Annotated in this window: 96 protein-coding genes, 1 tRNA gene and 1 riboswitch (1 of these 98 cut by a window edge); of the genes, 41 read left to right on the top strand and 56 right to left on the bottom strand. The window is 71.9% G+C overall.

The annotated features are described in order from the left end of the window. The 3 genes in view from CG740_RS07905 to CG740_RS07895 are tightly spaced (at most 12 nt apart) and all read left to right on the top strand, a layout consistent with a single transcriptional unit that may run on beyond the window. Window positions 1-95: the end of a cysteine dioxygenase gene (locus CG740_RS07905; protein ID WP_100574216.1), read on the top strand. Its footprint begins 409 nt before the window's first position; 95 of the gene's 504 nt are visible here — the last part of the coding sequence; its start codon lies off the left edge, out of view; it ends in the stop codon at window positions 93-95. Window positions 96-107: 12 nt separating this feature from the next. Further along, complete coding sequence (gene cofD, locus CG740_RS07900; protein WP_100574215.1) at window positions 108-1,064, top strand: 2-phospho-L-lactate transferase; 957 nt, start codon at window positions 108-110, stop codon at window positions 1,062-1,064. Further along, window positions 1,061-2,353: a coenzyme F420-0:L-glutamate ligase gene (locus tag CG740_RS07895; protein WP_100574214.1), complete on the top strand. Its 1,293-nt coding sequence runs from the start codon at window positions 1,061-1,063 to the stop codon at window positions 2,351-2,353. Before cofD ends, CG740_RS07895 begins: the two co-directional genes overlap by 4 nt. A gap of 25 nt (window positions 2,354-2,378) precedes the next feature. Here CG740_RS07895 and CG740_RS07890 read toward each other — a convergent pair whose 3' ends face one another. From CG740_RS07890 to CG740_RS07880, 3 genes are all read right to left on the bottom strand, one after another. Further along, the gene (locus tag CG740_RS07890; protein WP_442802811.1) at window positions 2,379-3,365 is read right to left on the bottom strand and encodes a DNA-3-methyladenine glycosylase family protein; all 987 of its coding nucleotides are present in this window, start codon (window positions 3,363-3,365) and stop codon (window positions 2,379-2,381) included. Between the two features lie 872 nt (window positions 3,366-4,237). Next, window positions 4,238-5,320, bottom strand: coding sequence for a nucleotidyltransferase family protein (locus CG740_RS07885; RefSeq protein WP_100574213.1), 1,083 nt, complete (start codon window positions 5,318-5,320; stop codon window positions 4,238-4,240). A 106-nt stretch (window positions 5,321-5,426) separates the two neighbouring features. Next, entirely contained in the window at window positions 5,427-6,722 is a 1,296-nt protein-coding gene (locus CG740_RS07880) for a peptidoglycan recognition protein family protein (protein WP_100574303.1), read from the bottom strand. A gap of 128 nt (window positions 6,723-6,850) precedes the next feature. Here CG740_RS07880 and CG740_RS07875 point away from each other — a divergent pair, with 128 nt between their 5' ends. From CG740_RS07875 to CG740_RS07860, 4 genes are all read left to right on the top strand, one after another. Further along, a complete protein-coding gene (locus CG740_RS07875; RefSeq protein ID WP_100574212.1) occupies window positions 6,851-7,603 on the top strand; it encodes a TIGR03089 family protein in 753 nt (250 codons plus the stop codon). Between the two features lie 208 nt (window positions 7,604-7,811). After that, window positions 7,812-9,272, top strand: coding sequence for an LCP family protein (locus CG740_RS07870; protein WP_100574302.1), 1,461 nt, complete (start codon window positions 7,812-7,814; stop codon window positions 9,270-9,272). A gap of 229 nt (window positions 9,273-9,501) precedes the next feature. Beyond that, window positions 9,502-11,238, top strand: coding sequence for an LCP family protein (locus CG740_RS07865; protein ID WP_100574211.1), 1,737 nt, complete (start codon window positions 9,502-9,504; stop codon window positions 11,236-11,238). A 99-nt stretch (window positions 11,239-11,337) separates the two neighbouring features. After that, window positions 11,338-13,101 (top strand): LCP family protein, encoded by a 1,764-nt coding sequence (locus tag CG740_RS07860; RefSeq protein ID WP_234376119.1) that lies wholly within the window; start codon window positions 11,338-11,340, stop codon window positions 13,099-13,101. 107 nt (window positions 13,102-13,208) lie between these two features. Here CG740_RS07860 and CG740_RS07855 read toward each other — a convergent pair whose 3' ends face one another. Beyond that, window positions 13,209-14,225, bottom strand: a complete 1,017-nt coding sequence (locus CG740_RS07855; protein ID WP_100574209.1) for a glycosyltransferase family 2 protein — start codon at window positions 14,223-14,225, stop codon at window positions 13,209-13,211. Window positions 14,226-14,346: 121 nt separating this feature from the next. Here CG740_RS07855 and CG740_RS07850 point away from each other — a divergent pair, with 121 nt between their 5' ends. Beyond that, the gene (locus tag CG740_RS07850; protein ID WP_442802810.1) at window positions 14,347-15,843 is read left to right on the top strand and encodes an LCP family protein; all 1,497 of its coding nucleotides are present in this window, start codon (window positions 14,347-14,349) and stop codon (window positions 15,841-15,843) included. Window positions 15,844-15,899: 56 nt separating this feature from the next. Here CG740_RS07850 and CG740_RS07845 read toward each other — a convergent pair whose 3' ends face one another. Then, entirely contained in the window at window positions 15,900-16,424 is a 525-nt protein-coding gene (locus CG740_RS07845) for an acyl-CoA thioesterase (protein WP_100574207.1), read from the bottom strand. 118 nt (window positions 16,425-16,542) lie between these two features. Between CG740_RS07845 and CG740_RS07840 the strand changes: the two genes are divergently transcribed. Next, window positions 16,543-17,841 (top strand): LCP family protein, encoded by a 1,299-nt coding sequence (locus tag CG740_RS07840; protein ID WP_100574301.1) that lies wholly within the window; start codon window positions 16,543-16,545, stop codon window positions 17,839-17,841. A 78-nt stretch (window positions 17,842-17,919) separates the two neighbouring features. Here CG740_RS07840 and CG740_RS07835 read toward each other — a convergent pair whose 3' ends face one another. Then, window positions 17,920-19,095 carry an acyl-CoA dehydrogenase family protein gene (locus CG740_RS07835; RefSeq protein WP_267895393.1) on the bottom strand — a complete coding sequence of 392 codons (1,176 nt, stop codon included), beginning with the start codon at window positions 19,093-19,095 and terminating at the stop codon, window positions 17,920-17,922. 209 nt (window positions 19,096-19,304) lie between these two features. Here CG740_RS07835 and CG740_RS07830 point away from each other — a divergent pair, with 209 nt between their 5' ends. Continuing rightward, entirely contained in the window at window positions 19,305-20,630 is a 1,326-nt protein-coding gene (locus CG740_RS07830; protein ID WP_100574205.1) for a UDP-glucose dehydrogenase family protein, read from the top strand. A 9-nt stretch (window positions 20,631-20,639) separates the two neighbouring features. On the opposite strand, the gene CG740_RS07825 is transcribed toward CG740_RS07830, so the two are convergent. The 4 genes from CG740_RS07825 to CG740_RS07810 form a co-directional block, all read right to left on the bottom strand. After that, a complete protein-coding gene (locus tag CG740_RS07825) occupies window positions 20,640-21,779 on the bottom strand; it encodes a dipeptidase (protein WP_100574204.1) in 1,140 nt (379 codons plus the stop codon). Between the two features lie 510 nt (window positions 21,780-22,289). Next, on the bottom strand, window positions 22,290-23,495 hold the full coding sequence (locus CG740_RS07820; RefSeq protein ID WP_100574203.1) for a dipeptidase: 1,206 nt from the start codon (window positions 23,493-23,495) through the stop codon (window positions 22,290-22,292). A gap of 5 nt (window positions 23,496-23,500) precedes the next feature. Continuing rightward, the gene (gene purE / locus CG740_RS07815) at window positions 23,501-24,040 is read right to left on the bottom strand and encodes a 5-(carboxyamino)imidazole ribonucleotide mutase (protein ID WP_100574202.1); all 540 of its coding nucleotides are present in this window, start codon (window positions 24,038-24,040) and stop codon (window positions 23,501-23,503) included. Further along, window positions 24,037-25,188, bottom strand: coding sequence for a 5-(carboxyamino)imidazole ribonucleotide synthase (locus tag CG740_RS07810; RefSeq protein WP_324901069.1), 1,152 nt, complete (start codon window positions 25,186-25,188; stop codon window positions 24,037-24,039). Before CG740_RS07810 ends, purE begins: the two co-directional genes overlap by 4 nt. 157 nt (window positions 25,189-25,345) lie before the next feature. On the opposite strand from CG740_RS07810, the gene CG740_RS07805 reads away from it, so the two are divergent. After that, window positions 25,346-25,849 (top strand): GtrA family protein, encoded by a 504-nt coding sequence (locus CG740_RS07805; RefSeq protein WP_100574201.1) that lies wholly within the window; start codon window positions 25,346-25,348, stop codon window positions 25,847-25,849. Window positions 25,850-25,949: 100 nt separating this feature from the next. Here CG740_RS07805 and CG740_RS07800 read toward each other — a convergent pair whose 3' ends face one another. After that, entirely contained in the window at window positions 25,950-27,221 is a 1,272-nt protein-coding gene (locus tag CG740_RS07800) for an ATP-binding protein (RefSeq protein WP_100574200.1), read from the bottom strand. 13 nt (window positions 27,222-27,234) lie between these two features. Beyond that, the gene (locus CG740_RS07795; protein WP_100574199.1) at window positions 27,235-27,912 is read right to left on the bottom strand and encodes a response regulator transcription factor; all 678 of its coding nucleotides are present in this window, start codon (window positions 27,910-27,912) and stop codon (window positions 27,235-27,237) included. A gap of 468 nt (window positions 27,913-28,380) precedes the next feature. Here CG740_RS07795 and CG740_RS07790 point away from each other — a divergent pair, with 468 nt between their 5' ends. Beyond that, entirely contained in the window at window positions 28,381-29,877 is a 1,497-nt protein-coding gene (locus CG740_RS07790) for a peptide MFS transporter (protein WP_100574198.1), read from the top strand. A 69-nt stretch (window positions 29,878-29,946) separates the two neighbouring features. Here the strand turns inward: CG740_RS07790 and CG740_RS07785 are convergent, their stop codons facing one another. From CG740_RS07785 to CG740_RS07760, 6 genes are all read right to left on the bottom strand, one after another. Further along, complete coding sequence (locus CG740_RS07785; RefSeq protein ID WP_100574197.1) at window positions 29,947-31,365, bottom strand: hypothetical protein; 1,419 nt, start codon at window positions 31,363-31,365, stop codon at window positions 29,947-29,949. A gap of 41 nt (window positions 31,366-31,406) precedes the next feature. After that, window positions 31,407-32,516: a hypothetical protein gene (locus tag CG740_RS07780; protein ID WP_100574196.1), complete on the bottom strand. Its 1,110-nt coding sequence runs from the start codon at window positions 32,514-32,516 to the stop codon at window positions 31,407-31,409. Then, window positions 32,513-33,454 carry a COG1470 family protein gene (locus CG740_RS07775; protein ID WP_100574195.1) on the bottom strand — a complete coding sequence of 314 codons (942 nt, stop codon included), beginning with the start codon at window positions 33,452-33,454 and terminating at the stop codon, window positions 32,513-32,515. Before CG740_RS07775 ends, CG740_RS07780 begins: the two co-directional genes overlap by 4 nt. 128 nt (window positions 33,455-33,582) lie before the next feature. After that, entirely contained in the window at window positions 33,583-34,311 is a 729-nt protein-coding gene (locus tag CG740_RS07770) for a peptidase (protein ID WP_100574194.1), read from the bottom strand. A gap of 635 nt (window positions 34,312-34,946) precedes the next feature. Beyond that, window positions 34,947-35,456 (bottom strand): ATP-binding protein, encoded by a 510-nt coding sequence (locus CG740_RS07765; protein ID WP_100574193.1) that lies wholly within the window; start codon window positions 35,454-35,456, stop codon window positions 34,947-34,949. A gap of 64 nt (window positions 35,457-35,520) precedes the next feature. Continuing rightward, window positions 35,521-35,889, bottom strand: a complete 369-nt coding sequence (locus CG740_RS07760; RefSeq protein WP_100574299.1) for an STAS domain-containing protein — start codon at window positions 35,887-35,889, stop codon at window positions 35,521-35,523. 245 nt (window positions 35,890-36,134) lie between these two features. Between CG740_RS07760 and CG740_RS07755 the strand changes: the two genes are divergently transcribed. The 3 genes from CG740_RS07755 to CG740_RS07745 all read left to right on the top strand — a co-directional run bounded on the left by CG740_RS07755 (window position 36,135) and on the right by CG740_RS07745 (window position 40,493). Further along, a complete protein-coding gene (locus tag CG740_RS07755; RefSeq protein WP_100574192.1) occupies window positions 36,135-37,037 on the top strand; it encodes an RNA polymerase sigma factor SigF in 903 nt (300 codons plus the stop codon). A gap of 116 nt (window positions 37,038-37,153) precedes the next feature. Further along, window positions 37,154-38,326: a DegT/DnrJ/EryC1/StrS family aminotransferase gene (locus CG740_RS07750; protein ID WP_100574191.1), complete on the top strand. Its 1,173-nt coding sequence runs from the start codon at window positions 37,154-37,156 to the stop codon at window positions 38,324-38,326. Then, a complete protein-coding gene (locus tag CG740_RS07745) occupies window positions 38,319-40,493 on the top strand; it encodes a lipopolysaccharide biosynthesis protein (protein WP_199846365.1) in 2,175 nt (724 codons plus the stop codon). Before CG740_RS07750 ends, CG740_RS07745 begins: the two co-directional genes overlap by 8 nt. Here CG740_RS07745 and CG740_RS07740 read toward each other — a convergent pair. The 5 genes from CG740_RS07740 to CG740_RS07720 form a co-directional block, all read right to left on the bottom strand. After that, window positions 40,474-40,872: a hypothetical protein gene (locus CG740_RS07740; RefSeq protein ID WP_100574190.1), complete on the bottom strand. Its 399-nt coding sequence runs from the start codon at window positions 40,870-40,872 to the stop codon at window positions 40,474-40,476. The genes CG740_RS07745 and CG740_RS07740 overlap by 20 nt on opposite strands. A gap of 224 nt (window positions 40,873-41,096) precedes the next feature. After that, window positions 41,097-43,010: a hypothetical protein gene (locus tag CG740_RS07735; RefSeq protein ID WP_199846364.1), complete on the bottom strand. Its 1,914-nt coding sequence runs from the start codon at window positions 43,008-43,010 to the stop codon at window positions 41,097-41,099. A 126-nt stretch (window positions 43,011-43,136) separates the two neighbouring features. Continuing rightward, window positions 43,137-43,892 (bottom strand): polysaccharide deacetylase family protein, encoded by a 756-nt coding sequence (locus CG740_RS07730; RefSeq protein ID WP_100574298.1) that lies wholly within the window; start codon window positions 43,890-43,892, stop codon window positions 43,137-43,139. Between the two features lie 44 nt (window positions 43,893-43,936). Continuing rightward, window positions 43,937-45,190, bottom strand: coding sequence for a glycosyltransferase (locus CG740_RS07725; protein ID WP_234376140.1), 1,254 nt, complete (start codon window positions 45,188-45,190; stop codon window positions 43,937-43,939). Between the two features lie 138 nt (window positions 45,191-45,328). Then, a complete protein-coding gene (locus CG740_RS07720) occupies window positions 45,329-46,405 on the bottom strand; it encodes a GNAT family N-acetyltransferase (protein WP_234376117.1) in 1,077 nt (358 codons plus the stop codon). Window positions 46,406-46,673: 268 nt separating this feature from the next. On the opposite strand from CG740_RS07720, the gene CG740_RS07715 reads away from it, so the two are divergent. After that, window positions 46,674-46,973 carry a hypothetical protein gene (locus CG740_RS07715; RefSeq protein WP_159030254.1) on the top strand — a complete coding sequence of 100 codons (300 nt, stop codon included), beginning with the start codon at window positions 46,674-46,676 and terminating at the stop codon, window positions 46,971-46,973. Window positions 46,974-47,379: 406 nt separating this feature from the next. On the opposite strand, the gene hutI is transcribed toward CG740_RS07715, so the two are convergent. From hutI to hutU, 4 genes are all read right to left on the bottom strand, one after another. Then, a complete protein-coding gene (gene hutI, locus CG740_RS07710; protein ID WP_100574188.1) occupies window positions 47,380-48,546 on the bottom strand; it encodes an imidazolonepropionase in 1,167 nt (388 codons plus the stop codon). Window positions 48,547-48,765: 219 nt separating this feature from the next. Further along, window positions 48,766-50,100, bottom strand: coding sequence for a formimidoylglutamate deiminase (locus CG740_RS07705; protein WP_100574187.1), 1,335 nt, complete (start codon window positions 50,098-50,100; stop codon window positions 48,766-48,768). Next, complete coding sequence (locus CG740_RS07700; RefSeq protein WP_100574186.1) at window positions 50,091-51,281, bottom strand: allantoate amidohydrolase; 1,191 nt, start codon at window positions 51,279-51,281, stop codon at window positions 50,091-50,093. Before CG740_RS07700 ends, CG740_RS07705 begins: the two co-directional genes overlap by 10 nt. 590 nt (window positions 51,282-51,871) lie before the next feature. Beyond that, window positions 51,872-53,536 (bottom strand): urocanate hydratase, encoded by a 1,665-nt coding sequence (hutU, locus tag CG740_RS07690; RefSeq protein WP_100574184.1) that lies wholly within the window; start codon window positions 53,534-53,536, stop codon window positions 51,872-51,874. A gap of 115 nt (window positions 53,537-53,651) precedes the next feature. Here hutU and CG740_RS07685 point away from each other — a divergent pair, with 115 nt between their 5' ends. From CG740_RS07685 to CG740_RS07665, 5 genes are all read left to right on the top strand, one after another. Further along, on the top strand, window positions 53,652-54,998 hold the full coding sequence (locus CG740_RS07685; protein ID WP_100574183.1) for a diaminopimelate decarboxylase: 1,347 nt from the start codon (window positions 53,652-53,654) through the stop codon (window positions 54,996-54,998). 222 nt (window positions 54,999-55,220) lie between these two features. Beyond that, a complete protein-coding gene (locus tag CG740_RS07680; protein WP_100574182.1) occupies window positions 55,221-55,622 on the top strand; it encodes a hypothetical protein in 402 nt (133 codons plus the stop codon). Continuing rightward, window positions 55,622-56,422 (top strand): hypothetical protein, encoded by an 801-nt coding sequence (locus tag CG740_RS07675; RefSeq protein ID WP_100574181.1) that lies wholly within the window; start codon window positions 55,622-55,624, stop codon window positions 56,420-56,422. The genes CG740_RS07680 and CG740_RS07675 overlap by 1 nt, the downstream gene beginning before the upstream one ends. A gap of 38 nt (window positions 56,423-56,460) precedes the next feature. Then, window positions 56,461-56,862, top strand: a complete 402-nt coding sequence (locus tag CG740_RS07670) for a roadblock/LC7 domain-containing protein (RefSeq protein ID WP_234376116.1) — start codon at window positions 56,461-56,463, stop codon at window positions 56,860-56,862. Between the two features lie 56 nt (window positions 56,863-56,918). Continuing rightward, complete coding sequence (locus CG740_RS07665; RefSeq protein WP_100574179.1) at window positions 56,919-57,293, top strand: hypothetical protein; 375 nt, start codon at window positions 56,919-56,921, stop codon at window positions 57,291-57,293. Window positions 57,294-57,316: 23 nt separating this feature from the next. On the opposite strand, the gene CG740_RS07660 is transcribed toward CG740_RS07665, so the two are convergent. The 3 genes from CG740_RS07660 to CG740_RS07650 form a co-directional block, all read right to left on the bottom strand. Next, window positions 57,317-57,883 carry a hypothetical protein gene (locus CG740_RS07660; protein ID WP_100574178.1) on the bottom strand — a complete coding sequence of 189 codons (567 nt, stop codon included), beginning with the start codon at window positions 57,881-57,883 and terminating at the stop codon, window positions 57,317-57,319. A gap of 612 nt (window positions 57,884-58,495) precedes the next feature. Then, window positions 58,496-59,335: a MurR/RpiR family transcriptional regulator gene (locus tag CG740_RS07655; RefSeq protein WP_100574295.1), complete on the bottom strand. Its 840-nt coding sequence runs from the start codon at window positions 59,333-59,335 to the stop codon at window positions 58,496-58,498. Window positions 59,336-59,380: 45 nt separating this feature from the next. After that, window positions 59,381-60,880: an aromatic amino acid ammonia-lyase gene (locus CG740_RS07650; RefSeq protein WP_100574177.1), complete on the bottom strand. Its 1,500-nt coding sequence runs from the start codon at window positions 60,878-60,880 to the stop codon at window positions 59,381-59,383. Between the two features lie 146 nt (window positions 60,881-61,026). Here CG740_RS07650 and CG740_RS07645 point away from each other — a divergent pair, with 146 nt between their 5' ends. Further along, window positions 61,027-62,469 (top strand): purine-cytosine permease family protein, encoded by a 1,443-nt coding sequence (locus CG740_RS07645; RefSeq protein ID WP_100574176.1) that lies wholly within the window; start codon window positions 61,027-61,029, stop codon window positions 62,467-62,469. Window positions 62,470-62,533: 64 nt separating this feature from the next. Here CG740_RS07645 and CG740_RS39575 read toward each other — a convergent pair whose 3' ends face one another. From CG740_RS39575 to CG740_RS07635, 3 genes are all read right to left on the bottom strand, one after another. After that, on the bottom strand, window positions 62,534-63,040 hold the full coding sequence (locus tag CG740_RS39575; protein WP_159030253.1) for a hypothetical protein: 507 nt from the start codon (window positions 63,038-63,040) through the stop codon (window positions 62,534-62,536). Window positions 63,041-63,270: 230 nt separating this feature from the next. Next, entirely contained in the window at window positions 63,271-63,741 is a 471-nt protein-coding gene (locus CG740_RS07640) for an NUDIX domain-containing protein (RefSeq protein ID WP_100574175.1), read from the bottom strand. Between the two features lie 2 nt (window positions 63,742-63,743). Beyond that, entirely contained in the window at window positions 63,744-64,463 is a 720-nt protein-coding gene (locus CG740_RS07635; protein ID WP_100574174.1) for an XRE family transcriptional regulator, read from the bottom strand. 282 nt (window positions 64,464-64,745) lie between these two features. Between CG740_RS07635 and CG740_RS07630 the strand changes: the two genes are divergently transcribed. From CG740_RS07630 to CG740_RS07620, 3 genes are all read left to right on the top strand, one after another. Then, window positions 64,746-64,988, top strand: coding sequence for a hypothetical protein (locus CG740_RS07630; protein ID WP_100574294.1), 243 nt, complete (start codon window positions 64,746-64,748; stop codon window positions 64,986-64,988). Further along, window positions 64,976-65,221: a DUF7848 domain-containing protein gene (locus CG740_RS07625; protein WP_100574173.1), complete on the top strand. Its 246-nt coding sequence runs from the start codon at window positions 64,976-64,978 to the stop codon at window positions 65,219-65,221. The genes CG740_RS07630 and CG740_RS07625 overlap by 13 nt, the downstream gene beginning before the upstream one ends. Before the next feature lie 340 nt (window positions 65,222-65,561). Continuing rightward, entirely contained in the window at window positions 65,562-66,005 is a 444-nt protein-coding gene (locus tag CG740_RS07620) for a hypothetical protein (protein ID WP_100574172.1), read from the top strand. A gap of 403 nt (window positions 66,006-66,408) precedes the next feature. Here CG740_RS07620 and CG740_RS07615 read toward each other — a convergent pair whose 3' ends face one another. After that, the gene (locus CG740_RS07615; protein ID WP_100574171.1) at window positions 66,409-67,806 is read right to left on the bottom strand and encodes a cystathionine beta-synthase; all 1,398 of its coding nucleotides are present in this window, start codon (window positions 67,804-67,806) and stop codon (window positions 66,409-66,411) included. A 164-nt stretch (window positions 67,807-67,970) separates the two neighbouring features. Between CG740_RS07615 and CG740_RS07610 the strand changes: the two genes are divergently transcribed. From CG740_RS07610 to CG740_RS07600, 3 genes are all read left to right on the top strand, one after another. Further along, the gene (locus tag CG740_RS07610; protein ID WP_100574170.1) at window positions 67,971-68,957 is read left to right on the top strand and encodes an SGNH/GDSL hydrolase family protein; all 987 of its coding nucleotides are present in this window, start codon (window positions 67,971-67,973) and stop codon (window positions 68,955-68,957) included. A 154-nt stretch (window positions 68,958-69,111) separates the two neighbouring features. Continuing rightward, on the top strand, window positions 69,112-70,332 hold the full coding sequence (locus tag CG740_RS07605) for an acetyl-CoA C-acetyltransferase (RefSeq protein WP_100574169.1): 1,221 nt from the start codon (window positions 69,112-69,114) through the stop codon (window positions 70,330-70,332). A 362-nt stretch (window positions 70,333-70,694) separates the two neighbouring features. Next, entirely contained in the window at window positions 70,695-71,510 is an 816-nt protein-coding gene (locus CG740_RS07600; protein WP_234376139.1) for a hypothetical protein, read from the top strand. Window positions 71,511-71,609: 99 nt separating this feature from the next. Here CG740_RS07600 and CG740_RS07595 read toward each other — a convergent pair whose 3' ends face one another. After that, on the bottom strand, window positions 71,610-71,936 hold the full coding sequence (locus CG740_RS07595) for a hypothetical protein (RefSeq protein WP_100574168.1): 327 nt from the start codon (window positions 71,934-71,936) through the stop codon (window positions 71,610-71,612). 100 nt (window positions 71,937-72,036) lie between these two features. On the opposite strand from CG740_RS07595, the gene CG740_RS07590 reads away from it, so the two are divergent. The 3 genes from CG740_RS07590 to CG740_RS07580 all read left to right on the top strand — a co-directional run bounded on the left by CG740_RS07590 (window position 72,037) and on the right by CG740_RS07580 (window position 75,254). Further along, a complete protein-coding gene (locus CG740_RS07590) occupies window positions 72,037-72,267 on the top strand; it encodes a DUF4287 domain-containing protein (protein ID WP_053725101.1) in 231 nt (76 codons plus the stop codon). A 363-nt stretch (window positions 72,268-72,630) separates the two neighbouring features. Further along, window positions 72,631-74,028 (top strand): glycoside hydrolase family 16 protein, encoded by a 1,398-nt coding sequence (locus tag CG740_RS07585; RefSeq protein WP_100574167.1) that lies wholly within the window; start codon window positions 72,631-72,633, stop codon window positions 74,026-74,028. A gap of 14 nt (window positions 74,029-74,042) precedes the next feature. Then, window positions 74,043-75,254 carry a glycoside hydrolase family 64 protein gene (locus CG740_RS07580; protein WP_159030252.1) on the top strand — a complete coding sequence of 404 codons (1,212 nt, stop codon included), beginning with the start codon at window positions 74,043-74,045 and terminating at the stop codon, window positions 75,252-75,254. A gap of 74 nt (window positions 75,255-75,328) precedes the next feature. Here the strand turns inward: CG740_RS07580 and CG740_RS07575 are convergent, their stop codons facing one another. Both CG740_RS07575 and CG740_RS07570 read right to left on the bottom strand, forming a co-directional pair. Continuing rightward, window positions 75,329-76,204 (bottom strand): Bax inhibitor-1/YccA family protein, encoded by an 876-nt coding sequence (locus tag CG740_RS07575; protein WP_100574165.1) that lies wholly within the window; start codon window positions 76,202-76,204, stop codon window positions 75,329-75,331. A 323-nt stretch (window positions 76,205-76,527) separates the two neighbouring features. Continuing rightward, the gene (locus CG740_RS07570; RefSeq protein WP_234376112.1) at window positions 76,528-77,664 is read right to left on the bottom strand and encodes an MFS transporter; all 1,137 of its coding nucleotides are present in this window, start codon (window positions 77,662-77,664) and stop codon (window positions 76,528-76,530) included. Between the two features lie 4 nt (window positions 77,665-77,668). On the opposite strand from CG740_RS07570, the gene CG740_RS40805 reads away from it, so the two are divergent. Next, window positions 77,669-77,812, top strand: coding sequence for a hypothetical protein (locus tag CG740_RS40805; RefSeq protein ID WP_234376111.1), 144 nt, complete (start codon window positions 77,669-77,671; stop codon window positions 77,810-77,812). A 221-nt stretch (window positions 77,813-78,033) separates the two neighbouring features. Here the strand turns inward: CG740_RS40805 and CG740_RS39570 are convergent, their stop codons facing one another. Then, entirely contained in the window at window positions 78,034-78,321 is a 288-nt protein-coding gene (locus tag CG740_RS39570; RefSeq protein WP_159030251.1) for a hypothetical protein, read from the bottom strand. A gap of 233 nt (window positions 78,322-78,554) precedes the next feature. Beyond that, window positions 78,555-79,772 carry an IS701 family transposase gene (locus CG740_RS07565; protein ID WP_442802815.1) on the bottom strand — a complete coding sequence of 406 codons (1,218 nt, stop codon included), beginning with the start codon at window positions 79,770-79,772 and terminating at the stop codon, window positions 78,555-78,557. Window positions 79,773-80,340: 568 nt separating this feature from the next. Here CG740_RS07565 and CG740_RS07560 point away from each other — a divergent pair. Continuing rightward, window positions 80,341-82,293, top strand: coding sequence for a helix-turn-helix domain-containing protein (locus tag CG740_RS07560; protein WP_100574163.1), 1,953 nt, complete (start codon window positions 80,341-80,343; stop codon window positions 82,291-82,293). Window positions 82,294-82,688: 395 nt separating this feature from the next. Beyond that, window positions 82,689-83,804 (top strand): transaldolase, encoded by a 1,116-nt coding sequence (tal, locus tag CG740_RS07555; RefSeq protein WP_100574162.1) that lies wholly within the window; start codon window positions 82,689-82,691, stop codon window positions 83,802-83,804. A 135-nt stretch (window positions 83,805-83,939) separates the two neighbouring features. Here tal and CG740_RS07550 read toward each other — a convergent pair. After that, window positions 83,940-84,021, bottom strand: a tRNA-Leu gene (locus CG740_RS07550). Window positions 84,022-84,466: 445 nt separating this feature from the next. Between CG740_RS07550 and CG740_RS07545 the strand changes: the two genes are divergently transcribed. Both CG740_RS07545 and CG740_RS07540 read left to right on the top strand, forming a co-directional pair. Next, window positions 84,467-85,237 (top strand): ABC transporter ATP-binding protein, encoded by a 771-nt coding sequence (locus tag CG740_RS07545; protein WP_100574161.1) that lies wholly within the window; start codon window positions 84,467-84,469, stop codon window positions 85,235-85,237. A gap of 414 nt (window positions 85,238-85,651) precedes the next feature. Further along, complete coding sequence (locus CG740_RS07540) at window positions 85,652-88,183, top strand: ABC transporter permease (RefSeq protein ID WP_100574160.1); 2,532 nt, start codon at window positions 85,652-85,654, stop codon at window positions 88,181-88,183. 92 nt (window positions 88,184-88,275) lie between these two features. Here CG740_RS07540 and CG740_RS07535 read toward each other — a convergent pair whose 3' ends face one another. The 11 genes from CG740_RS07535 to CG740_RS07485 form a co-directional block, all read right to left on the bottom strand. Continuing rightward, the gene (locus CG740_RS07535) at window positions 88,276-89,568 is read right to left on the bottom strand and encodes an SAM-dependent methyltransferase (RefSeq protein WP_100574159.1); all 1,293 of its coding nucleotides are present in this window, start codon (window positions 89,566-89,568) and stop codon (window positions 88,276-88,278) included. A 287-nt stretch (window positions 89,569-89,855) separates the two neighbouring features. Beyond that, window positions 89,856-91,244, bottom strand: coding sequence for an NAD(P)/FAD-dependent oxidoreductase (locus CG740_RS07530; RefSeq protein WP_100574158.1), 1,389 nt, complete (start codon window positions 91,242-91,244; stop codon window positions 89,856-89,858). Window positions 91,245-91,635: 391 nt separating this feature from the next. Beyond that, window positions 91,636-92,550 carry a Ppx/GppA phosphatase family protein gene (locus CG740_RS07525; protein ID WP_100574157.1) on the bottom strand — a complete coding sequence of 305 codons (915 nt, stop codon included), beginning with the start codon at window positions 92,548-92,550 and terminating at the stop codon, window positions 91,636-91,638. Next, window positions 92,547-93,080, bottom strand: a complete 534-nt coding sequence (locus CG740_RS07520; protein WP_100574156.1) for a DUF501 domain-containing protein — start codon at window positions 93,078-93,080, stop codon at window positions 92,547-92,549. Before CG740_RS07520 ends, CG740_RS07525 begins: the two co-directional genes overlap by 4 nt. A gap of 30 nt (window positions 93,081-93,110) precedes the next feature. Then, window positions 93,111-93,599, bottom strand: coding sequence for an FtsB family cell division protein (locus tag CG740_RS07515; protein WP_100574155.1), 489 nt, complete (start codon window positions 93,597-93,599; stop codon window positions 93,111-93,113). A 122-nt stretch (window positions 93,600-93,721) separates the two neighbouring features. Further along, complete coding sequence (gene eno, locus CG740_RS07510) at window positions 93,722-95,008, bottom strand: phosphopyruvate hydratase (protein WP_053725044.1); 1,287 nt, start codon at window positions 95,006-95,008, stop codon at window positions 93,722-93,724. A gap of 277 nt (window positions 95,009-95,285) precedes the next feature. Then, the gene (locus tag CG740_RS07505; RefSeq protein WP_100574154.1) at window positions 95,286-95,990 is read right to left on the bottom strand and encodes a transglycosylase family protein; all 705 of its coding nucleotides are present in this window, start codon (window positions 95,988-95,990) and stop codon (window positions 95,286-95,288) included. A gap of 3 nt (window positions 95,991-95,993) precedes the next feature. Further along, window positions 95,994-96,162: riboswitch (cyclic di-AMP (ydaO/yuaA leader) on the bottom strand. Window positions 96,163-96,419: 257 nt separating this feature from the next. Further along, entirely contained in the window at window positions 96,420-97,445 is a 1,026-nt protein-coding gene (locus CG740_RS07500) for a LysM peptidoglycan-binding domain-containing protein (protein ID WP_100574153.1), read from the bottom strand. Between the two features lie 143 nt (window positions 97,446-97,588). Next, complete coding sequence (locus tag CG740_RS07495; RefSeq protein ID WP_100574152.1) at window positions 97,589-98,890, bottom strand: cytochrome P450 family protein; 1,302 nt, start codon at window positions 98,888-98,890, stop codon at window positions 97,589-97,591. Window positions 98,891-98,981: 91 nt separating this feature from the next. After that, window positions 98,982-99,266: a hypothetical protein gene (locus tag CG740_RS07490; RefSeq protein ID WP_100574151.1), complete on the bottom strand. Its 285-nt coding sequence runs from the start codon at window positions 99,264-99,266 to the stop codon at window positions 98,982-98,984. Window positions 99,267-99,394: 128 nt separating this feature from the next. Next, the gene (locus tag CG740_RS07485) at window positions 99,395-99,607 is read right to left on the bottom strand and encodes a hypothetical protein (RefSeq protein ID WP_100574150.1); all 213 of its coding nucleotides are present in this window, start codon (window positions 99,605-99,607) and stop codon (window positions 99,395-99,397) included. Between the two features lie 137 nt (window positions 99,608-99,744). Here CG740_RS07485 and CG740_RS07480 point away from each other — a divergent pair, with 137 nt between their 5' ends. Further along, window positions 99,745-100,467, top strand: a complete 723-nt coding sequence (locus CG740_RS07480) for a GntR family transcriptional regulator (protein WP_100574149.1) — start codon at window positions 99,745-99,747, stop codon at window positions 100,465-100,467. Between the two features lie 61 nt (window positions 100,468-100,528). Beyond that, window positions 100,529-101,377 carry a helix-turn-helix domain-containing protein gene (locus CG740_RS07475; RefSeq protein WP_100574148.1) on the top strand — a complete coding sequence of 283 codons (849 nt, stop codon included), beginning with the start codon at window positions 100,529-100,531 and terminating at the stop codon, window positions 101,375-101,377. 104 nt (window positions 101,378-101,481) lie between these two features. On the opposite strand, the gene CG740_RS07470 is transcribed toward CG740_RS07475, so the two are convergent. The 3 genes from CG740_RS07470 to CG740_RS07460 all read right to left on the bottom strand — a co-directional run bounded on the left by CG740_RS07470 (window position 101,482) and on the right by CG740_RS07460 (window position 106,219). Beyond that, window positions 101,482-103,800, bottom strand: a complete 2,319-nt coding sequence (locus tag CG740_RS07470) for an FG-GAP repeat domain-containing protein (protein WP_100574147.1) — start codon at window positions 103,798-103,800, stop codon at window positions 101,482-101,484. 636 nt (window positions 103,801-104,436) lie between these two features. After that, window positions 104,437-105,420: a nucleoside triphosphate pyrophosphohydrolase gene (locus tag CG740_RS07465; protein ID WP_234376109.1), complete on the bottom strand. Its 984-nt coding sequence runs from the start codon at window positions 105,418-105,420 to the stop codon at window positions 104,437-104,439. Between the two features lie 106 nt (window positions 105,421-105,526). Next, a complete protein-coding gene (locus tag CG740_RS07460; RefSeq protein ID WP_100574145.1) occupies window positions 105,527-106,219 on the bottom strand; it encodes a SurA N-terminal domain-containing protein in 693 nt (230 codons plus the stop codon). A 248-nt stretch (window positions 106,220-106,467) separates the two neighbouring features. On the opposite strand from CG740_RS07460, the gene CG740_RS07455 reads away from it, so the two are divergent. After that, on the top strand, window positions 106,468-108,930 hold the full coding sequence (locus CG740_RS07455) for a YfhO family protein (protein WP_100574144.1): 2,463 nt from the start codon (window positions 106,468-106,470) through the stop codon (window positions 108,928-108,930). A 532-nt stretch (window positions 108,931-109,462) separates the two neighbouring features. Here the strand turns inward: CG740_RS07455 and CG740_RS07450 are convergent. Next, window positions 109,463-110,143, bottom strand: a complete 681-nt coding sequence (locus CG740_RS07450; protein ID WP_199846363.1) for an HNH endonuclease family protein — start codon at window positions 110,141-110,143, stop codon at window positions 109,463-109,465. A gap of 213 nt (window positions 110,144-110,356) precedes the next feature. After that, complete coding sequence (gene mfd, locus CG740_RS07445; protein WP_100574142.1) at window positions 110,357-113,890, bottom strand: transcription-repair coupling factor; 3,534 nt, start codon at window positions 113,888-113,890, stop codon at window positions 110,357-110,359. A 631-nt stretch (window positions 113,891-114,521) separates the two neighbouring features. On the opposite strand from mfd, the gene CG740_RS07440 reads away from it, so the two are divergent. Together CG740_RS07440 and CG740_RS07435 are read left to right on the top strand one after the other, a co-directional pair. Next, a complete protein-coding gene (locus tag CG740_RS07440) occupies window positions 114,522-115,013 on the top strand; it encodes a SigE family RNA polymerase sigma factor (RefSeq protein WP_100574141.1) in 492 nt (163 codons plus the stop codon). Then, window positions 115,006-115,343 (top strand): hypothetical protein (locus tag CG740_RS07435; protein ID WP_100574140.1); only part of this gene is annotated, 338 nt, incomplete at its 3' end. The genes CG740_RS07440 and CG740_RS07435, both read left to right, overlap by 8 nt.

Raw genomic sequence — 115,343 nt, 5'->3', positions numbered from 1 at the left:
CCGTCAGCCTGCACGTGTACTACCCGGGTCTGACCGATATGGCGATGCACGCCGGCCAGGCCTCCCCGGCGGCCCAGGATGTCGTACCCGCCTGACACACTCTGTGCATGCGCATTGTGGTTCTGGCAGGCGGCATCGGTGGTGCCCGCTTCCTCCGTGGTCTCAAGTCCGCCGCCCCCGACGCGGACATCACCGTCATCGGCAACACCGGTGACGACATCCATCTGTTCGGCCTCAAGGTCTGCCCCGACCTCGACACCGTGATGTACACGCTGGGCGGCGGCATCAACGAGGAGCAGGGCTGGGGGCGTACGGACGAGTCCTTCACGGTCAAGGAGGAACTCGCCGCCTACGGCGTGGGCCCCGAGTGGTTCGGCCTCGGCGACCGCGACTTCGCGACCCACATCGTCCGTACGCAGATGCTCGGCGCGGGCTACCCGCTCAGCTCCGTCACCGAGGCGCTGTGCGCCCGCTGGCAGCCCGGGGTCCGGCTCATCCCGATGTCCGACGACCGCGTCGAGACGCATGTGGCCATCGACGTGGACGGCGAGCGCAAGGCCGTCCACTTCCAGGAGTACTGGGTGAAGCTGCGGGCCTCCGTGGAGGCGCAGGCCGTGGTGCCGGTCGGCGCCGAGCAGGCCAAGCCGGCGCCCGGTGTCCTCGAAGCCATCGCCACGGCCGATGTCATCGTCTTCCCGCCGTCCAACCCGGTCGTCTCGGTCGGCACCATCCTGGCCGTGCCCGGCATCCGCGAGGCGATCGCCGAGGCGGGCGTGCCGGTGGTCGGCCTCTCCCCCATCGTGGGCGACGCCCCGGTGCGCGGCATGGCCGACAAGGTGCTCGCGGCGGTCGGCGTGGAGTCCACGGCGGCGGCGGTCGCCGAGCACTACGGCTCGGGGCTGCTCGACGGCTGGCTCGTCGACACCGTGGACGCCGGATCGGTGGCCCGGATCGAGGAGGCGGGCATCCGCTGCCGGGCCGTGCCGCTGATGATGACGGACCTCGACGCGACGGCCGCGATGGCCCGCGAGGCCCTCACGCTGGCGGAGGAGGTGCGCGCGTGAGCCCCGCCTCCTTCCGGGTCTGGGCGCTGCCGGGCCTGCCCGAGGTACGGGCCGGGGACGACCTCGCCAAGCTGATCGCGGCGAGCGAACCGGGCCTCGTCGACGGCGACATCCTGCTCGTCACCTCGAAGATCGTGTCCAAGGCGGAGGGCCGGATCACCGAGGCCGCCGACCGCGAGGCCGCCATCGACGCCGAGACGGTACGGGTGGTCGCGCGGCGCGGCACCCTGCGCATCGTCGAGAACCGGCAGGGCCTGGTGATGGCCGCGGCCGGCGTGGACGCCTCCAACACCCCTGCCGGGACGGTCCTGTTGCTGCCCGAGGACCCGGACGCCTCGGCGGCCGCGATCCGCGCCGGGCTGCGCGACACCCTCGGCGTCGAGGTCGGCGTGATCGTCACGGACACCTTCGGGCGGCCCTGGCGCAGCGGTCTCACCGACGTGGCGATCGGCGCCAGCGGCGTACGCGTCCTGGACGATCTGCGCGGCGGCACGGACGCGCACGGCAATCCGCTGAGCGCGACGATCATCGCGCTCGCCGACGAACTGGCCGCCGCCGGTGACCTGGTGAAGGGCAAGGCCGGCGGCCTGCCGGTCGCCGTGGTCCGCGGGCTCGGACACCTCGCGGGCGAGGGCGCGGCCCGCGAGCTGGTCCGCTCGGCCGCCGACGACATGTTCCGTCTGGGCACCTCCGAGGCGGTACGGGAGGCGGTCACCCAGCGGCGCACGGTACGGGCGTTCACGGACGAGCCCGTCGACCCCGGCGCGGTACGGCGCGCGGTGGCCGCCGCGGTGACCGCGCCGGCCCCGCACCACACGACGCCCTGGCGGTTCGTGCTGCTCGAATCCGAGGAGTCCCGCACCCGGCTGCTCGACGCGATGCGGGACGCCTGGATCGCGGACCTGCGCCGCGACGGGAAGTCCGAGGAGTCGATCGCCAAGCGGGTCGCCCGGGGTGAAGTCCTGCGCGCCGCACCGTACTTGGTGGTTCCCTGCCTGGTGATGGACGGCTCGCACAGCTACGGCGACGCCCGCCGCGACAGCGCCGAGCGCGAGATGTTCGTGGTCGCCATGGGCGCCGGCGTGCAGAACTTCCTGGTGGCCCTCGCGGGCGAGCGGCTCGGCTCGGCGTGGGTGTCCTCGACGATGTTCTGCCGCGCGGTCGTACGGGACGCGCTCGGCCTGCCCGAGGGCTGGGACCCGATGGGCGCGGTGGCGGTGGGGCATGCGGCCGAGCCGCCGCGGGAACGCCCGGCGCGGGAGGCTTCGGCGTTCATCGAGGTGCGCTGAGCGCGCCCCTTTTCCCCCAACTCCCTTACAGAACCGCGATGTTGTTGGGCTGAAGGCGCGGGGCACGGCGCGCCGGGGTGCGTCCGCTGAGCAGGATCAGCCGGGCGGCCCGGTGGCGCTGGCCCGCGTACGGTTCGAGCAGGGCCAGCATCTCGTCGTCGTCGGCGTGCCGGTTGCCGCCGAGGGCGTGGCCGATGATGCCGGGCAGGTGGAAATCGCCGACGGTCACCAAGTCGGCTGCGCCGATGGCCCGTTGGAGGGTTTCGGCGGCGGTCCAGGGGCCGATCCCGGGGATCAGCCGGAGCCGTTCGGCGGCCTTGTACTGGTCCATCGCCGCGGCCTCCTCCATGCGGCGGGCCACCCGGACCGCGCGCATGACGGTGTCGGACCTCTTGGAGTCGACGCCGGCCCGGTGCCACTCCCAGGACGGGATCAGCGCCCAGGCCCGGGCGTCCGGCATGACGTACATGCCCTCGGGAGCGCCGGGGGCCGGCTCGCCGAACCCGCGCACCAGCAGGCGCCAGGCCCGGTAGGCCTCGGTGGTGGTGACCTTCTGCTCCAGGACCGAGGGGATCAGGGACTCCATGACGAGTCCGGTACGGGTCAGGCGCAGGCCCGGTCGGTTGCGGTGGGTCTCCGCGAGGAAGCGGTGCCGGGGGGTGAAGGCATCGGGGTCGTCCAACTCGCCGAGCAGGGCGGGGAGTTGATCGAGGATCCACTCCGCGCCCTCGCCCCACGCCTCGGCGTGGGCCGTGCCCCGGGCCGCGGTGACCCTCAGGGTGGCGGGGCCGGCGGGGGTCCTCGACGTGCGCCAGTACGCGCCGTCGGGGGTGGTGCGGAAGGTGGGGTCGCCCTGGCCGCGCCTGAGGGGGCCCAGCGTGAGGGCAAGGTCGAGCGGGCCGCGGCGCGGGGCCCAGGTCCGGGTCCTCGTCCTCCCCGCGGGGCGGGGGGTGGGGATGCGGCTGCCGGTGCGGCTGGCGGTGCCGGTGCGGGGGGTGAATCGTCCTGCCACGCTTCCGAGCGTACGGGGTCCCTCCCGGGGGCGGGAATCCCGCAGCGGGCCAGCACCCCGGGCTGGGGCTCCGCCCCGGGCCCCTGAGCCCCTTTGCCCACCCTCCCGCCCGTGACCCGGCACTGTTTGCTTCCGGCCCCCGGGGGCTCCGCCCCCGGACCCCCGTTCGCGCCTGAAGGGCGCTCGTCCTCAATCGCCGGACGGGCTGAAGATGCCCCCGAACCGGCGCCGCCAAGGGACGCGAGGAACTGCGCGACCAGCCACGCACGGTCCACAGCCGAAAGCGGGTGGGGGCGCGAGGAACTGCGCAACAAGCCACACACGGTCCACACCCGAAAGCGGGTGGGGGCGCGAGGAACTGCGCAACAAGCCACACACGGTCCACACCCGAAAGCGGGTGGGGGCGCGAGGAACTGCGCAACAAGCCACACACGGTCCGCACCCGAAAGCGGGTGGGGGCGCGGGGAACTGCGCGACAAGCGGGCACGGTCCGCAGGCGGACCAGGGGGCCTGGGGCGCAGCCCCCGGAAGCCCCCCACCCCATTCCACCCCCGGAGGGTCTGGGGAAGGGGCGGGGAGGGGCAAAACCCGGGGTCCGGGGCGGAGCCCCGAGAGCCACAGCCCAGGAGGGCAGCCCAGAGCCGGAGGGGGCCGGGCCCCGCGAGGATGGCGCGGCGGAGCCCGGGATCAGGGCAGACCCCACGGAAGCTGGCGCCGCAGGGCCCAGGACCAGGGCAGACCCCAGGGAAGCTGGCGCCGCAGGGCACAGGACCAGGGCAGCGGCCGGTGAAGATGGTGCGGCAGGGCGCAGGAAAGTGGGCCAGGGGCGGGCAAAACCCGGGGCGTTGGTGCGGCGGGGCCCAGGGGTGGGGCTACTGGTCCGAGGAGAAGCGGAGGGAGGCCGCGGGGAGGAGCGCGTCGCACCACACCCGCACCCCCTCGCGGAGCTCATTGTCGGCGCCCACCCGCGCGCCGTCCCCCACGACCGCCCCGGACAGCACCGTGCGCGCCCCGATCCGCGCCCCGGCCCCGACGAGCGAGTCCGTGATCACCGCGCCGGGCTCGACGACCGCGTCGGCCAGGATCGTGCTGCCCACGATGCGCGCACCCGCGCCCACCACCGCCCCGTGGCCCACGACCGTCCCGCCCGTCAGCTTCGCGTCGGGGGCGACCTGCGCGGTCGGCAGGACCAGCCGGTCGCCGCAGCGGCCCGGTACCGCGGGGGAAGGGGCGCGGCCGAGCACCAGGTCGGCCGAGCCGCGGACGAAGGCCTGGGGGGTGCCGAGGTCAAGCCAGTACGTCGAGTCGACCATCCCCTGGAGGTGGGCGCCGCGTGCGAGCAGCCCGGGGAAGGTCTCCCGCTCGACGGAGACCGGCCGGCCCGCCGGGATCTCGTCGATGACCGAGCGCCGGAACACGTACGCCCCCGCGTTGATCTGGTCCGTGACGATCTCCTCCGGCGTTTGCGGCTTCTCCAGGAACGCCGTGACCCGGCCGGTCGGGTCGGTGGGGACCAGGCCGAACGCCCTCGGGTCGTCGACCCGGGTCAGATGCAGGGAGACGTCCGCGCCGGAGGAGCGGTGGGTGTCCACCAGGGCCCTGATGTCCAGGCCGGTCAGAATGTCGCCGTTGAAGATCAGGACCGGCTCGTCGGGCCCGGAGCGGAGCCGGGAGGCCACGTTGCGGATCGCCCCGCCCGTACCGAGCGGCTCGTCCTCCGTGACGTACTCGATGGAGAGGCCGAGCGAGGATCCGTCCCCGAAGTACGGCTCGAACACCTCGGCCAGGTACGACGTCGCCAGGACGATGTGGTCGACGCCCGCCGCACGGGCCCGGGCCAGCTGATGGGTGAGGAAGGGCACGCCCGCCGCCGGGACCATCGGCTTGGGCGTGTTCACGGTGAGCGGGCGCAGCCTGGTGCCCTTGCCGCCGACCAGGAGGATCGCTTCTGTCACCTGTCGTCTCTGCTTCCTGCTGGGGCCGGCCTCGGCGTTCCGTCGGGTTTTCCGCGCAACGCCCGGCCGGCCAGTGTATGCAGACCGCTCAGCTGCTCACACCGGGTCAGCGCCGGCCCTGGAAGTGGGCCGCCGTGGTACGGGCGCTGCCGAGCCTGCCGTACAGGCGCGCCCCCGGGCAGTCGGTGGCGAAGCCGTCGCGGTGGCCGGCGATGGCGTTGAACCTGACGCTGCGCCCCTTCTTGTAGCGGTTGCCGCCGCCGGAGACGAGGGTGCTCTTGCCCGCCGGGTTCACCCCGTACAGACCCAGTTTCCAGGCCGCGAGTTGCTCGACGGCCTTGAGTGCGGCGGCCGAGGGGCTGGTGTTCGAGTACGTGCCGAGGACCGCGATGCCGGTGCTGTTGGTGTTGAACCCCAGCGTGTGCGCGCCCATCACCGCCTTGGTCACACCCCCGGCCCGGCCCTCGTAGATGTTTCCGCACTTGTCGACCGCGAAGTTGTAGCCGATGTCCCGCCAGCCGCTGCTCTTCACGTGGTAGCGGTAAATGCTGCGCAGCACGGAGGGTGCCTGGGCGCAGCTGTATCCGTTGCCCGACGCCGTGTGGTGGACGAAGGCGACCTTGACGCTGTTGGTGTAGACGAAGCCGCGCTCGCGCAGCCGCTCGTCGGCGCCCCAGCCCCTGCGCGTGATGATGCGCGGCCGCGCCCCGACGTACGGCCGCGCGGCCTCGGCGCCGCTCGCCCCGGCCGCCTCGCCCGCCTCGACCGCCCTGCTCGTCCCCGCCGCCTCGGCCCGGCTCGCGGCGCCGTCGAGTGCGGGCAGCACATCGGGCTCCCGCAGCGCCCGGCCGCTGTCGCCCGCTTCGCCCTCGGCGGGGTCGGCGCCCGGGTCGACCAGGTCGAGCCGGAGCCCCCTGGGCAGCGGCTCGCCCTCGGCGTCCTCGGCCCGTACGCGTGCCTCGACCGCGTCCGAGTCGCCCACCCACAGCGGCGCGGTGGAGCCGTGCAGCGGACCGGCGGCCTCGGCGGTGCCGGGGTCGGCGCCGTGGTCGTGGTTGTGGGTCTCCAGGTCCTGCCAGGCCGACCAGGTGCCGGCGGCGCGGGCCCGGGTGCGCACCTGGACGCTGCCGTGCAGTTCGTCCTCGGCGTTGTCCCAGACCACCCCGACCAGGGAGAACGGCCGCACCTCCCGCTGGGCCAGGCCCTCCTGGGAGGCGTCGCCCGCCGCGCGCCCCAGGCCGGGCAGCGGCGCCATCGGCAGCGACTGGGTGGAACCGGCGAGTTCCGCCGTGGCCGGCGGCGCGGCGGTGGGCGCGGCCGCGACGGGCGCCGTGGCCGCCAGGGGGAGGGCGAGGGCCGCTACGGCGGCCACTCCGATCGAAGACGCAAGGAAGCTACGCATGCTGACGATCGTGTACATATGTCAATAAATCTGTCCATGGGTGATCTGACGCCCCGTCGGCCAACCGGTGTACGCGCCGGGGCCACCTCCGCCGGTGCCGCACGGGCGCGCCACGTAGCCTTGCCCGCGTGAACGCCAGCGACCGCACCCATGCCGACCTGCTGCGATCCGCGCTCGCCGCGGACCCGGGCCGCCCCCTCATCACGTTCTACGACGACGCCACGGGCGAGCGCGTGGAACTGTCCGTCGCCACCTTCGCCAATTGGGTGGCCAAGACCGCGAATCTGCTCCAGGGCGATCTCGCCGCCGAGCCCGGCGACCGGCTCGCGCTGCTGCTCCCCGCGCACTGGCAGAGCGCCGTGTGGCTGATGGCCTGCCACTCGGTGGGCGTGACCGTGGAGATCGGCGGCGACCCGGCCGCGGCCGACCTGGTCGTCAGCGGCCCCGACACCCTGGAGCAGGCCCGCGCTTGTAGTGGTGAGCGGGTGGCGCTCGCGCTGCGCCCGCTCGGCGGCCGCTTCCCGCAGCCGCCCGCCGGGTTCGCCGACTACGCCGTCGAGGTGCCGAGCCAGGGCGACCGTTTCGCGCCGTTCTCACCCGTCGACCCGGACGGCCCCGCGCTCGCCGTGGACGGCGAGGAGCTGAGCGCCGCCGAGCTCGTGGCCCGGGCCCGCGCCGAGGCCGCGGAGCTCGGACTCGGCTCCGGTTCACGGCTCCTTTCGGCCCTCGGGTACGACGGCTGGGCGGGTCTGGCGAACGGTCTGTACGCCCCGCTCGCTTCCGGCGGCTCGGTGGTCCTGTGCCGCAACCTGGCCCAACTGGCCGATGGCGGGCTGGAGAAGCGGGCCGAGAGCGAGCGGGTCACCCACCGCGCGCTGTGATCGCGGGGCCCGTGATTCCGCACGGCCCCCGCACCGATCTCCACCCTTGTGGCCCCACCCCGGGCCCGGCCCCCGGGCTCCGGCGGCACCCGCGGTAGATGATCGACCGTACGCACAACCATGCGTGCGATTCGGCCGTCTACCGGGGTGCCCGGCGGCGCGATGCGCCCGCCGACTCCCGTGATGGCCCGTGAGGATGGACGCCGACGTGACCGACAGTGCTGGCACGCCCCCCGAACCGGAGGAGCCGGCCGGGGCCGAGCAGCCACCGCCGGCCGACGGAGCCGCGACCGGGCAGACCGAGGCGGCGGGCGAGCCCGGCCCGGCCGACGTGACCGGCGGGACCAGCGAGAGCGGCGAGAGCGGCGAGAGCGGCGAGAGCGGCGAGAGCGGCGAGAGCGGCGAGAGTACAGAGCGCGCAGAGCGCACGGAGCGTACGGAGAACGCCGGGACCAGCACCGCCGACGGGACCGGCGCCCCCGGCGAGGACGCCGGCTCCCCCGCCGCTGACGCCAAGGGCCGTCGCCACTGGCTGCGTTGGACCGCGCTGGGCGTCTCCGTCGTCGTCCTCGCGGCGGCCGGGACCGGCTGGTGGTTCTACCGGAAGCTCGACGGCAACATCCAGACGGACACCACGGCCGCGCACGAGCTGGACAAGTACGAGCACGACCGGCCCGCCGCCGTCGTGCACGACGCGCAGAACCTGCTGCTCATCGGCTCGGACTCGCGCGCGGGCAACAACTCCGCCTACGGCAGGGACGACGGCGGCAGCCAGCGCTCGGACACCACGATCCTGCTGCACCTCGCGGCCGACCGGCGCAGTGCCACCGCCGTCTCGCTGCCGCGCGACCTCATGGCGGACATCCCCGCCTGCGGCCGGCCGGACGGCGGCAGCACCAAGGCCCAATTCGCCCAGTTCAACTCGGCGTTCGAGATCGGTGGCGCCGCCTGCACGATCCGTACGGTCGAGAAGATGACCGGGGTGCGCATCGACCACCACATCGTCGTCGACTTCAACGGGTTCAAGGACATGGTCGACGCGGTGGACGGCGTCGAGGTCTGTCTGAAGGACCCGGTCGACGACCGCCAGGCCCACCTGAAGCTCCCGGCCGGACGCCAGACCCTGCACGGCGAGCAGGCGCTCGGCTTCGTACGCTCCCGGCACGGCTTCGGGGACGGCAGCGACACCCAACGCATGGACCGGCAGCAGCAGTTCCTCGGTTCGCTGATGAAGAAGGTGCAGAGCAACGGGGTGTTGCTCAACCCGGCCCGCCTCTATCCGGTTCTGGACGCGGCGACCAAGTCGCTGACCACCGACCCCGGGCTCAACACCCTCGGGGACCTGTACGACCTGGTGCGCTCGATGCGTGATATTCCGACCGAGAACATCCGCTTTTTGACCGTTCCGCGACAGCCTTATGCCTACGACGGCAACCGCGACGAGCTCGTACAGCCGGACGCGGACCGGCTCTTCAAGCAGGTGCGCGACGACCAGCCGATCAAGGTGGCGGCCGCGACCGACGTGGAGAAGGCCAAGGAGAAGGCGAAGGAAGGGACGAAGAAGGGAGACGGCCAGGACGACAAGCCGGACGATCCGGACCCCTCGTCCAGCCCCTCGGCTCCCCCCGTCTACTCGGGTACGGATGCCGCCTCGGGCATGTGCGGCTAGGCGGCGCGCAGGTGGGAGACCTGTGAATTCCGCGTGCCCGTCAACGAATTGGTGCCAAATGCCCGGTTATAAAGGGCGTGCAATTTGTCACGGCCGTCGCTCACGGCCGAACTGGCCAGATAGTGTGACGCGATCCGGTGCTACCGGCCGACGGGCCGTGCACTGCAGGAGCGAACGATTGAGCGCTTTGGGGGAAGCGACTCGGCACCGACGGAGGACAGAAGCAACCGTGGATGCGCAGAGCCGTGGGCGGGCCGATGATGTCGACCCAGCAGACCAGTGGGTCCTCAACCCGGAAACCGGCACTTACGAATTGCGACTGAATCCTTCCGGAACGCAGTCGAATTCCGGTCCCGGCCGGTCGTCCTCGGGTCGGACTTCGACCAGAAAGACCGAGCAGTCGGAACCTTCCGGACGCCGCGAGGTGCCCGGGCAGCGCAACCGCCGGGCCGGCAAGGCCCCCGCCGGGGAGTCCCCCGACGCCCAGGGCCGCCGCAAGCGCAAGCCGAAGGCGGCCCGCAAGAAGAAGGTGCTGCTGTGGACGGGCGGCGTGATGGGCTTCGTCCTCGTCGTCGGCGCGGGGGGCGCGTACTGGCTCTACCAGCACTTCAACGGCAACATCAACACCGTCGACGTCGGTGACGCGGGCAGCAAGAGCTCGGTGCCCGACGGAGCGTTCAACATCCTGGTCATCGGCACCGACAAGCGCACCGGCGCGGGCAACGAGGGCTACGGCGACGCGGGCAGCGAAGGCCACGCCGACACCAACATCCTCTTCCATGTCTCGGCGGACCGGACCAACGCGACCGCGATGTCCATCCCCCGCGACATGATCACCGACATCCCGGCCTGCCCGACCAAGCAGAAGGACGGCACCACCAAGACGGTGCCGGGCGAGAAGAACGTACGGTTCAACACCAGCCTGGGCCAGGAGGGCCGTGACCCGGGCTGCACGATGCGTACCGTCAAGCAGCTCACCGGGCTCACCGTCGACCACTTCATGATGGCCGACTTCAACGCCGTCAAGCAGCTGTCCTCCGCCGTCGGCGGCGTCAAGGTCTGCCTGGAGAAGCCGGTCAACGACCCCAAGTCGCATCTGAAGCTGCCGGCCGGTCAGAGCGTCGTGAAGGGCGAGCAGGCGCTGGCGTTCGTCAGGACCCGGCACAGCTTCGGCAACGAGAGCGACCTCGACCGGATCAAGCAGCAGCAGCAGTTCATCGGCTCGATGATCCGGCAGATGAAGTCGGACGACACGCTGGGCAGCCCGACCAAGATGTACGGGCTCGCGGACGCGGCGACCAAGGCGCTCACGGTCGACTCGGGGATAGGCAGTATCAAGAAGCTGACCGACCTCGCCCAGGTCCTCGGCAAGATCGACGCCAAGAACATCACCTTCGCCACGCTGCCGGTCATCGACAACCCGGCCGAGGGCAAGCACCACGTCACGGTCGTGCCCGACCCGACGAAGTCCGAGGCGCTGTTCGCGATGATGCGCGCCGACACCTCGCTCACCGAGGTGAAGAAGAAGGAGGCGGCGTCCAAGAGCGCGGCCGACGCCGAGCAGGCCGCCCGCCTCAACGGCCCCCGCGCGAAGGCCTCGGACGTACGGGTCACCGTGCTCAACGGCGGCGCCGCGGCGGGCTCCGCGGGCCTCATGGTCACCTGGCTCCAGAACCAGCAGGGCGTGCTCAAGTCGAGCAACGGCTCCAACGCGCCGCAGAAGGTGCCCGACACGGTCCTGGCGTACGCGCCGAACCAGGCCGACCAGGCCCGCAAGCTCGCGGATCTGCTCGGCCTGCCCGCCTCGGCCCTGAAGCCGGGCACGAAGGACGCGGTGGGCAAGGAGGCGATGGTGCTGACCCTCGGGCCCGACTTCAAGCAGGTGGGAACACCCATCGGCGCTCCGGCCAAGGCCCCGGAAGGCATCCAGAAGGTCGAAGCCGACAAGTCGGTGTGCGCCAAATAGCAGACTCACGGCCCGACCGGGCCTCAGGGGGAGTCTGAACAACAGGGGGGTATCGGGGTGGGCGGAAACAGCGTGCGCGGGGAGGGGACGCACGGACGCGTGGAACGCGCGGGCGAACTCGGCTGGGACGAGAGCCTGTACGGGGACGACGCGTCCGGCAGCGCAGAGGGGGGCGGCGGCCCCGCCGTGCCCGGGCAGCCGGCCGCGCCGGGCGGCTCCGGCACGCCCCGGGGCTCGGCGGATCCCGGCGGGCCGGGCTCCGGTGACGCGGGTCCCGGTGACGCGGGTCCCGGTGACGCGGGTTCCGGCGGCGCGGCTTCCGGGGAGCAGGGTTCCGGCGGGCGCCGCCGGGGCGGGTCGCGCAGACGCGGCAAGAACCGCAAGCACCGGATACTCAAGTGGACCGCGGTCGCACTCGCGTTCCTCATACTCGGGACGGCCGGCGCCGGATACCTCTACTACCAGCACCTCAACGCCAACATCCGCAAGGGCGACCGCAGTGCGGGCGGCAGCGACGCCAAGAAGGCCGCGCCCAACGCCCAGGGCCAGACCCCGCTGAACATCCTCCTGATCGGCTCCGACAGCCGGAACTCCGACGAGAACGTCGCGCTCGGCGGCGCCAAGCAGGACCGCGGCGGCGATCCGCACGCGGACGTGCAGATGCTGCTGCACGTCTCCGCCGACCGCAAGAACGCCTCGGTCGTGAGCATCCCGCGCGACACCCGGGTGGACGTGCCCGAGTGCAAGGACACCACGAAGAACAAGGTCAATCCGCCCACCAACGCCATCATCAACGAGGCGCTCGGGCGCGGCGGCGCGGGCTGCGTCCTGGACACCTGGGAGAAGCTGACCGGCATCTACATCGACCACTGGATGATGGTCGACTTCGCCGGTGTCGTGGCCATCTCGGACGCGGTGGGCGGCGCGGACGTCTGTGTGAAGCAGAACATCGACGACCACCCCACCAGGGCCCAGCCCGGCGGCTCGCATCTGCACCTCACCGCGGGCAACCACACGGTGAAGGGCGAGCAGGCCCTGCAATGGCTGCGCACCCGGCACGCCTTCGGCAGTGACATCGGCCGCTCCGAGGCCCAGCACATGTACATGAACTCGGTGATCCGCAACCTCAAGGACCAGAACGCGTTCACCGACACGGGCCGGCTGATGGACATCGCCGAGACGGCGACCAAGTCGCTCCAGGTCTCCTCGGAACTCGGCACCGTCAAGAAGCTGTTCGACCTGGGCATGGAACTCAAGGACATCCCCATGGACCGCATCAACATGCTGACCATGCCGAGGCTGCCCGACCCCAAGGACCCGGATGCCCATGTGATCCCGGACAAGGCCAAGGCCGACGCGCTGTGGGCGCTGCTGCGCGACGACAAGCCGCTGGACGGCAAGGACGACGGCAAGCCCGCCGCCCCGCCCGCCAAGGGCCCGGCCGCCGCGGCCCCCGGCTCGCTCGCGGTGAGCGTGGTCAACGGCACCGGCACCGACGGCCGCGCGGCGGTCAGGGGCCGGGCCACCGAGGTCGTCGACGCCCTCAAGGCCAAGGGCTTCACGAAGGCCGCGACGGGCACCAGCGACCCGGCTTCGACCAGCGAGGTCGACTATCCCAAGGGCGCCGGCGCCCAGGGCAAGTCGGACGCGGAGTCGGTCGCGACCGCGCTCGGCCTGCCCGCGAGCGCGGTCAAGGCCTCCGACGTCAAGGGCCTGACCCTGGTGGTCGGCGGCGACTGGCGCACCGGGACCAGCTACCCCAAGCAGGACCCGAAGGCCGCCGACCCGCTCAAGGGCACCGAGGCGGTCAACGGCGCCGACAAGGGCGCCTGCATGGAGGTCTACGCGCCCTACCGCTTCTGACCGGCCGCCGGGCCCGCCCGCGGGCCCGCACACACAACGGGGCGCCCGGTGCTTTCAAGCACCGGGCGCCCCTTTGTCCGCTCGTTCGTACGGGTTGTTCCTACGGATCAGACGGACGTGGTCCGCACGGCCGGGCGGCGGCTCGCGATGACCTTGCGGGCCAGCGCCTTCGGGCTGGTGAGGAAGCCGAAGCCCCACGACATGTGCATGGTGGCCAGGGCCACCGGGATCTGTGCGCGGGCCTTGAGCGAGAGCCCCTTGCCGGCCGGCAGCGAGCCCGCGGCGATCGCGGCCAGGTATCCGGCCGGAACCACGAACCCCCACGGCGTGAGCAGCGCGCCCACCACGATGCCCGCGGCGATCGCGCAGACGGCGGTCGGCGGCGCCAGATAGCGCAGGTTGATGGAGCCCTCGTGATAGCGGGCCACCACATGGCGCCAACGCCCGTAGTCCTTGTACTGCTTGGCGAGCGCCTTCACCGAAGGGCGCGGCCGGTACTGGACCTTGAGCTCGGGCGAGAACCAGATGAGGCCGCCGGCCTCCCTGATCCGGAAGTTCAGCTCCCAGTCCTGGGCACGGATGAACTCCACGTTGTAGCCGCCCTGTTGCTCCAGGGCCTCGCGGCGGAAGACACCCAGATACACGGTTTCGGCGGGTCCGGCGGCGCCTCCGGTGTGGAAAGCCGCGTTGCCGACGCCGATCTTCGAGGTCATCGCGGCGGCGACCGCGTCCTCCCAGGCGTTCTCGCCCTCGGCGTGCATGATGCCGCCGACGTTCATCGCCCCGGTCTCCTCCAGGAGGCGCACGGCGGTGGCGATGTAGTTCTGCGACAGCATCCCGTGGCCGTCGACGCGCACCACGATCGGGTGGCGGGAGGCCGCGATGGCTGCGTTCAGGGCCGCGGGCGTGCGCCCGGTGGGGTTGGGCACGGTGTGGACGCGGGGGTCTTCGCGCACCAGCTCGGCGGCGATCTCGTCGGTGCGGTCCGTGGACGGGCCGAGCGCGATCACCACCTCCATCTCGCCCTCGTACTCCTGCTCCAGGATGTGACGGACCGAGTTGCGCAGATGCCGCTCCTCATTGAGAACCGGCATGATCACGGAAACAGCAGGCGTGGCGTTCATCGGTGGTCACGTTACCGCGAACGGGGGACAAGGTCGCGCGGCGGCCGGGCGGTGCACGGGGTAGCTGATCGTATGGGCCTACGGTGCTCAAGATCCCCCTGTCGCACCCGCGGAGGTCCCCGTGCCCACGCCGCCCCGCCCGCGCCCCGTACGACCCGGAAAGCCCCGCAGCAGACAGCAGGACGAGCGCCCCCGCTGGGGCATGCGGCTCGCGACCACCCTGTCCGTCCTGGTGCTCGGCGCGGGCGGGGTCGGCCATGCGGTGGTGACCAGCCTGGACGGCGGGATCGGCCGGGTGGACCCGTTCCGGGACATGAAGAACCGGCCGCAGGGCAGCCGCGGCACCAACATCCTGCTGGTCGGCACCGACGGGCGGGACAAGATCACGCCCGAGGAGAAGCAGAAGTACCGGCTCGGCGGGGCCCCCTGCCACTGCACCGACACGATCATGATGGTGCACGTGTCGGCGGACCGGGACCGGGTCAGTGTGGTGAGCCTGCCGCGCGACTCCTACGCCGAGGTCCCCGAGCACACCGACGCGGCCACCGGCCAGCACCACCCCCAGCACCCGGTGAAGCTGAACGCGGCCTACGCCGAGGGCGGGCCCTCGCTCACCGTGCGCACCGTCGAGAACATGACGGGCCTGAAGATCGACCACTATCTGGAGGTCGACTTCACCAGTTTCATGAAGACGGTCGACGTGGTCGGCGGCGTACAGATCTGCACGGCACGCCCCATGAAGGACTCCTACACCGGCCTCGACCTGACGGCCGGCACCCACCAGCTGGGCGGCGGCGAGGCGCTCCAGTACGTCCGCTCCCGGCACACCGACGGCTCCGCCGACCTCGGCAGGATGCAGCGCCAGCAGCGCTTCCTCGCCGCGCTCCTGGCGAAGGCGACGAGCAACGGGGTGCTCCTGAACCCGGTGAAGTTCCGCGAGGTCGCCCAGTCCCTGCTCTCCTCGGTACGGGCCGACGAGGGATTCGGGGTCGAGGAGATGCTGAGCTTCACCGCCGCGATGAAGGGCTTCACGCCCTCGTCGTCGGACTTCACCACGGTGCCGCTCGGGCAGCTCGGCGTGCAGATCAAGGGCATCGGCTCGACCGTGAAGTGGGACGAGGCGAAGTCCAAGAAGCTGTTCCAGCTGCTCCACGACGACCAGCCGCTGGCCCCGCACACCCCGCCGAAGCCCGCCCCGAAACCGGCCGCCAAGGACGCGAAGCCGCCGGAGCCGCAGAAGGCGCCGGGCTCGATCGTCGAGGTCGCCCCGGACCAGATCAAGGTGCAGGTCTTCAACGGGACCCGCACCGACGGGCTCGGCCGCCGGGTGGACGACGCGCTGCACGCCACCGGCTTCAAGACCACCGGCGCGCCCCGGGCAAGCGCCAACCTCGACATGCGCCGCACCCTGATCGAGTACGACCCGCGCTGGGACCGCTCGGCGAAGTCCCTCGCGCTCGCCCTGCCGGGCAGCGAGCTGCGCGCGGTCAAGGGGCTCGGCGCCACGATGAAGGTGACGGCGGGCGCCGACTTCAAGGACGTCGTGCCGGTACGCGCCGAGGAGCAGCCGCAGGGCGACTTCGGCACGGTCACCGGCGACCGGGTGGTCTGCCCCTGACCTGCGGGTACGGGCAGATCAAGGGCAGGCCGATGCCCCCCCCGGCTCCGGGCGGGTCAGTCGTCCAGGCCCTCCGCGGCGCGCTTCTCGCGCAGGTCCATGATCGCGCGGCGCCGGGCGAGCCGGTGGGTCCGGCGGATCTGGGCCTCCTGGTAGCGGCGCTCGTCGCGCTCGGTCTCCGGGATCACCGGCGGCACCGGGCGGGGCTTGCCGTCGGCGTCGACGGCCGCGAAGACGAGGTAGGCGGAGCCCACCTGCTGGGCCGGGGTGGACTCGTTCCAGCGCTCGGCCAGGACCCGTACGCCGACCTCCATGGAGGACCGGCCGGTCCAGTTGACCTGGGCCTTCACATGCACCAGGTCCCCGACCCTGACCGGCATGAGGAACGCCATCTCGTCCATCGACGCGGTGACCGCCGGACCACCCGAGTGCCGTCCGGCGACCGCGCCCGCCGCGTCGTCCACCAGCTTCATGATCACGCCGCCGTGCACCGTGCCCAGGAGGTTGGTGTCGTGGCCGGTCATGATGTGGCTCAGGGTGGTTCGGGAGGCCGAGGTCGGCTTGCCCGGAAGATCAGTCATGCGTTCTACTTTAGGCGCCGTACGATTTCCGGCTCATTGCATCAGCTGTGCAACAGCCCTGCTCCGAAATACCCCCTGCCCTGTCGGGCGCCGGGGGCCGCCGTGCATGCTGGTCCGCATGAACGAATGGCCCGACGCCCGCAATGGCAACGCCCGCGGAAACGGTGAGGACGCCTACGGCCGCGGCAGCTCCGCCGCGCAGCCCGAGGGCGCCCGCCGGATGCGGCACGTGCAGCGGCCCGTCCCCCAGCAGCAGCCCGCGTACGACGACGGCTACGGACAGCAGCCCGGCTACGCCCCGGGCGTGCCCGGCCAGGGCTCGTACGACAGCGGCTACAGCGAGGGCCATGTCTACGGCAGCCCCGCCGGCCGCGGCCCGGCCGGACCCGGCGGCCCGGGTGGCCCCCAGGGCCCGCGGCGCGGCGCCCGGCGGCCCGGCGCGGCGCCGAACTGGCGCAAGCGCATCACCGTCGGGGCGCTGGCCCTGGTCGCCGTGCTCCTGGTCACCTCGGTCGCCACGTACTTCTGGGCGGACGGCAAGGTGCGCCGCGAGGTCGACCTGTCCAAGGTCATCGACCGGCCGGACACGGGCAAGGGCACCAACTACCTCATCGTCGGCTCCGACTCCCGGGACGGCATGTCCGCCGACGAGAAGAAGAAGCTGCACACCGGCTCGGCCGACGGCAAGCGCACGGACTCGATGATCCTGCTGCACGTCGGCGACAACGGGAACACGATGGTCTCGCTGCCACGCGACTCGTGGGTGACGATCCCCAGCTTCAAGGGCTCCCAGTCCGGCAAGGCGTTCCCGTCCCCGGGCAAGAACAAGCTGAACGCGGCCTTCTCCATCGACGGCCCCGAGCTGCTCGTGCGCACCATCGAGGCCAACACCGGCCTGCACATCGACCACTACGCGGAGATCGGCTTCGCCGGGTTCGCCAACATCGTGGACGCGGTCGGCGGGGTCGAGCTCGACATCCCGCAGGACATCAAGGACAAGGACTCCGGCGCGGACTTCAAGAAGGGCAAGCAGACCCTCGACGGCCAGCAGGCCCTGGCCTTCGTCCGCAACCGGCACGGATATGCCGCCGGTGACCTGGAGCGCACGAAGAACCAGCAGAAGTTCCTTTCCGCGCTCGCCAGCCAGACCGCGACCCCGACGACGATCCTCAACCCGTTCAAGCTGTACCCGGTGATGGGCGCCGGCCTGGACACCTTGATCGTCGACAAGGACATGAGCCTGTTCGACCTGGGCTCGATGTTCTGGGCGATGAAGGGCATCACCGGCGGCGACGGCCTCTCGATGAACATGCCGGTCGCGGGCGACGGCCCCCAGACCTCACTGCTGTGGGACAAGCCGAAGGTCACGCAGCTGGTGAACGAGCTGAAGAACGACGACAAGGTGACGGTGAAGTAGCGGCGGCTTCCGTCACCGCCGCGCGAAAGGGCCCGCCCCCGGTTCACCCGGGGGCGGGCCCTTTCAACTGCCTTGCCGCTACGGCAGGTTGCGGGACATCACGATCCGCTGGACCTGGTTCGTGCCCTCGTAGATCTGGGTGATCTTGGCGTCGCGCATCATGCGCTCGACCGGGTAGTCGCGGGTGTAGCCGTAGCCGCCGAGGAGCTGGACGGCGTCGGTGGTGATCTCCATGGCGACGTCGGAGGCGAAGCACTTGGCGGCGGCGCCGAAGAACGTCAGGTCGGAGTCGAGGCGCTCGGACTTGGCGGCGGCCGAGTAGGTGAGCTGGCGGGCGGCCTCCAGCTTCATGGCCATGTCGGCCAGCATGAACTGGATGCCCTGGAAGTCGGCGATCGCCTTGCCGAACTGCTTGCGCTCCTGGACGTAGCCCTTGGCGTAGTCGAGGGCGCCCTGCGCGATGCCGAGGGCCTGGGCCGCGATGGTGATGCGGGTGTGGTCCAGGGTCTTCATGGCGGTCGCGAAGCCGGTGCCCTCCTCGCCGATCATGCGGTCGGCGGGGATGCGGACGTTGTCGAGGTAGACCTCGCGGGTCGGGGAGCCCTTGATGCCGAGCTTCTTCTCGGGGGCGCCGAAGGAGACGCCCTCGTCCGACTTCTCCACGACGAAGGCGCTGATGCCCTTCGAGCGCTTCTCGGGGTCGGTCACGGCCATGACCGTGTAGTACTCGCTCTCACCGGCGTTGGTGATCCAGCGCTTCACGCCGTTGAGGACCCAGAAGTCCCCGTCCCGGACGGCCTTCGTCTTCATCCCGGCCGCGTCCGAACCGGCGTCCGGCTCGGAGAGGCAGTACGAGAACATGCCCTCGCCCTTGGCGAGCGGGCCCAGGTACTTCTTCTTCAGCTCCTCGGAGCCGGAGAGGATCACCGGCAGCGAGCCCAGCTTGTTGACGGCCGGGATGAGGGAGGAGGAGGCGCAGACCCGCGCCACCTCCTCGATCACGATGACGGTCGCGAGCGCGTCGGCGCCGGCGCCGCCGTACTCCTCCGGCACGTGCACGGCGTGCAGGTCGTTGGCGACCAGCGCGTCGAGCGCCTCCCGGGGGAAGCGGGCCTGCTCGTCGACCTCGGCCGCGTACGGGCCGATCTTGGCCTCGGAGAGCGAGCGGATGGCGTCGCGGAGCATGTCGTGCTCCTCGGACGGGCGGTACAGGTCGAACCCTGCGTTTCCTGCGTTTCCAGCCGTTCCGGCCAAGGTCTCTCACTCCCCAAGGGACGCTAACTACCGTTAAGTAACCTAATTTTAGGGGCCAATACGGCCGCAGGCATACGTGAGCTTGGCGACAGCCCGAAAAAGGGGCCCCGCCCGGGCCCGACTATGCTCGGGCAGCGCGTTTGTCGCCCGTATGCCCGAGCCCCGCCTCCCGAGCCCGCCTCCCGAGCCCGTACTTCCAGGAGCACCGCATGGCCCTCAAGATCACCGTGATCGGCACCGGATACCTCGGAGCCACCCATGCCGCGGCGATGGCGGAGCTGGGATTCGAGGTGCTCGGCCTGGACGTGGTCCCGGAGAAGATCGAGATGCTGGGCCAGGGCCGCGTGCCGATGTACGAGCCCGGCCTGGAGGAGCTGCTCCGCAAGCACGTCCAGGGCATCGAGGGCGCGAGCGGGCGGTTGCGCTTCACCACCTCCTGGGAGGAGGTCGGCGCGTTCGGCGACATCCACTTCGTGTGTGTGAACACCCCGCAGAAGCACGGCGAGTACGCCTGTGACATGAGCTACGTCGACGCCGCCTTCGGCTCGCTCGCCCCGCATCTGCGCGAGGGCGCGCTGGTCGTCGGCAAGTCCACCGTGCCGGTCGGCTCGGCGGCCCGGCTCGCCGAGATCCTGCCCGAGGGCGTGGAGCTGGCGTGGAACCCGGAGTTCCTGCGCGAGGGCTTCGCCGTCGATGACACCCTGCACCCGGACCGGCTCGTGGTCGGCGTGGAGAGCGAGCGGGCCGAGAAGCTGCTGCGCGAGGTGTACGCGGGCCCCATCGGCGAGGGCTCGCCGTTCGTGGTGACCGACTTCCCGACGGCCGAACTGGTCAAGACCGCCGCCAACTCCTTCCTCGCCACCAAGATCTCGTTCATCAACGCCATGGCCGAGGTGTGCGAGGCCGCCGACGGCGACGTGGTGAAGCTGGCCGAGGCCATCGGCCACGACGAGCGGATCGGCAAGAAGTTCCTGCGGGCCGGCATCGGCTTCGGCGGCGGCTGCCTGCCCAAGGACATCCGGGCGTTCATGGCCCGGGCCGGCGAACTCGGCGCCGACCAGGCGCTGACGTTCCTGCGCGAGGTCGACTCGGTCAACATGCGCCGCCGCGGCCACATGGTGGAGCTGGCCCGCGAGGCGGTGGGCGGCGAGACCTTCCTCGGCAAGCGGGTCGCGGTGCTCGGCGCCACCTTCAAGCCCGACTCCGACGACGTACGGGACTCCCCCGCGCTGAACGTCGCCGGGCAGATCCACCTCCAGGGCGGCCAGGTCACGGTGTACGACCCGAAGGGCATGGACAACGCCCGCCGCCTCTTCCCCACGCTCGGCTACGCGCCGACCGCCCTCGACGCGGTACGCGGCGCCGACGTCGTGCTGCACCTCACCGAGTGGCGCGAGTTCCGCGAGCTCGACCCGGCCGAGCTGGCCGGGGCCGCTGCCACCCGGATCATCCTGGACGGGCGCAACGCGCTCGACCCGGCCAAGTGGCGGGACGCGGGCTGGACCTACCGCGCGATGGGCCGCCCGCGCGCCTGAGGCCCGCGCCTACACCCCGTCGAGGTCCTCGATGGTCGCGCTCGACGCGGCCCTGCGAGGGGCGGTCGCCCGGGCCGTGAACTCCACGTCCCGGATCACCCGGGCGAGGTTCTCCCAGGTCAGCGCGGCGACCTCGGAATCGGTCCAGCCCCGGTCGAGGAGCTCGGCGATCAGGGTGGGATAGCAGGAGGCGTCCTCCAGGCCGGTGGTCCGCGGCGCACCGGTGATCAGCCCGTACGTCCCCGAGAGCCCCACGTGGGTCGGCCCGGCCACCTCGCGCACCCGCTCGATGTGGTCCGCCACATCGCGTACGGAGACGCCCGTGCCGCCCCGCTCGATCTGCTCCGGGGCGAAGCTCACCAGACAGACCCCGCCCTGCCGGCCCAGCGCCTTCAACAGGTCGTCGGAGGCGTTCAGGGGGTGCTGGGTGAGTGAGGCCGCCGCCGAACGCGACAGCAGCGCGGGCGCCTTCGAGGCGTCCAGCGTGCGGCGCCAGGTGGCGGGGGCGGCGCCGGAGAGGTCGAGCAGTATCCCCAGCCGGTTCGACTCGCGCACCACCTCCAGGCCGAAGCGGCTCAGGCCCGGCTCGGTCCAGGGAGTGCCCGGGGTCAGGGCCAGGGCCCGCACGCCCAGGACGTGGTACGCCCGCAGGGTGCCGAGGGAGTTGCCGAGGGCGTGGGCCGCGACGGGGCCGAGGAACGAGGCGATGCGGCCGCAGTTGCGGGCGTCGGCCAGGTCTCCGGCGGTCAGCGCGAGGCGCAGCCACTCGGGGGAGGCGGCGACCAGGGTACGGATCCGGTCGAGCCGTTCCAGGGTGGCGCCGGCCGGGTCGGGGCAGCCGGGGTCGGAGGTCAGCGCCCAGAACTGCGCGCCGACACCGCCGGCCCGGAGCCGGGGCAGGTCGGTGTCGAGCGAGCTCTCCCCGACCTCCAGGTCGTGCCAGGGAGCCTGCGCGAGGGCCTTCGCCAGGGTGTTGTGCCCGTCCGCCACGGGGTGCGCGGCGAGCAGGTCGCGGGCGCGGTCGAGGCGGTCGTCGCCGGTGTCCGGGGCGGTGTCCGGGGCGTCGTCCGGGTCCTGGGGCGCGGAGGGGGGCGGGTCGAGTTCGCCGACCGCCGAGGTGTTCTGGGGGTCGTCCTGCAGATCTGCCATGACGGGCTCCCGGTTTCGGCGGTGACGGCAGTACGGCCACGGTGTCACGGCGGGGCGGGCGGGTCACGGCGGACGGCGCGTTCGGGGGACCCCGGGGGCTCCGCCCCCAAACCCTGCCGGCCCCTCACCTCGCAGCCCCTGGGGCTCCGCCCCAGACCCCGGGAGATTCCCCACCCCGCCCCTTCCCTAGACCCTCCGGGGGTTGAAGTGACCCTGGGGCTCCGCCCCAGACCCCGTTCGCGCCTGAACGGCGCTCGTCCTCAATCGCCGGACGGGCTGAAGATGCCTCTGCCGGCCAGCACCGAGGCTTTTGGGGCGCGGGGAACTGCGCGACCAGCCACACACGGTCCGAGGCCGAAAAGGGGGTTGGGGGCGCGGGGAACTGCGCAATCGCCTCGGCGGAACGGGCCCGCACCTCACCGCACCCCGGCGGAGCCGGCCCGCACCTCACCGCACCCCCGGCGAAGCCGACCCGCGCCGCAAGGCACGGCACGGCACGGCACCCGAGGGCTAGCCGTCCAGGTCCCCCAGGGTCGCGTTGGAGGGGCCGCGGCGGGCGGACAGGTCCGCCGCGACCGACTCCGCGTCGCGCAGGACCCGTACCGCGTTGGACCACGTCAGCTTCGCCAGGTCCGCGGGGGACCAGCGACGGGAGAGGAGCTCGGCCACCAGGTTCGGGTAGCCCGAGACGTCGTCCAGGCCGGCCGGGGTGAAGGCCGTGCCGTCGAAGTCGCCGCCGATTCCGATGTGGTCGACGCCCGCGACCTCCCGCATGTGGTCGAGGTGGTCCGCCACGGTCGCGGCCGTGGCGATCGGCCGCGGATTCGCCGCCTCGAACGCCTCGTGCAGCTTCATCGCCTCGGGCGAGGTGTCCAGGTGGTGCAGCCCGTGCGCCCGCAGGTTCTCGTCCGCCGACTGCGTCCACGCCACCGCCGCCGGCAGGATGAACTTCGGCACGAAGGTCGCCATCGCCACGCCGCCGTTCCCGGGCAGCTGGGCCAGCACGTCGTCCGGGATGTTGCGCGGATGGTCGCAGATCGCCCGCGCGGAGGAGTGGGAGAAGATCACCGGGGCCACCGACGTCGACAGAGCGTCCCGCATCGTCGTCGCCGCCACGTGCGAGAGGTCCACCAGCATGCCCACGCGGTTCATCTCGCGCACGACCTCGTGCCCGAACGGCGAGAGCCCGCCCACGTTCGGCTCGTCCGTCGCCGAGTCCGCCCAGGCGAGGTTGTCGTTGTGGGTCAGGGTCATGTACCGCACGCCGAGCGCGTGCAGCGCGCGCAGCGTGGCGAGGGAGTTGTTGATCGAGTGGCCGCCCTCGGCGCCCTTGAGCGAGGCGATGCGGCCCTCGGCGCGGGCCTTCTCCATGTCGTCCGCCGTCCGTGCGGGCGCCAGGTCGCCGGGGTAGCGCGCCAGCATCTGGTCGACGCAGTCGATCTGCTCCAGGGTCGCGCTGACCGCCTCGTCGCCCGCCAGATCGGTCCGCACGTAGACGGACCAGAACTGCGCCCCGACCCCGCCGGCCCGCAGCCGCTTGAGGTCGGTGTGGGTGCGGCCGGTCAGGTCGGTCGCCAGGTCGCAGCGGTCCAGGTCGTAGCGGGCCTTGGCGCGCAGGGCCCAGGGCAGGTCGTTGTGGCCGTCGACCACGGGGTGCGCGGCGAGCAGCGCGCGGGCTTCGTCGAGGTGGGGCGCGGCAGGTGTCTTCGGTGTCATGGGACTCACTTTCCGAATCCGAAGGCGCCCGAACCCTCGACCTTCGCCCGCAGCCGCTTGCCCTTCTCGGTGGCCTGGTCGTTCAGCTCCTGCTGGAACTCCCGCATCCGGGCGAGGAGTTCGGGATCCTGGGTGGCCAGGATGCGGGCCGCGAGGAGCCCCGCGTTGCGCGCCCCGCCGACCGAGACGGTCGCGACCGGCACGCCCGCCGGCATCTGCACGATGGAGAGCAGCGAGTCCATGCCGTCCAGGTACTTGAGCGGGACGGGGACGCCGATGACCGGGAGCGGGGTCACGGAGGCGAGCATGCCGGGCAGGTGGGCGGCGCCGCCCGCGCCCGCGATGATCGCCTTCAGACCGCGGCCCGCGGCCTCCTCGCCGTACGCGATCATCTCGCGCGGCATCCGGTGCGCGGAGACGACGTCGACCTCGTAGCGGATCTCGAACTCGTCCAGCGCCTTGGCCGCGGCCTCCATGACCGGCCAGTCGGAGTCCGAGCCCATGACGATGCCGACGACCGGACCGGCGTTGCTGGTGGTGCTCATTCGGTGATCGTTCCCCTGAGGTAGTCGGCTGCGTGGCGGGCCCGCTCGCGGACCTCCGCGAGATCGTCGCCGTAGGTGTTGACGTGTCCCACCTTGCGGCCCGGCTTCACGTCCTTGCCGTACATGTGGATCTTGAGCTGCGGGTCGCGGGCCATGCAGTGCAGATACGCGTAGTACATGTCCGGGTAGTCGCCGCCGAGCACGTTGCACATCACGGTCCACTTCGACCGCGGGCGCGGGTCGCCCAGGGGGAGGTCGAGGACGGCGCGGACGTGGTTGGCGAACTGCGAGGTGATCGCGCCGTCCTGGGTCCAGTGGCCGGAGTTGTGCGGGCGCATCGCCAGCTCGTTGACGAGGATGCCCGGCACGCCGTCGGCGTCGCGGACCTCGAACAGCTCGACCGCTAGGTGGCCGACGACACCGAGCTCGGACGCGATGCGCAGGGCGAGCTGCTGTGCCTCGCCCGCCAGCTCGTCGTCGAGGTCGGGCGCGGGCGCGATCACCGTGTCGCAGACCCCGTCGACCTGGAGGGACTCGACGACCGGGTAGGCCACGGCCTGGTCGCTGGGGGACCGCACGACGTTGGCCGCCAGCTCCCGTACGAAGTCCACCTTCTCCTCGGCGAGGACGTCGACGCCCGCCTTGAAGGCGTCGGCCGCGTCCGCCTCGGAGCGTACGAACCACACGCCCTTGCCGTCGTAGCCGCCGACCACCGTCTTGAGGATGACGGGATAGCCGTCGCCCTCCGCGGCGAACGCGCTCACGTCCGCGGGGTCGGCCACGATGCGGTGGCGGGGGCAGGGCGCGCCGATCGCACTGAGCCGGGCGCGCATCACCCCCTTGTCGTGGGCGTGCACCAACGCGTCGGGCCCCGGTCGGACGGCGACGCCGTCCGCTTCCAGGGCCCGCAGGTGCTCGGTCGGCACGTGTTCGTGATCGAAGGTGATCACGTCACAGCCGCGCGCGAAGTCACGCAGCGTGTCCAGGTCGCGATAGTCGCCGACGACGACCTCGCTCACCACCTGGGCCGCCGAGTCCTGCGGGGTGTCACTGAGGAGCTTGAATCTGATGCCGAGGGGGATACCCGCCTCGTGGGTCATGCGGGCGAGCTGACCGCCGCCGACCATGCCGACTACCGGGAACGTCACGCCTCCAGGGTATCCGCCACCCCCGCGGGCCCTCCAGGGCCGGGTTCCGGTGCGCGGAATCCGGGTGCCCACGGGCAATGCACAGGGGGGGTGGTTAGCATGGGCGGGTTGACTGGCACGAAAAGCACACCGACTCGGACGGGGCTGGGCGATCACCATGAGTGCACAGGGCGCGTCGCCATCGCGACTGCGACTGCTCGTCCGCGAGGTCGCCAAATTCGGCGCCGTGGGCGGTCTCGGGGTGCTCGTGAACATGGGCGCCTTCAACCTGCTGCGGCACGCCACCGACCTCCAGGTGGTGCGGGCCAGCCTGCTGGCCACCGCGATCGCGATCGCGTTCAACTACGTGGGCTTCCGCTACTTCGCCTACCGGGACCGCGAGAAGAGCGGCCGGGCCCGTGAACTCACGCTGTTCCTGCTGTTCAGCGTGGTCGGCGCGGTGATCGAGAACGGCATCCTGTACGTGGCCACGTACGGCTTCGAGTGGAACAGCCCGTGGCAGAACAACTTCTTCAAGTTCCTCGGCATCGGGCTGGGCACGCTGTTCCGGTTCTGGTCCTACCGCACCTGGGTGTTCCGCGCCCTCCCGGCCCGGGAGGCAGTACAGACGGCCGAATCGTTTCTCGACGATCCCCGGCCCGCCGTCCCCGCCAAGCACTGACCGGCCCCCGCACTGACTGATCTGCGGCCCGCCCCGCTGACCGCACGCGCCGAGCGGGCCCCTCAGCCGCGCCCGGGGCCCGGCCGGCCGCTTCCGCTTCTCAGCGGATCGTCGTCGTACGCTCCGGCTCCCGGTGCCCGCGCGCCTCGCGGCTGAGGAAGAGCGCGAACACGGCCGGCTGCTGCTGGAGCATCTCAAGGCGGCCCCCGTCGGCCTCCGCCAGGTCACGGGCGACCGCGAGGCCGATGCCCGTGGAGTTGCGGCCGCTGATGGTCCGCTCGAAGATCCGCGCACCCAGGTCGGGCCGCACTCCGGGGCCCTCGTCGGTGACCTCGACCACGGCCTGGTTGCCGGTGACGCGGGTGCGCACCGCGACCGTGCCGCCGCCGTGCATCAGGGAGTTCTCGATCAGCGCGGCGAGCACCTGGGCGACCGCGCCGGGGGTGCCGACCGCCTTGAGGCCGGTCTTGCCGGAGCGCACGATCGCGCGGCCCTCGCCGCGGTAGGCCGGGCGCCACTCCTCCAACTGCTGCTTGACGACCTCGTCGAGCGAGAAGACCACGGCCGAACCGGTGCGCGGATCACGGTTGTTGGTGAGGAGCCGCTCCACCACGTCGGTGAGCCGCTCGACCTGGGTGAGCGCGATCGTGGCCTCGTCCTTGACCGTGTCGAGGTCGTCGGTGAGGGCGATCTCCTCCAGGCGCATGGACAGTGCGGTCAGCGGCGTACGCAACTGGTGCGAGGCGTCCGCCGCGAGGCGCCGCTCCGCCGTGAGCATCCGGCCGATCCGGTCGGCCGAGGAGTCGAGCACATCGGCGACCCGGTCCAGCTCGGGCACCCCGTACCGCTTGTGCCGCGGGCGCGGGTCGCCCGAGCCGAGCCGCTCGGCGGTCTCGGCGAGGTCGGTGAGCGGGGAGGCCAGCCTGTTGGCCTGGCGTACGGCGAGGAGTACCGCGGACACGATGGCGAGCAGGGCGACCGCGCCGATGATCAGCAGCGTGCGCCCGACCTCCTTGGTGACCGTGGAGCGGGACTCCTCGACCAGGACGGACTCGCCGCGCTCGCCCACGGCGGTGCCCTTGATGACCGTGCCCTCGGGCTTCTGCCCGATCTCCATCACCGGGCGGCCGGGGATGGCGATGCGGGCGTAGCGCTTGGGGTCGATCTGTTCGTTCAGGACCTGCGTGTTGATCGTCTCGTTCGCCAGGGTGCGGCTGTCGACGACGGACACCAGCCGCAGCGCCTCAGAGTTGACGCTCTCCTGGGCACTGCTGCTGATGGTCCGGGTCTCGACGATGACGAGGGAGACGCCGAAGACCGCGATCACCACGAGAACGACCGCGAGTGTGGAGTTGATCAGCCGACGGCGCATGTGCGGAGGTGCTCTAACTCTTCTCGAAGCGGAAGCCGACTCCGCGGACGGTGGCGATGTAGCGCGGGTTGGCCGCGTCGTCGCCGAGCTTCTTGCGCAGCCACGAGATGTGCATGTCGAGCGTCTTGGTCGAGGACCACCAGGTGGTGTCCCAGACCTCGCGCATCAGCTGATCGCGGGTCACCACCCGGCCCGCGTCCCGGACCAGGACCCGCAGCAGGTCGAACTCCTTGGCGGTGAGCTGGAGCTCCTCGTCGCCCATCCAGGCGCGGTGCGACTCGACGTCGATCCGCACGCCGTGGGTGGCGGGCTGGGGCGCCGGCTCGGTGGCCCCGCGCCGCAGCAGCGCCCGGACCCTCGCGAGGAGTTCGGCCAGCCGGAAGGGCTTGGTCACGTAGTCGTCGGCACCGGCGTCGAGGCCGACCACGGTGTCCACTTCATCGGCGCGGGCGGTGAGCACGAGGATGGGGACGGTGTGTCCCTCGGAGCGCAGCCTCCGGGCGACTTCGAGGCCGTCCATGCCGGGGAGCCCCAGGTCGAGCACGACCAGGTCGGCGCCCCCCTGCAGTCCGGCGTCGAGGGCGGTCGGGCCGTCCTCGCGCACCTCGACCTCGTAACCCTCCCTGCGCAGGGCGCGGGCCAGTGGCTCCGAGATGGACGCGTCGTCCTCGGCGAGCAGTACACGGGTCATGGGGGTGATGGTAGTCCGCGGCGGCGACAATGCGTCAGGTGATCCACCCGCCCTGCGGGTCTGTGGAGCGATCTTGTTTAACACCTTGGAATATGGGTGAGCGGTTCCAGGGATGCCTGTGATCCATGTCTCAAGTCCTTCCATATCCCGCAGTGTGGTGACGTATGGTGTCCCGACGCCTATAGCACTACTCAGGGACCTTTGGCCTGCTTGGCGCGCCAAGGGTCTCTTTTCTGCACAAGACCGGCTGAGCCAGTCTTGAGATCAGTGAATGACCTACGGGCCGGGCCCCAGCGCGACGAAGCGACGGGGTGTGGATCCCGGTGTGGTCCGTCCGTTCCGCGCTCCCCCACGGGGCCGGACCCCGAAGGCGTCGGGGGGGCGGCTGCCATGCCGGTGCCGGCCCTCCCCCACCGGGCGCGACTCAACGCTCACGAAGCGCGCGTCCCGAGCAAGCAAGGATCGACCATGGCGTCCAGCCTGACGAAGGACTCCGCCAGTACCACTGGCAGCGAGAAGACCTTCTTCGGCCACCCCCGCGGCCTGGCCACTCTGTTCATGACCGAGATGTGGGAGCGGTACAGCTTCTACGGCATGAAGGCCCTGCTCCCGCTGTACTTGATCGCGCCCGGTGGCCTTCACATGAATCCCACCACCGCCACCGCGATCTACTCCGTCTACATGGCGATGGTCTACCTGCTCGCCATGCCGGGCGGCTGGATCGCGGACCGCTTCTGGGGCCCGCGCAAGACGGTCGCGATCGGCGCCGGCATCGTCATCCTCGGCCACATCACGCTGGCGGTGCCCTCGACGCCCTCGTTCTTCGCGGGTCTCGTGCTGGTCGCGCTCGGCTCCGGCCTTCTGAAGGCCAACATCTCGACGATGGTCGGTCACCTCTACAAGGGTCCCGAGGACCCGCGTCGTGACGGTGGCTTCACGCTCTTCTACATCGGCATCAACATGGGTGCCTTCCTCGCCCCGCTGTCCATCGGCACCATCGGCGAGAAGGTCAACTGGCACTTCGGCTTCACCCTCGCCGCGATCGGCATGGCGCTGGGCCTCGCCCAGTTCCTGCTCGGCTCGCGCCACCTGAGCTCGGAGAGCGACATCGTCGCTCAGCCCGTGACGCAGGAGGAGAAGCGGTCCGTGCTCCGCAAGGGCCTGATCTGGCTGATCGTCGCCGCGGCCCTCTACATCGGCCTCGCCGTGACGGGGAACTTCGCCGACTGGGCGATGATGCCGGTCACCATCGCCGGTCTGGTCATCCCGATCGCCGTACTGGCCCGCATGAAGCGCGACAAGGACCTCAGCGAGGTCGAGCAGTCCAAGCTCTCGGGTTACGTCTGGTTCTTCGTCGTCGCCGCCGTCTTCTGGATGATCTACGACCAGAACGGCTCGACGCTGTCGATCTTCGGCAAGAACTCGACCACCAACGACCTGCTCGGCTTCCACTTCCCGACGTCCTGGTACCAGTCGCTGAACCCGGTGTTCATCATGGCGCTGGCCCCGCTCGTGGCCTCGGGCTGGCTGTGGCTGAACAAGCGCGGCAAGGAGCCGAGCACGGCGGTGAAGTTCGCCTCCAGCCTCGCGCTGATCGGCATCTCCTTCGTCGTCTTCCTCATCCCGCTGATCGACACCGCGAACAACGGCGGCCGGGTCAGCCCGATGTGGCTGGTGGCCATCTACTTCGTCCAGACCGTGGGTGAGCTGTGCCTGTCCCCGGTCGGCCTCTCCGTCACCACGAAGATGGCCCCGGCGAAGTACAGCTCGCAGATGATGGGCGTCTGGTTCCTCGCGGTCACCGCCGGTGACTCCCTGGCCGGTCTGCTCACCTCGCCGCAGCTCAACGTCAACCTGAACACCGTCGGCGCGGTCAGCGTCGAGGCGATCGTGGCGGTCGTGGCGGGTATCGGCATCTGGATGTACCGCAAGAAGGTCAAGCAGCTGATGGGCAGCGTCAACTGACGCGCTCCGCAAGCAGGTGAAGGGCCGCCGCACCGAAAGGTGCGGCGGCCCTTCGCGTTGCCGGGGGCGTCAGCGCGTGCCGCGCAGCCGCTTCCACGGGGTGAAGGTGAAGATCGCGCCGCCGAGCAGCAGGACCGTGCCCGCGACCAGGCCGAGCGCGCGCAGGGCGCCGTTGTCGCTCGCGCCGGTCTGGGCGAGGCCGCCGGAGCCGGCCGTGGAGGCGCTGGAGCCGCCCGTGGCCGCCGTGCCGCCCGTCGAGCCGCCCGCCGAGCCGCTGCCGCCCGCCGCGCCGCCGGGCTGGGCCGCCGTGTCCAGTTCCAGGGAGACCGGCGCCGAGCCGGAGACCTTGCACGGGATGTGGATCGGGGAGCCGCCGAGCGTCACATCGATGGACAGGTCGCCCGGGCTCAGCGTCGACTTGCCGGAGGCGCCCGGCTTGTAGCTGCCCGTCATGTCGGTGAGGCTGACCGGGGCGCCCGACTTGATCGGGTCGGGGTTGGCGGGGCCCGTGACGGCCACCGTGCCCTTGTCGGCGCCGCCGACGACGACCTGCATGGACGGCTTGAGCGCGCCCGCCGGAAGGTCGGCCGGGCTGTTCATGACGCCCTTGGCCGTCTTGACGGTCAGGTCGTAACTCCCGCCGTTCTTCTTGGCGTTGATGGTCACCTTGCCCTGGATGGCGGCCGGGCCGGGCGAGGTGCAGGCGAAGTTGACGCCGACCTCCTTGCCGGGGAAGTCGGTCTGGCCCCCGCTGCCGCCGGTGGTCCCGCCGGAGGTGGACCCGCCGGTCGTGGTCCCGCCGCTTCTCGACCCGCCGGATGTGGTGCCGCCCGTGGTGCCGCCGGACGTCGTCGTGCCGCCCGAGGTGGTGGACCCGGTGGTGCCGCCCGAGGTGGTCGAGCCCGTGGTGCCCCCGGACGTCGTCGCGCCGCCGGTCGTCGAGCCGCCCGTGGTGCCGCCCGCGTCCGTCACCTTGATCGTCGCGGAGACGCCGACCGTCGCCTTGGGCGTGCACTTGGTGTCCGTCGACATGATCTGGTTGACGTTGATGTTGTAGGCGTCCGGCGTCAGCGTGACGTCACCGGCCTTGGTCAGCTTCAGCTTGGCCGTCATGTCCGAGAGGACCATCGGGCTGTTCTTGGGGATGGGCGGGTTCTGCCGCGGGCCCTTCATGGCGATGTCCGCGGTCTGCGCGCCCGCCGCCTTGAGGGTGCCGGTGGGCTGGACGACGTCCTTGTTGAGGTCGAGGACGTTGGGGTTGTTCGAGGCGGCCTGGGTGAACTTCCAGACGACGTCGACCTCGTCGCCCACCTTGGCCGTGGCGGGCGCGGTGATCTGCACCTTCGTCGTGCCTTCGACCGGCGGCAGACCGGAGATGGACGGCGGTATGCACTCGGTGGCGTACGAGACTTCGGCTGCTTGTGCGGGACCTGCGGCCAGCATGATCCCCGCGCCGCCGAGCATCAGCGCGAGACCGGCCGCGCTCATCCTCCGTTGCGTGGTCACGGATTTCCCTTCGTCGTGGAACGTTACGGACGGTTGGGGTGGTTCTCGGACGGTGCGGAGTCGGGGGTGAACCACGGCAGCGCGGCCGTGGTTCCGTGCGGGGCGGCGCCCGGGTCCGGGGCGGGCGCGGCGGGCGGCGGGCCTTCGGCGGGCGTCCGGCGCACCTTCGGCAGCCGTACGGTCACGTCGGGCAGCCGTACGCCCCGGTGGCGGGCCTGGTCGGAGCGCCGGGGGACGCGGGGGCGCAGCCGGTCGACGACGACCATGCCGATGCGGAAGACGGCGGCGGGCACCACGAGGCAGAGCAGGATCCAGAAGAGCGTGACGCCCCAGGGCCGGTCCACGCCCCACGGCTCGGTGGCGAGCAGCTTCTTCGCGTACTGGAGCGAGATCTGGTAGTCGCCGTGGGCGCCGGGCGACAGCTCGAAGTCGAGTCTGATCTCGGCCTTCTGGCCGGCCTGGATGGTGCCCTTCCACTGCCGGTCCTCCCACTGCGGCGCGAACACGCCGTGGGCGGTGCCGAGTTGGAAGACGGGGTCCTTCACGGGGCCCGAGCCCAGATTGCCGACGGTGAAGACCAGGGTGCGGGCGGGCGGCGCGCCGAACCAGGTCAGCAGCGAGCCGCTGCCGTCCAGGCGGGGCTCGGTGAGCACCGCGAGCTTGCCCGGGCCGGAAGCGGGCAGCGGTTCCTCGGGATGGCCCGTGATCTTCAACTCGGTGTCCACGACGGCCTGTTCGCCCTGCACGGTCGCCACATGGACGACGCACGGGCAGGGCTTGGGCGGCGGAGCAGCCACCAGGACCTTGCTGAAGGAGCCCTTGTCGTCGGTGGTGACGGCCTGGCCGTCGGCGTTGGCGCAGGAGTTGGTGCCGCCGATGACGCCGAGCTCGGGGTTGGACTCCCCGCACACGAGGAGCATGAGCAGCGCTCCGGGCCGCCACCCCTTGCCGGTGACGGTGATGTCCGCCCCCTTGGCGACCTCGCTCCGGGAGAGCGCGACACTGTGCCCGGGCACCATCGGGGCCGCGTCCGAGGGGCCGGCCGACAACAGGGCGAGCAGGCAGGACAGCAGACCGGCCAGCAGACCGGCCGGCAGCGGGGCGAGGGCCGCGCCCCCGGGACGTGACTTCACTGAGGGGCTCCTGTCTGCGCCAACTCGCGTTCCGCTACCGGCACTTCGACCGACTCCTCGGCAGAGCGCCGACGACGGCGCCGGACCAGCCGAAGGGCGGCTGCCCCGCCGCCGAGGGCCACCAGGCCCGCCCCGGCGACCGCGCCCCACGGCACGAAGACGGCGCTCGCCCCGGCCGAGGCGTGGGCTCCGCCGTCCGCGGTCACGTCGAGCCGTACGGTGACCCGGTCGAGGGCGGGCGGGTGCGGCCAGGGTTCGCTCAGCTCGACGCGCTGGCCGGGCAGGAGCTCGACGGGCAGCGCCTTGGCCGGACGGTTCAGGGCACGCCCGAACACGCCGTCGGCGCGCAGTGCGAGGCGCGGGGCCAGGTCGGTGTTGCCGCGGTTGACCATGGCGTACCGGATCAGCCCGTGGGCCTTGTCGACGCGCACGGACTCCACGGTGAGCGCGCTCAACGTCGGCCCCGATACGCGGAGTTGGAGACGCACGCCCACCTGGCGTCCGTCCGCTTCGGCCAGCAGGGCGGCGGGGTGGTCCCCGGGCTGCGCGCCGGACGGGACGGTGACGGCGAACGGTACGTCGGCGCGGGTGTGCGGCGGGATCCTGACCTCGGGTGCGGCGAGGGCGATCCAGGGGTCGGGGGTCGGGCGCACGGCGAAGTCCCCGTTGGTGGCGTTGTAGGCGGCGGCGCCGCGCAGCCGCACGGCGAGCGGGGCGCCGGAGGGGTTGCTCAGCGAGACGGTGTCCTCAAGGACCGCGCCGGGCGGTCCCTCCAGATAGAAGTAGGGCCGCCCGTCGGCGCTGGGGCGGGTCCCGCCGCCGGATGCGGGCGCGGCGGTCCAGTCCCCGCTCGCTGTCGGTGCGGCCGCGGCGGCGGGCGCCGCGAGGACGCACAGCAGCAGGGCCGTGGCCGGCAGGGCCAGGCGGATCGGACGCATCGGCGGCTCCTCGGGCGCGAGGCGGGTTCCTTGCGGGCGTGCCGTGTCGGTTCGCTTGCCGGCATGCCGTGTTGGTGCGCTTGCGGGCACGCCGTGTTGGTGCGCTTGCGGGGCTTGGCTGTGGACGCTCAGGCCCGCTGGTTGCGCCGGGTCAGCCAGAGCACTCCGGCCGCGCCGACCAGGACGACCGTGCCGCCGAGCGTGCCGAGCGCCACGGCCGAGTCGAGCGGGCCGGTCTTGGGCAGGGCCGCCGGAGCCCCACCGGTACTGCCACTGGTACTGCCACTGGTACTGCCGCCGCTGCCCCCGGTGCTGCTGCTGCCGCCGCTGCTGCTGCCGCCCGAGCCGGCGGCTCCGGTGACGTCCAACTCCAGTGACGGACCGGGGCTGTTGCTGGCCGTGCAGGTCGTGGTGGTGCCGAGCGCCTTAATGGTGAGGACACCGGCCGTGAAGGTGACCTTGCCGTTGGCCTTGGGTACGTAGGTTCCCGACAAGTCGCTGATCTTGATGGGAGAGTTGGCGGGGATCTCCGCGGTGTTCGCGGGACCCTTGACCGCGAGCGTTCCCTTGTCGGCGCCGCCCAGGTTGATCAGGGCGCTGGGGTTCATCGCGCCGGCGCCGAGCGCGACCGGGCTGGAGGAGACGCCCTTCTGGAAGGTCATGGTCACGTTGTAGGAACTGCCGCTCTTGACCGCCTTGATGTCGATGGGCGAGACGGCGCTCTTCGCCCCGATCGGGGTCTGGCAGTTGTAGTTCACGTCCACGACGGACGCCTGGGCCGCGGGGGCGGTGATCAGCACCACCGAGCCCGCCACCGCCGTCGCCAGCGCGAGAGCTGTCCTCTTCTGGTACGACACCTCTGGTTCCCCTTATGCCGGTTGAGCCGGAGGCCGCCAAGTTACTGACGGCACATCAGATTGGGCGCTCAAGGTACGCCGGGGAGGTTGTCGAGGGAAGACAAAGAACGGGCCGGATCGAGCCCCGGGCACGCCCGCGCCCCGGCGGCCCGGACCACGGGCGACCGCGAACAGGAGTTACCCGGGTGCCCCGCGTTGCGCCGGACACGGACCGCGCGAGCGCACCGGCCGGGAGGCCGCGCCCGTCGAAATGGGCAGCCGTCGAGAGGCGGGACGCCGGCCGGTGACAGCGGCGGGAGTCCGTAGACGGGCACACCGAACGCGAGGGCGCCGTCCATGGACCGGCAACCCGAACACGAGGGCAACGCCCCCAAACCGGCACGCCAAGCACGAGGGCCGACGCCCATAGACCCGCAACCCGAACACGAGGACCCGCGTCCATGGACCGGCAACCCGAACACGAGGGCGGCGCCCCCAAACCGGCACGCCAAGCGCGAGGGACGGCGTCCATGGATCGACGCATCAAACGCAAAGGGGCTCGGCAGACGTCCGAGCCCCGCGCGTCGAAGGCGAGAGGAAAGGCGGAAGCGACCCGCCACCGCCGCAGCCCGCGCCCGAAGGCGGAGGCGAGCGGCTTACGCCGGGGCCGCCAGCTCTGCCCAGACCGTCTTGCCGGCCACGCCCGGTGTGCGCACCACGCCCCAGTCGAGGCAGAGGCGCTGCACGATGAACATGCCGTGTCCGCCGGGGCGCCCCGCGCGGTGCGGGGTGCGGGGTGCGGGCTGGCCCGAGCCGAGGTCGCTGACCTCCAGGCGCAGCACTTTCGCGGTGTGCGAGACGCGCAGCCGCTCGGGCCCCTCGGCGTGCAGGCACGCGTTGGTCACCAGCTCGGAGACGACGAGCAGCACGTCCTCGCAGGCGGCGCGGCCCTCCGCCGTCGCCGCCGGGAGCCAGCCCCAGTCGTAGAGGGCCTGCCTGGTGAAGTCGCGGGCCATCGGAACGATGCCGCTCGCCCCCGACAGCTCCAGGACGCGTGCGGATACTACGGGGGCCGGGCTGTCGTCCTGCGACAGCCCGGTGTCGGGCCCGGCACCTTGGGATTCGGGCCCACGGTCGCCCGGAGCCTGCTCCCGGGTGGTGCTCATCAGCGCTTCACCTCACCGATTCGCCAATGTCTTCAGTCTGGTCTCCTGCCCGGACGAATCCGGGTCAGTCACTCAGAGCGGTATCGAGCGAATCATGCACGGTGAAGACTGCCTCGGCCCCCGTGATCTCGAATACCCGAGCCACCACGGGCTGCATGGCCACCAGATGCACCGCGCCGCCCAGCTCCTCCGCCTTGAGGCGGGCGCCGAGCAGCACGTTCAACCCGGTGGAGTCGCAGAACTCCAGCTGCGAACAGTCCACGACGAGCCGAATGCGCCCCTGGTCGAGGGCTTCCTCCAGCGGCTCCCTGAGCAGATCCGCGGTGTGGTGATCCAGCTCACCCGCGGGCGTCAGAACCTCGCTGTGACCAACGGTGCGGACTCCGACCCGGAGCCGGCCCCGATTCGTGCTGCCGACCGTGCCGCGGTCCATGCCGTCCCTCTTCGCCGATTCGTCGTAACTTCCCAGGAACACTACGCCTTCCCTACGCCTTCCGGAACCCGAACATCACACCAAAACGGACATATATCAACAAAGAAGCCTTGCGAGAGCCTACTTAAAGCGGGTAGGGGTAGTAGGGACAGCTATTCAACACGACCGGCCACGGAGGCGCCGCACACCGCGGACAACACGTATGGGCATCGGCAGCCATATGCCGAGAACGATGGAGGAGACCCATGTCACCCCGGCTCGACGAATCGCTTGCAGATACGTCGATCAAGCAGGAACCGCAGGACATCCGCCCCCCACATGCACGATCGCACGAAACCGAGGGACTTGAGGGACTTCCCGAGATCCCGCCCTACACCGAGGTCGGCCCCGTCGACGCCCGGGCGCTGTCGAAGACGCTCTTCGCGCGCCTGCACGCACTCGAAGAGGGCACTCCTGAGCACGCCTACGTGCGCAACACCCTGGTCGAACTGAACCTCGCCCTGGTCAAGTTCGCCGCATCGCGCTTCCGCACCCGCAGCGAGCCGATGGAGGACATCGTCCAGGTCGGCACGATCGGCCTGATCAAGGCGATCGACCGGTTCGAGTTCGACCGCGGGGTGGAATTCCCCACCTTCGCGATGCCGACCATCGTCGGCGAGATCAAGCGCTTCTTCCGCGACACCTCCTGGTCGGTGCGGGTCCCGCGCAGGCTCCAGGAGCTCCGTCTGGACCTCGCCAAGGCGGGCGACGAACTCGCCCAGCAGCTTGACCGCTCGGCCACGGTGGGCGAGCTCGCCGAACGCCTGGGCATCACCAAGGAAGAAGTCGTCGAAGGCATGGCGGCGAGCAACGCGTACACCGCGAGCTCGCTGGACGCGCAGCCCGAGGAGGACGACTCCGAAGGCGCGCTGAGCGACCGCATCGGCTACGAGGACCACGACCTCGAAGGCGTCGAGTACATCGAGTCGCTGAAGCCCTTGATCGCCGAACTGCCCGCGCGGGACCGGAAGATCCTGTCGCTGCGCTTCGTCGCCAACATGACGCAGTCCGAGATCGGCGAGGAGCTCGGCATCTCCCAGATGCACGTCTCCCGGCTGCTCGCGCGCACCCTGCGCAAGCTCCGCAAGGGGCTGACGGTCGAAGAGTGAGCACGGCTGTCGGAAGGGCCCGCACCGTCAAGGTGCGGGCCCTTCCGCGTTGTTGACGCGGTGGTGTGCGCTGGGCCACATTGAGCGCTGGACGTGCGGGGGTCTGGGGGGACTTCATGGCGTACGAAGAGCTTGAGGCGCCGATGCGCGAGCGGCTGGGGCGCGAGTGTCTCTACGTGCCGTCCGGCCGGCTCGGGCTCTATCTGGCGCTCAGGCACTGGTGCCCGCCCGGCGGCCGGGTCCTGATGTCCCCGGTCAACGACGACGTGATCTTCTTCGTGGTCCTCGCGGCCGGCCTGCGGCCCGTCCAGGCGCCGCTCGACCCCCTGGACGGATCCCTCGACGCGGCGGCCGTACCGGACGCGCTCTGGTCCGGACTCTCCGCCGTCCTCACCACCAACCTGTACGGCAACCCCGACCCCGCGCCCGAACTGGCCGCCCGCTGCGCGCGGTCGGGCATCGCGCTCATCGAGGACGCGGCGCACGCCATCGGCAGCGAGACGGCCGGACGCAAGGTCGGCACGTTCGGCGAGGCCGCCGTCTTCAGCCTCTCCAAGCACACCGCGGCCAAGGCGGGCGGCTTCCTCGCGCTCGCCGACCCGGGCCTGCGCGAGGCGCTCGCCAAGTCCCGCGACGCACTGCTCGCCCCGCGCCGGACCGGCGCCGAACTCGCCTACTGGGCCCGCCCGTACGCCGAGTCGGCCGTACGCGGGCTGCGCCTGGCCCCGGCCGCCCGGGCAGTTCTCGGAATGCTCGGGCAGCAGGAACGCGAGGACATCCGGATGCCGCTGCGTCCCGAGGAGCTGACCCGCGCCGCCGAGGCCGCCCCCGGCCTCGCCGCCTTCCACTCCTGGGCCCGGGTCGACATGCACGACTACCGGGCGACTCCCGGAGGGGCCCGACTCGCCCGCATCCGGGCGAAGTTGGGCAAGCTCGATGCCGTACTGGACGCACACCGCGCCGGCGCCGAGCGGCTGCTCGCCACCGAGTGGGCGCGGCCGAAGCCGGGGCCCGGTCAGCCGCTGTTCCGCGTTCCCCTGCTGGTGGAGGACCGCGACGCGGCCCGCGCGGCGCTCGCCCGGGAGCGGATCACGGTGGGCTATCTGTACGACCCGCCGCTCGACGACTACGCGGGCGAGGCGTTCACCGATCCCTCTCCCGCCCCGGAGGCCGCCCGCTGGTTCGCCCAACACGCCCTGCCCGTCGACCCGTTGAAGGCCAACCGCACCATCGAGGTGCTGCGCGCGGCCGGCGTGCGGCCCGCGCGGGGCGGCCCGGCCGGTGTCTGACACGGCCCGGACGGAGATCGAGGACCTCGCCGCCGGGCCGTCGGACCGGGCCGCGACGGACGGCGGCGAGCCCACCGGCAGCGGCGACTCGATGTTCCGCAACGCCTACGCCCTCATGCTGTCCACCGCCGTCTCGGCGGCCCTCGGCCTCGGCTTCTGGCTGGTCGCGGCCCGCTACTACAGCGAGGAGTCGGTCGGACAGGGCTCGGCGGCCATCGCGGCGATGAAGCTGCTCGCCTCGATCACCGCCACCACCATGATCGGCGCGGTGGTCCGCTACGTACCGCGTGCCGGGCGCTCCACCGCGACGCTGGTGCGCCGCGCCTACGTCGCCAGCACCTGCGTGGTGGCGGTGGCCTGCGTCGGCTTCCTCTTCTCGCTGCCGCTGTGGGGGCCCTCGTACGCGCCGCTGTCCGGGCTCACCGCCGGGGCCGTCTTCACCCTGTCGTCGGTGGCCTGGGCGATCCTGACGCTCCAGGACGGCGTCCTCACGGGGCTGCGCAAGGCGATCTGGGTCCCGGTCGGCAACGCGGTGTTCTCGCTCGGCAAGCTGCTCCTGCTCGCCGTCTTCTCGGCGCTCACCCTCGGCGTCTTCGTGTCGTGGGCCGCGTCGATGGCCCTGTCCGTCCTGCCGCTCGGCTGGCTGGTCTTCCGCCGGCTGATCCCCGCGCAGGCCGCCGCCGACCGGGACCGGCCGGTCCCCGAACTCCGCGAGATCGGCCGCTTCCTGGCCGGCGACTCGGTCGGGGCGCTGTTCTCGCTCGCGATGATCAACCTGCTGCCGGTGATGGTCGCGGTGCGCTTCCCGGCCGCGCAGAACGGCTTCTTCTTCATCGCCTACACGGTCGGCGGAACCATGGAGTTCATGGCCGTCAACATGGCCTCCTCGCTGACCGCGCACTCCTCGCACAGCCCCGACAAGCTGGCCGACGGAGTGCGGGGCGCCCTGCGCCGCATGGCGCTGCTGCTCATCCCGGTGGTCCTCTTCCTGGTCCTGTTCGCCCGCCGGATCCTCGCGCCCTTCGGTGACGACTACGCCCAACACGGCACGCTGGTGCTCCAGTTGCTGGCCGCCGCCGCGATCCCCCGGGTCGCCGTCGAGCTGTACATCGGGGTGCTGCGCGTCCAGGGCCGCACCGGCATGCTGGCGATCCTCCAGTGCGCGATGTGCACCCTGGTCCTCGGCAGCGCCTCGGTGCTGCTCGGCGTGTTCGGCATCTCCGGGGCGGGCTGGGCGCAGCTGTGCGCGATGACCGTGATGGCCCTGTGCTGCGTACCCGGACTGCGCGGCGCGCTCGCGGGCCGCGCCGCCATCCGCACCCCGAGCGCAGCCAAGTCGCCCGAATTCGGCACCAGTTGGGCCCGTAGGGCGCAGGCCGCCAGGACCGAGGAGGCACGGGAGTACGGGACGCGCTGGGCCACCCAGACCGCGTATCTGCGCGGCGGCATGGACACGGCGACGCCGGCCCTCGGGATCCCGGTGTACGTTCCCGGGGCGCACCCGGAGCAGGGCTCCGCGACGACCCTGCACCTGCGCCTGCCGCCCGACCCTGCGGCCCGCGAGAGCGACGAATCGCGCCTCACCACCGCGCTGTGGCTGCTGCTCGGCCTCGCCGCTGGACTCTTCTGGGTCCCGCTCTCACGGGCCGGGGGCCCGGCGGGGCCGCGGCTCAACGGCACCGGTCTGCTGCACGCGCTGCCGCCGGTGAGCCTGACCGCGGGGGTGCTGCTCATCGTGGTGTGCAGCGCGGCGGTGTCCCTCCACCGGCCGCGCCCCGGGCTCCTGGTGGCCGGCCTGTGGGTGACGGTGGCGGCCCTGCACACCGCCCCGGTGATCCTCGGCGTACCGCCCGAGCGGCTGTCCGGCCCCTGGCACACCCCGCTCGCCCGCTTCCTCTCCGAGACGGCGGGCCTGGCCGGACCCTCGGGGGTGGAACTCTGGCTGCCCGTGATCCTGCAACTGCTCTGCCTGGCCCTGGCCACGGTGGCGCTGCTGGCCCTTCGGGTGCACTGGCGGATCACGGCGGCCCTGGTGTGGGTGCTGGCGGTCGCGGGCTGGGCGGCGCAGCGGCCCTTCGCCGGGGTGGCGCTGCCGCTCTTCGCCGGGCTGTGCGCGGCGACGGCGGCGGCACTGGTGCACCGCCGCCTCAGCCCTCCTCGCGCCTGACCCGCTTCGTCCGCTCCACGGCCCCCCGGGTCGCGGCCGGCAGCGGCAGCCCCGGGAACGCGCAGGCGACGGTGGAGAACGCGGCGAGTGCGACGAGGAAGGCGGTGGCCGAGAAGCCGTGCACGAGGAAGAGGCAGGTGGACACGAGCGCGCCGAACGAGAGGCTGAGCGGGGCGGCGAGTGCGAGCGCCTCCAGTCTCGCTCCGGGCCGCAGTGCCGGCGGCTGCGGGTAGAGCAGGGCGAGGCCCGGGCCGAGGCTCACGTACAGCAGTACGGGGATCCAGCGGGCCGGGGTTGCGGCGGGTAGCGCGGTCGCGGCGAGTGCGGCCCAGCCGGACAGGGCGAGGATGGCTCTGATCTGGTTCTGCCTGAGCGTCATGACGACCTCCGAGTCGTGACTGGCTGGGCTCGTGCTCTCCCCCACCCCGCCCCTTCCCCAGACCCTCCGGGGGAGAGTTGATCGACTGCGGACCGCGGGGGCCGTTCGCGCAGTTCCCCGCGCCCCCAACCTCCTTTCGGCTGCGGATCGTGCGTGGCCGTTCGCGCAGTTCCCCGCGGCCCCTTGAGGCACGAACAGAGGTCCGGGGGCGGAGCCCAAGGGGGCTAGGTCGGGCTCGGGGGGACGTACTGGAGGATCTCGCCGTAGGGGGTCCGCTCAAGGACCCGGAACCTCGGCGAAGCCTCAAGCTTGGAGCGCAGCTCCGCGAAACCTCCCGCCGGAAGCAACCCCTCCCCCGCCGTGTAGACGTCCTGCGTCCGCGTGAGGACGAAGTACACCGGCCGCCCGTCCCGCGGCAGCTGCGGTTCCAGATACCCCACAGGATCCCGCAGCATGATCGCGTTCTGCGGCTCCTCCTGCTCGGCCACGTACCAGTGCTCCAACTGGTCGTAGCGGTGCAGCGCCTGCGGGAAGGACCCGGTGACCGCGAGGATCATCGAGCCCTTGGGCGCGCTGTCCAGGAGCCGGGTCACCATCGCCGTCTCGGCGGGCGGCGTGTAGTACATCCGCTCCTTGCCGTAGTACGCCGGGATGAACCCGGCCACCAGCAGCGCGAGCACCACCGGCAGCGCGACCGCCGCCACGCGCCGGCGGACGACGGGGCGGATCCGCCCGCCTCCCTGCCCCGCCGCCGCCGGCACCAGCGCCGCCGCCGCGAAGAACGCCGCCCCGGGCAGTCCGAACAGGTAGACCCGGAACAGCATTTCACCGCCGTAGTCGTTGACGGCGAACAGCGGGACCGGGGCCACCGACACCAGGAGCAGCGGCAGCGCGCTCTTGACCAGCTTGCGCCGCAGGACCACCGCGATCGCCGCGAGCACCGCGACCACCAGGACCATCACGATGTCGGCCCGGCCCTGCAACACCGGTCCGGGGCCGGTGAGTTCACCCGCGTAACCGGCCCGTGAGTTGTTCAGGAGGTTGCCGACGGACTCCTTCAGCGAGGACAGCGTCTCCACGAACAGCGGACGACCCATCGTGACGTCCCAGATCAGCATGATCACGGCCGTGACGGCGAGCAGCCCGGGGTTGCGGTAGCGCCGGGTCAGGTTGAGCGCGAACAGGGCGACGCACAGCATCACCGGGGTGAGCTGGTGGGTGAAGTTGATGGCGGCGATCAGCGGGGCCAGGATCGCGACGCAGACCGCGCGCTGACGCCCGGTGGTGGGCGGCGGGACGCTCGCCGCCGCCGGGTCGAGGTTGGCCCGCGAGCGCAGTTCGCCCGCGGCGCCGGGACGCACGAAGTGGCGGAACACCACGGCCAGTACGGCCAGGTCCAGGATCAGCGCCATGCCCTGGGGCGAGAAGTAGTCCTGGCCGACCCAGTTGGCGACCTCGAAGATCCATACACCGGTCCACACCAGGCGCCAGTCCTCGGCGAAGGTGCGGTAGATCAGGACGAGCACCGGGATGAGGACGACGCCGTAGAACAGCGGAGCCCAGTTGAGGTACGACGCCGCGGTGTCCACGCCGAAGGCACGTACCAGGCCCGCGTTGAGCGTGAAGAAGCCCGGCCACTGGTCGTACGCCGCCATGTTCCCGGAGAGCGGTACGCCGGGCCGCAACTCCTGGTTGGCCAGGAGGTGGTTGACCACCGCGTCGTGCTTGGACGCCCATGGGTAGCGCACCGAGTCGTACAGGATCGAGGTGGGCGCCTTGAGGGCGAACAGCAGGGCCACGCTGTAGAGGCCGGGCCACCAGGGCGCGGTGCCGGCCCTCCGCAGACTGACGACGAAGCCGCCGGTCAGGACGGCGAGCGAGAGGTAGAACGCGGCGGGCAGCCGGTCGATCAGGCCCCAGTCGTCCATGTGCCGGAAGTCGATGCCCGGGAGCGAGTACACCCACAGGGCGGTGGCTGTCGCCAACGGCAGCCAGGTGAACAGGATCTGAGGTCTCATCAGGTCCGGTACGGAGCGGCGCCGGGCGCCTGCCGCCGGGCCGTCCGCCCGCTCGTCGGCCGCCTCACCGGGGGGTTGCTGCGCGCTCCCCCGGGCCGGTGCGGGCACACGGTGCTGCACAGTGCGACTCCCCCCACGCATGTGGTCACGGCCGTCACGCCGCGGTCCCCTGGCTGTCCCCTTCGAGCGAGTATAGGAACACTCCGCGCGCCCGTGTGGCTACACCGCGAACGGCCGCAGGCCCGCTCAGCCCGCGAACACGGGCCCCCTCACCGCGGCTCTGGTCCGGCGGTACAGGCGCCAACTCATGGTCAGCGGCGAGTCGTTGTACGGGGCGGCCCGGGCTCCCCGCCCGCACATCCACGCCGTCACATCGGCGAGCGTGTGACTCCGGCGCACGATGAGCCGGGCGATCCGGTACGCCTCGTCGCGCTCCGAGCTGAGCGCGTGCCGTACCGCGACGGCCGTCTCGTAGCCGGCGGCGCGCGCGGCCCGGCGCACGGCGGGGCTGTTGTAGCCGTGCGGGTAGGCGAGGTGGCAGATGCGGTGGCCGAGGGTGTCCTCCAACTCGGCTCTGGCGTCCGCCAGTTCGATTTGCAGTGCGCGCCGCCCCAGGGTGTCGAGCTGGGGGTGCGAGACGGTGTGGGCGCCGATCTCCATTCCGTACTCCTCCAGGAGCCGGGCCTGGCCGAGGGTCATCATCGGCGCGGGCGGCAGCAGACAGCGCCGGCCGCGGGTGATCGCGCCGGTGGTGAGGTAGGCGGTGGCGGGCACGCCCCGCTCGGCGAGCGCCTCGGCGGTGCGCCGGGGCAGGTCGGCGAAGCCGTCGTCGAAGGTGAGCACGACCGGCCGGGGCGGCAGCGGGGCCCCCTGCGCGAAGTGGGCGGCGAGCGTCCCGATGGTCACGGGTGTGCGCCCGCTGTCCCGGATGGCGTCCAGCTGGGCCTCGAACTGCCGCGGCGGGACGGTGAATTCGCCGATCCAGGCGGGCGGGTCGTCCATCACCGCGTGGTACAGGAGGACGGGTATGCAGGCCGTCCCCGCGCTCACCGGGCCACCTCCCACGGCAGCCGGTGGCCGCGCACCCGGCGCCGGGCGCGGAGGTAGCCGAGCGGCCCGTACAGCATGCCCCGGCGCTCCAGGCGGGACAGCGACCGCGGCCAGGGGTGGCTGTGCGCGCCGTGCTCGCCGGGCACGGCCTGCTCCCCCGCGTCGCGGTGGGCGCTGATGGCGAGCGCGTGCGCGAGTCCGCGCGGCACCCGGGCGAGCAAGCCGGGCAGCAGGGACGGGCGGCGGGCGACGATCGCGGTCAGATAGGCGGTGAGTCCGGCGCCGTAGCCGTACGCCTGGTTCTCCAGGTCCTGCCAGGTCTCGCGGTGGTGGTGCCAGACCAGGGCCTCGGGCGTGTAGCTGAGCCGGTGTCCGGCGACGACGACCCGGGCGAAGGCGTAGAGGTCGTCACCGCCCCTGGCCGGTGTGCCGGTGCCGGTGGCCGGGTCGAAGCCGCCGACCGCTCGGATGACGTCGGCGCGGAAGGCCATGTTGGCGCCGGAGCCGAACCGGCCGGCCGTGAACGGGAACAAGGGCTCGTCGGGCGGGGGTCTGCGCGGGTCGAAGTGGCGGGGCGCGAAGCCCTTGGTGAACCCGCCGTGGCTCTCCAGGAGGATCTGGGCGGGTGTGGTGAGGCGGGCGGGCAGGATCAGCCCGGTCGCACAGCCGAGCCTGGGGTCCGCCGCGAAGGGCGCGGCGAGCGAGGACAGCCAGCGCGGGTCGGCGATCACGTCGTCGTCCGTGAACGCGAGGATCTCGCCGTGCGCGGCGGCGACGCCCCGGTTGTGGGCGGCGGCGAGCCCCGGCACGGGCTCGACGGTGTAGCGGACGCCGAGCGGGGCGTAGCGGCGCTCGATCAGCTCGCGGGTCCGGTCGGTCGCGGGGTTGTTGTCGACGACGAGGATCTCGTGGTCGGGATGGTCCTGCGCGAGCAACGAGTCCAGGGCGCGGGCGAGTTGGGCGGACCGTTCCCGGGTCGCGACGACGACACTGGCGCGGGCCGGCCTCGGCGCGGGCGCGGGCCGCTCCTCGGGCACGAACCCGGCGAGCTGCTTGCGGGCCGACGCCGCCAGCACCCCGGCCGGGTCCTCGCCGCGGTGCACCCGCCCGAGGACCGTCCCGACCGGCCGCCCCCGCAGCCGGACCAGGACGTACACCTCGCCGGGGCCGATGGGCGGCCCGCCGGGCGCGGGTCTCAGGGACAGCACGTCCCCGTCGAGCCCGTCCAGGTCCAGCTCACCGACGCCGATCCCCTGCCCGGCGTCGCGCTGTCTCTCCAGGTCCTGGGCCCGTGGCCCCTGTGGTGCCTGCGACGGCCTGTCCGACACTGTGCTCCCCCCCGTGCTCCGGGTCCTCCGATGGCCTCGACGGCCGCGCCCCGACGGGGGCTACCTTCCGGCGCCGCGCAACCGCGCGGCCCGCTTGAGACCGCGCTGCGCGAACCCGGCGAGTCCCGGCCGTTGCCGTACGAACCCGTGGGCCCGGCGGGAGGGCTCCCGGCCGATCCAGTGCAGCACCGCGCCCGCGCCCGGCCGGGTGGCGGCCCCTTCGTACACCGGTATCTCACCGGTCTTCAGCGCGTCCTTGTACTCGGCGGCCCCCCGGCCGAGGTCCAGCATCCCGATGCCCTCGCCGGCCGCGGCCTCAGCCATCCGCAGATGGAGCACCAGGCCCGGCGAGTACTTCGCGTACCGCGGGTCGTACGAGGGGAACCAGCAGGCCAGAACCGTGCGCGAGCGCAGCCCGAAGTGTGCGGCGATCGGCGCGTCCCCCGCGTACAGCACCGAGAGCACCCCCGAGCAGCCGGGCGCGCGGGTGTGGGCGAGCTGTCGCACCAGGGTGCTGATCCACTCCTGGGCGAACCGGTCGCGCCGCCCGGTGCGGCGGTACTGCGCGGACTTCCACTCCATGAGCCGGGCGAGCGCCGCCGGGTCCCGCTCGTCGAAGACGAACCGGACCTCGCCCACCTGCCTGCCGAGTCTGCGCTCCTTGGCGGTGGTGGTCCGGAAGAACTTCGGCGACCGCTCCCGCAGGATCGCCTCGTACGCCGCGTAGCCGGACCCGACGTCGATCACGTAGGAGGGGTACGCGTCGGCGGCGTCCGGTACGAACAGGGACTGGCCGTCCTCCAGGTTGTCGAACTCCCAGGAGGACAGGCCGCAGGCACGCAGCAACTCGCTTTGCGTAGCCGCCCGTTGAGGTCGTCCGATGATCCCCTGGGAGTCCGATACGCCGAACCCGATGGCACGCCCCTGTCCCAACTTCCCTTTCTCGTAGGGGAAGAAGGCCGCGGGCTCGCCGCCCTCGTACACGACGGCCACCCGCGCCGAGGAGCGCACCCGGCCGACGGCCAGGGTGAACTCCGGCTCCATGAAGGGATTCTCCGGCGCCTGCGACTTGGCCCGCAGTTCCCGCCAGACCTCCAGCTCCGCGGCGCTCAGATCGCCGGGTCTGGCCACGCGCACGCGCCCCCCGGCACCCTCGCTGCCGCCGCTCCCGCGCAGACTGCCCACCTCGACCCCCCGGTCCTTCCCGCGCCACGCTGCCCTGGACGGTACCGGTCGATTTCACCCGACGGTAGGTACCCTTCCGCAGTTTGTGACCATACGGAGACACTTGGTGCGCCGACGCCGATTTGGCCCCTTCATGACCTGTGCGAGCAGTCGGTACGGGAGGGGCCGGGCGTACGGGTGGGGTGCCCGGCGTGAGCTAATGCACGGTATGAGCTACTTCATGACCGACCTCTCGGGCGCCTCCGTCGAAGAGCCCGACGAGGCCACGATGCGCACGATCCTCGACGGCCTGGCCGGCGCCGACGACGAGCACCCCGATGTCTCCCTGACCCATGAGAACGGCTGGTCCCTGAGCGCCTTCCCCAGCGGCGAGCTGCTCTGGCTCCTCTGGGAGAACCTGGACGAGCCGGACGCCCAGCCGCGCCAGATCCCGGCGGTGGCCAAGGACGAGGTGCTGCGGCTCTTCGGGCTGCTCGCGAAGGGCGAGACGGCGGAGATCGACCGTCTGACCGCGTCCTGAGGCGCGGAGGCGGCCCCTGAGCGCCGGAGGCTGCCCGAGCCCCAGGGGCGTGCGGCGCATATTCGCCGGGCAATCACGCTCCCGTGCGCCGTCCCGGCCGGGGAACCGGCACCCCGGGTTCCGGCCGTCTTCCCTGGTGTAACCGGAGGCGCAGCGGTCCGGGGAGGGCCGCGCGGACGAAGGAGGCACAGCCGCTGGAGCAAGGGCTGTGCCGGCGGAGTTCATGCGGGGCGGTGGATCCGGCGGCGGTGCCGCCGCCCGCCGCCCGGGAGCCGGATCCGGCGGTTCCCGAACGCAGGGTGACCGGGGCGGCGACGGCCGCCGCGGTCGGCTCCGCCCCTTCTCCGTCCACGCCGGGGCCCGGCCCTTCCACGCCACTGGCCGGGCCCCAACCTCCCCCGCGCGCTCAGACCCGGCGGCCCGCCCGCCAGACCTCGTCGACCAGGGGCACGCCCGGCCGGTAGGCGAGGTGCACGTGCGAGGGCGCGTCCAGGAACGCCAGATCGGCGCGGGCGCCGGGGGCCAGACGCCCGATGTCGGTACGGCGCAGCGCGGCGGCGCCGCCCGCGGTCGCCGACCAGATCGCCTCGTCCGGCGTCATTTTCATGTCGCGTACGGCGAGCGCGATGCAGAACGGCATCGAGGACGTGAAGGACGAGCCCGGATTGCAGTCGGTGGACAGCGCGACGGTGGCGCCGGCGTCCAACAGCCGCCGCGCGTCCGGCCATGGGGCCCGGGTGGAGAACTCGGCGCCGGGCAGCAGGGTCGCGACCGTCGCGCTGTTGGCGAGCGCGTCGACGTCCGCGTCCGTGAGGTGGGTGCAGTGGTCGGCGGAGGCGGCGTCCAGCTCCACGGCGAGCCGGACGCCCGGCCCGTACGTCAGCTGGTTGGCGTGGACGCGTGCCAGCAGTCCCTTGGCCTGGCCCGCGGTGAGGATGGCCCGCGCCTGGTCCCCGTCGAAGGCGCCCTTCTCGCAGAACACGTCGACCCAACGGGCGTACGGGGCACAGGCGTCCAGCATCGCGCCGGTGACCAGATCGACGTAGGCCGCCGGGTCGTCGGCGTACTCGGGGGCCACGATGTGCGCGCCGAGATAGGTGACCTCGTCGGTGTGCTCGGCCGCGATGCGCAGGGCGCGGGCCTCGTCCTCGACGGTGAGCCCGTACCCGGACTTGGTCTCCTGGGTGGTGGTGCCCTGCCGCAGCGCCTCCGCGAGATAGCGGGCGACATTGGCGCCCAGCGCCTCGTCGCTCGCGCCGCGGGTGGCGGTGACGGTGGTGCGGATGCCGCCGGCCTGGTAGGGCCGGCCGCTCATACGGGCGTTGAACTCCTGGGTCCGGTCGCCCGCGAAGACGAGGTGGGAGTGGGAGTCGACGAAGCCGGGGACGACGGCCCGGCCCTTCGCGTCGACCACGTCGTCGGCGGCGGGGGCGTCGGCCGTGCGGCCGGCCCAGGCGATCCGCTCGCCCTCGATGACGAGGGCGGCGTCCTCGACGAGCCCGAGGGGCCCGTCCTCCCGCTCGGGGTCGTTGGTGACGAGGCTGGCGATGTTCCGCACGAGGGTGGTGCGCATGGGTTCCTTTTCTCGTTCGACTCCGGGTCGGCCGCCGGGGCTCCGCCCCAGACGCCGGACGGGCAGAGGTTGCCTGTGCGAGCCGGCATCGAGGCTTTTGGGGGCGCGGGGAACTGCGCGAACGGCCCCGCGGTCCGCACCCGACGAACTTCCCCCGGAGGGTTGCGGGAAGGGGCGGGTGGGGAATCCTCCGGGGTCTGGGGCGGAGCCCCCAGGGAGCTATCTCAGGGCGGCGACGGCCGTGGACAGGGCCGAGGCCACATCCGGTATCAGGGCGTGGACCCCGTCCCGCACCACGGCGCGCCCCCCGACCACCACGTGCCGCACATCGGACGCGGTCGCCGCGAACACCGCCGTCTCCGCGGCGAGCCGAGGCACCGCCCCGGCCGTCCGGACGGAGCCCAGGGCGATCGTGGCGAGGTCGGCCGGGGCGCCGGCCTCGATGCGGCCGGCCTCCGGCCAGCCGAGCGCCGCGTGGCCGTCGGCCGTCGCCGCGCGCAGCAGCGCCGCCGCCGTCCAGTGCCCCCGCCGCCGCGTACGGAGGCGCTCGTCGAGCTCCATCGCGCGCGCCTCCTCGAAGAGGTCGATCACGGCGTGGCTGTCGCTGCCCAGCGAGAGCGGGGAGCCCGCACGCTGGAGGGCGACCGCGGGCCCGATGCCGTCGGCGAGGTCGCGCTCCGTCGTGGGACACATGCAGGTGCCCGTCGCGGTGGACCCGATGAGCGCGATGTCCCCGTCCGTGAGGTGGGTGTTGTGGACGCCCGTGGTGCGGTCGCCGAGGACGCCGTGCTCGGCGAGCAGTTGCGTGGGCGTCATGCCGTACGCCTCCAGGCAGCCCTCGTTCTCGGCGGTCTGCTCGGAGAGGTGGACGTGGAGCGGGGCCCGCCGGGCCTCGGCCCATGCGGCGACCGTGCCCAACTCCCTTGCGGGGACGGCCCGTACGGAGTGCACGGCCGCGCCGATCCGCGCGTGCCCCCGCTCCTTGAGCGCCGAGCAGCGCTCGGCCCACGCCTCGGCGGTGCCGTCCGAGAAGCGCAGCTGGTGGCGGTCGGGGGCGGCCCCGAAGCCGGAGGAGAGGTAGGCGGTGTCGAGCAGGGTGATGCGGATGCCCGCCTCGGCGGCCGCGGCGATCAGGGCCTCGCCCATCGCGTTGGGGTCGTCGTAGGGGGTGCCGTCCGGCGCGTGGTGCAGATAGTGGAACTCGCCGACGGCGGTGATCCCGGCGAGCGCCATCTCCGCGTACACCGCGCGGGCGAGCGCGTGGTAGGAGTCCGGGGTGAGCCGGGACGCGACCTGGTACATGGTCTCGCGCCAGGTCCAGAACGTCCCCGAGCCGACCTGCACGGTGGCGCGCAGGGCCCGGTGGAAGGCGTGCGAGTGGGCGTTGGCGAGGCCGGGCACGGTGAATCCGCGCAGCACCACCGCGCCGGGCGGCGGGGCCTCGACCCCCGTGCGGACGGCGGAGATCCGGCCGTCGCCGGCCACCTCCACGGCCACGCCCGGCTCGACCACGGGGTCGAGCCAGGCGTGTTCGAGCCAGTACGTCACCTGCACGCCAGGCCCTCCAGTACATCGGCGAGTGCGAGCACCCCGGCGACGCAGTCGTCCTCACCGGCGAACTCGGCCGGGGAGTGCGAGACGCCCGTGGGGTTGCGTACGAACAGCATGGCGGTCGGGATCGAGCCGGACAGGATTCCGGCGTCGTGTCCCGCGCCGGTGCCGAGCACCGGGGTGTGACCGCCGAGGATCTTGGCGATCTCGTCCCGCAGGGCGTGCTCGAACTCCACGACGGGCGTGAACGACTCGCGTACGACGCTGAGGTCCACGCCGTCGCGCTCGGCACGCTCCTTGGCGGCCCGCTCGATCGCGGCGACGACGGTGTCCAGGGTGGACTGGTCGGCGGCCCGCGAGTCGAGCCAGCCGCGCACCATCGAGGGGATGGCGTTGACGCCGTTGGGCTCGCAGGAGATCTTGCCGAACGTGGCGACCGCGCCCGCGAGTTCGGCCTCGCGGCGGGCGGCCAGGACCGTCTCGGCGTACGTCAGCATCGGGTCGCGCCGGTCGACCAGGCGGGTGGTGCCGGCGTGGTTGGCCTCGCCCGCGAAGTCGAACCGCCAGCGGCCGTGCGGCCAGATGGCGGAGGCGATGCCGACGGCGTCGCCGCTCAGGTCGAGCGCCCGGCCCTGTTCGACGTGCAGCTCCACGAACGCGCCGATGCGGGCGAGGCGTTCGGGGTCGGGGCCGATGGCGTCCGGGTCGTACCCGGCCCGTTCCATGGCCTGCGGGAGACTGATCCCGTCCTGGTCGCGCAGGCGGTGCGCGGCCTCGGCGGTGAGCTGTCCGGCGGTGAGCCGGGAGCCGACGCAGGCGAGGCCGAAGCGGGCGCCCTCCTCGTCGCCGAAGTTGGTGATGGCGAGGGGGCGGGTCAACTCCGTTCCCCTGCGCCGCAGTTCGTCGAGCGCGGCGAAGGACGAGACGACGCCGAGGGGGCCGTCGAAGGCGCCGCCGTCCGGGACGGAGTCCAGGTGCGAGCCGGTGACGACGGCGTCGCCGGCCGTCGGGTCACCGTCCCAGGCCCACTGGTTGCCGTTCCGGTCCAGCTCGTAGGTGAGCCCGCGGGACTCGGCCTGCGCCCGGAACCACGCGCGGCAGTCGGCGTCGGCACCGGTCCAGGCGTGGCGGCGGTAGCCGCGGGTTGCGCTGTCGCGGCCGATGGGGGCGAGGGTGGCCCACATCTCATGAAAGCCGGTGCCTCCGGCGGGGTTGGGGGTTTCCTGTCCGGCTGCGGGCCGTGCGTGGCTGGGCGCGCAGTTCCCCGCGCCCCTGGCGGGGTTGGGGGCGGGCGCACCCGTGGCCCCGGCGGGGTTGGGGGCGTTGCCTTCGACTGCCGGCCGTGCGTGGCTGGGCGCGCAGTTCCCCGCGCCCCTGGCGGGGCTGGGGGCGGGCGTACCCGTGGCCCCGGCGGGGTTGGGGGCGGGCGTGCCCGTGGCCCCGGCGGGGTTGGGGGCGGGCGTCCCCGTGGCCCCGGTGAGGTTGGGGGCGTTGCCTTCGACTGCGGGCCGTGCGTGGCTGGGCGCGCAGTTCCCCGCGCCCCTGGCGGGGCTGGGGGCGGGCGTGCCCGTGGCCCCGGCGGGGTTGGGGGCGGGCATCCCGGTGGCCCCGGCGGGGTTGGGGGCGGGCGTCCCCGTGGCCTCGGGCGGAGCGGGGGGCGCGCCCTCGGGGGCGCCGGGCACGGGCATGTTCAGCCCGTCCGGCGTTTGAGGACGAGCGCCCTCAAGGCGCGAACGGGGGTCTGGGGGCGGAGCACCCAGCGTCGGGTCGAGGGTCACTCGCTCTCGCCCTCCCGCATGGGAACGCGCACGCCCTTCTCGTCCGCCACCCGCTCCGCGATGTCGTACCCGGCATCGACATGCCGGATGACACCCATCCCGGGGTCGTTCGTGAGGACGCGCCGGATCTTCTCGCCCGCCAGAGCCGTGCCGTCCGCCACCGAGACCTGACCCGCGTGGATGGAGCGGCCCATGCCGACACCGCCCCCGTGGTGGATGGACACCCAGGACGCACCGGAGGCCACGTTGACCATGGCGTTCAGGAGCGGCCAGTCGGCGATCGCGTCGGAACCGTCGAGCATCGCCTCGGTCTCGCGGTACGGGGAGGCCACCGAACCGCAGTCGAGGTGGTCGCGGCCGATCGCGAGCGGGGCGGCGAGCGTGCCGTTGCCGACCATGTCGTTGAACATGTCGCCCGCCTTGTCGCGCTCGCCCTGGCCGAGCCAGCAGATCCGCGCGGGCAGACCCTGGAAGTGGACCCGCTCGCCCGCCATCTTGATCCAGCGGTGCAGCGACTCGTTCTCCGGGAACAGGTCCAGGAGCGCCTTGTCCGTCTTGTGGATGTCGGACGCCTCGCCCGACAGGGCCGCCCAGCGGAAGGGGCCCTTGCCCTCGCAGAACAGCGGGCGGATGTAGGCCGGCACGAAGCCGGGGAAGTCGAACGCCCGCGCATAGCCCGCCAGTTGGGCCTCGCCGCGGATCGAGTTGCCGTAGTCGAAGACCTCGGCGCCGGCGTCCATGAAGCCGACCATCGCCTCGACGTGCTTCGCCATGGACTCGCGAGCGCGGGTGGTGAAGCCCGCCGGGTCCTTCGCCGCGTACGTCGCCATGTCGTCGAAGTCGACGCCGACGGGCAGGTAGGCGAGCGGGTCGTGGGCCGAGGTCTGGTCGGTCACGATGTCGATGGGGGCGCCTTCGGCGAGCATCCGCGGCAGCAGGTCCGCCGCGTTGCCGAGCAGGCCGATGGAGAGCGGACGGCGGGCGTCGCGCGCCTCGACCGCCAACTGGAGCGCGTGCTCCAGGGATTCGGCCCTCACATCCAGGTAGCGGTGCTCGATGCGGCGCTCGATGGCGCGCGGGTCGACGTCGATGCAGATCGCGACGCCGTCGTTCATCGTCACGGCGAGCGGCTGGGCGCCGCCCATGCCGCCGAGCCCGGCGGTCAGGGTGATCGTCCCCGCCAGCGTGCCGCCAAACTTCTTCGCGGCGACCGCGGCGAACGTCTCGTACGTGCCCTGGAGGATGCCCTGTGTGCCGATGTAGATCCAGGAGCCGGCCGTCATCTGGCCGTACATGGTGAGGCCGAGGGCCTCCAGACGGCGGAACTCCTCCCAGTTCGCCCAGTCGCCGACCAGGTTGGAGTTGGCGATCAGGACCCGCGGCGCCCACTCGTGCGTCTGCATGACGCCGACCGGCCGGCCCGACTGGACCAGCATCGTCTCGTCCTGCTTGAGGGTGCGCAGCGTACGCACCATCGCGTCGAAGGAGCGCCAGTCACGGGCGGCCTTGCCGGTACCGCCGTAGACGACGAGCTTGTCGGGGTGTTCGGCGACCTCGGGGTCGAGGTTGTTCTGGAGCATGCGCAGCGCGGCTTCCTGCTGCCATCCCAGGGCGCTCAGTTCCGTACCGCGCGGTGCCCGTACGGGGCGGGGTCCTGACATGGCGATGCCTCCTCGTGACCTGATCCAGTTATTCACATCCTGGGATACTGAATAGAACTAGTCAATAGCGGCGTAGGCTCTGCGCGCGGCCCGACCCGGTGATTGGCTGGATCACATGAGTTCCCAGGCAGCGTCCCCCACGGCCGGGTCCGCCGCGGCCGAGCGCCGCGATCAGGCCGTACGGGCCGCGGTGGAGCAGGGTCTGGCCGGGCCGGACGCCCCCATCGCCGCCCTCCTCGACATCACCGGCATCCGCGCGGGCGCCGCCGCCCTGCGGGACGCCTTCGCGGCCGTCACCGACGCACCCGTGCTGCACGCCTTCGCCGTGAAGGCCTGCCCGCTGGTGCCGGTGCTCCGGCTGCTGCGCGCGGAGGGGATCGGCGCCGAGGTCGCGAGCCCGGGCGAGCTGGCGCTGGCCCGCGCCGCGGGAACGGCCGCCGCCGACACCGTGCTCGACTCCCCCGCCAAGACCCCCGCCGAGCTGCGCGAGGCACTCGCCCTGGGCATTGCCGTGAACGCGGACAACCCGCAGGAGCTGGCCCGCCTCGACGCGCTCGTGGCGTCGACGCCCACCACCTCGGCGATCGGCCTGCGGGTCAACCCCCAGCTCGGCGCCGGATCCATCGACGCGCTGTCCACGGCGACGGCCACGTCCAAGTTCGGCGTCGCGCTGCTCGACGACGGCGCGCGGGACTGGGTCGTACGGGCCTACCGCGAGCGCCCCTGGCTGACCCGGCTGCACACGCACTCCGGCTCGCAGGGCGTGGCGCTCCCCCTCATGGCGCGGGGCGTACGGGTGGCCTACGAGCTGGCCGAGGAGATCAACGCGGCGGTAGGACGCCGGCAGGTCGACACCGTCGACATCGGCGGAGGACTTCCGGTCAACTTCGGCTCCGACGAGGAGACACCGACGTACGCCGCATACGCCCGACTCCTCAAGGACGAGGTGCCGGGTCTGTTCGACGGGCGGTACGGCCTGGTGACCGAATTCGGCCGCTCGCTGCTCGCCAAGCACGGCACGGTCCTCGCCCGGGTCGAGTACGCGAAGAGCTCGGGCGGCCGCCCCATCGCGGTCACCCACGCCGGGGTGCAGATCGCCGCCCGCACCGTGTACGCGCCCGCCTCCTGGCCGCTGCGGATCGCGGCGTACGACGCGAAGGGCCGGCCCAGGACGGGGCCGGCCGTCGCGCAGGACATCGCGGGTCCGGCCTGCTTCGCGGGCGATCTGCTCGCCGAGAACCGTCCGCTGCCCCTGCTCGAACAGGGCGACTACACAGGGGTTTTGGACACGGGCGCCTACTATTTCGCCCATCATTACTCCTACAACTCCCTGGCCCGGCCCGGAATTTACGGCTTCACGGCCACCGCCGAGGGTGTCCGGTTCGCGACCGTGCGCGATCCCCAGTCCATCGAGGACCTGGTCGCGGAGGCGGGCGGCGGCCATGCCGACGGGCTCCTGTGAGCCGTCGGGCGTAGCCCCGCTCACCCCGAACTGCCGCGCCCCCGGCAGGAGTTCCGTTTCTGCCCAAAGGGCCGCACCCTAGCCAAGCGTGGCAATCGCCGCTGGAAAATGCCAGAACTCCCACCAGCGGTTGCAACGGTGCGTAACGTCTTGGTCGCTGCCGCACGCTCGTTCCGGCGGCCCTTTGTGACATCCATGCGCCGCGCCGGGAGGGGGTTCCGCGTGCCCGGAATCGACGAGTGCCTGCTTGAGGCGATGCTGCTCCCCGGAGCACTCGGGGCGGGTGTGGCCGACTGGACGAGCGGGCTCGCGCTCGGTGCCATCGGCCAGTCGCCCGGCGGGGACCACGAGGCGACCGCCGCCGAGACCGCCGAGCTGGCCCGTACGGCCGCCGAGCACCCGGGGTTCGGCGCCCCCACGGACGGCACCGGCGACCTCGCGGCCGTGGGGCCGCCCGTCGAGGACCTGATCATCACCACCCGTACCGCCTATCACGTGCTCTGTTTCGTCGAGACGGCCTTCGACAGCAGCGTCTTCCTGCATCTGTGGCTGGACCGCCAGGACGGCAATCTCGCGCTCGCCCGGCTGCGCCTTCGCGATCTGGCCGAACGGCTGGTGCTGTGATGAGCACCGCGATACAGAAGCCGCCCCAGGAGGCCCGGCACGGCGTCTCGCCCATGCTGGTCCGGCTCGTCACCGAGCGGGCCACCGGCGCCCTGCTGCGCGACCGCGGCACCCTCTACCTCTGCGACGGCCAGGTGGTGCACGCGGAGAGCCCCGCGGCCCCCGGCATCGACGTGCTGCTCACCGCCGCCGGGCGGCTGCGCCCCGAGGGCTGGCAGGAGGCCGTGGACCGGGCGGGGCCGCGCGGCCGGGTCGGCCGGTTCCTGGTGGAGAGCGGCCAGGTCGGCGACGGCGAGCTGGAGATATGCCACCTCGGCGCGCTGCACGACGCGGCGTTCTTCGCACTCGCCCCGAGCAGCGGCCCCACCCGCTTCCGGTACGGCGTCGCCCACTGGATGGGCCCGGTCCGACCGGTGCCGGCCGAGGCGGTGGAGCGGGAGGCGGCCCGCCGCCGGGAGCTCCTGGAGGCGATCTGGCCCTGCCCCGATCTGGACACCGCCCCCGTCGTGCGCAGCACGCGCCCGCCGGACGCGCCCCTCACCCCGCGCCAGCGGGCGGTGCTCGCCCTGGCCGACGGGGCGCGCACGCCGCTGGACATCGCGCGGCTGCTCGGCCGGCCCGCCTTCCACACGCTGGTCGACATGCGCAGGCTGGCGGCCGTCGGGGCCGTCGAGTCCCCGCGCGCGCCCGCGCCACCGCCGGACACCCACGCCTGGGCCGCCCGGATGGCCGCCGAGACGACCGCCCCCGATGTGGCGCTGCTGCGGCGGCTGCGCGACGCACTGGAGGCCACGCTGTGATCCGCGCACTGCGGCAGCGGGCCGAGAGGAGACAGCTCATGGCGGCCGAGACGGAAGTCGCCGAAGTCCTCGAAGAACTCAGGCGGTTGAGGGCCCGGCTGCCCCAGCTCACCGGCGCGCTCGCGGCGAGCGCCGACGGTTTCGTGCTCGCCCAGGACGGCGCGGCCGATGCCGTCGAAGGGGTCGCGGCGCTCACCGCGGCGGCCCTCGGCGTCGCCCAGCGGCTGACCGAGACGACCGGGCAGGGCGGCTTCCGCGAACTCCTCGTGCGCGGCGAGACGGGTTACGTCGCCACGTACGCGGCGGGCTGCAACGCCGTGCTCACGCTCCTTGCGGAGCCCCGCGTCAACGTCGGCCGGCTGCACCTCGAAGCCCGCCGCTCCAGCACCCGCGTCGGCGAGCTGATCGACGGCGCCCTCGACCGGCAGGAGACCCCATGACCGGCACCGGCACACCGAGCCGGAACAGCCCCCGAAGGAAAGGAACGACGACACCCATGAGCAACACCGAAACCACGCTCAAGGAAGCGATGACCTCGATCGAGGGCGCCCTCGGCGCGGCCCTGGTCGACTACAGCAGCGGCATGGCACTGGGCACGCTGGGCGGCGGCAAGGAACTCGACCTGTCGGTCGCCGCGGCGGGCAACACCGATGTGGTGCGCGCCAAACTGCGGACCATGGAGATGCTCGGCCTCAAGGACGAGATCGAGGACATCCTGATCACGCTCGGCACCCAGTACCACCTCATCCGGCTCCTCAAGGGCCGCGGCAACAACGGCCTGTTCCTCTACCTCGCCCTGGACAACAAGCGGGCCAACCTCGCCATGGCCCGCCACCAGCTGAAGAAAATCGAGGACGCGCTGGAGGTGTGAACTCCGGTCCGCCAAGGGGCCGTTCAGTGACGCCGCGCCCCGCCGGGCGCGGCGTCGCCCGCGCCGAGCCCGGTCGTCCGGAAGCCCCGTACCGCCTTGCCGACCGGGGCCCCGCGCGGCACCCAGTCGGTGCGCACCCACAGGAGCGCGTCGGCGGCGCGCTCGACCCGGCCGAGCCAGGCCGCCTTGAGCCGGAGCCCGACGCCCGCGCCCGCCATCAGCAGGCCGCCCGCGCCGGGCAGTGCGAACGAGGATCCCGCCGCGGCCACGAACGCGAGCAGCAGCCACCAGCGCCGTGCCCGCCGCCAGGTGCGTACGGTCACGGCCCGGTCCTGGAGGAAGTCCGCCTTGGCGGCGCGGGAGGCGGCCTCGGCGAAGTGCGCGTAGCGCCGGCGCCGGGCCCCGAACACGACGGCCGCCGTGACGATGAACAGGGCCGCGCCCGCGAGCAGTCCGATCCGGCGGCCGGTCAGGCTCACCGGCAGCGCCGCCCCGAGGCCCCCGGCCACCAGGCCCAGCCACCACAGCGGGCCCGCCCCGGCCCGTACGACCACCGCCACGCGCGCCAGCGCGACGCCTCCGCGACCCATGTTCCAGCACCTCCATGCCTCGCCTTGCTGGATGCCTCGCCTTGCTGGCGCGGAGGTTAGCCCGGCAATCTGAGCGGTTCGTGAGAGGCCACGCCGCTTGGCCCCCTGCCCTCCCCTGCACCCCACCCCCTGCGAAGCTACTCGCGCCGCCCCCGCACCCCTGCCCCCTCGGCCTCGCACCGTGCGTGGCTCGCCGCGCAGTTCCCCGCGCCGCCAAAACCCGTTCTCGTCCGCCCGCCGTGCGTGGTTGCTCGCGCAGTTCCCCGCGCCCCTAAAACCGTTCTCGACCGCGGACCGTGCTCGCTTCTCGCGCGGTTCCCCGCGCCCCCGAAACCCGATCGCGGCCTCGTACCGTGCCCGCTTCTCGCGCCCCTGGCAGTACCGGCGCTGGGGCATCTTCAGCCCGTCCGGCGTTTGAGGACGAGCGCCCTTTAGGCGCGAACGGGGTCTGGGGCGGAGCCCCAGGGTCACTTCAACCCCCGGAGGGTTTAGGGAAGGGGCGGGGTGGGGGCGATCCCGGGGTCTGGGGCGGAGCCCCAGGGAGCCGGAGCCGAACCCTGGCCATGCCTGGCCATGCCGGGCCATGCCGGGGCGGGCCAGGCGCTAGGACGGCTACTCCACGAACAGCCCCCGCGCAGCGGCCCGCGCGTCGAACTCCTCCAGGCGGGCCTGCGCATCCGGCAGGCCATCGCACATGGCCTCCAGAAGCACCCGCCCCAGCAGCATCGGCGCACACGCCGTGTCGAAGGCGAGCCCGGTGCCGACCGCCGCCGGAATCAGCAGATCGCTGTACTTGGCGACCGGCGCGAACGCCGAGTCGGCGACGGTCACCACGGTGAGCCCCGCGGACTGCGCGTACGCGAGCGCCTCCACGACCTCCTTGGGATGGCGCGGCAGCGCGAAGCACAGCAGCGCCGAAGCCCCCGCCCGCAGCGCCGCGTCGATCCGGTCGGCCAGCATGGTGCCGCCCTCGTCGAGCAGCCGCACGTCCGGGTGGACCTTGGCCGCGAAGTAGGCGAAGCCACGGGCCTGCGAGGAGGCCGCGCGCAGGCCCAGCACGGGCAGCGGGCGCGAGGCGGCGAGGAGGCGGCCCGCGCTCTCGACCGGGCCCGGGTCGGCGAGCAGCCCGGCCAGGTGCTGGAGGTTCTCGATCTCGGCCCGCACCGCCTGCTGGTACTCGTTGTAGGAGGTCTCGACGGCGGCCTCGGCCCGGGCGGGAGCCACCTCGCGCAGGTGGCGGCGTAGCGCCGGGTAGCCGTCGAAGCCGAGGGCGACCGCGAACCGGGTCACCGACGGCTGGCTGACCCCGGCGAGTTCGGCGAGCTCGACACTGGACAGGAACGGCACGTCGGCGGCGCGGCGCACCATGCAGTGCGCGATGCGCCGCTGGGTCGGGGTCAGCCGGTGCCCCTCGAAGAGCTGTTGCAGCCGTGCGGCAGGGCCCTCGCTCATGCCGTCCCCCTTCATGCGTGACTGTCCTTCATGCGTGACTGTCCTTCATGCGTGGCTGTCCTTGAATCGGTCGAGCAGTGCGGCCGCCCGGTCGACGTCGTCGGTCAGCGGCCGGTCGGTGACATCCTCGTCGAGCACCGCGTCCGCGAGCGCGTACGCCCGCCCGACCGGCAGCTCCGGGTCGGGGCGCAGCCCGCGCTGGCGCAACGCCCTTACCGCCGCGACGAGTTCGCACCCCACCACGAGCCGCAGCGCCCCGCCGAGCCGCAGTGTCTGGCGGGCCGCGAGCGAGGCGAAGCTGGCCTGCTCCTCGACGCCCCGAGAGAGTACAGCGTGGCCGAGCGAGGCCGGGGCGGCGAAGGCCCGCAGATCACCGAGGGCGGCGCCGGCCGCGTACTCCAGGATCATCACGCCCGACGAGGCGGCCTCGCCGTCGGCGAGGAAGGGCTTGAGCCGGGTGTAGGCGGGCTCGTTGAGTGCGGACAGGCGCGAGGTGGACAGCCGCGCGACCTGGGTGACCGAGAGCCTGAAGTGGTCCAGCGCCAGGGCGAGTTGGGCCAGGTAGAAACCGCCGTGATGGTAGGCGGCGAGGTCGTCGGACGAGATCAGCGGGTTCTCGGCGGCCGCGTTGATCTCGATCGCCAGCACGCGTTCCAGGGCGTCGGCCGCATCGCGCGCGGGCCCGTGGATCTGCGGCAGACAGCGGAAGCCGTACGGGTCCTGGATGCGGCCGAGCGGCGGCGTGGGCCGCTCGGGGGCGCCGAGCAGCGCGCGCATGCGGGCGGCGGTGGCGTACGAGCCGGGGTGCGGGCGGGCTGCGTGCACCGGCTCGGCGTACGCCTCGTAGGAGCCGTCGACGGCGAGCAGCGAGAAGGCGCCGACGATCTCGGTGGCCGCGATCAACCCGCGCAGTTCGTCGAGGGCGAGCGCGGCCTGGCCGAGGGTGAGCGCGTTGGAGCTGATCAGGGCGAGGGCGTCGTTGTTGTCGAGGGGCTGCGCCTCGGGTTCGGGCCCGCCCTGCCAGGGGTGCTCCCCGGCGAGCGCGAGGCCGACCTGGGAGAGGGCGGCGATGTCCCCGGTGCCGACCGAGCCGAACTCGTTGACCACCGGGTGCGCCCCGGCCTCCAGGGCCTCGCACAGCGCGCCGACGACGCTGGGGCGCAGGCCCGCGCCGCCGGCCAGCAGCTGGTTGGCCCGCACCGCGAGCATCGCGCGGACCTCCCGGGCGGGCAGCGGGGCGCCGATGGCCCCGGCGTGGCTGCGCAGCAGGCGGAGCCCGTGCCCGGCCGCGGCCTCGGTCGGCACGGCCTCGCTGCGGTTGGCGCCGACGCCGGTCGAGCGGCCGTACACCCGCCCGGAGGCGGCGAGTTCGCGGGCGGTGTGCCAGGCGTGCTCGACGCGGCGCAGCGCCTCGGCGCCGGGCACCGGGCGGGCGGCGCCGTCGGCGAGCCGGACGACGTCGGCGACGGGCAGGGTCTCGCCGTCGAGGACGACGATCCCGGCCGTCGCATCCTGCGAGGCGTCCACGACGTGGGACGACAACATGCGCGAACACCACCATTTCCGGACGCGGCGACAACGGCCCGGGTGCGAGCCATTGACAAGTTATTCAGACACCCAGAACTCTGCATGAGGATATACAGCCGGGCAAGCCTTCACGCCTCCTCGTCCCGAAGGAGCACACCCTCCGCATGGCCGAACCAGTCGAATCCCCAGGCCGGACCGCCTCCCTTGTCGAGCGCCGCTCCATCGACGTCGTCCCCGACGCCGAGCGGCACGGCACCGCCTTCAGCCAGTTCACCCTGTGGCTCGGCGCCAACCTCCAGATCACCGCCGTCGTGACCGGCGCCCTCGCCGTGGTGTTCGGCGGTGGCGCGTTCTGGTCCCTCGTCGGCCTGGTCGTCGGCAACCTGCTCGGCGGCGCCGTCATGGCGCTGCACTCCGCGCAGGGCCCGCGCCTCGGGCTGCCCCAGATGATCTCCTCGCGGGCCCAGTTCGGGGTGCGCGGGGCGGTGGTGCCGCTGCTCCTGGTGATCGTGATGTACGTCGGCTTCTTCGCCAGCGGCAGCGTGCTCGCGGGCCAGGCGGTCGGCGAACTCACCCACCTCGGCGAGACCCCCGGCATCGTCATCTTCGCCCTGATCACCGCGGTGACGGCGACGATCGGCTACCGGATCATCCATGCCCTCGGCCGGGTGGCGAGCGTGATCTGCGCCCTCGCCTTCGTCTACCTCGGCGTCCGCCTCCTGGACCGCGTGGATCTCACGGCGGTCCTGCACGACCGCGCGTTCCACCTGCCGATGTTCCTGCTCGCCATCTCGCTGTCCGCGTCCTGGCAGCTCGCGTTCGGCCCGTACGTCGCCGACTACTCCCGCTATCTGCCCCGCACGACCAGCGCCCGCGCCACCTTCTGGTGGACGCTCGCGGGCTCCGCGCTCGGCTCCCAGTGGTCGATGACCTTCGGCGTCCTGGTGGCCGCGACCGCGGGCGACGCCTTCCTCGACAACCAGGTCGGCTATGTCGTCGGCCTCGGCGGGACCGGTCTGATCGCCTCGTTCCTGTACTTCACGATCGCGCTCGGCAAGCTCACCATCAACGTCCTGAACACCTACGGCGGCTTCATGTCGATGGTGACCAGCGTCAGCGGGTTCCGCGACCAGAAGACCATCGGGCCGCGCACCCGGGCGCTCTACATCGGCGGCATCATGGTGGCCGGCACGGCGGTGGCGCTCGCGGGCAAGGACTCGTTCCTGACGTCGTTCAAGGACTTCCTGCTGTTCCTGCTGACCTTCTTCACGCCGTGGTCGGCGATCAACCTGGTCGACTACTACCTGATCTCGCGCGAGCGCTACGACATCCCGGCCCTGTTCGACCCCCGGGGCCGCTACGGCGCCTGGCGCTGGGACGCGCTCGCGGTCTACGTCATCGGCGTACTCGCCCAACTCCCGTTCCTGGCAACGAGCTTCTACACCGGCCCGCTCGTCGCCCCGCTCGACGGCGCCGACATCTCCTGGCTCGTGGGACTCGCGGTCCCGGCGGCGCTCTTCTTCGTGCTGGCCCGAGGGCGGAATACGGGGGCCGGCCCGACCGGCGACGAGGTCGACGCTCCGCCCCGCGCCACGAGCGGCAGATAGCGGGTCGCGCCCAGACCCGACGCCAGCTCGGGCTCCGCCTCGCCCCGAGCCCTCCCCCGGGCCGCTATCCCGCCCAACCGGCGGGAGCGACCAGGGCAGGACTGATCTGGGAAACCAGCACGCACGGCCCCTCTTCACTTACGGGCTCCTCAATGGACACCGAGAACTCTCGATCCACAAACGAGGCCGCCAATTTCGCCGACCAGGTTTCCACCAGAGTCTCAGCAAGCAGAAATTCCGCTTGACTCAACACCTCAGGAAAACCAGGCCAAGCACGAAATAGATGCCTTACTTCGAACCGATTGAAGCTCTCGACGAAAGCGCCCCAATCCATATTTCTGACAGCGGAGCACTCGCGGGCGGATATCCGATTTTCCACTTGCCGGGCATCCCCATCGTGCAGAATGACGAATACCGCACCCCCGACCGTCTCCAGGTCGGGCCAGAAAAGCCGACCGAGGGCCAGCGCCGCATAAATGTTCGAACTCGCCTCGAAATCAGCCGAGCCCGATCGATCCGCCCCGGCAGAGACGAGATCGAGAACGCCATCAATTCTTTGGTTGAGCGTCACTGCACATCCTCAGTAGCCGCGCGGAAAATCTCCCCCTGAAGCCGGTCACCCCGAGCCCCCGCCTGTCGGGTAGTAGACGGGTGGCTCAACATCAGAGTGGGGCATGCCCGTCCCCCGAAAGCCCCTCCATCTGCTTCTTCACCGGCGAGCGTGCGTTTTGCGTTCCGCTGGTGTCCGCGGTTGTGCGGGGAAATTCGTGGTTCTAGCCGTCTCTCCTGCCGTCAGACAGTTCAGCCCAAGTACGGCTTTTCGCGCTGTTCGAGGAAGTGCTGGAGCCTGAGTCGTTGGGTGTGGTGCATCGGCAGCTGCTCGATCTCTTCCGGCGGCACGAACCGGAGTTCGGTGGACTCGTCGGAGATAGCAAGCCGGCCGCCGGTGATGCGGGCGGTGAAGCAGATGTTGAACTGGCGGCGGACCTCGCCGTCGGTGTAGGCGATGATGTGTTTCGGGTCGGTGTAGGTGCCGACCAGACCCGTGATCTCGACGTCCAGGCCGGTCTCCTCTTTGACCTCGCGGACGGCTGTGCCGGGCAGGGATTCGGTGAGGTCCATGCCGCCGCCGGGCAGGGCCCACAGGTCGTTGTCACGGCGGCGCTGGAGGAGGATGCGCCCGTGGTCGTCGGTGACGACGGCGGAGGCAGCGACGACCATGCTGTTCGACTTGGGCGCGTTGGGGTCGTCGTAGTACTCGGTGCGGGCCACGGTCAGTCTTCCTCTCGTACGGGGGTTGCGGTCGCCCACACGGCGTCGAAGCTCTCGGCGTAGGTGTCGAACATGCCGCCCGCCTCGTGTCGGCGAAGATGCCATACGGGGGCGGCGTAGGCGTTGACGCCCCAGACATGGGCGTTGACGAGTTGCTGGTCGTCGGCGCGGTAGAGGGAGTTGTAGAGCGTGGTTTCGTGGGTGCGGACTCCGATGCCCGGGGTGCTGGCGAGCGGTCTGTAGTGCATGAGGGCGAGACGGCAGCGGGACTCGATGCCGTGACCGAACCGCTCCTCTCGGCCGCGGGCTTGGACGGTGTTGCTGTCGACGTCCCCGATCGCGATGCGGACCGTGCAGCCGTCGGCGGCGCGTTCGGTGAGGAGTTCGTTCAACCGCGGGTACGCCTCGTGGAGGAAGACGGCCGCGTAGACGAGGATGTCGATCCGTTCGCGGGCCTGGGCCATCAGGTCGGTGAACGTCGAGACGGGGAGGTCGGCCCGCTGCTGGTAGAGCGCCACCAGTTCGGGGCTGATGGCGCGGGCGGGGCGGGCCTGGCGGAGCGCCGGCCAGAGTGCGTGCACGTCTTCTCCCAGGGCCTTGGCCGTCTGGAGGGCGGTGGCACGACGTGGGATTCGCCCGAGGTTCACCCAGCGCTCGACCGACTTGGGATCGACCTCGACCTGCTGAGCGAGTGCGGCGTACGTCCAGCCTCCCGCCGCCATGACGGCTCGCAGTCTCTCGTTCGGCACGAGTCTCCCCCTTCGTCCCAGGACGGTACTAGGGACGTTCTACACGGTGTAGGACGTCCCGAAGTGGGGTTTGGTGGAGGTTCCTTCGTCCCGGTGACCGGCGTGAGGATCGGTGCCGACCCTGCGGCACCCACGGGCCCAGGGCCACGTATCAACGCCGCTGAGGAGCGTCACCGTGCGAATGAGCGCCACCCACTGTGTTCCCGCCCTGCGACTGGACGCCCGGTCGCGCGCCGCATCGCTGGGGCGGTCATGATGACGGCCCCCACCCCTGATGCCGACGGGCACACCGTCTCGCCCGATGCCGGCGCCCTGGTGGTCGACCGACGGAACGGCAAGGTGGGCGTGGTGATGGGGCACGTGGGGACGTATGTGCAACTTCGGCCGCCGTGCGGTGGCCTGGAGTGGGACGTGCCGCCCGAGGACGTACGCATGCCGAATCCGACGGAGGAGTTGAGCGCGAAGGTGGCCGTGGCCAACCGGAGGTGGGGACGGTGACCCCTCGCTCGGTCCTGCGCTACGAGACCTGGATGCTCCAAGCCGACCGCGAGCCGGACGCGGAGCCAGTGCTGTATTCGATGCGGTGCGCCGTGGACGGAGAGACCTCGCCGACAAGCGAAGGCTTCGCGGAACCGCAGGACTGGGTGCTACGGCACTGCGGCCAGAACCCGTCCCACCACACCTACCGGGAGATCATCACCCGCCCGTGGCGGACTTGGCGTCAGATGTGACTCGCCTCGCTCCTCGCTCGCCCAGGCGCCGCACCGCGCCGACCCAACTCCCGTCCCTGCCGGGCGCGGCTGATCCAGGCTCCCCCGTTCTCGCCGGCCCCGGCAGGGACGGGCCTTCACGTGTGTGCGGTAAATAGTGGCCTTCAGCGGCGGATCAAGTGACTTACGCGCTTCCTCAACCTTGGCGACGCAAACATCTCCGGTCCGGCCGCTTGAGTGCCACGTGCGCCCGGCCTGCGATGCCCACGCCCCGAGCCAGGCGGGCTGGTGCTGGCCCGAGGGCGGAATACGGGGGCTAGCCCCACTGTGGATGCGGGCGCCGCTGCGTACCTTGAAAACCATGGACGCCCGTGACGCCGAGCCCCGGCCCAGTCTGCTGAAGGACGCCGAGCTGAAGAAGGAGCTCGACGCCACCCTGCACGCCCGCAGGGAGCTCGGCCCCGATTTCGAGCCCGCCCTCATCGAGTCCTTCCTGGAGAAGGTGGAGCAGCGCGTCGACGCCTCCGTGGACCGGCGGGTGCGGCGGCAGCTGGCGGAGCAGCAGGTGGTCGTGGCCCGTGGCGGCCGTCCGGCCCGCAGCGGTTCGGAGAGCCACTTCGGCGAACGCTTCGGCTTCGCCCTGATCTCGCTGGTCCTCGCGGTGCCGCTGTCCGCGATCGGCGGGGTCAACGGCGGCTTCGACGGCCTCGTCGTGACCTGGCTCGGCATCGTCGGCGTCAACGCGGTGCACGCGGCCCATCGCTGGCCCTGGCTGAAGAACCGGCGGCCCGGCGAGGCGGACTGAGCCCCAACCGCCTTACGCGCAGGCCTTGTTGGCGACCCCGCGCACGAGTGATCGCGGGGACCGCCGCACCCCCGGGTTGCCCGAGGGGCGGGACGACGGCGGTCCCCGCGAGGGACACGGGTCCGGGTCAGAACCGGTCCGCGTCCTGGGCGTCCTGGGAGATCCGGGAGCCGCTCCGGAGGTTCCTGACGCCGCTGGTGTGCCGGCCGGGGCCCCCTGCCCGGGTTCCCCCGCCGACATCCACCACTGTGCACGAGCCGTGTTAAGCCGGTGCTGCGCGCACGTGTCGCGCTCGTACCGTTTGCGCGACATCACCGGCGGCGCCGGCCACGCCACCTGAACGGGCATCGACCAACCCCGGCCTCCGGCAAGGAAGTTGCCGGAGGCCGGGACAGTACGGGTGTTACGGCAGCTGCTGCGGCGTGCGGGCGAGGAACGCCAGCAGGTCCTGGCGGCTGACCACACCGGTCGGCTTGCCCTCGACCAGCACGATCGCCGCGTCCGCCTTGCCGAGCACGGACATCAGGTCGCCGACCGGCTCGCCCGAGCCGACCTGCGGCAGCGGCGCGCTCATGTGCTTCTCCAGCGGGTCGTCGAGCAGGGCCCGCTGGGTGAACAGGGCGTCGAGCAGCTCGCGCTCGACGACCGAGCCGATGACCTCGGCGGCCATCACGTCGGGGTGCCCCGCGCCCGGCTTCACGATCGGCATCTGCGAGACGCCGTACTCGCGCAGCACCTCGATGGCCTGGCCGACCGTCTCCTCGGGGTGCATGTGCACCAGCGAGGGCAGGTGGCCGGCCTCCTTGAATCCGAGCACGTCGGAGACGCGCGCCGAGGGACCGGCCTCCTCCAGGAAGCCGTAGTCCGCCATCCACTCGTCGTTGAAGATCTTCGAGAGGTAGCCGCGGCCGGAGTCGGGGAGCAGCACGACGACCACGTCGTCGGGGCCGAGGCCCTCGGCGACCTTCAGGGCCGCCACCACGGCCATGCCGCAGGAACCGCCGACCAGGAGGCCCTCCTCCTTGGCGAGGCGGCGGGTCATCTGGAAGGAGTCCTTGTCGGACACCGCGACGATCTCGTCGGTGACGTTCCGGTCGTAGGCGGTCGGCCAGAAGTCCTCGCCGACGCCCTCCACCAGGTACGGCCGGCCGGAGCCGCCGCTGTAGACGGAGCCCTCCGGGTCCGCGCCGACGACGCGCACCTTCCCGTCGCTGGCCTCCTTGAGGTAGCGGCCGGTGCCGGTGATGGTGCCGCCGGTGCCGACGCCCGCGACGAAGTGGGTGATCTTCCCCTCGGTCTGCTCCCACAGCTCGGGACCGGTGGTCTCGTAGTGCGAACGGGGGTTGTTCGGGTTGCTGTACTGGTCCGGCTTCCAGGCCCCGGGCGTCTCGCGGACCAGGCGGTCGGAGACGTTGTAGTACGAGTCCGGGTGCTCGGGGTCGACGGCGGTCGGGCAGACCACGACCTCGGCGCCGTACGCGCGCAGCACGTTGATCTTGTCCGTGGAGACCTTGTCAGGGCAGACGAAGATGCACTTGTAGCCCTTCTGCTGGGCCACGATGGCCAGGCCCACACCCGTGTTGCCGCTGGTGGGCTCGACGATGGTGCCACCGGGCTTGAGCGCGCCGGACTGCTCGGCGGCCTCGATCATGCGGACGGCGATACGGTCCTTCACCGAGCCGCCCGGGTTGAAGTACTCGACCTTGGCCAGGACCGTCGCCTGAATGCCCTGGGTCACACTGTTGAGCCTCACCAGCGGGGTGTTGCCTACGAGGCTGATCATCGAGTCGTGGAATCGCACCGTTGTCTCCGGGTCTCCGATTAGGTCCCGCCAGCGTATGCGGACCAGGACGGGGCGTTCACCTTTGCACGGGATTGAGCGACACCCGCTACCGGGCAGTTAGCTGTTGTACGACTGCAAGCTCCATGGAGGTGGCGGTGGCGGGGACCGGTTCGAGGGCGAGGGTGGCACGGCGGATCGCGACGGGCGCGGCGTTCGGCGGCGGCGGGATCGGCCTGATCGCGGGCGCCGCGGTGGGCGTCGTGCTGGCCGAGGTGGCCCTCGCGAAACGCTCGGTGGGCGGCGGCTCCCCACAGGCCCCGAACGCCGACGGGCTGTACGGGACCGCCTACGCGGACGGTACGCAGCCGCTCAGGCTCGGCATGCTGGGCGACTCCACGGCGGCCGGGCAGGGGGTGCGCCGGGCGGGCCAGACCCCGGCCGCGCTGCTCGCCTCCGGGCTCGCGGCGGTCGCCGAGCGCATGGTGACGCTGCGGAACGTGGCGCTGCCCGGGGCCCGCTCGGACGACCTCGAACGCCAGGTGTCGCTGCTGCTCGCCGACCCGGCCCGCACCCCCGACGTCTGCGTGATCATGATCGGCGCGAACGACGTCACCACCCGGATGGCACCGACCGCCTCGGTGCGCTACCTCTCCACCGCCGTACGCCGGCTGCGGACCGCCGGGGCCGAGGTGGTGGTGGGCACCTGCCCCGATCTCGGCACCATCGAGCCCGTCTACCAGCCGCTGCGCTGGCTGGCCCGGCGGGTCTCGCGGCAGCTGGCGGCGGCGCAGACGATCGTGGTGGTGGAGCAGGGCGGGCGCACGGTGTCGCTGGGCCATCTGCTGGGCCCGGAGTTCGAGCAGAACCCCCGGGAGCTGTTCGGGCCCGACAACTACCACCCCTCGGCCGAGGGCTACGCGACCGCGGCGATGGCGGTGCTGCCCACGCTGTGCGCCTCGCTGGGCCTGTGGCCCGAGTCCGACCACCCGGACGCCTCGCGCAACGAGGACATCCTGCCGGTGGCGAAGGCGGCCTCGGCCGCGGCGGCCCAGGCGGGCACCGAGGTCACCGGGGCGCGGGCGCCCTGGGCGCTGCTCAAGTACCGCCGCCGCAGGCGGCTGCCCGCCCCGGTGGAGCCGGCCCCCAACGGCTCGCACACGGGGCGGTGACGGGGGCGGCCCGGCGGCCCACCGGGGGCCGCGCAGGCCGCCCTGAGCAACCGCTTAGAAAAGAGTCCGGCATCACACGCCACCCCGGATGACCAATCCACTACGTGCGGGTAACTTCCCAGGGAGTCCTGCCTTCCCATCCCCTGGAGCCGTGATGCCCGAAGCCGTGATCGTCTCGACCGCCCGCTCCCCCATCGGCCGCGCCTTCAAGGGCTCGCTCAAGGACCTCCGCCCCGACGACCTCACGGCCACGATCATCCAGGCCGCGCTCGCCAAGGTGCCCGGCCTCGACCCGCGCGACATCGACGACCTGATGCTCGGCTGCGGCCTGCCCGGCGGCGAGCAGGGCCACAACCTGGGCCGCATCGTGGCCGTGCAGATGGGCATGGACCACCTGCCGGGCTGCACGATCACCCGGTACTGCTCGTCCTCGCTCCAGACCTCCCGCATGGCCCTGCACGCCATCAAGGCGGGCGAGGGCGACGTGTTCATCTCGGCCGGCGTCGAGATGGTCTCCCGCTCCATCAAGGGCAGCAGCGACGGCCTGCCCGACACCCACAACCCGCTCTTCGCCGACGCCGAGGCGCGCACCGCCGCCGTCGCGCAGTCCGAGGGCGCGTCCTGGCACGACCCGCGCGAGGACGGCCTGATCCCGGACGCGTACATCGCGATGGGGCAGACCGCCGAGAACCTGGCCCGGCTCAAGGGCATCTCGCGCCAGGAGATGGACGAGTTCGGCGTGCGCTCGCAGAACCTCGCCGAGGAAGCCATCAAGAACGGCTTCTGGGAGCGCGAGATCACCCCCGTCACGACCCCGGACGGCACCGTGGTCGGCAAGGACGACGGCCCCCGCGCGGGCGTCACCGTCGAGGGCGTGTCGGGCCTCAAGCCCGTCTTCCGCCCCGACGGGCTGGTCACGGCCGGCAACTGCTGTCCGCTGAACGACGGCGCCGCCGCCCTGGTGATCATGAGCGACACCAAGGCGCGCGAGCTGGGCCTGACCCCGCTGGCCCGCATCGTCTCCACCGGCGTCACGGGCCTGTCGCCCGAGATCATGGGCCTCGGCCCGGTCGAGGCGTCCCGTCAGGCGCTCAAGCGCGCGGGGCTCACGGTGGACGACATCGACCTCTTCGAGATCAACGAGGCCTTCGCCGCCCAGGTGATCCCGTCCTACCAGGACCTCGGCATCCCGCTGGACAAGCTGAACGTGAACGGCGGCGCCATCGCCGTCGGCCACCCCTTCGGCATGACCGGCGCCCGCATCACCGGCACGCTGATCAACAGCCTCCAGTTCCACGACAAGCAGTTCGGCCTGGAGACCATGTGCGTCGGCGGCGGCCAGGGCATGGCGATGGTCGTCGAGCGCCTGAGCTGATGACTCAACCGGGCGGCCGGAGCGCTGTGTTGACCACCGGTCGACGCAGGGTTGACGCCCCGGCCGCCACAGGTCGACCGCGGAGGGCGACGCCGGGGCCTCTGACCAGGGCACTCCCTTCCCACAGGACGCTCACAGCCAATCGTTCCGCGTCCTAACCGTGACCGAATCTCCCCCAGGATGTGACGTATCTCCTGCGGGCACAGCATTTCCGCAGGTCAGCGTGGGTGCGGGGTTAAACCCCGGGCCCAAAGACCTGTCCATTTCGTGACGTAATGCACTGACACCGGGAGCGGGCTCACGACAAGCTGATGTAGGAAGTCGGGGAATCGTTTGAATCCGGGAGTAAGTCAGTGAGCGCCATGCCTCTTGCCCTGCTGCTGACCACGGCCGCTGCCACGGCCGTGGGCGCCGCTGCCCTGCACGCCGCCCACGGGCTGCGCAAGCAGGTGGTGGCTCTGCGCGAAGACCTGGCAGCCGCCCGTGCCGAACACCGCACCGACCACGTGACCCTGCCCCAGCAGGCCCGCTCCGCCGGGACCCCGGCCGCCGAGATACGGGCCGCCGTCGCCGAGGCGCTCGCCGAGGAGCGGGAGCGCGAGCTGGCCGAGGCGCGCGCCTTCTGGGCCGCCCAGGAGGCCAGGGACGCCGCCGACGCGCCCTCCCCGATGCTGGGCGGGCTCGCGGGCCTCGGTGAGGACGCCGCGTTCTTCCTGCCCCGCCAGGCGGACTTCGCGGGCCTGGAGGCCGAGGCCCTGGAGATGGCCGAGGCGCTGGAGACCGCGGAGGAGTTCCCCGAGGACTCCCCCGAGCTCGCCGCGGCCCGCCGCCGCCACCCCTCGCACCCCGACTTCGTGCCGGTCCAGACGCCCGTCGTCGCCGACCACGAGGCCACGGTCTCGCGCCTGGAGGAACTCGCCGAGTCCCGCACCGCGCTCGCCGACGTGCGCCCGGGCCCGCTCGGCACGCTCGACGTGTACGTCTTCGCGGACGGCACCACGCTCTGCATGACCCCGGGCCACCGCGAGACCGCCGAGCGCCTCTCGGACGCCCTGCGCGACGGCGAGGCGCCGGTGCTGCTCGGCGGCTCCGGAGTGTCCGGCGCGTACGCGCTGACCTTCTCCTACGGCGAGGAGAGCGTCTACATCCTCGCGGACCGGGTCATCGCCTCGCTCTGACGGCGACAGCGGGCGGCCAAGACCGGCGCCGCCCGATGCCGCCCGATGCCGCCCGATGCCGACCGGCTCGGCCGCGGCGACCGAGGCCGCCCCCGCGTCCTAACCGAAGGCGCGTTCCTGCGCGGCTTGCACCAGCTCCACGGCCCCGTCCGGCTCCCCGTCGGGCGGGGTCTTCGCCGTCTGGAGCGCCCCGGCCAAATCCCGTCCGGCGACGACGACTTGGTCGGCGACCGCGAACAGACCGGCCTCCGGCATGATCAGGGGCTCGCGGTCCGGGAACTCGACGCGCTGCGCCAGAACCGCCAACTCCCTTGCGAGCGCGAGTCCTTCGGCGGCGGCGCCACGGCGAAGACGGCTCTCGGGAGCGGCGCGCAGCCGGTCGGCGAAGCGGTCCACGGCCAAGATCAGGGGGTTCACATCGAGCACGCCGTGACCCTACGCGCCTCTCCCGCACTGTTGCCAATGCGCGAACACTCAGGCACGGTGCAGTGAAGGACCAGTAAGCGCAACGCCTCCGGAGGCGCCGATGTCCCAAGTCTTCTCCGAAGAGACCCATCGCAACCTGCTCTCCCGCATCCCCCACTGCACCGGTCGTGAAGTGTCCGACTGGCTCCGCACCGTCGAGGAAGGCCCCTCCCTCTTCCGTTTCGAGGAGAAGGTCAGCTGGCTCCGGAGCGAGCACGATCTCGCCTATGGGCACGCCAAGGCGATCATCCATGAGTACGACCTGAGGCGAGCCGCGCGCCGACTGCTCTAGTCCCCGTTCCCAGATCCGGGAGGAACCACTTCGCGTCACCCCGCTTCCCGCACCCCCGCGAGAAGCGCACCACCATCGCCGCCCCCTTCGCCCCGCCGACGACCCGTCGGCGGGGCGAAGCACTGCGCCGTGCCGCGCCGGCCCCGCCGACCGGGCAGAGGCCGGGCGCCGCGCCGCGCCGCCCGCCGGGCCGAACCGCCTTCGGCCCTATGCGTTCAGCCTTCAGTACGTGAACTCCCCTTCCCCGCAAGGGCTTTCACGGTTTTATCTCTTGACGCTCTCGACGACGGAGAGCACAGTGACCGCGCAGCCCGTCGTTGAGAGCGCTCTCAGAGCGCTCTCTTTCCGAGAGAGGCCCCCCACATGCGCCCCACACCCCCCAGACGCGGCCCGGCCCGGCGAGCCCTGATCGCCCTGCTCTCCACCCTCGGCCTCGCGGCCGCCTCCGCCGCCCTCGTCGCCCTGCCCGCCTCCGCGTCCGCCCCGCCGCCCCCCGCGGGCTGGACCACGGTGTTCAGCGACGACTTCAACGGCCCGGCCGGCTCCGGCGTGGACACCGCCAACTGGCAGTACACGACCGGCACCAGCTACCCCGGCGGCCCCGCCAACTTCGGCACCGGCGAGGTCGAGACGATGACCTCGTCCACCAGCAACGTCTCCCTCGACGGCGCCGGGAACCTGCGCATCACCCCGCAGCGCGACGCCGCCGGCAACTGGACGTCGGGCCGGATCGAGACCAGGCGCTCCGACTTCCAGCCCCCGGCCGGCGGCAAGCTCCGCATCGAGGCGCGCCTCCAGATGCCCGATGTGACGGGCGCCGCCGCCAAGGGCTACTGGCCGGCGTTCTGGGCGCTCGGCGCGCCCTTCCGCGGCAACTGGTGGAACTGGCCCGGCATCGGCGAGCTCGACATCATGGAGAACGTCCAGGGCCTCAACAACAACTGGTCCACCATGCACTGCGGCACCAGCCCCGGCGGCCCCTGCAACGAGACCACGGGCATCGGCGGCCAGAAGGCCTGCGACGGCGCCACCTGCCAGGCCGGTTTCCACACCTACGCCGTCGAGTGGGACCGCTCGGGCCCGACCGAGCAGATGCGCTTCTACCTGGACGGCGTCAACTTCCACACGGTGAGCCAGAACCAGGTCGACGCGACGACCTGGACCAACGCCACCAACCACGGCTACTTCGTCATCCTGAACGTCGCCATGGGCGGCGGCTTCCCCGGCGCCTACGGCGGCGGCCCCGACGCGGGCACCCAGCCGGGGCACCCGCTGGTCGTCGACTACGTCACCGTGCAGCAGACGGGCTCCGGCACCACCACCCCGCCCACCACCCCGCCCCCGGGCAGCCGTGACGCCTACGGCACCATCCAGGCCGAGTCGTACGACCAGCAGTCCGGCGTGGTGAAGGAGACCACCACCGACAGCGGGGGCGGCCAGGACCTCGGCTCCCTCGCCAACGGCGACTGGGCGCTCTACCAGGGGGTGAACTTCGGTACGACGGCGGCCAGGCAGTTCTCCGCCCGGGTGGCGAGCGGCGCGGCCGGCGGGGTCAGCGGTCTGGTGGAGGTGCGCCTGGACAGCCGGAGCAGCGCGCCCATCGGCAGTTTCGCCGTGGCCAACACCGGCGGCTGGCAGAGCTGGCGCACCGTCCCGGCGAACATCAGCGGCGTCACCGGCACCCACGACGTGTACCTGACCTTCACCAGCGGCCAGGGCACGGACTTCGTGAACGTCAACTGGTTCGGATTCGGCCACTGATGAGAGGTGCGAGCATGAGGACCGTACGGCTCCTCCTGGCCGCCGCGACCACGAGCGCCCTGCTCTTCCTCGGCGCGGGCGGCGGCACGGCGACGGCCGCCGCCCCCACCGCCGACGCCCCGCGCGCCGCCGCGGCGGCCGGCTTCCCGATCGTGTTCCGGAACAACACCCACGGCGCGTACGCCGACGCGCAGATCTACGTCACCGTGCTCGGCCAGATCACCCCCGGCCAGTGGTCCTACCTCAAGCCCGACGGCAGCACGGCCCACATCAACCACCTCGACGCCAACGCGCCGGGCCACCTCACCAAGCACGGCGTGAACTACCCCAACATGTCGTTCACGCTGACCCAGGCCGGCGGCCGGGTGCCGTCCCCGTCCTCGATCCGCGGCGGCCGGATCTACCTCTCGCTCGGCTCGCCGCTCTACCTCCCCGTCTCGCCCGACGACCAGGGCTGGGGCGGCCCCGACCCGAACAACCCGTCCGACCCCAACAACGACGTGTACTACGACTGGTACGAGTACACCTTCGTCAACGGACAGGCGGCGTACGGCGGGAACACCACCCAGGTCGACCAGTTCGGCTTCCCCATGACGTCCCGGCTGCGCCAGACCTCCAGCGGCTACGACACCACCCGCGGCATCTCCCAGACCCGCGCCCAGGTGATGTCGGCGTACGCGGGGGCCGTCGGCGCGGCCTTCAAGCCGTTGCAGTCCAGCTACCGGATCATCGCGCCGCGCTCGGCGGCCGGCTTCCCCGCGGACCATCTGACCTCGACCGTCGACCAGACCTGGAGCTACTACGCCTCCCACCCCTTCACCCTGAGCCTGCCGGGCGAGACGTTCTCCGGGCGGGTCGCGGGCGACACCCTGAGCTTCACCAGGAACGGCGCCGGACCCTTCACCCTGCACAAGCCGACCTCGCGGGAGGTCATGGCCTGCTCGGGATCGCTCGCCTCCGGCAGCGACGAGGAGAAGCGGCTCGGCGCCGGGTTCTGCGCCGCGTTCAACCGGGGCGTGGCCCAGAACACCTCGCTCTGGCACACCCCGTCCGCGTACTACCGGGGCACGGGCCCCAAGAACGACTACGCGGCCTTCTTCCACACGGTCGGCCTGGACGGGCGCGCCTACGGGTTCCCGTACGACGACGTCGACGACCAGTCCTCCGTGCAGATCCTGGGCAACGCGAACCCGCCGACGGATCTGACGCTGTCCATCGGCTGGTAGCCCCGCACACGGCGAGGGGCCCCGCCCGGCAGTGCGCCGGGCGGGGCCCCTCGTGACGTTCACCGTCCGTGGTGTCAGTCGTTGCCTTGCAGGATGGAGATCAGCCGCAGCGCCTCCAGGTAGATCCACACCAGGGTCATGGTGAGGCCGAAGGCGGCCAGCCAGGACTCCTCGCGCGGAGCGCCGTAGGTGATCCCGTCCTCGACCTGCTTGAAGTCCATGGCCAGGAAGCAGGCGCCGAGCACGATGCCGATGATTCCGAACAGGATGCCGAGGCCACCGCTGCGGAAGCCGAGGCCGTCACCGCCGCCGATCGCCGAGAACAGCAGATTGACCAGCATCAGCAGCATGAAGCCGATGGCCGCGGCCATGACGAAGCCGGTGAAGCGGCGGTTGACCCGGATCAGACGGGTCTTGTAGGCGATGAGCACGCCGGCGAAGACCGCCATCGTGCCGAGCACCGCCTGCGGTACGGCGCCCGCCGACACATGCGTCGTGACGGCCGAGCTGATCACGCCGAGGAAGACGCCCTCGAAGGCGGCGTACCCGAGGATCAGCGCCGGCGTCGGCTTGCGCTTGAAGGACTGGACCATGGCGAGGACGAACGCGATCAGCGCGGCGCCGATGGCGATGCCGTACGACTTGCTGATGTTCGCCGCGTCGACCGGCAGCGCCAGCCACGCGACGACCGCACCCGCGACGACCGTGCCGAGCGTGATCGCGGTGCGCGACACCACGTCGTCGATCGTCATCACGCCGGAGCGGGCGGGTGCCTGCGGGGCGCCCTGCTGCGTGTCCTGCTGCGCGTACGGGTTCGTGGCGTACGGGTTCGTGGGCGCCTGCGCGTACGGGTTGCCCCCGGCCTGCGGCTGCTGCGCGGTGTTGAAACCGGCGTAGCCGTTGTCGCGGCTGAACCCCCGTCGCGAGAAGACCGGGTTGCTGCTCCTCATCTCACTCCTCCATGGCCACCGTGCGCGGCCTTGTCGTCAAGGGTAATGGGCACGCAAAGAAACCGGCGTACTGCCTAAGGAGGATCTTCACCCTGAGGGGAGGGGTATGCAAGGGTGACCGCGCGTAAGCGCGTCGATGATCGGGGCACTGATCAGGTCAGCGATCCCCCGTGAAGTCCGACCGCCGCGCGAGTCGGTTCCCACCCCCGGAGCCTCGGGCCCCGGGGGCTTCGGACCTGATGTTCTCGGCGACGGACGTGCGAGCCCGGCAGACCCGGACCGCCGGTCCGCACCCCCCGACGCCCGAGCCTGCCCGACCCGGGTCAGACGGCCGCGGGCTCCGCCTCCTTCGCCCGGAAGGTTCCGGACGCGGTGAAGACGAGCGCGGCGATCACGAGGGCCGCCACGGTGAATCCGGAGACCCCGTAGAAGCCGTCGAACTTGGAGAGCAGGATGCCGCCCGCGAAGCCGCCGATCGTGGTGCCGACGTACAGCGCCGTCGTCGCGAGCGAGGAGACCGTGCCGCGTGCGGCGGTGGTCTGGGAGAGCAGCATCGCCATGAAGATGGGGTAGTTGAGGCCGAGCACCGCCGAGCCGAGGGCCAGGAGGGTGATCGCGGCGGCCAGGTTCGGGGCGAAGGGGACCGCGCCGTAGATGACGATCAGCGCCACGAACGCCCAGGCGAGCGTGCGCTGTTCACCCAGCCGCTCGATGACGTGGCTGCCGAAGATCGAGGTGGTCGCCATGCCGACGCCCAGGGCCATCATGGCGGCGCCGATCGCGCTGACCCCGAGTCCGAAGTCCTTGGAGAGCCAGGACCCGATGAACGAGATCGTCTCGAACACCCCGGTCTGGTAGGCGAGATAGCCCACCAGGTACCAGGTGAACGTGCGGGAGCGGAACAGTCCCGCGTACACCGAGAAGAAGCCGCCGCTGGCCGACGGGTAAGCGGGCACCGACGGGAAGACCCGGAACAGCAGGAACCACACGACGGCCGAGAGCCCGGCCACCGCGAAGAACGGCACGTGCCAGGAGCTGGCCGCCAGCCACCCGCCGATCGGAACGCCGACCACCTGCGAGATGGACATGCCGGCGCCCGCCAGACCCATGGTCTTCACGATGGCGTCGCCCGGCACCAGGACCGGGATGGACGCCCACAGCTGCGGGGTGACCAGGGCGGCCGACATGCCGGCCAGCACCCGGAAGACGATCATGCCCCAGAAGCCGGGCGCGACGCCGCACAGAGCGGTCGCGATCGTGAATCCGGCAAAGCCGAGGAGGAGCACGCTGCGCCGGTTGCGGCCGTCCGAGAGAGGACCGGCCACCAGCGCGAAGAGGGCGAAGCCGAGGGCGTACGCGCTGACCATCCACCCCGACATGCTCGTGGAGACATCGAAACTGCGGGAAAGCGTGGGCAGCATCGGGGCGACGAGGAAGGTGTCGGTTCCGATCACGAACATGGTCGTGAACGAAAGCCAGGCAATGGCCGAGGCCGATGCCTTCTTCACCGCGGGGGCCGCGGAGGCCGCCGTGCCGGTTTGTGAGGGTGATTGTGTCGAGCTCATGAAAGGAACACCACCGTCGAAGGGCTGGATGGGGAAAATTTGATCGGCGTCGGCCGCGCCGGATCGCCGGCGGGCCGCTGGGGAAGTGCGAAGGGGACGGCCCGGACGGGACCGGAGGATCAGGCGGGCTTTCGGCCCCACGCGGAATAGCGGAATAGACGAAGGTCGAGAGGTCGGGCGCCGGATCGCCTCGATCAGCCGCGGGACGCTCTGCACCAGCCGGATGCTCAGGGGCTGGGCCTGTACCTGTGCCCAGCCCGGGCCCTACACCGCTCGGATCCTGTCGATCTTTCCGTCCTCGACATGAATCCAGTTCGCCACCGGAGAGGGCAGCGCGATTGTGGTGTGCAGGGCGAAACAGGAATCCAGGGATTTCCGGAGCGCGGCCGCGCCGTCTGGGCGGGCCAGTGGTGCGAGATATTCGGATGCGTCTGCAAGCAGCGGCCTCAGGGTGTCGAACTCCTCGCCGTGCCAGATCGTGATGCGGGCGGCCGCAATCTCTCGGGATTTCCCCGCTGTTGCGTCCGAGGTTTCCTCAAGCTTTTCGCTCACGGGTTGAACTCTGCTCGGGTGGCCCGCGACTGGCGACGGTCCGCATGGCACTATGTCAAGTCGCTCCGGCGGGCTCGGTGGGGAGCCCGCTGACGCGTTCGGCATCGCGAAGTCCCGTGCCATGCGCTCGGCGGCCGCACGAAGTTCGGCCCGGGACAGCGACAAGCCGTGCCGTTTGTTCAAGCCCAACGGCGTGAGCAGGTCGACCGCCAGGTGGCCCGGAGTCCGTCAAGTCACGCCGCGTCCACGGCATTTGGCGAGATCCCGCCCATGCCGGCCAGAGCCGTCACGGTGTAGGCGGCGGAGGCGAGGGTCATGTGCCGGTGCCAGCCGCGGAAGGACCGGCCCTCGAAGTCCTTGAGCCCCACGTCCGCGCCCGCGGCGGTGAGGTCCTGGCAGGCCCGGCCGCCCAGCCGGGTCAGCCGCAGCAGCGCCCCGGCGGGCACCGACGTCATGTTGGTGACCCACACGGCCGAGGGCGGCCCCTGCGGGTCCTGCCACTCCCCCACCAGGAGGAGGTCGCCGGGGCCGTCGGCCGCACCGGCCCTGGGGTGACGCGGCAGCTCCCCCACCCGCGCGACCCGGACCGCCACGGCCAGCGTGCCGCCGGGTCCGGCGAGCCGGTCGGGGTGCCCCTCGGCTCCGACGGGCCTGCGCAGCCCGCGCACGCCCGCGAGGATCCGCTGGGCCTCCAGCGGTCCTCCGTCGTATCCGGGCAACGCCGGGTCGCCCATCAGGAGTTGGGCCGTGCCGCGGATCCTGGCGATCACGGGGACCCCGGCGGCGCTGAAGCGGTCGACGGTGTCGCCGATCCGGTTGATGTGGGTGTTGAGGACCACCGGGCGGGCGGGCACCCGCCAGGAACCGAGCATCTCCAGCACGGCCGCCGCCGCACACTGCTCCAGGCTCTCGGGACCCACCGCGTCGGGGATCTCGGCCTGGCGCCGCCGCTCCGCGTCGCCGACCCAGAGGCCCGGCAGGAACAGGCGCCAGCTGACCGGGGTGTTGAGCGTCTCGCCGGCGTACCAGACGCCGAAGGCCCGCTGCCCCCGGAAGACACCGGTGCAGGGGTCCACTCCGTAGTCCACGCCCACCGACTGGTCGCCCGCCTTGGGGATCGGCATCGGGTGCACCACCCAGGCCTGCGGCGCGGCGAGCCGTGCGAGGTATCCGGCGAGGGCCTCGCGCACCGGCATCCAGTCCCAGGTGGAACTGCTGATGAAGTGGTGCAGGCTCTGCTCGGTGGCCGGGCCGCCCACCTGCGCGGCGATGTTCCGGATGGACTTGCGGCCCTCGGTCCCCAGCAGTCCGCGCAGGTACTGCTCTCCCTTGCGGCGCTGGTCCCGGCGCGCGAACGACGCGAACAGCACGTCGCTCAGCCCCCGGGTCACCGCTTCCCGCGCGTCCGACAGCCCGGCGGACCCGGACGGAACGGCGGACCCGGACGGAATGGCCGACCGGGACGGAACGGCGGACCGGGACCGCTCGTGCGCCACCCTCGTTCTGCTGACAGAGACAACCACGGGATCTCCCCCTCTGATGCTGTGATCTCTCGACCGTTCCTCAAGCCTCGCTCCGCCCGGCCGGTCCGGACCAGGTGTGGAGGTGCCCCCGCCGAGGCGGCCGGTGGTGGTCCCGCCACCCCCAGGCAGCCCCGGTACCGTCTCCAGCCCGGTGATGTTGCAATTGTCGGCCAAAAGGCGCGCGAGTTCTTTTCTCAATTTCTCCATTCGATAAGGACATTCCATCTCTGCATCGCGCGGTTCAATCGCCGAACCGATCTCCAGAGGAATGCGCTACACGCCGGCAGTGGTCCACTGGCGCACTGTTCCCACCCCTTGACGATCGTCGCCGGGTCGGCGGGCCGGACAAAAGGTGGCCCCGCAACACCGCATCGCCGCCGCGTGATGTTGCAACCACATGGCAAACGTAAACTTCCAGGTCAGCGCCTTGACTCGCCCTACGGCTCCCCATACGCTCAACCGGCTCACACATTTGAGATCTTGAGGGAGAGGCAGGGTGAAGAGCGAGGAATCCAACGGTGTCCCGACACTTGCCGTACTGGAACTCCTCGCCCGGGATTCGCCGCCCGACCGGTTCCACGAACTGCTCCAGCGCGCTCAGCGCCAACAGCTCCCCGCGGAGCGGCTCGCCGAGCTTCAGCAGGCCACGCACCTGGCACTCGACGTCCAGGCCTCGGTCAGCCAGCGCCGGCGCCGCGAGACCTTCATGACGGGACTCGTGGACACCGTCCACGACATGGCCGCGCCGGCCGGCCCCGACACCCTGCTCAGGGTGGTCACGAGCCGCGCCCGCAGGCTCCTCGACTTCGACATGGCGTACGTCAGCCTGCGCGACGCCGACGACACCTTCTACATCCACAACTCGGACGGGGACACGACGGCCCTCAACACCGGCCTCGTGGTGCGCAAGCAGCGCGGGCTGAGCGAACTGGTCACCGCCACGGGCGCACCGTTCTGGACCACGGACTACCTCAACGACGACCGCATCCCGCACTGGGAAGAGGTCGACGAGGTGGTGCGTGCCGAGGGCCTCTCCGCCATCGTCTCGGTGCCGATCATCCGGGGGAACGCACCCATCGGCGTGCTCTACGGGGCGAACCGCTGGGTGCGGCACTTCACGCCGGACGAGATCAGCGTGATGCGCTCGCTGGCCGACTTCGCCTCCGTCGCCCTGGAGAAGGCCGAACTCCTGGACCGTACGCAGACGGAGATCTCCGCGCTGGAGGCCGAGGTCGCGCGCGCACAGGCCGCCATCGCCCGCACGACGGACCTCGGGGACTCCCAGTCCCGGCTGGCCTGCCTCGTCCTCGACGGGAGCGATCTGCATCAGCTCGCCGGCGCGGTGGCCCAGGCACTGGACGGCGCGACGGTGGTGTGCGACGCCTACGGCAGGGTCCTGACCTCGTCCGGCGAGACCTCCGGCATCACCGACGCGTTGACGGACCGCGCCGTTCTGGAGGTGCACGCCGCGCGCGGGCCCATCGCTCTCGCGCCGGACCTCTGGGCGACCCCGGTCAGTGCGGGTGCCGAGAACCTCGGCATCGTGCTGCTCCGCCCGGCCGGCCAACTCGACTCCGCCGCCCGGCGGTTCCTCCGTTTCGCCGGGCAGGCCGTGGCCATGCTGCTCGTCGTCCAGCGCAGCACGGCGGTCGCGGCCGGTCCGGTCCGTGACGAGTTCTTCGACGAGCTGCTCGCCGTGCCCCTGCGCGCCCCCCACCGGCTCGCCGCGCGCGCCCAGCGGCTCCAGGTCGGCCTCGACGAGCCCTATGTCGTCGTGGTGATCCGGCCCGAGGGCAGCGAGCAGGGCGAAGCCGTCATGTGGGCGTCGTTCTACAGCCACCGCCACCACGGGCTCAAGACCGTGCGGGACGGCCGCATCGTGCTCCTGCTGCCCGGCTCCGACCCCTCGGCCGCCGCACGCGCGGTGTCCGACGAGCTTTCGCCCGTCCTGCTCCAGCCCGTCACCGTCGGCGCCGCCGGACCCGCCACCGGATTCGCCTCGGTGGCCCGGGTCTACCAGGAGGCGCAGCGCTGCCTGGACGCACTGGCCATCCTGGGCAAGGCCGGCAGCGCCGCCTCCATGGCCGACCTCGGCTTCCTCGGGCTGCTGCTCTCCGACGACCGTGACGTCGACGGCTTCGTCTCCTCGGCCATCGGGCCGCTCCTCGACCACTCCGCGGAACGCGGTGTCGACCTCGTCGGGACCGTGGAGGCGTACTTCGCCTCGGGCCAGAGCCCCACCCGCGCAGCGGAGTCCCTGTACATCCACGCCAACACCGTGGCCCGCCGCCTCGACCGGATCACCGAACTGCTCGGCGCCGGCTGGCAGAAGGGCGAGCAGGCCGTGGAGGTCCAGCTCGCCCTGCGCCTGGTACGGGCCCGCGAGGTGCTGAGCCGGCAACGGCCGACGGCCCCCGGCGCCCGGCCCGGCACAGCCCCGGAGGCATAGCCGGGCATCCGCCGCAGGGCGGCGCCGACGCCCCGCGCGGTGCTGGTCACCGGCCGTGCCGGGGTCCGCCGGCCGACGCGGCGTGCGACCGCCGGGCACTTGACGGAATCCGGTCCGTCCCCTTTTGGTTCCCCGCGCCATGGGCCAGGGTCAGTCTGTGCACGTGATCCCCCGCGCCGCCCGGGCCACCCTCCGGCTCCCGGCCGCGTTCCCCGGCCCCGGTCTCTTCCGGGACCCGGTGGGAGCCGGCACCCGGCGTCCCCGCACCTGTTGTCCGACCCAGCCGTAGTCCGAAGGAGCCCTGACCGCACGGTGACCGCACAACCCGACCCCACCTCCCGGGCCGGCGCCCGGAACACGCGCCACCACCGCGTCACCGCTTGCGGGCACACCGGATGACCGCGCAACGGCTGCGCCAGCTCTCCGACGCGGGGATCCTCTTCTGGCTCGACGGCGTCAGCCGCTTCCTCCTGCGCAGCGGCGCCCTGGCCGCCCTGGTCCGGGACTGGGGTGTTTCGGGTGTGACGACGAACCCGGCGCTGTTCCTCCACGCGGTGGGCACCGGCTCCTCCTACGCGGAACAGCTGCGCGGGCTCGCGGCCCGTGACGTCTCCGCCGACCAGGCCATCCGGGAACTGGCGGGCCACGACTTCCGAGCCGCCTGCGACGTACTGATGCCGGTCCACCTGGCACGGCGCGGCACGACCGGTCTCGTATCGGTCGACATCGACCCCCGGCTCGCCGACGACAGCGCGGCGACCGTGGACGCGGCCCGGCGGCTGTGGCGGGAGGTCGACCGGCCCAACCTGCTGATCAAGATCCCGGCCACCGACTCGGGCCTGGAGTCCATCACCGCGTGTGTCGCCGAGGGCATCGGGGTCAACGCCACGCCCGTCTTCTCCGCCGAGCGCTACCAGCAGGTCGCCGAGGCGCATCTGGCCGGCCTGGAGCTGGCCGCGCGGGCGGGCCGGCCGCTCGCCCGCATCCACTCCGTGGTGTCGTTCCACGTCGGCCCGATCGCCCGCGCGGTGGATCCACGGCTCGACGCCCTCGCCACCGGCCCGGCACAGGAGCTGCGCGGCAAGGCGGCCCTGGCCGTCGCCCGGCTCGTCCTCGCGCGCCACCGGGCGACGTACGAGAGCGACGCCTGGCAGTCCTACGCACGGCTCGGGGCCCGGCGCCAGCGGCTGCTGTGGGCGGGGACGACGGTGCACGACGCCGCGTACCGCGACACCCACTACGCGGACGGCCTGTTCGCTCCGGGCACCGTCGCCGCCATGCCCGAGCAGCTCCTGTGGGCGGTCGCCGACCACGGCCGTACCCAGAGCATCCAGCGGGACGGCGCGATCGGGCCGGAGGTCCGGCAGACGCTCGACTCCCTGGCGGCTCTCGGCATCGCGCTGGACGACCTGGCGCGCGGGCTCGAAGCGGCCGACCACGAGGAGGCGTTGGCCTCGTGGCAGCGTCTGCTCGACGTCGTCACCGCGTCCCTTGAGAAGTCCCGGGCCTGACCCGCGGGCCCGTCCGGCCCGGCCGGACGGCGACGCGGCGGACGCGGCCGGCGCCGGTGCGGAACACCGCGCCGGAACGCCGGCCACGACGGGTGTGCTCCGTGCGCGAGGAGCTCGTTCAGCGCAAAAGGTGAGTGCCCGGAGCCGGACTCGAACCGGCACGGCCCGAAGGCCAGCGAGGTTTAAGCTCGCCGTGTCTGCGTTCCACCATCCGGGCAAGGGCGCGCGGCTCCGCGTTTCGCGGGACGAGCCTAGCCCGACGCATCCCCCGAACAGCGGAACAACCACCCGATGTTGTCTTATTTTATTGACGCCTGAGGGTGTGTCAGCACAGCTCAAAGCGGTGTTGGCACATGCCGGAGGCGGTTGGCAGGGCGTCCGGGGTATCCCGATATACGAACGCGGAATGACGGAAAGTCGATGCCCCGTACCGCCTTCGCACAGATGCTGACAGGCCCCGCCGGAGCCGGCCCGGAGCGTGGGTGGAGTACGCCTCGGATCCGGCCGCGCCTCAGGGGTGCCGTCATACCTCAGGAGGAGTGCGGGGGTACTTCCGTCCGACTCAAGAGGGCCAGTGAACGGGTACAGGGGCTGACGATCGGGCGCCGGGCGGCAGGAAGGATGGAGAAGTCCCCGAAAGCCGCATCGACAGGAGTTCCTCCGTGACCACCACCCCCACCGCACACCGCGCCACCGCGGTGGCCGCCCGCGCCGTCGAGCTGTCGAAGGTCTACGGCACGGGCGAGACCCAGGTGGTCGCGCTCGACCAGGTCACGGTCGACTTCCGGCAGGGCGAGTTCACCGCGATCATGGGCCCCTCCGGCTCCGGCAAGTCCACCCTGATGCACTGCGTCGCGGGTCTGGACTCCTTCAGCTCCGGCTCGGTCCGCATCGGTGAGACCGAGCTCGGCTCGCTCAAGGACAAGCAGCTCACGCAGCTGCGCCGGGACAAGATCGGCTTCATCTTCCAGGCGTTCAACCTGCTGCCCACGCTGACCGCCCTGGAGAACATCACGCTCCCCATGGACATCGCGGGCCGCAAGCCGAACAAGGAGTGGCTCGACCAGGTCATCGCCATGGTCGGCCTGTCCGACCGGCTCGGCCACCGGCCCACCCAGCTCTCCGGTGGCCAGCAGCAGCGTGTCGCCGTGGCCCGCGCGCTCGCCTCCCAGCCGGAGATCATCTTCGGCGACGAGCCGACCGGAAACCTCGACTCGCGCTCCGGCGCCGAGGTCCTCGGCTTCCTGCGCAACTCGGTGCGCGAGCTCGGGCAGACCGTGGTGATGGTCACCCACGACCCGGTCGCCGCGTCGTACGCGGACCGGGTCATATTCCTGGCCGACGGGCGGATCGTCGACGAGATGCTGCGGCCCAGCGCGGACGGGGTGCTCGACCGGATGAAGGCGTTCGACGCAAAGGGCCGCACCAGCTGACCCCGAGCCGCCGGGGGCCTTGCCCCCGCACCCCCCTGGCTCCTCGCGCCCGCGTGCGGCAACCCGGCGGGGGCTCCGGCCCCCGCACCCCGGCCGGTTGTCGTCTGGCCCCGCACCCGGTACCCGGTACCCGGTACCGCGGGAGGCTCCTCCCCCTGCACCCCCTCGGGACGCCGCCCCGGACCCGGGATCGCGCCTGAACGGCGCTCGTCCTCCATCGCCGGACGGGCTGAAACGCCCCATGCCGGCCCGCGTCCACCAGCCGCACGGCCTGAGGATTCCCGCGCGGGCCCCGCGACAAGGCGTTGAAGGGCGCGGGGAACCGCGCGACCAGCCACCCACGGCCCGCACCCGTCCAGCACCTCCTCCCCCGGAGGGGCCGGCCCCAGAAACTCTCCAGGACTGAGAAACCCCATGTTCAAAACCGCCCTGCGCAACGTGCTCGCGCACAAGGCCCGGCTGTTGATGACGGTGCTCGCCGTCATGCTCGGCGTCGCCTTCGTGTCCGGCACGCTCGTGTTCACCGACACCCTCGGCAGCGCCTTCCGCAACCAGTCGTCCAAGAGCTACGACAAGGTGGCCGTCGCCGTCAGCACGTACACCAGCCGTGACGACACCGAACGGGAGCCCGGTGTCAGCAAGCAGACCCTGCAGAAGATCGAGAAGCTCGACGGGGTCGCGTCGGCCATCGGCCGGGTGGACGGCTTCGCCGGTGTGGCCGACACCGGCGGCAAGCTGATCGGGCAGGGCTGGGCCAACAAGGGCGGCAACTACGCCCCCGGCAAGGACGGCAAGGACCCGTCGTACACCTTCACCCAGGGCTCGGGCCCGGTGAAGGACGACCAGATCGCGCTGGACAAGGACACCGCCCGCAAGGGCGAGTACGCCGTCGGCGACACCGTGCGGGTGGCCACCAACGGCCCGGTCAAGCAGTACAAGCTCGCCGGCATCTTCACCACCGAGGACGGCCAGGTCAACGCGGGCGGCAGCCTCGTCCTGTTCGACACCGCCGTCGCCCAGCAGCTCTACCTCAAGCCGGGCTACTTCCAGAACGTGAGCGTGGCCGGCGCCCCCGGTGCCGACGCCCAGCGGATTCTCGACGAGGTCAAGCCGCTGCTGCCGAAGGACGCCGAGGCCAAGACCGGCCAGGCGCTCGCCGACCAGGAGGCCAAGGACATCGAGAAGGGCCTCAGCGGCCTCAACCAGACACTGCTCGTCTTCGCCCTCATCGCGCTGTTCGTCGGCATCTTCCTGATCTCCAACACCTTCACCATGCTGGTCGCCCAGCGCACGCGTGAGCTCGCCCTGATGCGTGCCGTCGGCGCCTCGCGCGGCCAGGTCCGCCGCTCGGTGCTCGCCGAGGCGCTGGTGGTCGGCACGGTCGCCTCCGTGATCGGCTACGCGCTCGGCCTCGGCCTCGCCACCGGGCTGCGGTCCGCCATGGGCGCCTTCGGCGCCAAGCTGCCCGACGGCCCGCTCATCATCTCGGCCACGCCGGTCGTCGCCGCGCTCGCCGTGGGCGTCCTCGTCACCGTGATCGCGGCCCTGCTGCCGGCCTGGCGTGCCGCGAAGATCCCGCCGGTCGCCGCGATGAACAGCGTGCACGGCGTGGCCACCACCAAGTCCCTGGTGGTGCGGAACTCGATCGGCGGTGTCATCACCCTCGCCGGTGCGGCCGCCATCGTGGCCGGTGCCGCCGCCGGCAAGGAAGGCAAGATGATCATCGGCCTCGGCGCCTTCCTCGCCCTGGTCGGCATCATCATCCTGATCCCGCTGCTGTCCCGCCCGGTCATCGCCCTCGTACGCCCCGCCCTGAGCAAGGTGTTCGGCGTCTCCGGCAAGCTCGCCAGCCAGAACGCGGTGCGCAACCCGCGCCGCACCGGCGCCACCGCCTCCGCGCTCGCCATCGGCCTGACCCTGGTCACCGGCCTCTCGGTGCTCGGCGTCACGCTGGGCACGGCCATCGACAAGATGACCACGGACAACATCAAGGCCGACTACATGGTCCAGATGGCGGCCGGCGGCTCCGGGCTCGACAAGGACGTCCTGACCGCGCTGCGCAAGGCGCCCGGCGTCGCGGCGGTCTCCCCCAAGCAGTCCTCCTACATCAAGCTCGGCGGCATCGACGAGTCGGTGGCCGGGGTGACGCCGGGCGACATCGAGAAGGTCATCAACGTCGAGCCGGTGGCCGGCTCGCTCGCCGGCCTCGGCCAGGGCCGGATAGCCGTCGACGACAAGACCGCCGCCAAGCACGGCTGGAAGCCCGGCTCCGAGCTCCCGGTCGAGTTCAGCGACAAGAAGAAGGGCCGGCTGACGATCGGCGCGACCTTCAAGGAGAACGAGTTCCTGGACACCGTGCTCGTGCCGACCACGGTGCTCGCCCCGCACGACCCCCAGCCGTACATCCCGCAGGTCTTCGTCAAGACGGACGGCGGCGCCACGAGCGCCAATGAGAAGGCCCTGGTCAGCGCGCTCGGTGACAACCCGGCGATCAGCATCATGGACCAGCAGGACATCCGCAACGAGTTCGGCGGCATGATCAACACGCTGCTCAACATCATGTACGGCCTGCTCGCCATGGCCCTGATCATCGCGGTCCTCGGTGTCATCAACACCCTGGCGATGTCGGTGTTCGAACGCCAGCAGGAGATCGGCATGCTGCGGGCGATCGGCCTGGACCGCCGCCGGGTCAAGACCATGATCCGTCTGGAGGCCGTCGTCATCTCGCTGTTCGGCGCGGTGATCGGCGTCGGGCTCGGCTCCTTCCTCGCCTGGGCCATCGGCCAGACGATCAAGAGCTCCATCCCGAACTACGCTCTCGTCATCCCGTGGGACCGGATCGGCATCTTCCTGCTGCTCGCCGCCCTGGTGGGTGTGCTGGCCGCCATGTGGCCGGCCCGGAGCGCGGCGCGGCTCAACATGCTCACCGCCATCAAGACCGAGTAGCAGACACCGCCAACACCCGCCCGATCAAGGGCAGTTGAAGGGCCCCGGGAGCTCGCCTCCCGGGGCCCTTCGGCGTCGCCGTGCGGCCGGGCTCAGTTCCAGCTGCGGGCCCGCAGCGGCATGCCGGAGGCGCCGCCCTCCGGGGTCTTCACCGCCAGGATCTGGTTGACCCCGATCCGGTTGCGCTCGAAGGAGAGCGCCGAGGCCGCCATGTAGAGCCGCCAGATCCGGGCCCGCCCGGGGCTGGTGAGGCCCACCGCGCGCCGCCAGTCCGCCTCCAGGTTGGCCACCCACTGACGCAGCGTCAGAGCGTAGTGCTCCCGGATCGGTTCGACGTCACGGGCCTCGAACCCGGCCTCCTCCAGGGCGGCAAGCGTATGGCCGAGCGGGGCCAACTCGCCGTCGGGGAAGACGTACTTGTCGATGAACTCGTCTATCTCGTAAGCCGATTCGTCCCGCTCGGGACGCCGCGCGATCTGGTGGTTGAGCAGCCGCCCGCCGTCCTTGAGCAGGCCGTGCAGGATGTCCGCGTACTCCGCGTACCGCACCGAGCCGACGTGCTCGGCCATGCCGATGGAGGAGATCGCGTCGAACGGGCCGTCCTTGACGTCCCGGTAGTCCTGCACCCGGATCTCGATCCGGTCGGTGAGGCCCTCCTCGGCGATGCGCTTGCGGGCGTACGCGGCCTGCTCGCGCGACAGCGTGATGCCGACGACCCGGGCGCCGTACTCGCGGGCGGCGTGGATGGCCATCGAGCCCCAGCCGCAGCCGACGTCGAGCAGCCGGTCGCCCTCCTGGAGGCCCAGCTTGCGGCAGACCAGGTCGAGCTTGTCGCGCTGGGCGTCCTCCAGGGTGGCGTCGGGGCTCTCCCAGTAGGCGCAGGAGTAGACCATCGAGGGGCCGAGCACCAGCTCATAGAAGTCGTTGCCGACGTCGTAGTGGTGGCTGATCGCCTCCTTGTCCCGGCGCCGGGTGTGCAGCCGGCCGGTGCGGCGGCGCATCTCCTCGGCGGGCGGGGCCGGCGGGGGCAGGGCGCCGCCCAGTCTCACCAGTTCCTTGGCGGCGGCGCGGAGTCTGGGGTCGAGCACCGGGTGCACGGAGTCCTTCGGCTCGCCGCCGCGCTCCCAGATGAGCCCGGCCAGCCGGCCGAGCGCCCCGTACAGATCGCCCTCGACGTCGATCTCGCCGGCCACCCAGGCGCGGGCCAGGCCGAGTTCGCCCGGCTTCCACAGCAGTCGTCGCAGCGCGCGCCGGTGGCGTACGACGAGAACCGGAGCGCCGGGCGGGCCCGCCTCGCTGCCGTCCCAGGCCCGGATCCGCACCGGGAGGGCCTCCCCCAGCAATGCCTCGGCAAGAGCGGTCAGCCGCAGCGCCGCTTGGGCCATCGCGCACACCTCCGTATCTCGCAGAAATGTCTCAGCACCCTGCACAACAGTGCCCGGGCGCGCGGCAATCCCGCTACCGCGCAAGGGAGTGACAGGATGGCTGTATATGCCATCTTCTTGGCCGGAAAACGCCTCTGTCCGGATCCCCCCGCCGCTTCGGCGCGGGCATGCCGAAGCGAGCGCCCGCGCCCCGGCCGCCCACCGCATCCCCGGGCACGCCGAAGGGGCCGCCCGCACCACGGATGGCGGACGGCCCCTTCGGGGTAGAGCTGGTGACGCAGGTGGAGCTAGGAGGCCTTGGCCTTCTCGGGCTTGTCCTCGACCTTGGCCGCGGGAGCCGGAGCGGGCTTGGCCGCCTCGTAGAACTCCTCGCGCGGGGTCTCCATCGCACCGAGGGAGACGACCTCGCGCTTGAGGAACATCGCGAGCGTCCAGTCGGCGAGGACCCGGATCTTGCGGTTCCAGGTCGGCACGGCCAGACCGTGGTAGCCACGGTGCATGTACCAGGCGAGACGGCCCTTGAGCTTGATCTTCATCTTGCCCATGACGATCATCGCGACGCCCTTGTGGAGGCCGAGACCGGCCACCGCACCCTTGTTGGAGTGCGCGTACTCCTTCTGCGGGAAGCCCCGCATGCCGGAGACCACGTTGTCGCCGAGGACCTTGGCCTGGCGCAGCGCGTGCTGGGCGTTCGGCGGGCACCAGGCGTTCTCCACGCCGGCCTTGCGCGAGGCGAGGTCGGGGACCTGGGCGTTGTCGCCGGCGGCCCAGATGTAGTCGGTGCCGGTGACCTGGAGCGTCGGCTGGGCGTCCACGTGGCCGCGCGGGCCGAGCGGGAGGCCGAAGCGGGACAGCGCCGGGTTGGGCTTGACGCCGGCCGTCCACACGATCGTGTTGGAGTCGACCTCAAGGCCGTTCTTCAGCACCACGTGGCCGTCCACGCAGGAGTCCATGGAGGTCGAGAGGTAGATCTCGATGCCACGGCCCTCAAGGTGCTCCTTGCCCCAGCGGCCCAGCTCCGGGCCGACCTCGGGAAGGATCTTGTCGGCGGCGTCGACCAGGATGAAGCGCATGTCCTCGCGCTTGACGTTGGTGTAGTACTTGGCCGCGTCGCGGGCCATGTCCTCCACCTCGCCGATGGTCTCCGCGCCGGCGAAGCCGCCGCCCACGAAGACGAAGGTCAGCGCCTTGCGGCGGACGTCCTCGTCCGTGGTGGAGTCGGCCTTGTCGAGCTGCTCCAGAACGTGGTTGCGCAGGCCGATGGCCTCTTCCACGCCCTTCATGCCGATGCCCTGCTCGGCCAGACCGGGGATCGGGAAGGTGCGGGAGACCGCACCCATCGCGATGACCAGGTAGTCGAAGGGCAGCTCGTAGGCCTCGCCGACGAGCGGCGCGACCGTGGCGACCTTGCGGTCCTGGTCAATGCTGGTGACCCGCCCGGTGAGCACCTCGGCTCCACGCACGACGCGTCGCAGCGGGACGACGACGTGACGCGGCGAGATGCTGCCTGCGGCGGCTTCGGGGAGGAAGGGCTGGTACGTCATGTACGAGCGCGGGTCGACGACCGTGACGGTCGCTTCCGCGTAACGCATCTTCTTGAGAATGCGTCGCGCTGCGTACAGGCCTACGTACCCGCCACCTACTACGAGGATCCTGGGACGCTCCGTGGTGCTCATGCCATCGAGTATCCACCCGCCGATGACCCCCTGCTCGTGCGCCCCTTCACAAGGATCGCAGGGGGCTCTGCTACACTGCGCGGCCCACGTGACCGAGGTCATGGCGCCGGAAGGGAACCACGGTGTAGGGGCGAGCGTTGTACACCCCTTCTGAACTGGCCTCCCGGCCTTCCCGCCCGGTGGACCACTGCCGTGGGAAACGTAGGCGTAACACGGTCATCACCGTGTGGATGCCCCACGGAACGGGCCCTTGGACCTCGGAAAGCGGTACTCGGACCACATTCTTCGACCCAAGGGCCCGAATTCCTTGTGAAGAACTTCACGAACTTTCTCGCCGGGCCCGGCCGAAAGTCCCGGTGTGGGCCCCGAACGGCCCTGCCACGGACCGCGATCAGGCGATCGACCAGGCGATTCCGTCCAGAATGTCGTGCTCGCTGACCACGACCTCACGGGCGCCGGTGCGCTCCATGATGGCCAGCAGGACGAGCGCTCCGGCCCCGATCACATCGATCCGGCCGGGGTGCAGCACGGGGATGGCGGCGCGCTCGGCGTGGGTGGCCGCGAGCAGGCGTCCGGTGACCGCGGCGACCTCCTCGTAGGAGATGCGCGCGTGGTGCAGGGCGGCCGAGTCGTACGCGCTCAGGCCGAGCGAGATCGCGGCGACGGTGGTGACCGAACCCGCCAGGCCCACCAGCGTGCGCGGCCCGCGCAGCGGCACGGTCCGCTCGGCGAGGTCCAGGGCCGCCTCGATGTCGGCGCGGATCGCGCCGATCTGCTCGGGCGTCGCCGGGTCCCCGGGGTGGTGGCGCTCGGTCATCCGCACACAGCCGATGTCGACCGAGCGGGCCGCCTCGACGCCCGCGGAGCCGACCACGAACTCGGTGGAGCCGCCGCCGATGTCGACGACCAAGTACTCGTCGTCGCCGTCGAGTTCCTTGGTGGCGCCCACGAAGGAGAACTCCGCCTCCTGGTCGCCCGAGATCACCTCGGGCTCGACGCCCAGGATGTCGAGGACGCCCCGTACGAAGTCGTCCCGGTTCTCGGCGTCGCGCGAGGCGGAGGTGGCCACGAACCGCAGCCGCTCGGCGCCCAGGTCCTTGATGATCGCCGCGTACTCGCGGCACGCCGCGAACGTGCGCTCCAGGGCCTCGGGGGCGAGCCGCCCGGTGCGGTCCACGCCCTGGCCGAGCCGGACGATGGTCATCCGCCGGTCCAGGTCGGTGATCTCGCCGGTCGCCGGGTCCGCGTCCGCGACGAGCAGGCGGATCGAGTTCGTACCGCAGTCGATGGCGGCGACGCGCGTCACTGGCCGTCCCCCTCGCCGCACGGCGTCACGCACGGGCCCTTCGCCCACCACTCGGGCAGCATCGCGATCGCCTCGTCGCCCAGCGGGTTCACACCCGGGCCCGCCGCCAGCGAGTGGCCGACCAGCACGTGCAGGCACTTGACCCGGTCCGGCATGCCGCCGGCGCTCGGGAAGCCCTCCAGGACCTCGATGGCGTCGCGGCGCGCGATGTAGTCCTCGTGGGCGGCGCGGTAGGCGGCGGCCAGTTCGGGGTCGCTCGATAGCCGCTCCGTCATCTCCTTCATGACGCCGTTGGCCTCAAGGGTGCCGATCGCGGACGCGGCACGCGGACACGTCAGGTAGTACGTCGTCGGGAAGGGCGTGCCGTCCTCCAGGCGCGGGGCCGTCTCGACGACGTCCGGGTTGCCGCAGGGGCAGCGGTGCGCGATCGCGCGCAGACCGCGCGGCGGGCGGCCCAACTGCTGCTTGAAGGCGGCGATGTCCGCGTCGGTGGGCTCGGTGCGGTCGGTCTGGGGCGGGGGCGTTTCCATGACTGGGTCGGTCTCTATCGCTAGCGGTGGTCAGTTGGCGGGACGGTCGGCCTTGTCGACGCCGTCCCAGAGGTTGGAGTGCCAGGCGCGGCTGGTCGCGCCCTTGTCCTCGCGGTGCTTGTTCGCCGCGTCCGGGTCGACGACGGTGAAGCCGGTCTCGCCCGGGAACTGCATGTGCAGGTGCTCGCGGGCCAGTTTCTCGATGTACGCGTCGTCCTGGAGCCGCGCCTTCTCGTCCCGCAGCCGCTCGACCGCCTGCTGCGCGTCGGCGGCCTTGCGCTGCTGGTCGGAGATGTCGGCACGCTGCGACACGTACTGCCGCATCGGGTAGGCGAGGGCCACGATCAGCGAGCACAGCACGAGCGCGAGCAGCGCGGCCCGGCCGGTGAGCCGGGACCGTCGGGCCTGGCGCTTGTTCTGCGAGCGGTAGACGCGCGCCGCGGTCTGCTCGCCGAGCACCTTGAGCCGGGCCGCGGTGGAGAACCGGTCGCGGTCCCTGACCTTGGCGTCGTTGCCCATCGCTCTCGCGCCTCCCCGTTACACACGTACGTCCCCGGACACGGTACGGGACCGCGGCCGGGGACGTACGTACGACTGGCTAGGGCGTCAGCCCTTCAGCCTGCTCAGCCGATGGGGCCTGCTCAGCCCTTGAAGCGCGGGAAGGCGCTGCGGCCGGCGTACACCGCGGCGTCGTCGAGGATCTCCTCGATGCGCAGCAGCTGGTTGTACTTGGCGACGCGGTCCGAGCGGGCCGGGGCGCCGGTCTTGATCTGGCCGCAGTTCACCGCGACGGCGAGGTCGGCGATGGTGACGTCCTCGGTCTCGCCGGAGCGGTGGGACATCATGCACTTGAAGCCGTTGCGCTGGGCCATCTCGACGGCGTCCAGGGTCTCGGTCAGCGAACCGATCTGGTTGACCTTGACGAGCAGGGCGTTGGCCGAGCCCTCCTCGATGCCGCGGGCGAGGCGCTCGGGGTTGGTCACGAACAGGTCGTCACCGACGATCTGGACCTTGGAGCCCAGGCGCGAGGTGATGGTGTTCCAGCCGGCCCAGTCGTCCTCGAACAGCGGGTCCTCGATGGAGACCAGCGGGTACGCGGAGACGAGCTCCTCGTAGTACTCGGTCATCTCGGCGGCCGAGCGGGACTTGCCCTCGAACTCGTACTTGCCGTCCTTGTAGAACTCGGACGCGGCGACGTCGAGCGCGAGCGCGATGTCCTTGCCCGGGGCGTAGCCGGCTTCCTTGATGGCCTCGACGATGAGGTCCAGGGCGGCGCGGTTGGACTCCAGGTTCGGCGCGAAGCCGCCCTCGTCGCCGAGGCCGGTCGACAGGCCCTTGCGCTTCAGGACGCCCTTGAGCGTGTGGTAGACCTCGGCACCCCAGCGAAGGGCCTCGGAGAAGGACTCCGCGCCGATCGGGGCGATCATGAACTCCTGGATGTCGACGTTGGAGTCGGCGTGCGACCCACCGTTGAGGATGTTCATCATCGGGACGGGCAGCAGGTGCGCGTTGGGGCCGCCCAGGTAGCGGAACAGCGGCAGGTCGCTGGCCTCGGAGGCGGCGTGCGCGACGGCGAGCGAGACGCCGAGGATGGCGTTGGCGCCGAGCGAGCCCTTGTTGTCCGTGGCGTCCAGGTCGAACATGGCCTGGTCGATCAGGCGCTGCTCGGTGGCGTCGTAGCCGACGAGCTCCGGGCCGATCTGCTCGATGACGGCGAGGACGGCCTTCTCGACACCCTTGCCGCCGTAGCGGTTGGGGTCACCGTCGCGAAGCTCGATGGCCTCGAAGGCACCGGTGGAGGCGCCGGACGGGACGGCAGCACGACCGGTGCTGCCGTCGTCGAGGCCGACCTCGACCTCGACCGTGGGGTTGCCTCGGGAGTCCAGGATTTCCCGGGCTACGACGACGTCGATGGACGGCACGAGCATCTCCTTCTGGGATGTGACGCTAGATGTGACGCAAGGTGCAGGGCCACGCGGGTCGCTTCGCCTTGCGACAAGAGCCTAACCGGCTCCGGGGCTCCGGCCAGCCGAGTGCCCGCCCCATGGGACGAAAAAGGGCCCAAGGACCCTGATTCCCGGGCAAAGGGCCACAACCCTACTGCCCGGTAGCAGCCCCGGGCCATGGCGGTGACAGCGAAAACCCCGGCCCGGCGCGTACGGGGGAATGCGCGCCGGACCGGGGCGATCAGGGGGTGGTGCGGACTCAGCTCAGGTGCAGCTTCTGACCCGGGAAGATCAGGTTCGCGTCCTTCACGATCTCCTTGTTCAGGTCGAACACCTTCTGCCAGCCGCCCTTGACTCCATTGGCGGTGGCGATGTTGCCGAGGGTGTCGCCGGACTTGACGGTGTACTCGCCGTCGCCCTGCTGGACCGGCTGGCTGCGCTGCTCGCCGCGGCTGGCCGGCGCGGACTCGGTGCGCTCGGACTTCTGCGACCTCTGCTGCGGCTGGGCCTGCTGCTTCGGCTTCGAGGGCTTCGCGGAGTGCGAAGAGGAAGAGGAGGAGCCGGAGGTGTCGACGTCGGCCTTGGAGCCGCCGGACGTCAGGTTGCCGGCGCCGGCGCAGGACCAGGCACCCGGACCCTGGATCGCGAGCAGCTTCTCGGCCGCGGCTATCTGCTGGCCCTTGGTGGCGAGGTCGGCACGCGCGGCGTACTGGGTGCCGCCGGCGGCGGCCCAGGAGGAGTTCGAGAACTGGAGGCCACCGTAGTAACCGTTGCCGGTGTTGATGGACCAGTTGCCGCCGGACTCGCACTGGGCGACGGCGTCCCAGGTCGACACGGAGGCGGCGGAGGCATTGCCGGCCGCCATCAGCGGGGCGGCGACAGCGGCACCGGTGACACCGGCCAGCGTGGCGACACGGACGGCCTTGGACGGGCGGCGGTGCTTGCCCTTGCCGGAAAGCAGCATGGAAGTTCTCCTCACCGACGCCTGCGAGGTGAGCTGTCGGGTTCGGGCGTGAGCTGCCCGGCCGGGCGCCGAAGCGCCCGTCTTCACCCCAAGCCGGTACGGCAGTTGCGTGAACTGCCGGGCCCGGCACTTACCTTGGGTCCCCCGCTCCTGCCTACGGCGCATAAGCGTCGACTGTTCCCATCGGCCGACGGCAGGATTCGGCGTGCTCGGTCGACGGGGCCCGCGGTGACGAGCGAGTCCGACGAAAACACACGCCCCGCCAATGTTCAAAGACGCACATCGGGGAGAAATCCCCCCTACTTGCCGTCACAGAAGGGATGTTTCCGCAGGTGAGGGGCGGGGCGGACGGACCGGGCAGACAGGACACGCCAGTTGGGGCGAAGAGACCCATGTCTCACTTGCACCAAACGGACATAGCCCCGCGAACTAACCCTGCTTCGATGCCGAGTTCAGGGTCGTCGCGGCGCCCGCCGGATTCTTCAACTCCAGGCTCTGGCCAGGCAGGATGAGGTTCGGGTCGGTGCCGATCAGCTGCTCGTTGGCGCGGTAGAGGGCGGGCCAGCCGCCCTGGACCTTGTTCGCCTCGGCGATGACCGACAGATTGTCGCCGGGCCGGACGGTGTAGCCGCCGTTCGCCGCAGGGGTGTTGCCGACCTCACGTGAGGCACCGTCACCCCGCGACGCGTGCCGCCCGGAATCCCGGGTATCGGACGAGTTGCCCGAATTGCTCGAACCACTCGTCCCGGCGGGCCCCGTCGGGTCGGTCCGCCCGGCCGGGCTGTCCGTGCCGGTGCCCGCCGGGGTGTCCTTGTCGGTCGCGTCCGGCGTCGTACCGGTGCTCCCCTCCGGCGCGGGCGCCCCGCGGTGCTTGCCCGGGCTCGCCGGGGTGGACGCGGACGGCGCCGGGGACTTGGCGGTGCCGCCCGGCTCGCCGGCACCCGGGGTGGGCGTGCCCGCGGCCGGGGTGCTCGGCGTCGAGTCGGCGCCGGGCGTCTTGGTGGCCGGGGCGCTCGGGACGGGCGCGGGGGTGTTGTCGGTGGTGTCGGGCACGCCCGGGTCCACGTCCGCCGAGCCGCCGCCCTTGGTGAGCCCCGCGCCGCTGCCGCAGTTCGCGAAGGCCTGGGGCCCCTTGGCCGCGAGCACCTTCTCGGCCACGGCTATCTGCTGGGCGCGGCTGGCGAGGTCGGCGCGCTGGGCGTACTCGTTGCCGCCGTACGCCTCCCAGGTGGCCTGGGAGAACTGGAGCCCGCCGTACAGGCCGTTGCCGAAGTCGGCACTCCACATCCCGCCGGACTCGCAGGCGGCGACCTGGTTCCAGGTGTTCGCGTCCGCGGCGTTCGCACCGGTCGCGGCGAGCAGCGGAAGCGCGATGGCCGATCCCGTCACTCCTGCCGCGACGACGAGGGCGGGTGCCTGGCGGGGTCGACGATGCCGTCCATTCCCGGAGCGCATGCGAAAGACCTTCCGTGTGACTGCTGAGCCGAATGAACGGTGAACGTAGCCGTACTCGAACGTCCGTCACAAGTCGATGCACTGGAGATCACATAAAAGTCACAGTCCTGACGGTCCGTCAGCTCGCGCTTGCGTACGCCCCTTTACCCCGGCGGCGTGAACTCGACCGGCAGGGTGCGCAGTCCACGCATGATGAGCCCGCCGCGCCAGCGCAAATCGCCAGGTTCCACCGCGAGGCGCAGGTCAGGAAGGCGCCGCAGCAGGGTCGCGAGCGCGGTCTGCCCTTCGAGCCGGGCGAGCGGTGCGCCGAGGCAGTAATGGATCCCGTGCCCGTACCCGAGGTGCTGGTTGTCCCGGCGGCCGAGGTCGAGCGTGTCCGGCTCGGTGAAGCGCTCGGGGTCGCGGTCGGCGGCGGCGAGCACGACGAGTACGGGGTCGCCGGCGGCGATGTCCTGCCCGCCGAGCGTCAGCGGTTCGGTGGCGAACCGCCAGGTCGCCATCTCCACGGGCCCGTCGTACCGGAGGAGCTCCTCGATGCCGGTTTCGAGCAGCCCGGTCTCCCCGGCGTCGAGCGAGGCCTGGAGCCGTTCGCGCTGCTCCGGGTTGCACAGCAGGGCGTACACCCCGTTGCCGATCAGATTGACGGTCGTCTCGAACCCGGCGAAGAGCAGGATGAAGGCCATGGCGGCGGCCTCGTTCTCCGTCAGGTGCTCGCCGTGGTCGCTGGCCTCGATGAGCCGGGAGATGAGGTCGTCGCCCGGGTTCTCGCGCTTCTTGTGGATGAGCTCGGCGAGGTAGTTGCGCATCTTCTTCACCGAGCGCGCGACGCCGCCGCGGGGGCCGCCACCGTGGCCCGGTTTGAAATGTCGCAGCATCATGCCGGCCCAGTCCCGGAAGTCGTCCTGGTCCTCGCGCGGGACGCCGAGCAGGTCACAGATGGCGTAGATGGGCAGCGGGAAGGCGAACTCGTGGATGAGGTCGGCCTCGCCCTTCGCCGCGAACGCGTCGATGAGCTGGTCGGTCAACTCCTGCACCCGGGGCGCGAATTGGGCGACGGTGCGGGGCGTGAACGCCTTCGACACGAGGCGGCGGAGCCGGGTGTGGTCCGGCGGGTCGATGTTGAGCAGGTGCGTCATCAGCTCGGCCTTGCGCTCACCCGGGATGCCCGTCTTGCCCTTGGCGTGGGCGGGCTCGTCGTGATGGGCCGGGTTCTTGGAGAGCCGCTGGTCGGCGAGCGCCTGTTTGGCATCCCCGTACCGCGTCACGAGCCATGCCTCGACCCCGCTGGGCAGCCGGGTCCGGTGCACGGGCGCGTGCTCGCGGAGCCAGGCGTAGGCGGGGTACGGGTCGGTGGCGAACTCCCAGGTGAAGAGTTCGGGGGCGGCGGGCGTTCCGGCGGCGCCGGGGGTGCCGGGGGCGTCGGGGGTGGGCGGCTGGTCGTGCATGGGTCCGACAGTATCCGGGCCCCTATTCCGGGCCCCTATATAGAGGGGGCGCGCGGCTGGTGGCCGTCCGGCCCCTCCCCCGGCTCCCGCTTCACGCGGGGCCCCGGCCTGCGGAACGCTCCGCCACCCGGCGCCGCTCCCGGACGCCGGCGACGTCCACGGCGTTGAGGGTGGCCACCACGGTGTGGAAGATGACGTGGCCGGTGTCGAGGGCGTGATCCTCCAGAGCCCGGTGGACCGCGCCCCGGTCCGCGGTGATGCCGTGCGACCAGCCGCAGTCCAGCGCCACACAGTCGGAGCTGAAACCGGCACCGCGGCCGTCGGGGCACTCGGCGATGCGCGCCAGCGCGGCCTGGAGGAGGGGGTGACGGGTCAATTCCGGTTCCTTGAACATGGGTTGCGGAAGCGGCGCACGCGATTCGACGGCGGTACGGGCCGGCCGCCTCGGCGGTGGGAGGGGGCCGTCCTGGAGCGGTCGCGGGGTGAAGGGCGGGATGGCCCACATCAGCGCGACACCACGGGCGTGGAGAGGATGAGCGCCCGTTCCAGCTCGCTCGGGGTCGGGTCCCGCAGCGCGTCCGGCGGGACGGCCCACTCCCGGCCGCCGCCGGGCGGCCGGAGGCAGACGCTCCCCGGGTGGGTGCCGACCACCTCCCCGATCCTGCCGGATGCGTCCACCTTGTAGTGGGTGCCGTGTGCAGGTTCGTCCTGGACCATGGCTTGCCGTCCCCTCAGCCGTACTTCGTCCGTGTACTAGTTCAGTCTCGGACTGGCCGAAGCACTCCCGCAACGGATCGCGGCACACTAGTGTGCCGGGCGTAGGGTCAGCTCAACTCCCTTGAGAGGAACGGCAGATGCCCAGCGAGAAGACGTTCACGAAGATCGCCGATGACTTTCGGCAACGCATCTTGTCGGGCGAGCTGGAGACCGGCTCCCGATTGCCGACCAACAGGGAGATCGCGGGTAGCTGGCAGGTGGCGGCGGCCACCGTGTCCCGCGCGCTCCAGTCGCTTCAGGTCGAGGGCTACATCCGGACGACGCCGCGTGGCACGTACGTCGCGGACAACCCGGTGTGGACCCTCTCGGGCCGAGACCGGCTCGACCGGGTCCAGAGGGTGAAGACGTTCCTCGCCGACGGCGAGACGTCGCGGGTGACGGCCGCGGAACTGGTCAGGCCGCCCCTGCACGTGGCGGAGATCTTCGATCTGAGCACCGGTGATCAGATCGTCCGGCGCGAGTGGCTAGCCGGTCGGGGGAAGGCTCGGACAGTCTTCGCGGTGACGTGGTACCCCGCTCACTTCGCGGCCCTGGTGCCCGACTTGCTGAACATCGCTCCCGGCCGGAATCACGGCCTGTCGGCCCGGGTCCTGGAGGCCACGAGGCGGACGATCACGCACGCGCGCGACGACATGCACGCGCGGCAGGCGGATGCACGCGAGGCGAGCGCGCTCGGCCTGCCGGTCGGTTCCCCGGTCCTGGCCGGCGTCCACCGCTGGTCGGACTCGGAGGGTGTCATCGAGTACGGCGAGTGGTGCCTTCCGCCCCGGTTCACCATCGGGTACGAGTACCAGCCCTAGAGGGCCGAAGCCCTCCGCCGCACAGACGGTCCCCATCGTGCCGAAGGACGGATGCTGCCCCATGCAGTCGAACCCCTCTCCACATACTCAGCAGGCCTGTGAGGCCTTGGCGGGCCGCCTGCGGGACATCCGCAAGGACGCGGGGATCAGCGGCCGGGAGCTGGCTGCCAGGTGCGGCTGGTCGGAGTCGAAGTCCTCCCGGATCGAGAACGCCAGAACCCCTCCCTCCGACGCCGACATCAAGGCGTGGTGCCGTGCTTGCGACGCCGACGACCAGGTCCCCGACCTGATCGCGGCGAACCGGCAGTCGGCGGAAGCCCACGTCGAGTGGCGGCGGCTCCAGCGCGGCGGCCTCCCCCACCTTCAGGCGTCCACGGGTGACCTGTACCAGCGCACCACCGTCTTCCGGGTCTACGTGTCCGACGTCATTCCCGGGTTCCTCCAGACCCCTGGTTACGCCACCGCTCTCCTGGGTTCCATCGCCGAATTCCGCGGCACCCCCGACGACGTGAGCGACGCAGTGAACGCCCGCATGAAACGCAACGCGGTCCTGGGGAACGGTGCCCTACGGTTCCGGTTCGTCCTGGAGGAATCCGTCCTGCGGCACCGGCTGTGCGGCGCCGACACCATGGCCGCCCAGCTCGGACACCTCCTGATGACCATGGACCTGCCCCATGTCGTCCTGGGCATCATCCCGTTCGCCCGGCAACGCACGGTGTGGCCGATGCCCACGTTCACCATCTTCGACGACCACCGCGTGCACGCGGACACCCTGGATTCGGCCTCCACCCTCACCCAGCCCAGCCAGATCGAGCTGTACGAGAGGGCCTTCGACCGGCTCACCCGGAATGCGGCACAGGGCTCAGCGGCCCGCGCCTTGGTGGCGGAGGCACTGGCGTCCCTTGGATGACCCAGCGAGGCCGCCCCAGGGGTACGCCACGCGAAGCGCCCCACCCCCGGCGCCCGGACAAGGGCGACAGAGGCGGGGCCGGGACTACACGGTCAACTTGGTCGTCAGAAAAGGCCGTTGTAGATGGACCAGTCCGAGCCGACCTTGGTGCGCGGGGCGTAGGGGGCCAGGGCCTGGCCCGTACCCGCGTACAGCCACAGCGCGCCCGCCGCATCGCGGCCGAGGATGTCGGCCCGGCCGTCGCCGGTCAGGTCGCCGGGGACGAGGAGCGCGTTGTAGAGGGACCAGTTCGTCCCGACCTTGGCACGCGGCGCGTACGGGGCCGAGGCCTTGCCCGTGCCCTCGTACAGCCACAGAACGCCCGAGGCATCGCGCGCCAGCAGGTCCGGGCGCCCGTCACCGGTCAAGTCGCCCTTGCCCGGAAGGGAGTTGTACGCATCCCACCCGGCGCCGATCTTCACCCGGGCGGCGAAGGGAGCCGTGGTGCTCGTGGTGCCCTGGTACAGCCACAGGACGCCCGAGGTGTCGCGGGCCAGCAGGTCGGCCCGGCCGTCCCCGGTCAGGTCGCCCGCCCCCACCAGCGAGTTGTACGTGTTCCAGCCGGCGCCGACCTTCACGGGAGCCGCGAACGGGGCGGCGTCGCCACCGCCGCGGTAGTACCAGAGCACTCCGGCGGCATCGCGGGCGACCACGTCACCCGAGCCGTGCACCGTCAGGCCCGACAGCGCGGTGAGGGCGGTGTACCCCTGCCATCCGCCGCTGACCGCCACGCGGCCGCGGTAGGGCGCGGCCGCGTTCCCCGTGCCGTCGTAACGCCACAGCGTCCCCTGCGCGTCACGTCCGAGGAAACGGGTTCCGGTGGGAACGGGGTACGGGCTGTTGACCACGAAGCCGCCCGTCGCCTTCGGGCTGAAGGCGCCCTCGTCCGAGGCCTCGAAGCGGAGGTCGGTCTCCACCTGCCAGGCGTCGAGGTACGCGCCGGCCGCCAGGGTGTAGGTGATGGTGTGATCGCCGGCCGGCAGGGTGCACGACACCGCCGGGGCCGCGGCGTTGACCGGGCCCGACGCGCGACCGCAGGCCCCCGCGGGGCCGCCGCTCACCGACGTGACCTTGAGGTCCACCGCGCTCGTGTTCCAGTCGGGCTGCCCGTACTCGGGACGGAACGCGACCGTGAGCCGGCCCGCGCTCTCCGCGTGGACGCGCACGGTGTGGGTGGCCGTCGAGGACACGGCGAGGTCGGCGGTCGTCAGGTCGAGGGAGGTCTGGGTCTGCTCGATCAGGCCAAGCCCGGTGGCGCTGTCGGAGGGCCTCTTCGCCGGCACCATGTACCCGCCGACCGCCAGGAGACGGCTGCCGGAGGCGCCGTCGACGGGGGCGATGTCGTTCAACTCGTAGGAATTGGCGGTGGGTTCCGGCGCGGTGGCACCGGCCCGCTTGGTCCATGCGGTTCCGTCGTAGTGCCAGAAGACCGGCGGCCGGTCCAGCGACGAGTCGTCGCTGCCCACCGCCCACAGCCCGCCGCGTCCGTCCGGCCGGATGGCGTGCACGATGAACTGGGCGAGCCCGCCCGTGACATCGTGCCAAGCGGACCCGTCCCAGTGCTCGACCCGGTTGTGGACCGGCTGCGCCGAGGACTGCCCCCAGCCGGCCACGTACACGCTCGTGGCGGACTCCACCGCGATCTGAGCCATGGTGGTGTCGTCGGGCGCGGACAGCTGGGGCATGAGCGTCCAGGTCGTGCCGTCCCAGTGGTACGTCACCGGGTGGCCGCCGTGCTCGGGGAACTGCATGCCCGTCGCGTAGGCGTCGTTCGCGGACAGGGCGTCGATGCCCTGGATGTCCACACCGTCGGGCAGCGCGAAGGTCCCCCAGGTGCCGCCGCTGTAGGTGTAGAGGGCGTCGCCGCCCTTGAAGAGCCTGCCCGGGACCGCCTTGATCGGCACCTCGGGCCAGGACCGGTCGAGGGCGCCGGCGGCGGGTACGACCGTCCACTTCGCACCGTCGAAGTGGACCAGGAACTGCTCGGTGCCGGTCATCCCGTAGGCCCACACGTCGTCGGCGGATGCCGCGCTGACGCCCGACCACTCCATCACCTTCGGCAGTGCGGGGTCCGTGATCGGTGACCAGGTCTTGCCGTCCCAGCGCAGGAGCACGCCCCCCATGCCGTTCGTGCCGCTCTTCCAGCCGGCCGCCCAGGCGTGGTCGGCGTCCACCGAGGACACCGACTGGAGCTTGTCCGCGGCGGAGCCGTCGCCCGGGGCCAGTGCCCAGTCGGGCGTCGTGACGTGGTGCGGCGACGTGGGCGGCGGCGTGTCCGCGGCGGCCGTTCCCCCGGATCCCACAAGTGCGGTGACCAGGGCGAGAGTTGCCGTGCTCACCGCGGCGAGGTGTCCGGACCGTCTGAGCCCGCGTCTTGTCTTCATGCTGCTTTCCCCTCCCGAAGGGCGGTTGCCCTGTTCCGCATGGTCGGGTCGGGTGTTGCGCAGACACACAGCCTGCGCACAGTCCACGCACAGATAGGGCGTGCTCGTCGCTGGTGTCGCTGGTAGCGGCGTGCTGCCTGAAACGTGCGGGTGTTGCCCCCCTGACCGCTCCCCTGCGGTTAGGGGGGCAGTGTGCCATATGGGGTTGAGGGTGCGTCCAGTGACTTTGCCCTGGCCGGGCGGTGGGTCGCGGGTACTTCCGGGGCACTGCCCCGGCCCCCGGGAGGCCACCCCGTCGACCGCGGGCCGAGCCGGCTGGGTCGCGCAGTTCCCCGCGCCCCCGAACCCGCCCTCACCTGAGGACCGCGGTCGCTTCTCGCGCAGTTCCCCGCGCCCCTGAACGCGTTTCGGTCTGCGGGCCGTGGTCGCTTCTCGCGCAGTTCCTCGCGCCCCTGTAGGTGGCCCCGAATGGCTCGGTACGGGCCAGCGCAGGCATCCTCAGCCCGTCCGGCGATTGAGGACGAGCGCCCTTAAGGCGCGAACGGGGTCTGGGGCGGAGCCCCAGGGGGACCCGGAACCAACCAACCCCGGGTAACGGGCGGGAGGGTGGGCAACCCCCCTAAAGGCCCCCGCGGCCTACTCCGCCGCGCGAATCGCAACCCGGTACGCCCGCGCAGCACCCCGCAGGGCCGCCTCGGGGTCGACCCCGGCCGCCTCCGCCGCCACGGCCAGGGCGAGCAGGCGGTAGCCGACCCCCTCCCCGGAGGGGAGCGGTACGGACAGGCCGGCCGTGCGGGCACGGGAGGCCAGCTTGGCCGCCAGGGCCAGGGCCGGCTGGCCGAGCGGCACGCCGTCCGTGACGGAGGCCCGCTGCTTCTCGACCGCCTTCATGCGGAGCCAGTGCTCCTTGACCTCCTCCGGCGTATCGGCCCGCTCCGAGCCGAACACATGCGGATGCCGGTGGATCAGCTTCTCCACGATCCCGCCCGCGACGTCGTCGATGGAGAACGGTTCCTCCCCGTCCTCCTCGGCGATCCGCGCGTGGAAGACGACCTGGAGCAGCACATCGCCGAGCTCCTCGCGAAGCTCGTCCCGGTCCCCCTCCTCCACCGCCTCGACGAGTTCGTACGCCTCCTCAAGGGCGTACTTGGCGAGCCCCTGGTGGGTCTGCTGCGAGGACCAGGGGCACTCGCGCCGGATGCGGTCCATGACCTGGACGAGGTCGAGCAGACGGGCGCCCGGCAGGTCGTAGGAGCCGGGGAGCAGCTCCAGGTCCGGCATCCGGACCCGGCCGGACCCGGCGAGCCGGGCGAGGCCGTCGGTCAGGCGGCTGTCGCCCTCGCCGGAGGGCAGCACGACCACGGTGCGCCCGCCCGCGCAGGCCTCGACGAGTTCCTGCGCGTCCGGCGCCGAGATCTCCACCGGCACACCGGCCTCGCGCAGGTACGGCAGTTGCGGGTGCCCGGGGTCGGGGCACAGCACGAGGTCGGCGGCGCGCAGCGTCTCCCACGCGGGCCAGGACAGCAGGCCGGGGGCCACCCGGTGGCTCGCGGTGAGCAGAACGATGCGGCCGGGCAGGTCGGGCACGTCGGGCGGGCCGGGCTCTTCAACAGCAGTCACCCCACGAACCTACCCGGCGGCCCAGCCGGCCGACGCGCAGTCCCCCGGGCCGTCCCGGCCGCGCCCGCGCCGGGTGCGCCCGTCCCGGCCACCCCACGCCCACGCCTCAGCCGGTGGACGCGGAGTCCCCCGGATCGACCTGCTGGTCCTCGGGCGCGCCCGAGGAGGGCGCACCCGGCGCGGGCGCGGCCGGCTTGGGCTTGGCGAGCCAGGGCGCCTGGTAGTCCGCCAGCTGGATCTGGCTCGCGTTCCAGCTGCCGTAACGCGGGTTCACATCCACGCCGAGGTCCTTGGACGCCTTGACCAGGACGGGCAGCAGGTCCTGCTGCGTACGCGCGCCGATCGCGCCGGCCAGCTTCTGCTCGGTGACCTGCCGCTGGACGTACGTGTCGATCTGGTCCGGGGCGAGCCCGCCGTTGGTGAGGGCCTGCTCGCGCAGCTGGGCCTCGCCGCCGGCCTGCTGGACCATCGCGGCCCGCGCGTCCTGGACGTCCTTGGGGGTCACGCTCACCCCGGCCTGTTCGGCGGCGCGCGCGAGCACCCGGTCGAAGATCATGTTGCTGAGCTTCACCTTGCCGAGCTGGCCGGAGTCCTTGATCAGCTGGGCGGACTGCGGGGAGTTCTGCTGGGCCGTCCGTACGTCCTTGACCTCGGCCTGGAGTGCGGAGACCTCGATCCGCTGCCCTCCGACGACGGCCGCGGCCCCCGGATGGGCCGTACTGCCGCAGGCCGCGAGCAGTGGGCCCGCGGCGAGCAGGGCGACGGAGACGGAGAGCGCGGTACGACGGCGGCGGTGCAAAGGAGCCTCCCGGCGGAGCAGATACGTGCGGCGTGGCGACGAACCTTGCTAAGACCTTGCGGTGATCGATGTTAGGCAGTCGGCGTGGCCGGGGCCACTGATTCGACCAACGATTCGCGACCCGCATCGGTCGCGGGGATGAAGCCGGGTGAAGCCGCGCCGTCCATTGCGTGAACTGACGTGCGGGCCCGCTGCGTTGCCCCGGCGGGTCCGGCATATTCGACGGCAGCGCACAGCAAAGGACCTCGATGCCGACCCTCGAAGCCGCCCCCGCCCCACCGGTGGCCCCGGCACGCGCCCCGGCCGCCCGCCGCCCCCGTGCCCGGGCCGCCGCCCTCTCCGCACTGATCACCCTGATCTCGGTGTGCGGCGCGGACGCGGTCGCCGGGGTGATCCCGCTCGGCCCGCTCCAGCGGCACACCCGCAGCATCAACGACCTGGGCAACCAGTTCGTGCCCTTCCACGAGCACCTGTGGGACCTGCTGCACGGCCGGGCCGAGGGCGGCCTCCTCCTCAACTGGCAGTCCGGGTACGGGACTTCGTTCCTGCCCGATCTCGGCACCTACCTCAGCAGCCCGTTCGCGCTGCTCGTCGGGCTCTTCCCGCGCGACCGGATCGACCTCGCGGTGTATGTGATCACCGTCCTGAAGATGGCCGCGGCGGCCGTCGCCATGACGGTGCTGCTGCTCGCCCTGCGCCCGGCCGTCCGGCACCGCTGGGTGGCCGGGGTGCTCGGCGCCTCGTACGCGCTGTGCGGCTGGTCGGTCCTGGAGTCGATCTACAACCCGATGTGGCTGGACGGCCTGATCGCCTTCCCGCTGCTGTGCCTGGTCGGACACTGGGCCAGGGCCGGACGGCGGCCGGTGCTCGGCCCGCTGGTGGTGGCGCTCGCCTGGATCGCCAACTTCTACACCGCGTACATGGCGACGATCGGGGCCGGACTCGTCCTGCTCCTCCTCGTCTCCGTGGACCGCGGCACGGACGCGCGCGGGCGGGTACGGGCGGTGCTCGTCGCGGGCCGCTCGGTCGCGATCGGCATCGGGCTCTCGGCGCCCGTCCTGTTCACCGTCTACCTCGGCACCAAGCACGCCCATCCGGGCTGGGTGCGGGAGTTCGCGCCGGTGTCCTGGCCGGACTATCTCGCCCGCACCCTGCCCGGCACGTACTCCTTCTCCTCCCCCGCCGTCTTCCTCGGCACCGGCGCGCTGCTGCTCGCCTGCGCCCTCGGTTTCCACCGCGCGGTCCCGCGCCGCGAGCGGTACGCGTGGAGCGGGCTCGCGCTCGCCGTCGCGCTCTCCTTCCAGTGGAAGCCGACACATCTGGCCTGGCACGCCTTCGTCACCCCCAACGGCAGCCCCTACCGCCAGACGTTCGTGCTGTGCGGGATCCTCGTCATCGCCGCCTGGGTCTGCCTTTCGTACGGGATCCCCGGGCGCCGCGCGCTGCTCGGCGGGGGCGGTGTGCTCGCGCTCATCGCGCTCGGCGCGGCCTTCAGCGAGCTGGTCTCGGCGTGGACCTATCCGCTGCTCGCCCTCGGGGGCGCGGCGGTCGTCGGCGGGCTGCTCCTGGCACGGCTCGGCCGGCGCGGGCTCAGCCTGCTCGCCCTCGCCCTGATCGCCGGGGCGCAGATCGCGCAGGCCGGCGTGACGGTGGCGTACGGGGACAAGGAGCGGGCCGCCCGGATGGACGGCTATCCCGCCTGGGGCGACGAACACGCGGCGCGGGCCGCCCTGGAGGCGTCCGCCTCCGGCTGGCCCGGCTACCGCACCGACCCCGGACAGCGTCAGATCACCAACAACGACCCGCTGCTGCTCGGCGGCGAGGGCGGGGCGTACTACTCCAGCCTCACCCCGGAGGTCCTGAACCGTACGATGACCGCGCTCGGCGGCGGCTGGACCTCGCGGGGGCGGGCGCTCCAGAGCCTGGACAATCCGGTGACCGACGCGATCTTCTCCGTGGGGGCGCGGGTGCGGGTCGCCCAGAAGGGCGGCTCGCCCGAGCTGCTCCGGGCCGGTGCGACTCCGCCGCTCGTCACGCTGCGGCCGCCCGGGCCGGAACCGGTGTACGGCAGCAACCCTTTCCGCAACCAGGAGTTGCTGCTCGGCGCGCGGGTCTACACGACCCGCACCCTCGCGCAGGGGTGTCCCGCCGGGACCGACATCTTCCTGTGGGCGCCCGAGCACTTCGGCACGGCTCGTCTCGGCGACGGGCCCGTGGTCGAGATGCGCGGCGGCGCGCCCAGTCGGCGGGCGCCGCTGATCCCCTTCGGCCCCTCGGCCGGGCCGGGCCGGGCCTCCCGGATCGTCCTGTCTCCCGCGGACCGCGCCACGGAGCTGGGCTGCCTGGACCGGGCCGCCCTCGCCCGCGCGGTCACCGGCCTCCGGGCCACGGGTGCGACCCGGGTCACCGTCTCGGACAGCGCCGTGCACGCGGAGCTGCCCGCCGGGGCTTCGGGGACGGCGGTGTTCGCGATGCCCCGGATCGCGGGGTGGTCGTGCGGGGTGAACGGCTCGGCCCCGGCCCCGGCGGCCGACCACCTGGGCCTGGTCGCGGTCCACCTGCCCGCCTCCGGAGCCCGCTCGGTGGACTGCGCCTTCCGCCCGCCGGGCCTGCGTTCGGGGATGTGGGCGGGAGGGGCGGCCCTGCTCGCCCTCGCCCTCGTGGGGGTGGCGGGGCGGGTGCGGCGCCGCTTCTCCTTGCGGGGGGATTAGCCCCCACCCCACCCCTTCCCTAAACCCTCCGGGGGTGTGAGTGTGCGAGCTGGTCTCCTGGGGCTCCGCCCCAGACCCCGTTCGCGCCTAAAGGGCGCTCGTCCTCAAACGCCGGACGGGCTGAAGATGCCCATGCCAGCCAGCACCGAGGCCTTCAGGGGCGCGGGGAACGGCGCGACCAGCGGGCACGGTCCGCAGACGGCAACGGGTTTCAGGGGCGCGGGGAACTGCGCGAGCAACCCCGCACGGCGGGCGGACGAGAACGGGTTCAGGGGCGCGGGGAACTGCGCGACCAGCCACGACGGCCCGCAGTCGACAGCGGGGTTGGGGGCGCGAGGAACTGCGCGACCAGCCACGACGGCCCGCAGTCGACAGCGGGGTTGGGGGCGCGGGGAACTGCGCGAGCAACCCCGCACGGCGGGCGGACGAGAACGGGTTCAGGGGCGCGGGGAACGGCGCGGCCAGCCACCCCCGGCGGGCGGCCGAACGCACCCCGGGGCGCGGGGAACGCGCCATCGGGAACCCGGTCGGCTCAGCCCGTCGGGAGCTTCTGGTCGCGGCACCCGTCAAGCACCGTCTTCATCGCCGACTTCTCCGCATCGGTCAACCACACCCCGTACTTCTTCTTCACCGCCACCTGATCCGCCACATACGTGCAGCGGTACGCCTTGTACGGGGGCAGCCAGGTCGCCGCATCGCCGTCGCTCTTGCGGCGGTTGGCGCTCGCGTCGACGGCGATCAGGTTGAGCGGGTCGTTGGCGAACGCGGCCCGCTTCTCCTTGTCCCACTGCTGGGCGCCCTTCTGCCAGGCGTCCGAGAGTGCCACCACATGATCGATGTCGATCTTGCTGGCGCCGCGTTTGAACGTGATGGACTCCCCGGTGTACGGGTCGTGCACCAGCGTCCCCGACGCCACGTCGCACTTGTCCTTGAGCTTCACGTCCTTCAAGTCCCGCTTGAGTATGTCCTCGCGGGTCTGGCAGCCGTTGTGGTCGGTGTCGGTCCAGCCCTTGCCGAACTGGTCGCGGGTGTAGCCGGTCTTCGGCGCGCGTCCCTTGACGGGCAGCGTGTCCACCGCGGCGAGCGCGGAACCCGCCGCGCCCTTGGGGCCCGGGGCACCGCTCTTGCCGGTGCCCACCTCACCCCCGCAGCCGGTGAGGACGAGGGAGGCCGTGAGCGCGGTCACGGGCAGGGCAATTCGGTACATACGCATCAAGGCGGGCCGTCCTGGCAGCAGTTGGCGGAACCTCGCAATCGTAGGTACTCCTACCCGGCCGGCCCCGGGTCAACGGTCCCGAAAGGGACAGCCCTCCGTCCTTGATCGTCCCGGCTCGACCGGCGCACGGGCCCGGGCGCGGGCCACCGCCGACGGGCGCCGGGAGCGCCCGGACGCCTGCGGCCCAGGACCCGGGATGACGCCTGCGGCTCAGGACCCCAGGATCGTGGCGAGGAACTCGCCGGTCCAGGCGAGCAGTTCACGGCCGACGACCGGCTTGCCGCCGATCTTTCCGGCGGTCGGGCGCGGCACCAGGATCTGCCGGGCCGGCGCCTTGATGACCGTACGGGGGTAGAGCCGCTTGAGGCGCAGCTCCTGCGACTCCCGCAACTCCACCGGTGCGAAGCGGATGTTGGGACCCTGGAGCACGATCTCGCCGACCCCGCAGGCGCGGGCCAGCATGCGCAGACCGGCCACCAGGAGCAGGTTCTCGACCGGCTCGGGCAGCTTGCCGTACCGGTCGGTGAGCTCCTCGCGGACCGCCTTGACGTCCTCCTCGGAGTTGGCCGAGGCGATCGCCCGGTAGGCCTGGAGGCGCAGCCGCTCGCCCGGCGCGTAGTCGTGCGGGACGTGCGCGTCGACCGGCAGCTCGATCTTGACCTCCAGCGGCGCCTCCTCCTGCTCGCCGCCCTCCATCTGGGCCCGGTAGTCGGCGACGGCCTCGCCGACCATGCGTACGTACAGGTCGAAGCCGACGCCCGCGATGTGCCCGGACTGCTCGCCGCCGAGCAGATTGCCCGCGCCGCGGATCTCCAGGTCCTTCATCGCCACGTACATGCCCGCGCCCATCTCGGTGTGCTGGGCGATGGTGGCGAGCCGCTCGTGCGCGGTCTCCGTCAGCGGCTTCTCCGGCGGGTACAGGAAGTAGGCGTAGCCGCGGTCGCGGCCACGGCCGACCCGGCCGCGCAGCTGGTGCAGCTGGGAGAGGCCGAAGTTGTCGCCGCGCTCCACGATGAGGGTGTTCGCGTTGGAGATGTCGATGCCGGACTCGACGATCGTCGTAGAGACCAGCACGTCGAACTTCTTCTCCCAGAAGTCGACCACGACCTGCTCCAGCTGGCTCTCGCCCATCTGGCCGTGCGCGATCTGGATGCGCGCCTCCGGCACGATCTCGCGAAGGCGGGCCGCCGCCCGGTCGATGGACTCGACCCGGTTGTGGATGTAGAAGACCTGGCCCTCACGCAGCAGTTCACGCCGGATGGCCGCGCCGATCTGCTTCTCCTCGTACGGCCCGACGAAGGTGAGAACCGGGTGGCGCTCCTCGGGGGGCGTGGTGATCGTCGACATCTCGCGGATGCCGGTGACGGCCATTTCGAGCGTACGGGGGATCGGGGTCGCGGACATCGTCAGGACGTCCACGTTGGCGCGGAGCTTCTTCAGCTGCTCCTTGTGCTCGACGCCGAAGCGCTGCTCCTCGTCCACGATGACCAGGCCCAGGTCCTTGAACTTGGTCTCGGAGGAGAAGAGGCGGTGCGTGCCGATGACGAGGTCGACCGAACCCTCCTTGAGGCCCTCAAGGGTCGCCTTCGCCTCGGTGTCGGTCTGGAACCGGCTCAACGCCCTGACGTTGACCGGGAATTGGGCGTACCGCTCGGTGAACGTGCCGAAGTGCTGCTGCACCAGGAGCGTGGTGGGCACGAGGACGGCGACCTGCTTGCCGTCCTGGACGGCCTTGAACGCGGCGCGCACCGCGATCTCGGTCTTGCCGTAGCCGACGTCGCCGCAGATCAGCCGGTCCATCGGGACCGTCTTCTCCATGTCCTCCTTGACCTCGGCGATCGTGGACAGCTGGTCGGGCGTCTCCGCGTACGGGAACGCGTCCTCCAGCTCGCGCTGCCAGGGGGTGTCCGAGCCGAAGGCGTGGCCGGGCGCGGCCATGCGCGCGCTGTAGAGGCGGATCAGGTCGGCGGCGATCTCCTTGACGGCCTTCTTGGCGCGCGCCTTGGTCTTGGTCCAGTCGGCGCCGCCGAGCCGGTGCAGCGTCGGGGCCTCGCCGCCGACGTACTTGGTGACCTGCTCCAGCTGGTCGGTGGGGATGTAGAGCCGGTCGCCGGGCTGGCCGCGCTTGGCGGGCGCGTACTCGACGAGCAGGTACTCCCGGGTCGCGTTCTGCACGGTCCGCTGGACCATCTCGATGTAGCGGCCCACGCCGTGCTGCTCGTGCACGATGTAGTCGCCGACCTCAAGGGTGAGCGGGTCGATGGTCTTGCGGCGGCGGGCCGGCATCCGGCCCAGGTCCTTGGTGGCGGAGCGCTGGCCGGTGAGGTCGGTCTCGGTCAGGACGGCCAGCTTGAGCGCGGGGTCGATGAAACCGAAGTCGATGGCACCGCACGTCACATGGACGACGGAGGGGACCAGCTCGTCCAGTTCCGCGTCGAGCCGGGCCGCGATGCCCTCCCCGCCGAGCACCTCGACGGTACGGGAGGCCGGGCCGTGCCCCGCCGTCACGTACACGGCACGCCAGCCGTCGGCGAGCCACTGCTTGGTGTCGGCGAGCGCGCGCTGGGTGTCGCCCCGGTACGTCTCGGGCGCGTGCATGCCGAGCTTGAGGGTTTCGTCGTCGAAATCGGCCTCGTCGGCGGCGAACGGGGACACCGACCACCACATCATGCCGAGTTCTCGGGCCCGGTCGCGGACGTCGGCGATGCCCCACAGCGAGGCGGCGTCCACGTCGATGGGCGCCTGGCCTCCGTCCGCGCTGGCCGCCCAGGACGCCTGGAGGAACTCCTGACTGGTGGCGACCAGGTCCGCGGCCCTGGTCCGCACCCGCTCGGGGTCGCAGACCACGGCCATCGAGCCATGGGGCAGCACGTCGATGAGGAGTTCCATCTCGTCGACGAGGACGGGGGCGAGGGACTCCATGCCCTCCACCGCGATGCCCTCGGCGATCTTCCCGAGCAGCTCGCCGAGCTCGGGGTGCTGCTCGGCGAGGGCGGCGGCGCGGGTGCGCACGTCGTCGGTGAGCAGCAGTTCGCGGCAGGGCGGCGCCCACAGGCCGTGCTCGGCGACTTCGAGGGAGCGCTGGTCGGCGACCTTGAAGTAGCGGATCTCCTCGACGTCGTCGCCCCAGAACTCGATGCGCAGAGGGTGTTCCTCGGTCGGCGGGAACACGTCCAGGATGCCGCCGCGGACGGCGAACTCCCCGCGCTTCTCGACGAGTTCGACCCGGGAGTACGCGGCGGCGGCGAGCCCCTCGACGACCTCGCCCAGGTCCGCGGTCTGCCCGGTGCGCAGCGCCACGGGGACGAGGTCCCCGAGCCCCTTGACCTGCGGCTGGAGTACGGAACGGATCGGCGCGACGACGATGCTGACCGGCCCGGCCGAGGGGTCGTCCTTGCTGGGGTGGGTCAGGCGGCGCAGCACGGCGAGGCGGCGGCCCACGGTGTCGCTGCGCGGCGAGAGGCGCTCGTGCGGCAGCGTCTCCCACGAGGGGTACTCGGCGATCTCCTCGGCGGGCAGCATCGCGCGCAGGGCGGCGGCCAGGTCCTCGGCCTCGCGGCCGGTGGCGGTCACCGCGAGCACGGGGCGGCCGGCCTCACGGGCGAGGGCGGCGATCGCGAAGGGCCGGGCGGCCGGGGGGCCGACCAGGTCGACGTGCATCCGGTGGCCGTCGGTGGCGGCCTTCACCGCTTCGGCGAGCGCGGGGTCTCGTACGACGGCGTTCAGCAGACCGTGCAGGCTCATGAAGGGCTTCCATCCCGGGGAGTGGGCAACGCGAACCGCCCGACACGTCGTACGGGCCGGGGTCTCCCAGCGTACGACGCCCCGACCCCGCTCGCCCCCGGGATACCCCGGGCCCCCCGGGCCCCGCCGCCCCTGCACCCCCGCCCGGTGAGGCCCGTTTTGCGCAGTTCCCCGCGCCCCTGGGTCTGCTTTCGACCGCGGACCGTGGGGGCCGTTCGCGCCCACCGCGGCGGAGCCGCGCAATGTCACAGCCCCGCGCCCCCAACCCCTTTTTCGTCCGTCCACCGTGCGTGGTTGCTCGCGCAGTTCCCCGCGCCCCTGTAGGTGACCCGGCATCCCCGGTCGCGCCCACCGCGGCGGCGCCGCGCAATGTCACAGCCCCGCGCACCTAAATGCCTTGGTGCTGGCCAGCACCGGGGCATTTCAGCCTGTCCGGCGTTTGAGGACGAGCGCCCTTAAGGCGCGAACGGGGGTCTGGGGGCGGAGCCCCCAGGCGGGTGCTGGGGTCTGGGGGCGGAGCCCCCGGGGGAGGCCGGTGGCGGGTGCTGGGAGAAAGTTGGGGGGAGGTGTCAACCGAGCGCGGCACCGGGGGCGTATACCCCGTGAGACCTATCCAGCCACAGGAGCCGCATTGACCGACGCCGAGTTCGAGGAGTTCTACGCGCACTCCGTGAAACCGCTGGTCGGCCAGGTGTACCTGATGACCGGCGACCTCCACGAGGCCCAGGACGTGGTCCAGGAGGCCTTCGTCCGGGCCTGGGGCCGCCGAGCCCGCCTGGACACGGGCGCCGGCCCCGAGGCCTGGGTCCGCACGGTCGCCTGGCGCCTCGCCGTGAGCCGCTGGCGCAGGGGCCGCCGCGCCGCCGAGGCCTGGCGGCGGCACAGCCACGCACACACCGCCGAGGCCCCCGCCCCCGACCCCGGCACGGTCGCCCTCGTCGACGCCCTGCGCGAACTCTCCGACCGCCAGCGCCGCGTCGCCGTACTGCACTACGTGTGCGACCTGAGCGTCGACCAGGTCGCACACGAGACCGGCATCTCCGCCGGCACCGTCAAGACACACCTCTCACGCGCCCGCGCCGCCCTCGCGCCCCGTCTCCAGGAGGAGGAACACGGTGTCTGACCCCGACGGCGTACGGCGGGGCGACGAGCCCCTCGCCCACGCCCTGAAGCGGGCCGCCGACGCGGCCGGCCGCGCCGCCCTGCCCGCGCCCGCGGCCCTCGTGGCCGCCCGCGGGCTGCGGCGCCGGCGCCGCAACCTGGCCGCGGCCGCCGCCTGCGCGGTGTGTCTGCTCGCCGGGTCCGGCGCCGCGCTGGGCCTGCGGCTCCAGCAGGGCGAGCCGGTGCCGCCCGCCTCCGTCCCCACCCAGGGCTCGCCCTCCCCCGCGTACAGCACGGACACCCCGACCCCCAGCGCGACCCCGTCCGGCTCCCCCGCAGGCTCCGTGTCCTC

Origin of the sequence: Streptomyces sp. CB01201 (assembly GCF_002803085.1) — a bacterium.
Lineage (GTDB): Bacteria > Actinomycetota > Actinomycetes > Streptomycetales > Streptomycetaceae > Streptomyces > Streptomyces hundungensis.
Note: the sequence above shows the minus strand (reverse complement) of the source record. Positions and strands in the feature narration are given on the sequence as shown.

Coding starts and splice junctions, on each gene's coding strand:
- cofD (WP_100574215.1), top strand. CDS start 108: ATGCGCATTGTGGTTCTGGCAGGCGGCATCGGTGGTGCCCGCTTCCTC.
- CG740_RS07880 (WP_100574303.1), bottom strand. CDS start 6,722: ATGCGTAGCTTCCTTGCGTCTTCGATCGGAGTGGCCGCCGTAGCGGCC.
- CG740_RS07855 (WP_100574209.1), bottom strand. CDS start 14,225: ATGAACGCCACGCCTGCTGTTTCCGTGATCATGCCGGTTCTCAATGAG.
- CG740_RS07845 (WP_100574207.1), bottom strand. CDS start 16,424: ATGACTGATCTTCCGGGCAAGCCGACCTCGGCCTCCCGAACCACCCTG.
- CG740_RS07840 (WP_100574301.1), top strand. CDS start 16,543: ATGAACGAATGGCCCGACGCCCGCAATGGCAACGCCCGCGGAAACGGT.
- CG740_RS07830 (WP_100574205.1), top strand. CDS start 19,305: ATGGCCCTCAAGATCACCGTGATCGGCACCGGATACCTCGGAGCCACC.
- CG740_RS07825 (WP_100574204.1), bottom strand. CDS start 21,779: ATGGCAGATCTGCAGGACGACCCCCAGAACACCTCGGCGGTCGGCGAA.
- CG740_RS07820 (WP_100574203.1), bottom strand. CDS start 23,495: ATGACACCGAAGACACCTGCCGCGCCCCACCTCGACGAAGCCCGCGCG.
- purE (WP_100574202.1), bottom strand. CDS start 24,040: ATGAGCACCACCAGCAACGCCGGTCCGGTCGTCGGCATCGTCATGGGC.
- CG740_RS07805 (WP_100574201.1), top strand. CDS start 25,346: ATGAGTGCACAGGGCGCGTCGCCATCGCGACTGCGACTGCTCGTCCGC.
- CG740_RS07800 (WP_100574200.1), bottom strand. CDS start 27,221: ATGCGCCGTCGGCTGATCAACTCCACACTCGCGGTCGTTCTCGTGGTG.
- CG740_RS07795 (WP_100574199.1), bottom strand. CDS start 27,912: ATGACCCGTGTACTGCTCGCCGAGGACGACGCGTCCATCTCGGAGCCA.
- CG740_RS07790 (WP_100574198.1), top strand. CDS start 28,381: ATGGCGTCCAGCCTGACGAAGGACTCCGCCAGTACCACTGGCAGCGAG.
- CG740_RS07785 (WP_100574197.1), bottom strand. CDS start 31,365: ATGAGCGCGGCCGGTCTCGCGCTGATGCTCGGCGGCGCGGGGATCATG.
- CG740_RS07775 (WP_100574195.1), bottom strand. CDS start 33,454: ATGCGTCCGATCCGCCTGGCCCTGCCGGCCACGGCCCTGCTGCTGTGC.
- CG740_RS07765 (WP_100574193.1), bottom strand. CDS start 35,456: ATGAGCACCACCCGGGAGCAGGCTCCGGGCGACCGTGGGCCCGAATCC.
- CG740_RS07760 (WP_100574299.1), bottom strand. CDS start 35,889: ATGGACCGCGGCACGGTCGGCAGCACGAATCGGGGCCGGCTCCGGGTC.
- CG740_RS07755 (WP_100574192.1), top strand. CDS start 36,135: ATGTCACCCCGGCTCGACGAATCGCTTGCAGATACGTCGATCAAGCAG.
- CG740_RS07750 (WP_100574191.1), top strand. CDS start 37,154: ATGGCGTACGAAGAGCTTGAGGCGCCGATGCGCGAGCGGCTGGGGCGC.
- CG740_RS07740 (WP_100574190.1), bottom strand. CDS start 40,872: ATGACGCTCAGGCAGAACCAGATCAGAGCCATCCTCGCCCTGTCCGGC.
- CG740_RS07730 (WP_100574298.1), bottom strand. CDS start 43,892: ATGGACGACCCGCCCGCCTGGATCGGCGAATTCACCGTCCCGCCGCGG.
- CG740_RS07715 (WP_159030254.1), top strand. CDS start 46,674: ATGACCGACCTCTCGGGCGCCTCCGTCGAAGAGCCCGACGAGGCCACG.
- hutI (WP_100574188.1), bottom strand. CDS start 48,546: ATGCGCACCACCCTCGTGCGGAACATCGCCAGCCTCGTCACCAACGAC.
- CG740_RS07700 (WP_100574186.1), bottom strand. CDS start 51,281: ATGTGGGCCACCCTCGCCCCCATCGGCCGCGACAGCGCAACCCGCGGC.
- hutU (WP_100574184.1), bottom strand. CDS start 53,536: ATGTCAGGACCCCGCCCCGTACGGGCACCGCGCGGTACGGAACTGAGC.
- CG740_RS07685 (WP_100574183.1), top strand. CDS start 53,652: ATGAGTTCCCAGGCAGCGTCCCCCACGGCCGGGTCCGCCGCGGCCGAG.
- CG740_RS07675 (WP_100574181.1), top strand. CDS start 55,622: ATGAGCACCGCGATACAGAAGCCGCCCCAGGAGGCCCGGCACGGCGTC.
- CG740_RS07670 (WP_234376116.1), top strand. CDS start 56,461: ATGGCGGCCGAGACGGAAGTCGCCGAAGTCCTCGAAGAACTCAGGCGG.
- CG740_RS07665 (WP_100574179.1), top strand. CDS start 56,919: ATGAGCAACACCGAAACCACGCTCAAGGAAGCGATGACCTCGATCGAG.
- CG740_RS07660 (WP_100574178.1), bottom strand. CDS start 57,883: ATGGGTCGCGGAGGCGTCGCGCTGGCGCGCGTGGCGGTGGTCGTACGG.
- CG740_RS07655 (WP_100574295.1), bottom strand. CDS start 59,335: ATGAGCGAGGGCCCTGCCGCACGGCTGCAACAGCTCTTCGAGGGGCAC.
- CG740_RS07650 (WP_100574177.1), bottom strand. CDS start 60,880: ATGTTGTCGTCCCACGTCGTGGACGCCTCGCAGGATGCGACGGCCGGG.
- CG740_RS07645 (WP_100574176.1), top strand. CDS start 61,027: ATGGCCGAACCAGTCGAATCCCCAGGCCGGACCGCCTCCCTTGTCGAG.
- CG740_RS07635 (WP_100574174.1), bottom strand. CDS start 64,463: ATGGCGGCGGGAGGCTGGACGTACGCCGCACTCGCTCAGCAGGTCGAG.
- CG740_RS07630 (WP_100574294.1), top strand. CDS start 64,746: ATGACGGCCCCCACCCCTGATGCCGACGGGCACACCGTCTCGCCCGAT.
- CG740_RS07620 (WP_100574172.1), top strand. CDS start 65,562: ATGGACGCCCGTGACGCCGAGCCCCGGCCCAGTCTGCTGAAGGACGCC.
- CG740_RS07605 (WP_100574169.1), top strand. CDS start 69,112: ATGCCCGAAGCCGTGATCGTCTCGACCGCCCGCTCCCCCATCGGCCGC.
- CG740_RS07600 (WP_234376139.1), top strand. CDS start 70,695: ATGCCTCTTGCCCTGCTGCTGACCACGGCCGCTGCCACGGCCGTGGGC.
- CG740_RS07590 (WP_053725101.1), top strand. CDS start 72,037: ATGTCCCAAGTCTTCTCCGAAGAGACCCATCGCAACCTGCTCTCCCGC.
- CG740_RS07585 (WP_100574167.1), top strand. CDS start 72,631: ATGCGCCCCACACCCCCCAGACGCGGCCCGGCCCGGCGAGCCCTGATC.
- CG740_RS07580 (WP_159030252.1), top strand. CDS start 74,043: ATGAGGACCGTACGGCTCCTCCTGGCCGCCGCGACCACGAGCGCCCTG.
- CG740_RS07575 (WP_100574165.1), bottom strand. CDS start 76,204: ATGAGGAGCAGCAACCCGGTCTTCTCGCGACGGGGGTTCAGCCGCGAC.
- CG740_RS07570 (WP_234376112.1), bottom strand. CDS start 77,664: ATGTTCGTGATCGGAACCGACACCTTCCTCGTCGCCCCGATGCTGCCC.
- tal (WP_100574162.1), top strand. CDS start 82,689: ATGACCGCGCAACGGCTGCGCCAGCTCTCCGACGCGGGGATCCTCTTC.
- CG740_RS07540 (WP_100574160.1), top strand. CDS start 85,652: ATGTTCAAAACCGCCCTGCGCAACGTGCTCGCGCACAAGGCCCGGCTG.
- CG740_RS07535 (WP_100574159.1), bottom strand. CDS start 89,568: ATGGCCCAAGCGGCGCTGCGGCTGACCGCTCTTGCCGAGGCATTGCTG.
- CG740_RS07530 (WP_100574158.1), bottom strand. CDS start 91,244: ATGAGCACCACGGAGCGTCCCAGGATCCTCGTAGTAGGTGGCGGGTAC.
- CG740_RS07520 (WP_100574156.1), bottom strand. CDS start 93,080: ATGGAAACGCCCCCGCCCCAGACCGACCGCACCGAGCCCACCGACGCG.
- CG740_RS07515 (WP_100574155.1), bottom strand. CDS start 93,599: ATGGGCAACGACGCCAAGGTCAGGGACCGCGACCGGTTCTCCACCGCG.
- eno (WP_053725044.1), bottom strand. CDS start 95,008: ATGCTCGTGCCGTCCATCGACGTCGTCGTAGCCCGGGAAATCCTGGAC.
- CG740_RS07505 (WP_100574154.1), bottom strand. CDS start 95,990: ATGCTGCTTTCCGGCAAGGGCAAGCACCGCCGCCCGTCCAAGGCCGTC.
- CG740_RS07500 (WP_100574153.1), bottom strand. CDS start 97,445: ATGCGCTCCGGGAATGGACGGCATCGTCGACCCCGCCAGGCACCCGCC.
- CG740_RS07495 (WP_100574152.1), bottom strand. CDS start 98,890: ATGCACGACCAGCCGCCCACCCCCGACGCCCCCGGCACCCCCGGCGCC.
- CG740_RS07485 (WP_100574150.1), bottom strand. CDS start 99,607: ATGGTCCAGGACGAACCTGCACACGGCACCCACTACAAGGTGGACGCA.
- CG740_RS07480 (WP_100574149.1), top strand. CDS start 99,745: ATGCCCAGCGAGAAGACGTTCACGAAGATCGCCGATGACTTTCGGCAA.
- CG740_RS07475 (WP_100574148.1), top strand. CDS start 100,529: ATGCAGTCGAACCCCTCTCCACATACTCAGCAGGCCTGTGAGGCCTTG.
- CG740_RS07470 (WP_100574147.1), bottom strand. CDS start 103,800: ATGAAGACAAGACGCGGGCTCAGACGGTCCGGACACCTCGCCGCGGTG.
- CG740_RS07455 (WP_100574144.1), top strand. CDS start 106,468: ATGCCGACCCTCGAAGCCGCCCCCGCCCCACCGGTGGCCCCGGCACGC.
- CG740_RS07450 (WP_199846363.1), bottom strand. CDS start 110,143: ATGCGTATGTACCGAATTGCCCTGCCCGTGACCGCGCTCACGGCCTCC.
- mfd (WP_100574142.1), bottom strand. CDS start 113,890: ATGAGCCTGCACGGTCTGCTGAACGCCGTCGTACGAGACCCCGCGCTC.